Source organism: Aestuariibacter sp. GS-14 (genome assembly GCF_006494365.1).
GTDB classification, from domain to species: Bacteria; Pseudomonadota; Gammaproteobacteria; order Enterobacterales; family Alteromonadaceae; genus Alteromonas; species Alteromonas mangrovi.
Genome location: NZ_VHIP01000001.1, coordinates 519,042 through 634,384 on the forward strand (window position 1 = coordinate 519,042; position 115,343 = coordinate 634,384).

The 115,343-nt window shown below is 46.6% G+C and carries 95 protein-coding genes and 1 other RNA gene (2 of these 96 cut by a window edge); 40 read left to right on the forward strand and 56 right to left on the reverse strand.

Going from position 1 to position 115,343, the window contains the following annotated elements:
* The 3 genes from FJ444_RS02255 to FJ444_RS02265 all read right to left on the reverse strand — a co-directional run.
* Window positions 1-892: the 5' portion of an O-antigen ligase family protein gene (locus FJ444_RS02255; protein ID WP_140956278.1), read on the reverse strand. Its footprint begins 455 nt before the window's first position; 892 of the gene's 1,347 nt are visible here — the first part of the coding sequence; it begins with the start codon at window positions 890-892; its stop codon lies beyond the left edge, outside the window.
* Window positions 893-984: 92 nt separating this feature from the next.
* The gene (locus FJ444_RS02260) at window positions 985-1,911 is read right to left on the reverse strand and encodes a hypothetical protein (RefSeq protein WP_140956279.1); all 927 of its coding nucleotides are present in this window, start codon (window positions 1,909-1,911) and stop codon (window positions 985-987) included.
* Window positions 1,908-2,762 (reverse strand): glycosyltransferase family 2 protein, encoded by an 855-nt coding sequence (locus FJ444_RS02265; RefSeq protein ID WP_140956280.1) that lies wholly within the window; start codon window positions 2,760-2,762, stop codon window positions 1,908-1,910. Before FJ444_RS02265 ends, FJ444_RS02260 begins: the two co-directional genes overlap by 4 nt.
* A 207-nt stretch (window positions 2,763-2,969) precedes the next feature.
* On the opposite strand from FJ444_RS02265, the gene FJ444_RS02270 reads away from it, so the two are divergent.
* Window positions 2,970-3,323 carry a hypothetical protein gene (locus tag FJ444_RS02270; protein ID WP_140956281.1) on the forward strand — a complete coding sequence of 118 codons (354 nt, stop codon included), beginning with the start codon at window positions 2,970-2,972 and terminating at the stop codon, window positions 3,321-3,323.
* Window positions 3,324-3,356: 33 nt separating this feature from the next.
* Here the strand turns inward: FJ444_RS02270 and FJ444_RS02275 are convergent, their stop codons facing one another.
* Window positions 3,357-4,277, reverse strand: coding sequence for a glycosyltransferase family 2 protein (locus FJ444_RS02275; RefSeq protein WP_140956282.1), 921 nt, complete (start codon window positions 4,275-4,277; stop codon window positions 3,357-3,359).
* 217 nt (window positions 4,278-4,494) lie between these two features.
* Between FJ444_RS02275 and FJ444_RS02280 the strand changes: the two genes are divergently transcribed.
* The 6 genes from FJ444_RS02280 (at window position 4,495) to FJ444_RS02305 (ending at window position 11,864) form a co-directional block, all read left to right on the forward strand.
* Entirely contained in the window at window positions 4,495-6,393 is a 1,899-nt protein-coding gene (locus FJ444_RS02280) for an acyltransferase family protein (RefSeq protein WP_140956283.1), read from the forward strand.
* Window positions 6,394-6,519: 126 nt separating this feature from the next.
* Window positions 6,520-7,623, forward strand: a complete 1,104-nt coding sequence (locus FJ444_RS02285) for a glycosyltransferase (RefSeq protein ID WP_140956284.1) — start codon at window positions 6,520-6,522, stop codon at window positions 7,621-7,623.
* Window positions 7,624-7,625: 2 nt separating this feature from the next.
* Entirely contained in the window at window positions 7,626-8,702 is a 1,077-nt protein-coding gene (locus FJ444_RS02290) for a glycosyltransferase (protein ID WP_140956285.1), read from the forward strand.
* A 6-nt stretch (window positions 8,703-8,708) separates the two neighbouring features.
* The gene (locus FJ444_RS02295; RefSeq protein WP_140956286.1) at window positions 8,709-9,899 is read left to right on the forward strand and encodes a glycosyltransferase; all 1,191 of its coding nucleotides are present in this window, start codon (window positions 8,709-8,711) and stop codon (window positions 9,897-9,899) included.
* Window positions 9,900-9,964: 65 nt separating this feature from the next.
* The gene (locus FJ444_RS02300) at window positions 9,965-10,897 is read left to right on the forward strand and encodes a glycosyltransferase (RefSeq protein WP_181405031.1); all 933 of its coding nucleotides are present in this window, start codon (window positions 9,965-9,967) and stop codon (window positions 10,895-10,897) included.
* A gap of 10 nt (window positions 10,898-10,907) precedes the next feature.
* Window positions 10,908-11,864, forward strand: coding sequence for a hypothetical protein (locus FJ444_RS02305; protein ID WP_140956288.1), 957 nt, complete (start codon window positions 10,908-10,910; stop codon window positions 11,862-11,864).
* A gap of 26 nt (window positions 11,865-11,890) precedes the next feature.
* On the opposite strand, the gene FJ444_RS02310 is transcribed toward FJ444_RS02305, so the two are convergent.
* Both FJ444_RS02310 and FJ444_RS02315 read right to left on the reverse strand, forming a co-directional pair.
* Window positions 11,891-12,976: a glycosyltransferase gene (locus FJ444_RS02310; RefSeq protein WP_140956289.1), complete on the reverse strand. Its 1,086-nt coding sequence runs from the start codon at window positions 12,974-12,976 to the stop codon at window positions 11,891-11,893.
* 166 nt (window positions 12,977-13,142) lie between these two features.
* Complete coding sequence (locus FJ444_RS02315; RefSeq protein ID WP_140956290.1) at window positions 13,143-14,303, reverse strand: glycosyltransferase family 4 protein; 1,161 nt, start codon at window positions 14,301-14,303, stop codon at window positions 13,143-13,145.
* 271 nt (window positions 14,304-14,574) lie between these two features.
* Between FJ444_RS02315 and FJ444_RS02320 the strand changes: the two genes are divergently transcribed.
* The 3 genes from FJ444_RS02320 (at window position 14,575) to FJ444_RS02330 (ending at window position 17,533) form a co-directional block, all read left to right on the forward strand.
* Window positions 14,575-15,792, forward strand: coding sequence for a TIGR03087 family PEP-CTERM/XrtA system glycosyltransferase (locus tag FJ444_RS02320; RefSeq protein WP_140956291.1), 1,218 nt, complete (start codon window positions 14,575-14,577; stop codon window positions 15,790-15,792).
* A 2-nt stretch (window positions 15,793-15,794) separates the two neighbouring features.
* Window positions 15,795-16,388, forward strand: a complete 594-nt coding sequence (locus tag FJ444_RS02325) for an acyltransferase (RefSeq protein ID WP_140956292.1) — start codon at window positions 15,795-15,797, stop codon at window positions 16,386-16,388.
* A gap of 71 nt (window positions 16,389-16,459) precedes the next feature.
* On the forward strand, window positions 16,460-17,533 hold the full coding sequence (locus FJ444_RS02330; RefSeq protein WP_140956293.1) for a right-handed parallel beta-helix repeat-containing protein: 1,074 nt from the start codon (window positions 16,460-16,462) through the stop codon (window positions 17,531-17,533).
* Here the strand turns inward: FJ444_RS02330 and xrtA are convergent.
* The 3 genes from xrtA to FJ444_RS02345 are packed head-to-tail and all read right to left on the reverse strand — an operon-like array spanning window position 17,530 to window position 21,372.
* Window positions 17,530-19,098, reverse strand: a complete 1,569-nt coding sequence (gene xrtA / locus FJ444_RS02335) for an exosortase A (protein WP_140956294.1) — start codon at window positions 19,096-19,098, stop codon at window positions 17,530-17,532. The two genes, FJ444_RS02330 and xrtA, sit on opposite strands and share 4 nt — an antisense overlap.
* Before the next feature lie 10 nt (window positions 19,099-19,108).
* Window positions 19,109-19,957, reverse strand: a complete 849-nt coding sequence (locus FJ444_RS02340) for an XrtA system polysaccharide deacetylase (RefSeq protein WP_140956295.1) — start codon at window positions 19,955-19,957, stop codon at window positions 19,109-19,111.
* Between the two features lie 2 nt (window positions 19,958-19,959).
* A complete protein-coding gene (locus FJ444_RS02345) occupies window positions 19,960-21,372 on the reverse strand; it encodes a TIGR03013 family XrtA/PEP-CTERM system glycosyltransferase (protein ID WP_140956296.1) in 1,413 nt (470 codons plus the stop codon).
* Window positions 21,373-21,588: 216 nt separating this feature from the next.
* Here FJ444_RS02345 and FJ444_RS02350 point away from each other — a divergent pair, with 216 nt between their 5' ends.
* The 4 genes from FJ444_RS02350 to FJ444_RS02365 are packed head-to-tail and all read left to right on the forward strand — an operon-like array spanning window position 21,589 to window position 26,525.
* Window positions 21,589-22,221: an XrtA/PEP-CTERM system exopolysaccharide export protein gene (locus FJ444_RS02350; RefSeq protein ID WP_140956297.1), complete on the forward strand. Its 633-nt coding sequence runs from the start codon at window positions 21,589-21,591 to the stop codon at window positions 22,219-22,221.
* A 49-nt stretch (window positions 22,222-22,270) separates the two neighbouring features.
* A complete protein-coding gene (locus FJ444_RS02355) occupies window positions 22,271-23,848 on the forward strand; it encodes an XrtA system polysaccharide chain length determinant (protein ID WP_140956298.1) in 1,578 nt (525 codons plus the stop codon).
* A complete protein-coding gene (locus FJ444_RS02360; protein ID WP_140956299.1) occupies window positions 23,848-24,831 on the forward strand; it encodes an XrtA-associated tyrosine autokinase in 984 nt (327 codons plus the stop codon). The genes FJ444_RS02355 and FJ444_RS02360 overlap by 1 nt, the downstream gene beginning before the upstream one ends.
* Before the next feature lie 20 nt (window positions 24,832-24,851).
* Window positions 24,852-26,525: a hypothetical protein gene (locus FJ444_RS02365; protein WP_140956300.1), complete on the forward strand. Its 1,674-nt coding sequence runs from the start codon at window positions 24,852-24,854 to the stop codon at window positions 26,523-26,525.
* Window positions 26,526-26,572: 47 nt separating this feature from the next.
* Here FJ444_RS02365 and FJ444_RS02370 read toward each other — a convergent pair whose 3' ends face one another.
* Window positions 26,573-27,652 carry an XrtA/PEP-CTERM system-associated ATPase gene (locus FJ444_RS02370; RefSeq protein ID WP_140956301.1) on the reverse strand — a complete coding sequence of 360 codons (1,080 nt, stop codon included), beginning with the start codon at window positions 27,650-27,652 and terminating at the stop codon, window positions 26,573-26,575.
* Window positions 27,653-27,798: 146 nt separating this feature from the next.
* A complete protein-coding gene (gene hldE, locus FJ444_RS02375; protein WP_140956302.1) occupies window positions 27,799-29,235 on the reverse strand; it encodes a bifunctional D-glycero-beta-D-manno-heptose-7-phosphate kinase/D-glycero-beta-D-manno-heptose 1-phosphate adenylyltransferase HldE in 1,437 nt (478 codons plus the stop codon).
* 64 nt (window positions 29,236-29,299) lie between these two features.
* Here hldE and FJ444_RS02380 point away from each other — a divergent pair, with 64 nt between their 5' ends.
* The gene (locus FJ444_RS02380) at window positions 29,300-29,635 is read left to right on the forward strand and encodes a GIY-YIG nuclease family protein (RefSeq protein ID WP_140956303.1); all 336 of its coding nucleotides are present in this window, start codon (window positions 29,300-29,302) and stop codon (window positions 29,633-29,635) included.
* Here the strand turns inward: FJ444_RS02380 and FJ444_RS02385 are convergent.
* Complete coding sequence (locus FJ444_RS02385) at window positions 29,598-30,512, reverse strand: DUF350 domain-containing protein (RefSeq protein ID WP_140956304.1); 915 nt, start codon at window positions 30,510-30,512, stop codon at window positions 29,598-29,600. The genes FJ444_RS02380 and FJ444_RS02385 overlap by 38 nt on opposite strands.
* Before the next feature lie 103 nt (window positions 30,513-30,615).
* Here FJ444_RS02385 and glnE point away from each other — a divergent pair, with 103 nt between their 5' ends.
* A complete protein-coding gene (glnE, locus tag FJ444_RS02390) occupies window positions 30,616-33,495 on the forward strand; it encodes a bifunctional [glutamate--ammonia ligase]-adenylyl-L-tyrosine phosphorylase/[glutamate--ammonia-ligase] adenylyltransferase (protein ID WP_140956305.1) in 2,880 nt (959 codons plus the stop codon).
* A 63-nt stretch (window positions 33,496-33,558) separates the two neighbouring features.
* Here the strand turns inward: glnE and FJ444_RS02395 are convergent, their stop codons facing one another.
* The 6 genes from FJ444_RS02395 to FJ444_RS02420 all read right to left on the reverse strand — a co-directional run bounded on the left by FJ444_RS02395 (window position 33,559) and on the right by FJ444_RS02420 (window position 38,326).
* Window positions 33,559-34,173 (reverse strand): TcpQ domain-containing protein, encoded by a 615-nt coding sequence (locus tag FJ444_RS02395; protein WP_140956306.1) that lies wholly within the window; start codon window positions 34,171-34,173, stop codon window positions 33,559-33,561.
* Window positions 34,174-34,251: 78 nt separating this feature from the next.
* A complete protein-coding gene (lpxL, locus tag FJ444_RS02400) occupies window positions 34,252-35,184 on the reverse strand; it encodes an LpxL/LpxP family Kdo(2)-lipid IV(A) lauroyl/palmitoleoyl acyltransferase (protein WP_140956307.1) in 933 nt (310 codons plus the stop codon).
* 152 nt (window positions 35,185-35,336) lie between these two features.
* Window positions 35,337-35,594, reverse strand: coding sequence for a DUF3081 family protein (locus FJ444_RS02405; protein WP_140956308.1), 258 nt, complete (start codon window positions 35,592-35,594; stop codon window positions 35,337-35,339).
* Between the two features lie 83 nt (window positions 35,595-35,677).
* A complete protein-coding gene (locus tag FJ444_RS02410) occupies window positions 35,678-36,256 on the reverse strand; it encodes an outer membrane beta-barrel protein (protein ID WP_140956309.1) in 579 nt (192 codons plus the stop codon).
* A gap of 69 nt (window positions 36,257-36,325) precedes the next feature.
* The gene (locus FJ444_RS02415; protein WP_140956310.1) at window positions 36,326-37,525 is read right to left on the reverse strand and encodes a hypothetical protein; all 1,200 of its coding nucleotides are present in this window, start codon (window positions 37,523-37,525) and stop codon (window positions 36,326-36,328) included.
* 3 nt (window positions 37,526-37,528) lie between these two features.
* On the reverse strand, window positions 37,529-38,326 hold the full coding sequence (locus FJ444_RS02420; protein WP_140956311.1) for an outer membrane lipoprotein-sorting protein: 798 nt from the start codon (window positions 38,324-38,326) through the stop codon (window positions 37,529-37,531).
* Window positions 38,327-38,710: 384 nt separating this feature from the next.
* Between FJ444_RS02420 and FJ444_RS02425 the strand changes: the two genes are divergently transcribed.
* The 5 genes from FJ444_RS02425 (at window position 38,711) to FJ444_RS21310 (ending at window position 45,778) form a co-directional block, all read left to right on the forward strand.
* A complete protein-coding gene (locus tag FJ444_RS02425; protein WP_140956312.1) occupies window positions 38,711-40,951 on the forward strand; it encodes an acyl-CoA dehydrogenase in 2,241 nt (746 codons plus the stop codon).
* Between the two features lie 223 nt (window positions 40,952-41,174).
* Window positions 41,175-43,205, forward strand: coding sequence for a bifunctional diguanylate cyclase/phosphodiesterase (locus FJ444_RS02430; RefSeq protein ID WP_140956313.1), 2,031 nt, complete (start codon window positions 41,175-41,177; stop codon window positions 43,203-43,205).
* 1 nt (window position 43,206) lies between these two features.
* The gene (locus tag FJ444_RS02435) at window positions 43,207-43,794 is read left to right on the forward strand and encodes a thymidine kinase (RefSeq protein ID WP_140956314.1); all 588 of its coding nucleotides are present in this window, start codon (window positions 43,207-43,209) and stop codon (window positions 43,792-43,794) included.
* A gap of 175 nt (window positions 43,795-43,969) precedes the next feature.
* On the forward strand, window positions 43,970-45,562 hold the full coding sequence (locus FJ444_RS02440) for a serine hydrolase (protein ID WP_140956315.1): 1,593 nt from the start codon (window positions 43,970-43,972) through the stop codon (window positions 45,560-45,562).
* A gap of 72 nt (window positions 45,563-45,634) precedes the next feature.
* The gene (locus FJ444_RS21310; RefSeq protein WP_181405032.1) at window positions 45,635-45,778 is read left to right on the forward strand and encodes a hypothetical protein; all 144 of its coding nucleotides are present in this window, start codon (window positions 45,635-45,637) and stop codon (window positions 45,776-45,778) included.
* Window positions 45,779-45,815: 37 nt separating this feature from the next.
* Here FJ444_RS21310 and FJ444_RS02445 read toward each other — a convergent pair whose 3' ends face one another.
* Window positions 45,816-47,087 (reverse strand): hypothetical protein, encoded by a 1,272-nt coding sequence (locus tag FJ444_RS02445; RefSeq protein ID WP_140956316.1) that lies wholly within the window; start codon window positions 47,085-47,087, stop codon window positions 45,816-45,818.
* A 518-nt stretch (window positions 47,088-47,605) separates the two neighbouring features.
* On the opposite strand from FJ444_RS02445, the gene FJ444_RS02450 reads away from it, so the two are divergent.
* The 3 genes from FJ444_RS02450 (at window position 47,606) to FJ444_RS02460 (ending at window position 53,651) form a co-directional block, all read left to right on the forward strand.
* Entirely contained in the window at window positions 47,606-50,533 is a 2,928-nt protein-coding gene (locus FJ444_RS02450) for a TonB-dependent receptor (protein ID WP_140956317.1), read from the forward strand.
* 158 nt (window positions 50,534-50,691) lie between these two features.
* On the forward strand, window positions 50,692-52,179 hold the full coding sequence (locus tag FJ444_RS02455; protein ID WP_140956318.1) for a tryptophan halogenase family protein: 1,488 nt from the start codon (window positions 50,692-50,694) through the stop codon (window positions 52,177-52,179).
* Window positions 52,176-53,651, forward strand: a complete 1,476-nt coding sequence (locus tag FJ444_RS02460; RefSeq protein ID WP_140956319.1) for a tryptophan halogenase family protein — start codon at window positions 52,176-52,178, stop codon at window positions 53,649-53,651. Before FJ444_RS02455 ends, FJ444_RS02460 begins: the two co-directional genes overlap by 4 nt.
* Before the next feature lie 67 nt (window positions 53,652-53,718).
* Here the strand turns inward: FJ444_RS02460 and FJ444_RS02465 are convergent, their stop codons facing one another.
* The 3 genes from FJ444_RS02465 to FJ444_RS02475 all read right to left on the reverse strand — a co-directional run bounded on the left by FJ444_RS02465 (window position 53,719) and on the right by FJ444_RS02475 (window position 56,237).
* Window positions 53,719-54,741, reverse strand: coding sequence for a LacI family DNA-binding transcriptional regulator (locus tag FJ444_RS02465; protein ID WP_140956320.1), 1,023 nt, complete (start codon window positions 54,739-54,741; stop codon window positions 53,719-53,721).
* Between the two features lie 230 nt (window positions 54,742-54,971).
* Complete coding sequence (gene upp, locus FJ444_RS02470; protein WP_140956321.1) at window positions 54,972-55,601, reverse strand: uracil phosphoribosyltransferase; 630 nt, start codon at window positions 55,599-55,601, stop codon at window positions 54,972-54,974.
* A 90-nt stretch (window positions 55,602-55,691) separates the two neighbouring features.
* Window positions 55,692-56,237: a hypothetical protein gene (locus FJ444_RS02475; protein ID WP_140956322.1), complete on the reverse strand. Its 546-nt coding sequence runs from the start codon at window positions 56,235-56,237 to the stop codon at window positions 55,692-55,694.
* 334 nt (window positions 56,238-56,571) lie between these two features.
* Between FJ444_RS02475 and FJ444_RS02480 the strand changes: the two genes are divergently transcribed.
* The gene (locus FJ444_RS02480) at window positions 56,572-58,869 is read left to right on the forward strand and encodes an acyl-CoA dehydrogenase (RefSeq protein ID WP_140956323.1); all 2,298 of its coding nucleotides are present in this window, start codon (window positions 56,572-56,574) and stop codon (window positions 58,867-58,869) included.
* Here FJ444_RS02480 and FJ444_RS02485 read toward each other — a convergent pair.
* Complete coding sequence (locus tag FJ444_RS02485; RefSeq protein WP_140956324.1) at window positions 58,866-61,106, reverse strand: bifunctional diguanylate cyclase/phosphodiesterase; 2,241 nt, start codon at window positions 61,104-61,106, stop codon at window positions 58,866-58,868. The two genes, FJ444_RS02480 and FJ444_RS02485, sit on opposite strands and share 4 nt — an antisense overlap.
* Window positions 61,107-61,241: 135 nt before the next feature.
* On the opposite strand from FJ444_RS02485, the gene nhaA reads away from it, so the two are divergent.
* Window positions 61,242-62,432, forward strand: a complete 1,191-nt coding sequence (gene nhaA, locus FJ444_RS02490) for a Na+/H+ antiporter NhaA (protein WP_140956325.1) — start codon at window positions 61,242-61,244, stop codon at window positions 62,430-62,432.
* Between the two features lie 118 nt (window positions 62,433-62,550).
* On the opposite strand, the gene FJ444_RS02495 is transcribed toward nhaA, so the two are convergent.
* Window positions 62,551-63,432 carry a LysR family transcriptional regulator gene (locus FJ444_RS02495; RefSeq protein ID WP_140956326.1) on the reverse strand — a complete coding sequence of 294 codons (882 nt, stop codon included), beginning with the start codon at window positions 63,430-63,432 and terminating at the stop codon, window positions 62,551-62,553.
* Window positions 63,433-63,540: 108 nt separating this feature from the next.
* Between FJ444_RS02495 and FJ444_RS02500 the strand changes: the two genes are divergently transcribed.
* Window positions 63,541-63,792: a DUF2798 domain-containing protein gene (locus FJ444_RS02500; protein WP_140956327.1), complete on the forward strand. Its 252-nt coding sequence runs from the start codon at window positions 63,541-63,543 to the stop codon at window positions 63,790-63,792.
* A 147-nt stretch (window positions 63,793-63,939) separates the two neighbouring features.
* On the opposite strand, the gene FJ444_RS02505 is transcribed toward FJ444_RS02500, so the two are convergent.
* From FJ444_RS02505 to gcvT, 14 genes are all read right to left on the reverse strand, one after another.
* Window positions 63,940-66,507, reverse strand: coding sequence for a M1 family metallopeptidase (locus tag FJ444_RS02505; RefSeq protein WP_140956328.1), 2,568 nt, complete (start codon window positions 66,505-66,507; stop codon window positions 63,940-63,942).
* Between the two features lie 145 nt (window positions 66,508-66,652).
* Complete coding sequence (locus tag FJ444_RS02510; protein WP_219993859.1) at window positions 66,653-67,360, reverse strand: sulfotransferase family 2 domain-containing protein; 708 nt, start codon at window positions 67,358-67,360, stop codon at window positions 66,653-66,655.
* 85 nt (window positions 67,361-67,445) lie between these two features.
* Window positions 67,446-68,384, reverse strand: coding sequence for an alpha/beta hydrolase (locus FJ444_RS02515; protein ID WP_181405033.1), 939 nt, complete (start codon window positions 68,382-68,384; stop codon window positions 67,446-67,448).
* Between the two features lie 149 nt (window positions 68,385-68,533).
* Window positions 68,534-70,417 (reverse strand): M1 family metallopeptidase, encoded by a 1,884-nt coding sequence (locus tag FJ444_RS02520; protein WP_140956330.1) that lies wholly within the window; start codon window positions 70,415-70,417, stop codon window positions 68,534-68,536.
* A 140-nt stretch (window positions 70,418-70,557) separates the two neighbouring features.
* Complete coding sequence (locus tag FJ444_RS21765) at window positions 70,558-71,349, reverse strand: transposase (protein WP_181405034.1); 792 nt, start codon at window positions 71,347-71,349, stop codon at window positions 70,558-70,560.
* 348 nt (window positions 71,350-71,697) lie between these two features.
* The gene (locus FJ444_RS02530) at window positions 71,698-73,377 is read right to left on the reverse strand and encodes a methyl-accepting chemotaxis protein (RefSeq protein WP_140956331.1); all 1,680 of its coding nucleotides are present in this window, start codon (window positions 73,375-73,377) and stop codon (window positions 71,698-71,700) included.
* Window positions 73,378-73,581: 204 nt separating this feature from the next.
* A complete protein-coding gene (locus FJ444_RS02535) occupies window positions 73,582-73,833 on the reverse strand; it encodes a hypothetical protein (protein WP_140956332.1) in 252 nt (83 codons plus the stop codon).
* Window positions 73,834-74,026: 193 nt separating this feature from the next.
* Window positions 74,027-74,551, reverse strand: a complete 525-nt coding sequence (locus tag FJ444_RS02540; protein ID WP_181405035.1) for a protein tyrosine phosphatase family protein — start codon at window positions 74,549-74,551, stop codon at window positions 74,027-74,029.
* Window positions 74,552-74,957: 406 nt separating this feature from the next.
* Window positions 74,958-75,668, reverse strand: a complete 711-nt coding sequence (locus tag FJ444_RS02545; RefSeq protein ID WP_181405036.1) for a transglutaminase-like domain-containing protein — start codon at window positions 75,666-75,668, stop codon at window positions 74,958-74,960.
* A 65-nt stretch (window positions 75,669-75,733) separates the two neighbouring features.
* Entirely contained in the window at window positions 75,734-76,981 is a 1,248-nt protein-coding gene (locus FJ444_RS02550; protein WP_255438917.1) for a hypothetical protein, read from the reverse strand.
* A gap of 290 nt (window positions 76,982-77,271) precedes the next feature.
* The gene (locus FJ444_RS02555; protein ID WP_140956335.1) at window positions 77,272-78,150 is read right to left on the reverse strand and encodes a DUF5694 domain-containing protein; all 879 of its coding nucleotides are present in this window, start codon (window positions 78,148-78,150) and stop codon (window positions 77,272-77,274) included.
* A 273-nt stretch (window positions 78,151-78,423) separates the two neighbouring features.
* Window positions 78,424-81,321, reverse strand: a complete 2,898-nt coding sequence (gene gcvP / locus FJ444_RS02560; protein WP_140956336.1) for an aminomethyl-transferring glycine dehydrogenase — start codon at window positions 81,319-81,321, stop codon at window positions 78,424-78,426.
* Between the two features lie 123 nt (window positions 81,322-81,444).
* Window positions 81,445-81,840, reverse strand: a complete 396-nt coding sequence (gene gcvH / locus FJ444_RS02565; protein WP_140956337.1) for a glycine cleavage system protein GcvH — start codon at window positions 81,838-81,840, stop codon at window positions 81,445-81,447.
* Window positions 81,841-81,869: 29 nt separating this feature from the next.
* Window positions 81,870-82,964 (reverse strand): glycine cleavage system aminomethyltransferase GcvT, encoded by a 1,095-nt coding sequence (gene gcvT, locus FJ444_RS02570; RefSeq protein ID WP_140956338.1) that lies wholly within the window; start codon window positions 82,962-82,964, stop codon window positions 81,870-81,872.
* Between the two features lie 136 nt (window positions 82,965-83,100).
* Between gcvT and FJ444_RS02575 the strand changes: the two genes are divergently transcribed.
* Both FJ444_RS02575 and FJ444_RS21320 read left to right on the forward strand, forming a co-directional pair.
* Complete coding sequence (locus tag FJ444_RS02575; RefSeq protein WP_140956339.1) at window positions 83,101-83,955, forward strand: LysR family transcriptional regulator; 855 nt, start codon at window positions 83,101-83,103, stop codon at window positions 83,953-83,955.
* A gap of 625 nt (window positions 83,956-84,580) precedes the next feature.
* Window positions 84,581-84,748: a hypothetical protein gene (locus FJ444_RS21320; RefSeq protein WP_181405037.1), complete on the forward strand. Its 168-nt coding sequence runs from the start codon at window positions 84,581-84,583 to the stop codon at window positions 84,746-84,748.
* A gap of 46 nt (window positions 84,749-84,794) precedes the next feature.
* Here the strand turns inward: FJ444_RS21320 and FJ444_RS02580 are convergent, their stop codons facing one another.
* The 6 genes from FJ444_RS02580 to FJ444_RS02605 form a co-directional block, all read right to left on the reverse strand.
* Window positions 84,795-86,120, reverse strand: a complete 1,326-nt coding sequence (locus FJ444_RS02580) for a Xaa-Pro peptidase family protein (protein WP_140956340.1) — start codon at window positions 86,118-86,120, stop codon at window positions 84,795-84,797.
* 1 nt (window position 86,121) lies between these two features.
* Entirely contained in the window at window positions 86,122-87,507 is a 1,386-nt protein-coding gene (locus FJ444_RS02585) for a M24 family metallopeptidase (RefSeq protein ID WP_140956341.1), read from the reverse strand.
* 85 nt (window positions 87,508-87,592) lie between these two features.
* Window positions 87,593-88,768 carry an FAD-dependent monooxygenase gene (locus tag FJ444_RS02590; protein ID WP_140956342.1) on the reverse strand — a complete coding sequence of 392 codons (1,176 nt, stop codon included), beginning with the start codon at window positions 88,766-88,768 and terminating at the stop codon, window positions 87,593-87,595.
* Window positions 88,769-88,783: 15 nt separating this feature from the next.
* Window positions 88,784-89,998: a 2-octaprenyl-6-methoxyphenyl hydroxylase gene (gene ubiH, locus FJ444_RS02595; protein WP_140956343.1), complete on the reverse strand. Its 1,215-nt coding sequence runs from the start codon at window positions 89,996-89,998 to the stop codon at window positions 88,784-88,786.
* 6 nt (window positions 89,999-90,004) lie between these two features.
* Window positions 90,005-91,315, reverse strand: a complete 1,311-nt coding sequence (pepP, locus tag FJ444_RS02600; protein WP_140956344.1) for a Xaa-Pro aminopeptidase — start codon at window positions 91,313-91,315, stop codon at window positions 90,005-90,007.
* 13 nt (window positions 91,316-91,328) lie between these two features.
* On the reverse strand, window positions 91,329-91,895 hold the full coding sequence (locus tag FJ444_RS02605; RefSeq protein ID WP_140956345.1) for a UPF0149 family protein: 567 nt from the start codon (window positions 91,893-91,895) through the stop codon (window positions 91,329-91,331).
* Window positions 91,896-92,150: 255 nt separating this feature from the next.
* Here FJ444_RS02605 and ssrS point away from each other — a divergent pair.
* The 6 genes from ssrS to serA all read left to right on the forward strand — a co-directional run bounded on the left by ssrS (window position 92,151) and on the right by serA (window position 97,018).
* A non-coding RNA gene (gene ssrS, locus FJ444_RS02610) (6S RNA) lies at window positions 92,151-92,332 on the forward strand.
* A 21-nt stretch (window positions 92,333-92,353) separates the two neighbouring features.
* Complete coding sequence (locus FJ444_RS02615; RefSeq protein ID WP_140956346.1) at window positions 92,354-93,250, forward strand: ribokinase; 897 nt, start codon at window positions 92,354-92,356, stop codon at window positions 93,248-93,250.
* Between the two features lie 30 nt (window positions 93,251-93,280).
* Entirely contained in the window at window positions 93,281-94,225 is a 945-nt protein-coding gene (locus FJ444_RS02620; protein ID WP_140956347.1) for a nucleoside hydrolase, read from the forward strand.
* 71 nt (window positions 94,226-94,296) lie between these two features.
* Entirely contained in the window at window positions 94,297-94,899 is a 603-nt protein-coding gene (locus FJ444_RS02625; RefSeq protein ID WP_140956348.1) for a 5-formyltetrahydrofolate cyclo-ligase, read from the forward strand.
* Window positions 94,900-94,972: 73 nt separating this feature from the next.
* Complete coding sequence (rpiA, locus tag FJ444_RS02630; RefSeq protein WP_140956349.1) at window positions 94,973-95,626, forward strand: ribose-5-phosphate isomerase RpiA; 654 nt, start codon at window positions 94,973-94,975, stop codon at window positions 95,624-95,626.
* 162 nt (window positions 95,627-95,788) lie between these two features.
* On the forward strand, window positions 95,789-97,018 hold the full coding sequence (gene serA / locus FJ444_RS02635) for a phosphoglycerate dehydrogenase (protein ID WP_140956350.1): 1,230 nt from the start codon (window positions 95,789-95,791) through the stop codon (window positions 97,016-97,018).
* 137 nt (window positions 97,019-97,155) lie between these two features.
* Here serA and FJ444_RS02640 read toward each other — a convergent pair whose 3' ends face one another.
* The 12 genes from FJ444_RS02640 to ampD all read right to left on the reverse strand — a co-directional run bounded on the left by FJ444_RS02640 (window position 97,156) and on the right by ampD (window position 111,425).
* Window positions 97,156-97,893, reverse strand: a complete 738-nt coding sequence (locus FJ444_RS02640) for a YdiY family protein (protein WP_140956351.1) — start codon at window positions 97,891-97,893, stop codon at window positions 97,156-97,158.
* A gap of 128 nt (window positions 97,894-98,021) precedes the next feature.
* Window positions 98,022-98,831, reverse strand: coding sequence for a YdiY family protein (locus tag FJ444_RS02645; protein WP_140956352.1), 810 nt, complete (start codon window positions 98,829-98,831; stop codon window positions 98,022-98,024).
* 38 nt (window positions 98,832-98,869) lie between these two features.
* Window positions 98,870-99,688, reverse strand: a complete 819-nt coding sequence (locus FJ444_RS02650) for an HDOD domain-containing protein (RefSeq protein ID WP_140956353.1) — start codon at window positions 99,686-99,688, stop codon at window positions 98,870-98,872.
* Between the two features lie 106 nt (window positions 99,689-99,794).
* Complete coding sequence (locus tag FJ444_RS02655; RefSeq protein WP_140956354.1) at window positions 99,795-100,076, reverse strand: DUF1289 domain-containing protein; 282 nt, start codon at window positions 100,074-100,076, stop codon at window positions 99,795-99,797.
* A 79-nt stretch (window positions 100,077-100,155) separates the two neighbouring features.
* Window positions 100,156-100,866, reverse strand: a complete 711-nt coding sequence (locus tag FJ444_RS02660; protein ID WP_140956355.1) for an SIMPL domain-containing protein — start codon at window positions 100,864-100,866, stop codon at window positions 100,156-100,158.
* A gap of 68 nt (window positions 100,867-100,934) precedes the next feature.
* On the reverse strand, window positions 100,935-101,882 hold the full coding sequence (locus tag FJ444_RS02665) for a bifunctional helix-turn-helix transcriptional regulator/GNAT family N-acetyltransferase (RefSeq protein ID WP_140956356.1): 948 nt from the start codon (window positions 101,880-101,882) through the stop codon (window positions 100,935-100,937).
* Between the two features lie 129 nt (window positions 101,883-102,011).
* Window positions 102,012-103,430 (reverse strand): dihydrolipoyl dehydrogenase, encoded by a 1,419-nt coding sequence (lpdA, locus tag FJ444_RS02670; protein ID WP_140956357.1) that lies wholly within the window; start codon window positions 103,428-103,430, stop codon window positions 102,012-102,014.
* Window positions 103,431-103,574: 144 nt separating this feature from the next.
* Window positions 103,575-105,575, reverse strand: coding sequence for a dihydrolipoyllysine-residue acetyltransferase (aceF, locus tag FJ444_RS02675; RefSeq protein ID WP_140956358.1), 2,001 nt, complete (start codon window positions 105,573-105,575; stop codon window positions 103,575-103,577).
* 20 nt (window positions 105,576-105,595) lie between these two features.
* A complete protein-coding gene (gene aceE / locus FJ444_RS02680; RefSeq protein WP_140956359.1) occupies window positions 105,596-108,268 on the reverse strand; it encodes a pyruvate dehydrogenase (acetyl-transferring), homodimeric type in 2,673 nt (890 codons plus the stop codon).
* Between the two features lie 153 nt (window positions 108,269-108,421).
* On the reverse strand, window positions 108,422-109,174 hold the full coding sequence (locus FJ444_RS02685) for a GntR family transcriptional regulator (protein WP_140956360.1): 753 nt from the start codon (window positions 109,172-109,174) through the stop codon (window positions 108,422-108,424).
* Between the two features lie 795 nt (window positions 109,175-109,969).
* The gene (gene ampE / locus FJ444_RS02690; protein WP_140956361.1) at window positions 109,970-110,857 is read right to left on the reverse strand and encodes a beta-lactamase regulator AmpE; all 888 of its coding nucleotides are present in this window, start codon (window positions 110,855-110,857) and stop codon (window positions 109,970-109,972) included.
* 1 nt (window position 110,858) lies between these two features.
* The gene (gene ampD / locus FJ444_RS02695; RefSeq protein WP_140956362.1) at window positions 110,859-111,425 is read right to left on the reverse strand and encodes a 1,6-anhydro-N-acetylmuramyl-L-alanine amidase AmpD; all 567 of its coding nucleotides are present in this window, start codon (window positions 111,423-111,425) and stop codon (window positions 110,859-110,861) included.
* 90 nt (window positions 111,426-111,515) lie between these two features.
* Between ampD and FJ444_RS02700 the strand changes: the two genes are divergently transcribed.
* The 5 genes from FJ444_RS02700 to FJ444_RS02720 form a co-directional block, all read left to right on the forward strand.
* Window positions 111,516-112,037 (forward strand): TIGR02281 family clan AA aspartic protease, encoded by a 522-nt coding sequence (locus FJ444_RS02700; RefSeq protein ID WP_140956363.1) that lies wholly within the window; start codon window positions 111,516-111,518, stop codon window positions 112,035-112,037.
* A gap of 13 nt (window positions 112,038-112,050) precedes the next feature.
* Complete coding sequence (nadC, locus tag FJ444_RS02705; protein WP_219993860.1) at window positions 112,051-112,911, forward strand: carboxylating nicotinate-nucleotide diphosphorylase; 861 nt, start codon at window positions 112,051-112,053, stop codon at window positions 112,909-112,911.
* Between the two features lie 226 nt (window positions 112,912-113,137).
* A complete protein-coding gene (locus FJ444_RS02710) occupies window positions 113,138-113,569 on the forward strand; it encodes a prepilin-type N-terminal cleavage/methylation domain-containing protein (protein ID WP_140956364.1) in 432 nt (143 codons plus the stop codon).
* Between the two features lie 66 nt (window positions 113,570-113,635).
* The gene (locus FJ444_RS02715; protein WP_140956365.1) at window positions 113,636-114,853 is read left to right on the forward strand and encodes a type II secretion system F family protein; all 1,218 of its coding nucleotides are present in this window, start codon (window positions 113,636-113,638) and stop codon (window positions 114,851-114,853) included.
* A gap of 72 nt (window positions 114,854-114,925) precedes the next feature.
* Window positions 114,926-115,343, forward strand: the 5' portion of a protein-coding gene (locus FJ444_RS02720) for an A24 family peptidase (protein ID WP_140956366.1). It continues 458 nt past the right edge of the window; the window shows 418 of its 876 coding nt (coding positions 1-418); its start codon is at window positions 114,926-114,928; its stop codon lies off the right edge, out of view.

Consider the following 115,343-nt stretch of genomic DNA (forward strand, 5'->3'; position numbering starts at 1 on the left):
CCGACCAAGAAACTAACCTGGGGTTTAATGGCTCTTCTTCTCCACTCATTTGGGCCTGCGCTACTGTATTATTTGTTCGTTGGGTTAACATTCCCCCTTGCCATACGAGCATACCAACAAACCCAAAAGCAATAGCGATATTAAGAAGTCTTGATTTTACAACTAACGCAAAAAACAACGTCACAGCAGCAGCACTAAGCAAAGCTCCGCGCGAAGCAAATAATATCAAAGCGTGCCAAATAAACGGAATAGTAAACAACAAACCATATTTAAGCCATTTTTGAGAGAAGTATCGGGCCCCAAACATCACAAAACCAAGGCCACTAGTTAACACGATAGACGTAACATTGCCATCGGCATAAGGACTTCCTCTAGGCCCCATCAAACGCCCTTGGGAAAACTGCCCCCAATTATTGCTCAAATAATGATCATTCGCCCAATATGCATAATACACAACAACAAAAATATACATAAAGCCAAAGAATTTAATGGTGTTTTCATTGTTGATCAATGGCAAAACAATAAAATACATTATAAAAATGGTGGTGAAAATGCTTACAACCAAATCACCGCTAACTAGTGAAAAATAGCTCGCGAATGGCGTAAAAAAGTTTGATAGATAGAATATCAACAAGAGAAGAAACATGCCTTTAAACTGGCCAGTCTTATAAACTTCCCAGCGTATATTTCCCTGCATTACATGCCACAGCCACGCAAGTATTGAAACACCTGCGGCAAATTTAAAAACAGAAAAACCTTCAAAGGCCCAAAACCAAATATACTGGGGCTGCATTACCGACACAATTGAATAAACCAACGCAGCTATCCAGGGGGCATTGGATAACATAAGTACGCTGGCCAGTAATGCCAAATACAAAGCGAGTTTAACCATGCAGTCCCACCACGTATTTTGTAGAGATCTTCATTATTTTTTCATTCCCATTAATTAACGGTAATCGGCAGACCGCTTTATACTCAACAAAATTATCTCGTTTTACTATCACCAAATAAGCGTGCCATTTCTTCATTGGTAAAAGCAAAGCGGTTGGCTATGATCTCGTCTATATCTGAAGGAAACTCGCCTTTTAAAGGTAAAGATCTAATAATTTTCTTCATCGATCGCAACACTATATTGTTGAAACTGAGATTAATATACTTATTTGCACATAGTTGATTGAGGTATCTCATCATTTGTAAGGCATGATAATTAGGTGACTTATTAGCGAATTTTTTTTGCAAGACTACAGGCTGATTACTTAACTTTATGCTTGACACAAAATGAAGAAGCAATTCGTCACCTTTCAAGCAACCTGATTTGCTGCCCACCTGTGCAACTTTAATTTGCTTATGGCCAAACAGCTTCGCCCATTTTTTTAGCTGACCAACATAGTTAAACACTGAGTCTTCAGTTATTGTTTTTACAAATACTTCATACGACATTCTGGCTTTTGCAGGGCCACTAACTAATTGAGCATAGACGCTTTTAGCCATTGATACCTGATCTCTGAAATAAAAAAGAATGGTCACAGAAGAAAAGACGGAATGAAATAAAGTCGCTAACTTTTCAATCGCTGATAAGTTGGAGCATTGAGAATACAAAAACTCTGATGAGATTATACAACTATGGAACCCTAATTCTTGCTTTGCTAATAGTATTTTTTGACGAAACGCCTCTGGATAACCTAATACTAAATCCCTAAGTTCATCCTCGCAAAATACCATTGTGTTTATAAAATAATCTGTATTTTGCGGATATCCTGCCCAAGCGGCAATTTTCCACTGATCCTTGTATGTAAGAGTTTCATCAATGTAAAATCCAGCTCTCATCAAAAGCGATTTATTGTCTTCAATAAATGATTGAATTGACGATGAGCCTGACTTGTGACTTCCGATATGTAAATATAGCTTCACTTCTGGGCTTGTCCTACAAGATTTTTCATGACTAGGTCATCGCCAAAATATTCGGTTACATTACGAATACATAAGTCATTATGCCCTTCTGAAACATTTATTTTTGCTAATCCTGACTCATTTGTAGATCGCCAATTAATGATATTGAACGAGCTTTCAGTTAACGTTGCATTTTTGCCGTTGAGCCTTGAACAAAAAAAGAACCAAACATCATCCGCCGTTGGAGCTAAATTCATAAACAAACTACTGTCTGTGACTTCAGGTAAAAAGCAATTTGGTGGATATAATACGCCACCTATTCCAGTTGGAAATACAATGCCTTCACTAACATTTTTATTTGATAGCCATGTTGCATAAAGGCCTAATTTACCCTCTACTATAGTAGGGCAATGCGCCCTGTACGCAGTAATGCTTTTTGTCTTAGTAAAACCGGATATAAGCCCTGCTAACCAATCTGAAGGATAACTAACATCATCATCCGCAGTAACTATGATATCGTCAGGCCAATTTAAAAGTGATGGCACAAGTTTTTTATAGGATCGAGTATCAGTACACGTTCTGATTTCGAAAAACTCCACTTTATCTTGGAGCTTTACTATTTCAGTTGGTAAATAAATTTCATCTTGTGCAGCAACCCATAGAACTAATCTATCAGGCCGTATTGATTGGTTCACCAATGTTTTCAGAGTCAAATACAAGGTATTAAATCTGGGCGGGTAAGATGTAAGGCTTACTGTTAAACTGTTTTCTAGCGAATGCCTTTGTTTGGCGGGATTAAGCGACTGATATTTAATTTTTTTTTCGGTAAGAAAAGATTCTAACTGCCAGTATTTTTGCTTAAGTGCCTGCATACAAAGGATTCTGAATTGTGAAAAAATGATTGAAAAAACCAGCTAAAACATAGGTTACAGTAAAAAGATGACTCTGCAACAGTAAATTTCTTCACTGTTATATGTGAGCAATCATCGGATGATATTACATCTCGTCGTATCAATTTTGGCTACTGCTACTACATTACTTGTTGTATACCTAAGCTAAAATGCTTCGTGACTTTTTAGTTGCTCCACAAAATTTATTTCAATCGCATTAACTTAGACGTCATTGGTCCTACGCCACAGTTTTACCCTACTGTACCGCTCAACTACGTCAAACAAGGAGAAGGTGATTTTCTGTCTTCCTACAAACTGGACAAAGCCATAGCAGATACCGATTCAGCTATGACTTCAATACTGAGGGAGTATGACGTTCAGTATCTTTCGTTGTTCTCCCACTTGTGTCAGCGTGAAGACGATAAATATCGTTGCAAGGTAGTCCTTGGCGATGAGCTATACAGCTTCGACTATGGCCACCTGACACCTAAATCTGCAGGAGTGCTTGCACAGTCACTGCTATTTGAACCGGGAATAATGTAACGAACAGGAGAGTATCGGGATATCCTGATACTTTCAAGGACGCTTTTTCACAACGTAGTGATCTACAGCCCAGTATACTTGTTTTGCATCGGCAGGTTGCCCCCATTTTAGCCCTTGAATGAGCACCTTAATGGCAAATCGCCATTGCCTGTGCGCAAGGCATTGTCCAAATGCGGTTGGCCACAACAAACGTACTCTTGACGAAAGCGCGTCCTTTACCGGCTTATCCTGACGCTTACTCAGCTTAACGGCTTCACTTGCCACAAGCACCGCAAAAGACACCTGACGGTAACCAAAACGCTTACCTATACCATCATCTCGTCTGTCGATACGAATAGTGATAGCATTTACAAAAACGTACGGCCCTTGTAACGCCACTCGCAGGCAAAAATCAAAATCATTCGAAGCCATTACATGCTGACGCCCCTGCATAGCATCAACCGCCGCCGACTTTCTTACCATCAGGTTCATCGAAATGGTAAAGCAGCCTTTCTGTAGCAATGCCACCAGAGGATCGGCAAGCACACCATCAGAATCCGTTTCAGGTAAAGCCTGTTCGGTATGCCAACTGCCATCCATCTCACCCACTTTTGCATAGGCCATTACACATTGAGGACGACATTCAAGCGCATCGTACAACAGCTGTAAATATTGTGGTTCTGCCACATCATCAGAATCAAGAAATGCAATGTAATTGCCCTGAGCTACGCCAACACCGTGTATTCGCGCGGCACTTGCCCCCTGGTTTTTCTGTTCTACCAGGCGCAACTGCTGATGCTTTATATTCCTTACCACACTGGCAGTGCGATCCGTTGAGCCATCGTCCACAACGATCACTTCAAATGGCACAGAACATTGTTGTTCAAGTAAGCTGTGAATCGCCCTCTCAATAACATCTTCACGATTATAAGCAGGAATAACAACACTAATCACAGCCTGGGATGTGGCGCTCACGGATGTTCCTTGGGTTTTGCTACAATTGACTTGCGCCCTACCATACGTGAAGGCATTTTCTTAAACAAGCACTGGTGTGAAGAGATTTTTTTGCACATTGCGTAGTTTTAGCAAAGGCAAACACTTGTTAATAATGGAATGATTCATGTAATGTTGCCCATGTTGATGAAGAAACCGAACTGCCACCAGACCGGCGAAATAAAGGCAATAGAAAGCGATGAAGTACAGAAAGGACATAGACGGTTTACGAGCACTCGCAGTGCTGCCGGTACTGATTTTCCACGCCCAACTTGGATTTTTTGAAGGGGGATTTCTGGGAGTGGATGTTTTTTTTGTGATCAGTGGGTTTCTGATCACGTCCATTCTGGTTGAAGAAATCTCTCAAAAAACATTTACCTTTGCCAACTTCTACGAAAGACGTGTGCGCCGCCTGTTACCCGCTCTGATTTTTATGACCGCTGTAACGTCGGTGCTCGCGTACCAATTTATGATAACGGTGGACTTACAGGGATACGGCAATAGTTTGGTTGCGATGTCATTGTTCTCCAGCAACATTTTCTTCTGGATGGACAGCGGGTACTTTGACCGTGTTGCTGACTTAAAACCCATGTTGCATACCTGGAGCCTGGCCGTTGAAGAACAGTATTACTTTTTCTTCCCTCTGGTACTGCTGGTAGTACTGCGCAGGTTCCCTAAACTACTCACGCTAACGGTGCTGATTATTCTGGTCTTTAGCCTCTCGCTCGCAACCTGGGGGGCCACAAATGCACCTGATGCCAATTTTTATCTGTTACCCACACGCGCCTGGGAGCTAATGTTCGGGAGTCTGGCCAGCATCCTGATTTTCAATAATGCGCAATTACTTGAAAAATTGCGGGCTGGTAACGTATTAAAAAATACCGCATTGGTGGTTTTGATTATCTGTCTGTTTGCATTTGATGAGTCGCTTCCCCACCCTTCGCTGCTTACGCTCATTCCTGTACTCGCCACGCTGATACTTATCGTCATTCCGGCACAGCAAAGTTTTGCGCATCAAATTCTTACGTTACGTCCAATGGTCTTTATTGGGTTAATTAGTTACAGTTTGTATTTATGGCACCAGCCGCTGCTGGTTTTTCAGCGCTATATCTCTGCAAAACCGAACCCCGTAATCAGCGTGACACTGCTGGTAATCGCATGCTTGCTAGCCTACCTTTCATGGCGATACGTTGAGAAGCCATTCAGACACAGGAACGTTACCAGCCGCAATCAGGTATACACCTTTTGTGGCGTAAGTTTTGCTGCCATTATCGGTTTTGGTTTATATGCCGGACAAGAGGGTATTCCGTCGCGTTACAACGCAGAGCAGCAGGTGTTGATGTCGTATCTTCAATACTCCGCACCTGTTGGCCAGCCAGACAATCAGGCGCACTGTTTTCTTGGCGAAGACGAGGATTACCAGTCTCTGTCAGCCTCCTGCTATCAGGATAAGTCCGTTTTGCTTTGGGGCGACTCTCACGCCAATGCCCTTGCAACTGGCCTGCGTGTTTTACAGGGCAATGCGTTAGGTGAAATAACTAGCAGTGCATGTTTGCCTTTAACAGACACACACTTCCCCCACAGAAAACATTGCCAGTCCACTAACGCTTTTGTATTAGAACAACTTCGTCAAGGGCAATACAATACCGTGATCCTGCACGGCAATTGGTATAGCCATGAAGACAAGATCTCGTCGTTGAAAAATACCTTATCCGCATTGGCTTCGCTCAATATAGAGGTCATTGTAATTGGCGGAGTGCCTCATTACTTACCTGATTTACCAAGCTTTTTATTAACCAAACGCTTACCACTGAATGCACAGTCTGCGCAATCCAGAGTAGAACCTACGTTATTCCACGAAATAGCCGCGATTGATCAGCATTTAGCAGCCGTGTCCGGACAGTTTGATAATGTGACGTTTATGTCTGCGTTAGCCGCATTTTGTGAGTCGCCACAACAGTGTACGGTGGTTCTCCCCTCATACACGTCGCCACAGCAATGGGTACCTACGGCATGGGATTATGGTCATCTAACTCTGGAAGGCGCGATGTATTTATCAAAATCGTTGCCCGCCAATGCCCTTGATATCGAAAGGTAATAAATAATACAAAACAGTAACTTATGGCATTTTTAATCCTGTTTATGGCGGCGTGATTTTGACTGGCATAAACATTCGTTAACACGTATGATTCAGGCATTGACGTCGTAACAAACTGATACTAACGTGAAAAAAACAATTGCCTTTGTGCACAGTGTCGCCGAAATTGGCGGCGCAGAAAGGATGTCGGAAGCACTGATTGACGGGCTGGCGCAGCATCAGGAATTTGCCCCGTTGCTTATTGTGCCTGAAGAAGGGCCATTTTCGCGCCATATCGCGCAGAAAGGCAACGCCATCATGATTACGGCATTACCCCAACCCGAATTCAGCTCTCCCTTTGTCACAATCAGGCAAGCATTTGCACTGGCCAAGCAATTCAAACAAGCGAATATTGCGCTTTTGCAATGTGCTGATTTGGTATGTACCCGGGCAGTGCTACCGGCAGCTAAAATTGCCGGTATTCCGGTGATATGCCACATGCATTTCCCGGTAGAAGCCGGCTACGTAAACTGGGTATTTAAACGCATGCCTAAACCCGCAGGGTATGTGTATTGTAGCGAAGAATTAATGCATGCAACCAGGGAGCCGCTTGCAGTGGCTTGCCCACTGGCCTGCCATGATGTCATTCACAATGGGGTAGACATCGATCGTTTCTCGCCCAACGCCGTTGTAAATACGCCTCCACGAATCGGGATTGTTGCCAACTTGCAGGAACGTAAGGGTCATATCGATTTTCTGGAAATGGCAAAGACGCTGTGTGATCAACACTACAACCTCCATTTCGATATTATAGGCGGCGATATTTTGCAGGCGCCCCGTCAGGCACTGCTTGAAGACTATGCTGTAAAATTAGGTATTCGCGAGCAGGTAACGTTTCACGGGCAGGTAGATAACGTCCTCGCCTTGCTCGGTCAGTTGGATATTCTGGTATGTGCATCTCATCAGGAAGCCTTTCCGGTATCCATTTTAGAAGCTATGGCTATGCAAAAAGCCATTGTTTCGACTAATGTTAACGGTATCCCAGAAGCGATTATCGATAATCACTGTGGAATACTGGTGCCTCCACACGATCCCAAGGCTTTGAGTGAAGGTGTAAAACGTTTACTGGATAATGCCTCTCTAAAACAACAGATTGCGGAGGCGGCCAGACAACGTGTTGTGCGTGAATTTAGCTTACAGGCTTACTTAGATAAATTTATCAGCGTTTATCGCAGAACACTTACAGGATAATAGTGAGAACACAAAAAGTCGTTATGGTTCCCGATTTCCGGGAAGGGAACCCCTATCAAAGTTTGTTAGCCAATCACTTGTTACAACAGGACGTTGAAGTTACGTTCGATAAACTGCCACTTGGGTATTTCCCGTTTTCTGAATTGTGCAAGCAACATCCACAGGCTGATATCATTCATTTGCACTGGATGTCGCCATTGTTATTTGTATTAAGCTGGACATCCTCGCCTTTTAAAGCAAAATTGCGGGGGCTTTTACTGGCACTGGACTGTTTATGGGTAAGGCTACGCGGAAAAAAGGTAATCTGGACCATTCACAACAAATTTTCCCATGAAAATTTTGACCGCGGCGTTGAATTATTTGTGCGCCGGCTTCTGGCACGCTGTGTTTCAGCAATCATTGTTCACAGTCAGTCCGCTGCCAACCGTTTGGCACACGCTTACAGCATTCCAAAGATACGTAAAAAAGCCAACGTAATTTTTCACGGAAATTATGAAGGGATATACCCTCGTCCTGTTCAATCGCGGGCGTCTTTACTTGCTACCCTTAACATTCCCCCGGAACATACTGTTATTCTGAGTTTTGGCATGCTACGTCCTTATAAGGGCATCGACAAGCTGGCTGAACTGTTTGCTTCTGGTAAGCTGCCTGAACATATTCATTTGCTGATCATGGGCAAAGCAGATAAAAAAGACTATGCAGCATCGCTGCAAGCTATCTGTGATCGTGCCAATAATGTACATCTTCGTCTGGGTTTTCTGTCCGATGAAGATCTGGCGGAATGGCTGGGAGCGGTTGATATGGTGGCCGTGCCATTCTCCGATACGCTTACATCTGGCTCGGTATTGCTAGCGATGACAGAAGGCAAAGCACTATTGCTGCCGGAACTGTCCAAAGTATTTGATTGCGTACCAGATGAGGGCGCGGTGTATTACCAGTCAGAAGAAGACATTGCCATAAAATTACAAGGTTTATCATCCTGCGATGTCAATGCTATGGGCGAAGCCAACAAGGTGGCAGCCAGTCGAATGAACTGGCCTGACGTTGCCCGAATGACAGCCAATCTGTATCGGCGGTAACGCAAAATGAAATGTATTATTGCCAGTCCGGTAGGCTGTTATCCTTCTCCTGCAGGCAATGCAGAACGAGTAAGGCAAGTTCACGCGTGCCTTGAAAGTCTTGGTTATGAAGTACATTTTGTATTGTGTCCGATACAAGCTATGTCGCCTCAATTCAACGAAGAAGCCATGACACAAGTTTTCGGCTCTCGCTTTCATCAATTAGATAATCAACCAAGACCTTTACAGGAAAAATTGATCCGATTTAAACGCAGGTACTATCACCGCATTCATAAAACTGGTTGGTTATTTGATTTTATGTTTGCTGATGGCTACGTGTCTAAGCAGAGTTGTGATGCGTTTAGTCATCTTGTTAATCGCATCGAGCCCGATCTTATTGTATTAATTTATGGATTTATGTCGCCATTGGTAAAACATATTTCGGCTAACTGTAAAGTGGTGATCGATGCTCAGGACAAATTCAGCTATCGAAATCGTGGAATACGTGCAGCAGGCAGTGAAGGATACTGGCTGAGTCTACTGCCCTATCAGGAACGCTATTTATTGTCACAATCAGACGTAGTATTGGGTATTCAGGAACAGGAAAGCGGGTATTTCAAGAGGTTGCTGAAAGGGAAAAATACCGAAGTTGTGACGCTGGATTTGATTGTTGCGCCGGATCAGCCGGAAACCAGGCCCAATATTAGCCCAGTGATAGGCTTTCTGGCATCAGGTAATCAACACAACGTAAACGGTATCAATCGCTTTCTTGACAAAGTATGGCCCATCATTACAGAAGCCTGTCCAGATGCGACGCTACTCATTGCAGGCTCAGTAACAAAGCACCTAACCACACACACACCTAATGTAGAATTACTGGGATGGGTAGAAAATCTGGCCGATTTTTACAGTCGCTGCCGACTGATAGTCAATCCCTGTGAAACAGGCAGCGGTTTAAAAATCAAAACCATTGAAGCGGTAGGATTTGGTATTCCGGTTGTGTCAACGCCCTGCGGCGCGGCTGGAGTGGAGTTTTTGCTCCCCGTTGAAAACAGATGTCAATTAACCAGTAAGGCATTTGCCGAGCGGTGTATTAGCATGTTACTAAATCAACAGGATGCTCAGCTAATTGCCGTACAAAGCTTTGCGCTTTTGCAAAAGCGGGTAGCGGAAAATCACCGTCAGTTGCAGATACTATTACAGTATCCCCTCGTCTAATCCTCCCGCTTGCCACGGTTTATTCTTCAATCAAATTGTGTATGATGGCATTTGCAGCTAGCGCAATGGATTTAAACTTAATGCCGTTTGTCTCAGTTATTGTACCCAATTACAACCACGCCCGCTTTTTACCTGAACGACTCAACAGTGTTTTCCAACAGGATTTCGACAATTATGAAGTCATTTTGCTGGATGATAAAAGCACGGACAATAGTGCCGACGTACTCGCTTCCTATGCATCACATCCCCGTGTAAGCCACCTTATACTAAACGAAAGCAATTCTGGCAGCCCCTTTGTTCAATGGCAAAAGGGTCTTGAACTTGCCAAGGGAGAGTACATTTGGCTGGCAGAAAGTGATGATGTGGCCGCTCCCGATTTTTTATCGACGTTAAGCGCTTGTGTGCAATCGGAACACGACATAGCCATTGCCTTTGCCCGGTCCTATCGAATTGATGAACACGGCAATAATCAGGGATTTAATGCCTGGGGTGAGGTCATTGAACCTTTGCGCTGGAATAAGCCATTCGTTAACAAGGGTGATAACGAAATTGCCCATTTTTTAATTCACCGAAATACCATTCCAAATGCCTCCGCCGTACTATTTAGAAAGGACTTGGGCCTACAGCACATAACCGATATCATGAATTATCGCTTCTGCGGTGACTGGCTGTTTTGGATCTTATTGGCCTCTCACGGTAAGGTGGCATATCGCCCGGATACGTTTAATTACTTCCGACGCTATGCAACCGCGACCAGCTTAAAGCGCGATAAAGAGCGCCTGGATGCCCGGTTTGCCGAGTACAACGCGGTAGTAAAAGCAGCAATGGACAGGAAAATGCCAGGAACCAGCTCACCTCTTCAGCACGATTGGATGATAGACGAGTGGATAGCAAATAAACAACATATGAGTGTATGGGATTTCCTCATGCCTCCTTTTAGCTCGCCTCTGCGAAAACGCTTTTACAAAGCTCTGTTCAAACGATTAATAAAGCGTTAAAGGAACCGCAATGAATCAAACGTTTTGCACTATCTGCACCTATAACTTCTTACCATATGTGCTATCGCTTCACGAATCTCTGAAGCAATTTGATGCTGACATTCATTTACATGTCATGATTTCTGACTCAGCAAATAAGGAAGAATTAGCACTTCATCAGAAAGACAATTTATTTGTAACAAGTTACGTAGACCTGTGCCAGGATGGCTTGGGTAAAGCGATATTCGATAAATACGAAAATCAGAATCCCGACTATTTGCGCTGGTCAATGAAACCCGTGCTTACACGCCACTTGTTGAATACCTACGACAAAGTCATTTGCGCTGATTGCGATCTGAACTTCTTCAGTAACTTTCAGTTTTTATTTGATTTACTGGATACATCCAGTGTCTTACTCACCCCCCATATGCGTTGTTCAGACCCCACTATCGATCCCCACGGCTTTCAGCTGAACTTTTTGGATGGCATGTACAACGCAGGATTCGTCGCAGCGTCAAAGGCGGGTATACCTGCCATGGAATACTGGGCAAAATGCTGTTTATTTCATTGCGAAAATAATAGCTCAGAAGGTTATTTTGCCGACCAGCGTTATCTGGATATTCTGCCAACCCGGTTCGAGGGTGTCGAATCTGTTCGTCACCGCGGTTGCAACGTGGGGAACTGGAATCTGATCGACTGTAAACGCGAACTGGTGGATGGCAAAGTAAAAATTAACGGTGAGTTTGACATCGTGTTTATTCACTTTACTAAGAGTCTGTTCCGCGGTATTTACTCTGGTGCAGATGCGTTGCTGAAACCCTTTGCCGATATTTATGCCGAGCGGGTAAAGCGATATGGCGGGCCTGACATTTGGTCAAACCTCACCAAGCAATTTGAGGAAGAGCATAGACTGGCGCAGAAAAAGGCCGATGCGGAATATCGCAAAACCAAACTAAAGCGTTTGCTCGGTTTGGGAAAAAGCGAGTAGATTCAGTCTATTGTGCGCACAAAAACCTAAGCATACTGGTGGCGAAGCATGGCAAAAAATGCTTCTTCACCAATCTCTCGTTTAAGGGATTCTATGGCCATTTTACCTGACACTGACAGCTGTGCCCGCAGAACAGAATCATTGAGTAACGCGACTATCTTATTCGCCATCTCAGTTATATCATGCTCTTGAACTAAAAAGCCCGTTTTGCCGTTTTCAATCAGATCGGCAATTCCCTGGTGCCGCGTACTCACAACGGGCAAGCCACCCAACATGGCCTCAGAAACTGATACAGGTGTGCCCTCGCGGTCACCATCACTACTCACCACAGAATGCTGAACATACACGGTAGCTTCCTGCATTAGCTCAGCAACTTCATCGTGAGTTTTGGCACCAGTGAATTGCACATTGGGAATTTTCAGGGTGTCGCAAATGCTCTTGCAAACCGGCAACAAGGGGCCATCCCCTACCATGGTAAGTGTGGCGTCGGGACAAACTTGTAACACTTGCTGAAATGCTAACAATGTTAGCCATGGCGCTTTTTTCTCTACAAACCGACCCACAGTTAGCAGGTGCTGCCCCGAATTCTGATACTGATGCTCGCCAAAATCATTGTATGGAAGACATGGAAGGTATTTAATTTTACCGGGTTCACAGCCCAATGAGACTAATTGTTCTGTCATCGATGAGCTAACTGATATTACCGTTTTAGCCACTTTAAAAAGTCTGGCGTAATGTGACTTGTAGTGTGCGATAACATCGTACTTGAACGCATCATAACCATGGAAATGCACAATCAGGTCGATGCCCAACTGTTCACATGCGTTTAATGCACCCACGCCAATTGGTCCGAATTCAGCAAAACAGCAACGCACATTATTCGACTTTAACAAATGCGCCAAAGTGTAATCGTAATAATCACTGGCGATACCCATTACCTTTTTAACACGATAAGTGAGTTTGTGCACCATAGAAGGCACATAACTCTCCATTTTGAATGGGGTACTGCCACCATAAATCACAATACCGTCACTACCCAACATATCGATATGCCGGCGTACAAAGGTTTCACTTACCTGATTATTGGATGCTACCAATACGGCAACAGTCATGACTTACTCCGTTATATTGCCAGCCCCTGACATTGCCAGAATGACCTCAGTTACTGTAAGAAAGGAAATACCAGTACAAATTTCAGTAAGTTATAAAAGCACATTCACGCTAAAATCAAAAATCTTTTCTTGAGTTTTGTTAATTATTTACAGTTTACGGCGCGCCTTACCGACTTGCTATATCGCTGAACACCGAAGTTGCCCGCTTGGCCGCATTTTCCCAGTCAAACTGACTTACCGCATGCTTGCGCCCCGCTAGGCCATATGCTTTAGCCAGCGTCGGTGACTGTAAAAATTTAACCACGGTATTACTCAGGTTATTCAAATCCGTGGCATCCACAATCTCACCGGTTTGCCCCGGAATAAGGGTTTCTTTGGTACCACCTGAGTTTCCGGCTATTACGGGCTTCGCACATGCCTGAGCCTCTACAAGTACCATACCAAACCCTTCAATATCCTGCCCTTCTGTACGGTTTGGCAGTATAAATACTTCGCAGTGCTGATAACATTTTATCATGGTGGTATCGTCACATTGCGTCAGAATGTCCACGTGCTCTTGCAGTCCTAACCGCTCCACGGTAGCCCGTAACAGGGATTCGCATTCTCCATGGCCAATGATCACGTAATGCGCTTGTGGACACACTTTCAGAATATCAGGCATGGCCTCAATCATTTTATCCTGACCTTTACGCGCCTGCAGACGCCCCACAGTAAGAATAAGTTGTTTGTCCTGCCAGCCCATGGCAGATAAAAACTCGCTATCAGTCTGTGCTGCCGGCACAAACTTATTGGTATCTGCGCCAGGATGCATTACAACTACCCTGGACATAACACTACTGTCTACGCGTTCAACAATAGCGGCGCTGTTGTGGCTGTTGCAGATAATTTTACTGGCGCTACGCATCACCATTTTCGTCAGGCTATTCAACTCGCGGGAGAGAGCGCTGGCTTCAAGGTCTTCCCCGTGAACATAACAAGCGTAGGGAATACCCATGGTTTTATTGAGAAAAAATGCCATCAGACCTTCAGGAAGGACACGCCCACAATGAATCATGTCGATGTGATGTGTTTTTATTAACCGGCGTAACTGTCGGTAACTCCGGTAATAAAATTTAAGTCCATCCAGACTGGCCAGCCCCCATTGCGGACTGTAAAGCGGCATACGTTCTATAGGTAACGAAGACTGCGCATCAAAGTCTGATGCATTGGGCTGCAGATCGGCAACTACCAGGTAATTATTGTTTAAGCGGGAATAGAGTTCCCAAAACCATCGGCCACTTCCACCCGACGCTGGGGGAAAATTCTGACTGAGCACCAGGGTTTTCAATGTGAACTCCAGCTATAACTTCTGTTAATACAAAATTATAGATGCAGAATACCCTTGGCCCCATCAGGTGTAAACAGTAATTGCCGAAGAAAACTGTTGTCATACCAATGGCACATAACTACAGAATTGATGTTCGGCAGCGAACCTGCGAGTCAATCTAATTTGATATCTTAATATTAAGAAAAACCAACAGATATTGTGCCTTTTTATTCATAATAAAGCGTAATACACTAGCACGACTGAATGAAAGCGTTTCGAACAAGGACCTCTTTTGCACTGCCTTTACTTAGCTCAGCGCGTCCCATTCCCGCCCAATAAAGGCGAGAAGTTACGCTCATTCCATCAGATTAATTTTTTGCGTCAACAAGGTATTGCCATTACCGTGGCTGCGCCAATGGAAAACGATACAGATGAATCGTATTTTCAACAGCTCGAATCACAGTACGGCTGTGCGACATTGTATTCGCCTTTGGGGAATAAGTTGTTGCGCTACGCCAATGGCATGTTCCGCAACGCTTCATTAAGCGAAGCACACTTCTACTGCCCTGCTTTGCAACATCAGGTTGACCAGCTTCTGGCAACGGGCCAGATAGACGCGGTGATTTGCACAGCGTCAAGCATGGCCGGATACGTATTTCGGTCTTCGGTATTACCAACACTCGCAGAGAAACCCACGCTTATCATGGATTTTATGGATATGGATTCCAATAAATGGGATCAATATACCAACGCGGCACGCTTCCCCATGAATTGGGTATATAAAAGGGAAGCACATTGTATCCGGCGTCTGGAAAAACGCATTGGCGACAACTTTGACGCCTGCTTCTTTGTGGCAGAACCAGAAACGGTAATGTTTAAAACAGAAAATCCGTCGATTAAGGCTAACGTGGTTACCATTGGAAATGGCATTGATCCTGCGGAGTTTCATCCTGCAGCCAGCATACCAGCGGTAGATGTGCCCAAATTATTATTTGCAGGCGTGATGGATTATGCGCCCAATGTAGACGCAATGATGTGGTTTAATGAACATGTCTGGCCGTCGGTGTTAGCCAAATGGCCAACGGCAACGCTCACCATTGCAGGCATGAACCCTACTGCTGACATTCAGCAGCTCGGCAACACAAAAGGCATAACGGTGACTGGGTTTGTTGATGACATCCTGCCCTACTTTCACCAAAGTAACGTGTTTGTTGCGCCGTTCCGTATTGCCAGAGGGATTCAAAACAAAATACTACAAGCTTTTGCCTGTGGGCTGCCGGTGGTTGCCACGTCAATGGGTGCAGAAGGCATAGTGTATTCAGAGGGCGAAAATATTTTACTGGGCGATAACCCTGCCAGTATGTTTAATGCCATTGAATTACTCATGGACAACCAGGACACCTATCTGCGCCTGAGACAAGCAGCCATAAACACCATTGCAGAACATTATTCCTGGCAAGGAAAGCTCCAGACGCTTTTAACGTTGCTGCCGGAAACGAAGGAACTATAACTTTGAAATCACTCATAAAATCCACGCTTCGCATGCTATTTATGCTGTTGGCGTTGCCATGCTGGCTGGGATTTACTTTACAATCTGCGCTGATGGGAAAAGATCAGGCCACCACCAGTTGGTCACAACTACTGAGTTTATTGCCGGGCCTGTTAGGGGTTTATTACAGAGCTGCGTTTTACCGGTTGATTTTTCGAGAAACCAGCCAGAACACGGTGATCGGTTTCGGAACATTGTTTTCCCAACACCGCACCCACATCAGTAGCGGTGTGTATATCGGGCCGCAATGCAATATTGGTATGTGTCGAATTCAGCCCAATTGCCTGTTAGGCAGTGGTGTTCACATTATGAGTGGAAAAGGACAGCACAATTTTTCAGATCCGGACACGCCGCTTAAAGATCAAGGCGGTCAATTTACGCAGGTTGTTGTAGGTGAGGACACCTGGATAGGCAACGGCGCGTTGGTGATGGCAAACATCGGTAAAAAATGTGTCGTTGCAGCGGGAAGCGTGGTGATATCTGAGGTGCCCGACTATGCCATAGTAGGAGGTAACCCCGCGAAGGTATTGGGAAGTCGAAAAGCGTCAGACTCATGAATGCATGCTGGCGCTATTTAATTCCTGGTTTGCTAGGCACTTTGGTTCTGTGGACATGTCAAGCTCAGGCCTTGGCAGCCGAAAGACAACTCACTATTGAAAACGCTGAGCAACTCTACGCCGCGATAAACGAAGCGAATCGACAAGGGGGGAATACTACCATTCAGCTTCGTTCTGGACTGTACTCCATTACCAAACCCATACTGATCAATGCGTCACATATAACCTTGCAATCTGAATCGCTAAACCCTGCTGATGTAGTGTTACGAGGGCCAGGCATGAAACAGACCAGTGCCGTATTCAGCTTATTCAGAATCAACGCTTCGCATTTTAGTTTTATTGGTATTACGGCCGAGCAAGCGCCTAATCACATCATTCAGGTGGCCGGCGAAAACAACGCAGATTATGTGTACTTATCGCGCTGCATATTAAAAGACAGCTTCGAGCAACTGTTAAAAGTCAGCCATAAACCGGGTTATCCGGAAGCAGCCGATTTCGGTGTTGTTGAACACTGTACCTTTGCCTATTCAGCCGGTATAGGACCCCAATACTATATTGGGGGAATAGATCTGCACCTCGGCCAGCACTGGCAAATACACAATAACCAGTTTTACGGCATTGCCAGCCCAGCGCGAAGAGTTGCCGAACATGCGATTCACTTATGGTACAACAGTGCCCATATCACTGTTGAAAACAATGTGATCATTAATAGTGACCGGGGAATTGGATATGGTATGGCCGATAAAGGTAACCAGGGTGGCACCATTAAACATAACTGGATTGTGCATGCAAATAACGCACATCCCTATGCGGATGCCGGTATCACGCTGGAAAGCTCACCGGGCACGCAAGTGATTGGTAATTGGATATTGCAGTACCACAACTATCCCAACAGCATTGAATACCGCTTTCCGGCTACGCAAAATGTGGTAATAACAAACAACTATACCAACAAGCGCATCCGGCGTCGAAACGGCGGCGGTGCAAGTGTTGTCAGTAATCACAGCACCGAGTCGCTGTCACCAGAGCAAACCTTAATGCTAATCGAGCGTTTTCCGCCAGATTTCAGACCGGCAGTTCGAGCTGCTTTGAACAAGGCCGGTGGCAATCCGTTCGGCAATCCGGTCGGCCAGGCAACTAACTAATCTCCCAGCCTGACGTCTTTACTGAATTGTTGATAATGATCTGTAATGAATTGACTCAGACGTTGTTGCTGGGCGGCAAGCTGGCGGCGCTCAACTTCAACAGAGACAGCGACTACACCACCGTGAGAGGCTTCACCAGCCAGCGTACTGGCGATTTGCGCAATTTTGGTATCCCGCTGACTGGCAAAAGTGGTTTTCTCCAGTACATACCAGTATGCCAGCAAACGCAATTGCCCCGTTGGTGAAGAGATGATTTCCATTGCATAGGGACTATCCGGAGTAGAAACCGGTATATCCTCAACTTTTGTCCAGTTATCCTGATCGTAGAAACGGTTTATTGAACTGATCAATTCGCCCTGGCCTGCGGCATAGAAAGCCTGGTATACCGTAATATCAGCGCCCGTAACTGGATTTATTACCAGATAACGCTCGGTGGCGGGACGGCGGTATTTAGCCTGCCATGGCAAGCGTTCAACCGCATTGCTCTCGACAACATACTGATTGCCGCGATCAAAATGGTACTCAGTGCCGCTGGATGACGGCAGCGCCTGGGCAATAAACTGGAACCACACTGCAGCAAACACGAATACAAGCGTTAATCCTGCCATTCCTGAGCGAGCATAGTGGCGTAATGTGCCGGTAGACACTTTATCGGAAGCACTGTTAGTAACACACTCCGATGCTGATACATCAGCCTTATCATCCGATGCAGAGGAGCGCTCTCGAATGAATTCACCTAGTGCGAGCAGGCAAATGATCACAAATGCGAAGAAAAACCAACCGTAAATAAGGTGATCAGCACCTACTGCGTATTTCATATCAGACATGTGTGCAATCATAATAATGCCGTATACACGCACTATATTTGCCGCCACGGGAAACAGAATAGACAGCAGCACGAACGTAGCCCGACGCCATACCGCTTGCATGTTTAGATAGGCATAAAGGCTACCTATAACTAAAGATGCAATAAAAAAGCTAATGCCGGAACAAGCCTCTGCAACCAGGAATCTGCCTTTTGGAATTTCGATATATAAACCACTGCGGTAAACCGGTACGCCACTTAATTCGAGCAGTTGTACCGAAAAAGTAGCAGCAATCTGCTGCAAATACGGCACTAACTCTTCGCCCAGCGGAATACAAAACAAGATAAACACAAGTGGAAACAGAATAGTGCGGGCAGCTCGAGTGCCTAATACAAACCAGTACAACACCGGCAGTAACGCGAACATAGCCGCGTGCATAAACAATTGTACGTCACCGGCTAAGCCAACAGCGTATAACGCGACCAATGGCACTACCAGAATAAGCGCCCACAAATTCGGTTTAATAGGCCTGTTTAATAATGAGTCGCGCTTAAGGTACATAAGATAGAACGCACCAGGCAACACAAACATACAATGATTGAAAATATCGGAGTTATACCAGATGGTAACCGCAGAGCTTAAACCACGATAAAACACCAGCGCCCAGCCAACCAACACGGCGGCCATAAGCACAGTAACAGCGGAAAAAGATAAATAAGGGGGACGGTGTCCACTGCCTGTGACTGACTGCTCCTGCATACTGCGTCCTTTACTTCAATTCGTAGGCATCGGCCATGGTGCCCCAACGATAGTCTAGAAGCAGGCGTTTCAGCTTGCCTTCCATTCTCCCAAGATTAATATAATGCCGAACCTTGGATTTGATCGGTGCGTTGGCTATTTTGGGTTGGTCAGGATCAATTTCCCACGGATGGAAATAAAAGCTGTACGGTGCGGTTTCCGTTTCCATGAAAGCCTGTATACGCTTGCGGGAAAGCCAATATGGGTATAACCGGAAGTACCCACCGCCACCAATGCCTACATTCTTATCGTTCTTTTTAATGGTAGGAATTGGGATCTCAGTGATGCCTTCAGGCCGCTGATATTTAAACCGAGGCCACTCTGGCACACCATATAAATCGTGCGAAATCGGGTAGGTACTGGATGAATATTCAAAACCTAACTCTACCAATACTTCGTAAATCCACTGATTGTTGTCATTTACAGAAAAACTCGGTGCACGATAGCCCTTCACCGCAACACCACCCGCGTCTTCCAGAATATCCTTACTGGTTTTCACGTCGTTTATAAACTCTTCACGGGTCATGGTAGTTGCCCGGCGGTGGTTTAATCCATGACTGGCAAGCTCGTGCCCTTCAGCAACTATGCGTTTAATTAGATTGGGGCATCGTTGCGCAACCCAACCCAACGTAAAAAACGTAGATTTGGCATCGTGTTCAGCAAACACATCCAATAGGCGGTGAGTATTTTCTTCCACACGTAATGGAATAGATGACCAGTCTGACGGTTTTAATACCGACTCAAATGCCGATACCTGAAAATAGTCTTCAACGTCTACCGTCATCGCATTCAGGCGTTTATCTAATAAAGGCGCACTCATCTTTATCTGCCTTTGCCAAATAACACAATTTCAACGGTGCGGATAAGAATCAGAATATCGAGCAACAAACTCTGGTGTTTTACGTAATACAGATCAAACTTGAGCTTTTCCATGGAGTCTTCAACGCTGGCGCCATACGGATAGTTGAGTTGTGCCCACCCCGCCAGTCCAGGCTTCACATTGTGACGCTGATTGTAATACGGCACTTCTTTCACTAACTGCTCAACAAACTCCGGGCGCTCGGGACGCGGACCAATGAAAGACATTTCACCGCGGAACACGTTAATTAGCTGTGGTAGTTCGTCGATACGGTATTTACGGATAAAGTGACCAATTCGTGTCACCCTGTCATCGTTTTTAGACGCCCATTTTGCACCATCTTTCTCTGCATCCGGACGCATACTTCTGAACTTAATGATTTTAAACAGTTTACCGTTTTGCCCTACCCGTTCCTGCTTATAAAACACTGATGTTCCAGTGCGGTGTCCGTCATCCAGGTAAATAATCAACGCAGTAATTAGCATGAATGGCCAGGCGAAAAACAACACAAAAAATGCTAAAACAGCATTCATACTGTAATCAAGTGCGTCGCGCAGGTAGTTTTGAGAATGGAAACCGTTAGAGTAAATAACCCAACTTGGGTACATCAGATTCACAGCAATCTGGCCGGTTTCCCGCTCCATAAAATCGAGCAGATCTGTAACCTCAACGCCACGCAAACGACAATCGAACAGCGTTTCAATTGGCAATGTGCCACGGCGTTGATCACACGCAATGACAATTTCTTCAATGTCGTTCTCAATCACAAAGTTACGCAGATTTTCGTCTACCTTGACATGAATGATCTTTTCGTTCTTTATACCGTCTTCGCGGTTGTCACCGGGTACAGGTATAAAGCCGAGCAGTTCGAAACCCAAACGGTCAACGTCCCGACGCATGCGCTTTTCGATAATAGACGCCCGTTCGCCTGCACCCAGCACCACCAAACGAACGCGACCGAGTCCGAGCAATCCCAGGCGATTGGTAAAGTAGCGGAAAAACACTAACGCGATGATATTCAGGCAGATTGCGGTGGGCAGGTAATACGAATGCATGTCCAGACTGGAAAACACGGTACCGGTAAGCACTTCAACAATAAAATAACTGATACCAAGACTTACAAAAATACGTCTGATAATGCCCCGGAATGTCTCGCGTAATTTTGCTTCGTACAAACCCACTGACAGCGAGCACAACAACACTGCCAAGGTTACAAGAAAGATGTTAATAGTGAGATTTTCGATACTTGGTTCAGTAATCAGGTCCAACTGGACAAGAATGAAACTGGTGATGTAACCCACATATGAAACAAGCAACGCTTCAGTGATTACTAACGCGTTGGAGCGCTTATTTTGTCTGTTCTTTGCAACTGCCATATTGTCTTTTACTAAGTCTGTTGAGTGCCGCAATTCCTGCGTTTGGGATTTATCATATGACAATTTTTGCGATTGAGATAGACTAATCGCACACTATCGCTTTATATTAGTAATTAAAATTAAATTAACAGGCGCATTTCCTGCCTGAAATATAAAAAAATCAGACAGGTAATAGTCGTCACTGGACTTGATTTAGTACGCACAGGATAGAGAAGCATGGATAAGGTAAATACCAGGTTATTACTCGTTGCAGCCGCACTGGGAACTTTACTGACGGGATGTAGTGGTACAAGTAACTTGCCCCAGGCAACCACCCGCCCTTCATTAACAACGGACGTAAACGATTATAAATACCTGATCGGCCCAGGCGACAGTCTGACTATTTTCGTTTGGCGAAACCCTGAAATTTCCGGCAGCTTTATTGTTCGTCCGGACGGTAAAGTTACTACTGCTCTGGTAGAAGACTTAGATGTATCCGGCCGCACACCCACTATGCTGGCCCGGGAAATCGAAGAAAAGCTATCCACCTACATCAACAATCCTCGCGTTACCGTTAGTGTTAACGGGTTCTCTGGTCCACTCAGTGAACAAGTTCGCGTAATTGGTGAAGCCACTAATCCGCGCGCTATAAACTATACCGAACACATGACTTTACTCGATCTTATGATCGCGGTAGGTGGACTCACTGAGTTTGCAGATGGTAACGACGCCAAACTGATACGCGTTGTTGACGGCCGTCAAACGACTTACAAGATTGCGATTGAAGACCTGATCAGCGATGGTGACATCAGTAAGAATGTCGACATGCTGCCAGGTGACATTGTGATTATTCCTGAAGCCTGGTTCTAGAAACAAGATGTTTCTATTTAAGTCTCTCGAGCGGTAAACGGACAAAAACATGCAGGAATTGCAACAAACAATTGAAATGGTCCTCGATTATATTCGGGGAATCTGGCTTAAAAAACGCTACATCATGCTTTGCTCATGGTTAATCTGCCCGATTGGCTTTGGTTATATAGCCATGATGCCCGATGTATATAAGTCGGAAGCGGTGGTATTTGTAGACACACGCTCAATGCTTCAACCTTTGTTGAGCGGCCTCGCAATACAAACTAACCCGCAGCAGGAAATTGCTATGATGGCTCAAACCCTGTTGAGCCGCTCGAACGTTGAGATTATTGCGCGTGAATCCGACCTGGATATTACGGTTAATAACGCAGATGCCTATAGCCGGTTAATTACTAACCTGAGTAACAGTATTAAGCTCAATCGTACGGGTCGAAATAATATCTATACGATCTCCTATTCCAACAAAGACCCTGAGCTGGCGAAACGTGTAGTGCAGGAAACGCTGGATTTATTTGTGGAAGGCAGTTTGGGTAATAACCGACGCGATACCGATACGGCCAGTCGCTTCCTTGAAGAGCAAATTGCTGAGTACGAAACTCGCCTGGTAGAGGCTGAACAACGCCTGGCAGACTTCCAGCGTCGTTACAATGATATTCTGCCGGTACAGGGGTCGTTTTACTCGAATCTTCAAGGTGTTTCGCGTGAACTGGATGCGACTAAGCTGCAAATCAGAGAGCTCGAGCAACAGGTTACCTCGTTAAAAGGGCAATTGAGCAGTGGCAAGCTAACAGACGGCTTTGATGTTCGTCAGGGCTCTTCTGATGCACCGGTCATTACCACCCGCTATGATGAACGTATCAAAACGCTGGAAGAACAAATCGATCAGTTAAGACTGCGTTTCACCGATAAGCACCCCGATGTTATTGAAGCACAAAGCCTGCTTGCGTCGTTGGAAAAATCCAGACAAGACGAAATCCAGGCATTCTTCAGTGAATCCGGTGGCGAGGATGACACTGCAAACCTGAGTCCACTTGCAACCGAAATCAAGCTGGAAATCAGCCGGGTTGAAGGTCAGATTGCCTCGTTAAAGGTACGCGAAACGGATTACAACGCAAGAATCCAGGAACTCAAAAACAAGATTGACCTTGTGCCACAAATCGAAGCAGAGTCTACTGCACTAAACCGGGACTATGGTATTACCAAACAAAAATACGAAGAATTGTTACAGCGTAAAGAAGCGGCTGAGTTGTCTCGTCGTGCTGACGTATCGTCTGAAGAACTGCAATTCCGCACTATTGAACCGCCACTTGTACCTGACCAGCCAACGGGTCCAAAACGCCTGATGTTCTACACGGGTATTCTGGTATTAGGTTTTGGTGTAGGTATTGGATTGGCCTTTATTATTAGTCAGCTCCGCCCTGTATTGGTGCGTGGCAGCCAGTTGACCAAACTCACATCGTTCCCGGTTCTGGGTGCAGTTACTCACCTGAACCTCAAGCAAATACAACGCAAAAATCGATTCAGAGTATTTGTATTTATTCTTTCGTCAGGTGCGATTATATCTATGTATGCTGTTTTGGTTGCCGCTGAAATTGCCCACGTTAATTTAGTAGAGAGGTTCTTATAATGGGTAACAGCATTGAAAAAGCCTTACAGAAGCAAAAAGAAGCGGCAGAAAAGCGCAAAGCAGAACAAGCAGCTCAGGCGGCAGAGCAACCTGAGCCAGCCAAAGCGTCGACCATAGAACGCACGCTGGAAAAACAAGCACAGCAGGCTGCGGCGCCGGCTGTTAAAGAGCAACCCGTTCAGCAGAACGCTACTGTTGCTGTCACGGCTGATGACAATGACGACACTGATGGTCACGGCGGCGTAAAAACACTGACACTGGACCTTAAGAGTCTTGATGAACGTGGATTTGTATCCGTTAACAATGCCCGTAAGTTAATCAACGAAGAATACCGTGAAATTAAACGTAAACTGCTTAAAAATGCCTTTGGCGCATTGTCTAAAACCCTGAATAACAGCAACATTATCATGGTGAGTAGTGCCAGACCTTCAGAGGGTAAAACGTTCACTGCAATTAACCTGGCTTTGAGTATTGCTTCCGAGCAAGACAAAACCGTATTGTTGGTAGACGCAGACGTATTAAAACCCAATGTAACCCGCACACTCCGTGTAGATCATCAGGACGGGTTAATGGAATACCTGCTTGATGAAGACAAAGACATTGCCGATGTGTTGTATCGCACTAACGTTGATAAGTTGAGAATCATCCCTGCGGGGCAAACCCACCATTTGTCTACTGAATTGCTGGCCAGTGAACGAATGGCCTATACGATTGATGAATTTTCTAACCGCTACCCTGATCGTATTGTAATAATCGATACACCGCCCCTGATTGGTATCAACGAATCTGCTGTATTGGCGAGTTTTGCCGGACAAGCAGTAATCGTAACCGAAGAAGGCCGTACAAAGCTGAACGACATCAACTCTATTGTTGACCGTTTGAACCCCGACATGGCGGTGGGCTTTGTAGTAAATAAAGCGGTTAACGAAAGTGCCGAGAACGGTAACTACGGTTACTATTACGGCAGTGAACCTCGTGATTAATCAGCGATAAGGGATAGCTTGTGGAAAGGATTGAACAATTTCGCCCGGCACTTATCGCCACGCTATGCGCGGCAGTATTCAGTACCGCATCGGTAGCCGATGTGCAAATTACCGGTTCAGTAAACTCGTCATTGGTACATCAGTCACTTGATTCGTCTGATGATACACCGGGCCGCTATGAAGACAGAGATACGCTGCAAATTTCTCCAACAGTGGTGGCCAGTTATATCAGCAACAAGTTAAATGCAAACGTTGCCGCTACGCATCTGTATCAGCGCTTTGAATTAGATGCCGGTAGCCGCTCTGATAGCTTTACTGAATTTACATATAACGGCACGCTAAACGTTATTGATAACGTTTTTCAGATTTTTGCCCAAGGTTCACAAGGTTATCAGTCTGTAAGACCAGGCTCTTACACGTCGTCAGATTTTCTGCTGAATAACCAGGACCTGACCAAAACAACCACTCACAGTATTGGTGCTGCACTGGCTGTAGCCCGTAACGATTTTGCAGATGTCAGTATCAGTGGCCGTTATTATCAGGCCAAGAGTGATGCATCACTAACCGATGATGAATTAGCTAACCAAAATACCGGCATTGATTCAAAAGGTGCCTCAGCCACATTGGTTCTGGCTAACGGCGACTGGTTCCGCGATGCATACTGGAACGCCAGCGCAAATTACCGCAAAATTGACCGTCAGGACTTTGGTTTTTTTGAATCTCAGTCTGCCAACGGTCAAATTGGCTACAACCTGTATGGTGACTTTGGCCTGGTCGTTACTGCTACTCACGAAGAATTTGAAACAGAGGGTCAGCTATCGGGCGGTTTTGGCTTGTTCGATGGTCAGTTTCAACGTTTCAACACTTACGGCGTCGGCTTAAATTACCGTCCTGCAGCGGGTCGTTTTTTTACCGTGACCGCAAACAAAATTTCTACTGACGGCAATGACGACGGCGAGACGTTTATTGGCGTATCAACGCAATGGCAATTCTCTCCCCGAACCAGCATTTCGGGCGACTATGGCCGCCGTTATTACGGTGAGTCAGGTAGCCTGACATTCAATTATGGTACTCGTGCTGCCAGAGCATCCGTGTCATATCAGGAGAGTACAACAACTTATTCAAGCTTATTGTTTGATTTTGCTGACGCTGGCACGTTTGTATGTCCTGCAGGTGCGGTTGATATTATCGATTGTTTCCAGCCCGATAGTCTGGACTACGAGTTACAGCCCGGAGAACAGGCTGTGCAGTTTACTGAGGTCATTTCTGAAGTAACAGAGCAAGTTGTACTGCGTCGCCAGTTGAGCTCTACGCTGGGTTTCCAGAAGCGCAAACTGCGAGTGTCGTTTGACGCCAGGTATATCGACACTACCTACAGTGAAAACAACCGTCAGCAAATCCAAAAAGTAATCGGCATGAATACCAGTCTGCAAGCTGGTGCAAGAAGCAGCCTGTACGCCCGAGCACAATACTCCATATTTGATACTGAATTGAATGGTACGGAAGGTGAATCTAATAACAAGGTTTACACTTTAGGTGTGCGTAACCAGTTATCACGAGGATTATCGGTAAATGCGGAGCTCCGGTATATGGATAACGAAGACAATCGGGATTTAACTACCCCTGCATTCACCCTAAACGAGACCCGCATCACGTTGGGCCTGACCTACAGAATGCAAACTAACGGTCGTTAGTGGTTTACAACTCAAAAAAGGGCACTTAATTAAGTGCCCTTTTTATTTTATTCATCATCCGATTTCAGTCTGACGTAAGTACGATACTTTTTCTTAAGCAACTTATCGATGTACTGAGTCAGTTTAATTTTATGGCTAATAGCATCGTCCAGTGCATCTACCAGCTCACCCAGCATGGCTTTGTAATATTCCGCATCTTTTACTTCATTGCCATTAGGCGTGATTAAACGCTGCGGTTTGCCTGGCTGACTACTTTCCTCGTTAACCGGCTGGCTTTCAGCAGCGGGTTCTTCCGCAGCTACAGGCTCATCAGGCACAAACATTTCTTCGCGAACTTCGTCGATTACCGCGTCTACGGCTTTTTCGTCCAACACCTCAAGCTCTTCCAAAAATCCGTACAGCAGGATGCGATCCATCAGCGTGTTGATTTTTCTGGGGACACCACGAGTAAATTTGTAGATGTGCTCGTAGGCTTCAGCAGAGAACAATTGAGTCCCCTTCCAGCCCGCGTGCTGTAAGCGATATTCGATGTAAGACTGCACTTCTTCCAGGGTTAGCGGTGCTAAATGACAGGACGCGACAATTCGCTGGCGAAATTGCTCCATATTCGGCGCACGTAAGATAGGCTGGAGTTCTTCCTGACCCAACAAGAAGCTTTGCAACAATGGCTTACCGGCTTGCTGAAAGTTAGACAACATGCGCAGCTCTTCAATCGTTTCCAGCGGCAGGTTTTGCGCTTCGTCCACCAGCAACAGTGCTCTTTTGCCTTGTTTGCTCAATGAAAACAAAAAGTTTTCCAGATCTTTTAATATATCCGCTTTGGTTTTGCCGGCGACATCAATATCAAACTTAGCCGCCACCATTTTAACCAGCTCATCCGGAGACAGCTTAGGCGTGACTATCTGTGCCGCTACAATATCGCTCTCGATGTCGTCCAGCAAACTGTTCGCGATGGTGGTTTTACCAGTACCAATATCCCCGGTGATAACAATAAAGCCCTCTGCCTGCGATAATCCATATTGCAGATAAGACATGGCCCGCTTGTGCCATTTACTGGCGAAAAAGAAAGCCGGGTCCGGAGTTAGCTGAAACGGCTTTGAGTTAAGTCCATAATAACTTTCGTACATTGATTGCTACTACCGCTAATGTTTCATGAGGCGCCTGCGCGCAATTTGGTTAAGCTTATCCTAAAGAGACCGCTTGTGCATTATCTCAGCGACGAAATTCACACTGACACAACGAATCAGGGGCGATTATTTCGCCCCTGATGCCATTACTTCTGTTCGAAACTCTGCCGTTTTACTATGGTTTCAATAATGCCTGTCGTCGACACGCCTTCCTCAAAGTGAAGCACTTCTACTACGCCACCATTTTGGATCACGGCTTTACCACCCGCGATGTCTTCCACCTTATAATCGCCGCCTTTTACCAGTACATCGGGTAGTAATCGGCTGATTAAGCGTTCCGGTGTATCCTCGCTAAAGGGGACTACCCAGTCAACCGCACTTAAACCGGCTAATACAGCCATTCTGCGTTGCACGTTGTTCACTGGACGACCAGGGCCCTTTAACGCCTGTACTGACGCATCGGTATTCACGGCTACGATCAGTCGGTCACCGCGTTTTGCCGCCGCATCTAAGTAGGAAACATGGCCCGCGTGCAGTATATCGAAGCAGCCGTTTGTCATTACAATACGCTCTCCGCGCCGTTTTGCTGCGTCAATGGCAATTGCCAGTTGCTCTTCGGTCATCACCCCGCCATCCGGTTGAGATTGCTGACCTGCAGCTACTGCCAGTTCGGTTGTGGATACCGTGGAGGTGCCCAGTTTACCCACTACAATACTGGCAGCTAAGTTAGCCAGTACACAAGCTTGTTGCAGCGATTCACCGGCAGCCATACAAGCAGAAAGCGTTGAAATTACTGTATCACCCGCTCCCGTTACGTCGTATACCTCTTTGGCTTTAGCAGGCAAATGGAATTCCGGTTGATTGGGCTGGAATAACGTCATGCCCTGTTCGGAGCGGGTAACTAACAGAGCCCGTAAAGACAGGCTTTCGCACAGCGAGTTGGATTTCTCTACCAGTTGCTGTTCGTTGTCTACCTCACCCACAACAGCGCTGAGTTCCGATAAATTAGGTGTAATGAGTGTGGCGTGCTTGTACTTGTTGAAATCACTGCCTTTGGGATCCACCACTACTGGCTTGCCCTGTTCAATGGCTAACTGTATCAGGGCCTGAGGATTGCTGAGTGTCCCCTTGGCATAATCCGACAAAATAACCAGGTCACAGTGTGCCAATTGGTGAGCAAATTCCGCTTCCAACGGCGATTTATCGACACTGGCAAACGACTTTTCGAAATCCATACGCAATAGTTGTTGATTGCGGCTCATTACCCGTAATTTAGTAATGGTGTCGAATTGCTCGCAGGACGTAAAGTGGCACTGGATGCCATAGCCGGTTAACCGCGTTTGCAGAATACTGGCGTTGTCGTCCTGCCCCACCAGTCCCATTAGCGTGACTGATGCGCCCAGGGTTGCCAGGTTGATTGCAACGTTAGCAGCGCCGCCTGGTCTGTCTTCAATGTTATTAATATTGACCACCGGCACGGGTGCTTCGGGTGATACGCGCGCCGTGGCGCCGGTCCAATATCGGTCCAGCATAACATCGCCGGCCACAAGAATACGAATTTTGCTAAAATCAGGAAGTGTCATTTTTTTCTATTTGGTTACACTAGTGGCGCAAGTATAACAGTGAAAGGTAGTTCAGAGCCAATTCATGACAGTTTGGTATGTTTACATTCTCAGCACCGCGCAGCAGGTTTACTATACCGGCATCACTAACCAACCCGAACGCCGGTTGCGACAACACAGTGGGCACATTAAAGGTGGCGCAAAAGCCCTCAGAGGTAAGGGCCCGCTTCAATTTGAGTGCGTCTTTGAAGTAGCCGATAAATCTACTGCTTTAAAACTGGAAGCCTGGATAAAACGTCATTCCCGCCGAGATAAAGAAGACATCATCCGACAAACGCGTCAGCCACCTGCTGATATGGCGGCCGCACAATTGGCAACCGGATTTATCCGGCAGATGAATTCAACACTCCACTCACAATAAGCGCCATGCCAATACTCAACGTTAACTCAACAGCAGCCACGCCAACATTGTGCTGTTGATCCACTTCCTGCTGATAATTCATACCGCTAAGCAGCATTTTTTTACTGAACGCCACCAAAATCCATAGCAATAATGCCAACGCTACACTGGTAACCAGCCAGCCGGTAATGTTACTCACATAGCCTTCGGGATTGTATTCAAGCAAGCCACCAGCAGAAGACACAACTAATGCTACACCTAAGAGATTTCCAGCGTGCTGCACTGCTAATGCCAGTTGGCCAGTCTCAAGGGCGCTCTGGAATGAATGATTCTGGTTTTGTAATGCGTACCGAATTTCATAAATACGCGTCATAATGAGTAAAATAGTTAGCACCACCAGGAAGCCGGTGACGATGGCGATAATGGCATTCACGTCACTGCCATTTACCCATTCCATCATACTGCGCAGAATAATTGCACTGGCGACAACACTTGACGCATCTACGAGCGCGACACTCACGCTGCGGTCGCTGATTTTATGTTGCGTATCAACCGCATCCAGCACAATCTTGTCGTGTGCGAAGCGACCAAATTTCACCAGCAGAATACCCACAAACCCAAACATCAGCATACCCAGCGCGGCTTCTTCGTACCCCTGCCCCACATGCCGCCCTACCACTGAGCTAAGCACGATGCAAAGCGACAACATGCCTCCGGCAATGCTTATTCCAAACGCAAAATTGTCTTTCACGCCCAGTTCGTCACTCACTGACACACTGGTGCGCGAGCGATTCGTCCATTTCATCACCAGTAATAACAACAATGCCAATGCCACATCAATCGCAACATACACCCACAGATCGTGGGATAACGGCACTAACTTAACCAGTGTTTCCATGTTTTACCTCAATATCATGCTTGGTAATTTGTACTTCGATGCTGGAGCCTGCCACAGGTTTGTGCCAGACTTCATCCATCCAGGTTAATTATCCTAAGTGATTATGAGTACTGAGAAAACCCAATTCCCGATTATTCAGGAAAATGCTGAGTTACAGTGGCAAAAAATTGCATCGAATATTCAGGCTTACCCGATAATTGAACAATACCAGGACGACATCAGGCACGTGCTGGGATTAAGCCCGTTTGTGGGAGAGATAATTACCGCTCAGCCAAAATGGTTAGCGGACATTCTTACCCATCAGTGGCACCTGCATGCTGACATTCCCCAATTATGTGAGTTACTCAAATCACAACTTACTGGCGTAGAAAATGAAATTAAACTATGCGAGGTATTGCGCCAATTTCGCCAGATACATATGGCTGCTCTGGCATGGCGGGATTTAACCAACCAACAATCTATCGATGTGTCGCTCTCCCAGGTGAGTGTATTGGCCGACGCTTTAATTATGGCTGCCTACCATTGGTTATATGATCATCTGTGTGAACGTCATGGCACACCGCAAGGGCCAAACGGCCCTCAACCTATGCTGATTCTGGGTATGGGAAAACTGGGTGGGCATGAACTGAATTTCTCCAGTGACATCGATTTGATTTTTGCCTACCCCTTCAAAGGTGAAACCGACCATCCACGCAAGCCACTGGAAAACCAACAATTTTTTACCAAACTTGCACAAAAATTGATTTCAGCCCTGAATAAGGTCACCGTGGATGGACAGGTATTCAGGGTTGATATGCGACTGCGTCCATTTGGTGAAAGCGGGCCACTGGTTGCGCACTTCGGCGCGCTGGAAGATTACTATCAGGATCAGGGCCGACAATGGGAAAGATACGCGATGATCAAAGCGCGTGTACTGAATCCACCCTGTCCTTACCGGACGCAACTTGAAGGCATTTTACAACCGTTTATTTATCGCCGGTATCTCGACTTTACCACGTTGGATGCCATTCGCGACATGAAGCGATTAATCAATAAAGAACTGCGTCGACGCCAGCTAACCAACAACATCAAATTGGGGCCGGGCGGTATTCGCGAAGTGGAATTTTTCGCGCAGAGTTTTCAACTTATTCATGGTGGGCGTGAGCCTCGCCTGCAATCCAGGCAGTTACTCATCGTGTTACATCAGCTAGTTGCACTGAAGCTGATTGACAAAGAATCCATCGATTCGCTTATTGAAGATTACTATTTTCTGCGCAAAGCAGAACACACATTGCAGCAATTTAACGATCAACAAACCCAATTATTACCAGACGAACCCTGGCCGCAACAGGTGCTCACTCGGGTGATGGGTTACCTTAGTTACACAGATTTTTTAGATGCTTTGCAACAGGTAACAACACGCATTCACGACCAGTTTAATCAACTGGTTGCTGAGCCTGGTGATGAACAGCAGCAACAGGACGCATTGTTTGTGCGCTGCAAGGACGCCTGGGTAGTGCCCATGACGAGCCCTGAATTTTCAGCGCTGTTTGCGCCTGAGTTATCACCGGAAAATGCCGAAGCCCTGTTTAATCAACTCAATGATTTCAGACAAAATCTGTCCCGCCACAGAATTGGGCAGAAAGGCGAGGATACGCTGGCTAAACTCATTCCGGAACTGCTGTATTTTATGCTCAAGCAATGCCCAGGGGAAACACTGGTTCTGTTTCCCCGACTATGCAGTGTGATAAGTGCTATTACCGGCCGAACAACGTATTTAGACCTACTGCATGAAAATCCCAGCGTACTCAAACAGCTCATAAAATTGTGTGCCCGCAGTGAATGGATCACCGAACAAATACGTAGCTTCCCCTTGTTGTTGGACGAACTATTAACCCCGCTATACTTGCAGCAACAGCAAACCAATATTTCATTGTGTTTTGCCGAGTATACCGACGAACTTCGTCAGGCTTTATTGCGTGTAGATCCTGAGGATACAGAACAACTGATGGAACAGTGGCGGCAATTTAAGCTGAGCCAGCAATTGCGCATCGCTGCCAGTGATATTTCGGGATCGTTGCCTATTGCCCGGGTCAGCGACAAACTCACCGCATTGGCCGAAGTAATGCTGCATGCTGTACTCAAGTCAGCCTGGGGACAGGTAACCGACAAATTTGGCGCACCAGTGCACCTGAAAGAAGGTGAATATGGCTTTCTTATTGTGGGCTATGGCAAACTTGGCGGGTATGAGCTGGGTTATGGTTCAGATTTAGATCTGGTGTTTTTACACAATGCACCCAGTGACAGTGTTACCACCGGAAGCAAGTCCATATCTGCACAGCAGTTTTACATTAAGTTGTCGCAGCGCATTATGCATTTGCTCAACACAAAAACCATGGCGGGTCAGCTATACGAAACCGATTTGCGTCTTCGCCCATCGGGCAATGCCGGCCTGCTGTGTTGTCATGAATCGGGATTTTCCCACTATCAGGAAAAGGAAGCATGGACATGGGAACACCAGGCGCTGGTGCGAGCGCGAAGCATTGTAGGCGATAGTGCCCTGCACGACAGCTTTATGCGCATTCGCCAATCAATATTGCAGCGCAAACGAGAACTACCCGCATTGGTTAATGATGTAGTGTCGATGCGTGAGAAAATGCGTGAACACCTGTTAGACGCTAACGCTGAAGGCCTGGACTTGAAGCAATGTGAAGGCGGCATTACCGATATTGAATTTATGACTCAATTTTGGGTATTGGGTTATGCCCATCAGTTTCCGTCACTCATAAAATGGACCGATAACCTGCGAATCATCGATACCGTTGCAGAGGTAGGGTTAATTTCGGTGGAGCAAGCACAAGCGCTACAGGACGCCTATTTAACTCTGCGCGATCACTATCATCAGCTCACGTTGTCGGGTGTTAAGCTTGCCAGTCAGACTGACGCACTCAACACCATTCGCCAGCGCGTGTCTGCTTTGTGGCAAGCTTGCTTAGCTAAATAACAATATCTCATTGCCTGAATAAACAGCCTGCTCTGGCTGGCTGTTTGGGCAATGAGGAAGCGTTTATCCCCGCACCCGATTGCACTGTTGGGTCAGGTATTCCGTTACGTTTTCAGTTACTACCAGTGAGCGCTGCTTAGGACAAACAAACGTAGCAACTTTTCCTTCGAAATTACTGTCTATTGCGCTGGCAATTTTTGCCAGCGACCCTGCAATGGTATTGTCCATCTGGAACTGGTGTTTGATCACAAAATCCTGATTCAAATCCCAGATAACCTGCATCCCTTCCTGTTCAGCATACGACGAAATGGCCTCTCTAAGCGTATTGCCAGCTTTAAACGTACGGTACTTGTACTCACCAACCCAGCGGCCATCGGCAGGTTTCAAACTGCTCGACATCGACTGCAACTGCGCGTCCAGACTTTGCTCGGACGGCGTAATATCCAGCACCATATCGCCCCCCTCCGCCTTTACCGGATCGTTAGACGACATTCTGAATTCGCGATAAAAATCAGACAGACCTTTTGCCACCGATCGCTCAGCCGGTGCATCTACCGGTGTTGGCGCACCTGTGTTGCTCAGTTGCAAATAAATTACCACAGACGCAACAATGATCACCGCCAGCGCCAGGCTAAGGTGTTTGGCCCAAAAGACCGCAGAAGAAGGTTGTCTTTTCATGCGTTGCTACCTATTTGCATGCTATGGTTTTGTTCAGATTCATAAATTTACTATATGACAATGTTACACTTTTCGCATTTAGTCTTTGTATAAAGACGGTGCGTCCGGATCCGGACGCGTTTTAAAGCGTTTATGCATCCATAAGTAGCTGTCGGGCTGCTCGTCTATAATGCGTTCAATATGCGAATTCAGTAGCGTAAGACCCGCTTTGTCATCCAGTTCTTTCAATTCCATTAACGGTGGGTACAACTTCACCTTATACCCTGTATCGGTATATTGCGAGGTAACCATTAGCGGAACACTCTCAGTACGGCGAATAAACATCAGTGTTGCCGTGGTGGTGGCCGTTTCTTCTACTGCATAAAACGGCACGAAAATACTTTGACTGCGACCGTAATCCTGATCGGGCAAATACAAACACAGTTCCCCAGCATCCAATGCTGAAAGCAGAGCGCGTGCATTGCGCTTGTGGATCATGTATTTATTCGATCTGGCTCGACCCCGATACTGTAGATAGTCCATCAGGGGATTATTGTGCTTGCGGTAGAAAGCCACACTGGGGTAAGTGAGTCCTAACACTCTACAGGCAAACTCCAGATTCATATTGTGAAGCGCCATGCCAAACACGCCTTTATGCTGCTCCAACACGGCTCTGGCATGTTCAAATCCTTCTACCACCCCATGTTTTTTTACCCGCCAATCCGGCCACCACCAGCCCATGGCGGTTTCAAAAACGGCCATGCCAGCACGGTACAGGTTTTGTTTAACCAACTTGTCTTGTTCCGACATGGAGAGGTGGGGATAACACAACGCTATATTTTTACGCGCGACCTTAACCCGACTTTTCGCCAACGCCGCCAGCAATGCGCCTGTGCCGCGACCAAGTAGTTTAATAACCGGATAGGGTAACCAGGTAACAATGTACAGTAACACCATACTGATCCACACCAGCCAGAATTTTGGACCTAAAAAAGATATTTGAAACTTGGGAGGGGTAATTGCTACAGACAAAAGGGCAGTGTCCTATTTATTCGATTCCGTCACTCCTGCCCGTTTCACATGTCTAGCAACAGCAGGAGGTGTTTTTCCGAATGAATTGTAGCGGATAAATAGCGGGTTTCATACACTGTAGCGTCATGAAGTCGTTTCAGTTTGGCTGTGGGTTAATAATGCGAATCGATATACCGGAGTTTTTTCTCGAACGCTTCTAAGTCTTGTGTATGCTGATAATCAAATCGGTACTGATTGTGAAATCCAAACTGCATCGACACCAGTGCATCTTGCATATACAAGGTGTATCCATCGAAGTCAGTAAACGCTAACACACCTTCCAGCCGATACTTTTCATCACACTGCTCACCGTGAGTACGAATTTTATCGAACACTTTAAGCACTAATTTACTGTCGAGTTCGTTCTTCATAGCGGTTTCCTGTTGCCTGCTGCACTTAATACACGCTAATTCGGATTTGAGATCGCCTATTGACTAACAATGACCCGTGAATCCTAATTAAAATTATAGCGGATCCCTAATGATATCAGACTGGTATCGAAGCCATCTTTACCGCGCATGTATTCCGCTTCCAGGCGCACAAAGGTTTTCGTGGCAACGTAATAATCAAAACCCAGTCCAATGATGCCTGCCGCAACCCCTTCGTCAAACTGACATACAGCCTGTCCATTCAACATACCGGCCGATTCACCAAGCAGACACTCACTGTCAGTAGATAACTCAACAGCCTGCACGTCAAAATTAGCCACACCTAATCGATAAAAGAGCTCGCCAACAGCATGCGATGCTTTACCCGTTACGCCCATATATAAGCCATTTGCCTGTATACCAAGTGTTGAAAAGTCACTTTCTGATTCAATATCTGCCAGTTGAATAAAGCCTGCTTCTACATACCATTGCCGGTGGAACTGATGACCTAAGATCAATTTATAACTGAAGGCTTCTTCTGCAGTATTACTGTACTCAAGATCACTGTATCCTGCGCTAATAACACCGTACATTTTTTCGATAGCAGCAGCTGACTGCGACGCCAGTAGAGTGGCTAACATCAACACGATTTTTGTAGTTTTCATTCATTATTGTCCATCTGGCAGTATGGCTTTTCCAAGCCAACTGGCAGTATTTATGAGGAAACCGTCTGTTTAAAAAAAGTATTCCACGTTGATTTCAATATGATCATCACGGCGCACAAAGAAATACGGATCGGTTTGCGACTGTGTGGAAAAGAAATAACCGTTCAGCGTCCATTTCCAGTTATCTGTCATGCGGCTCGATGCTTCGATAAACGCACTGTATGTTTCCATGTCGTCGAGGTCCTGAACATAGCCCGCCAGAACAGTTGTACTGTCGGGGTCGTTCCAACTCCAGCGCAAGCCTACCATCACATCATTTTGAGCGGGGACAAAGAAGCTGCTATCGCGCTCATCATACTGATATTCCGCCAGCCAGCCGATGTCGTAAACCGAATCAAATATACCCACGGTGGTATATTCAAATCCGGCTACTGCTGCCATAAAGCTCTGCGTGTTGCTCTTGCGATGGATGGCTTCGAACTTGTAAAGCACCGCACCATTCACCCACAACATATCCGCGCCAATCTGCTGCATTTGTTCATAGTACGGTCGTAACACTAAATCACTGGTTTCCAGGCTGCCTTCCACCACCAGTTGAGGTTCCCGATTAGTGCCGTCAAAGTACGACAACCCTACCTCCCAGTTACCCAGGGATTGTTGCCATCGCAGTGCATAATCAACGTTGCTTTGCTTATCTTCAGATTCGTACAAGGCATTGTCATTACTAATGGGTACAATTGGCCGTAAACGTCCTTCGGTACCGGCAAACGTCCGCTCTCTGAAGTACGGCAGAATGTAGGCACTTATGGCACCACTTTCCATCAGATACGAAGCACTCACCATGGGCTGGCCCAGTTTCTCTTCACCATCTACCCGTTCAACCGAATCCGTTTGATTAATCACATCAACAAGGTGCAAGGATTCCGTTTGGCCCCAAAACACCTTGCCAATCCCTGCCCGAAGTTCGTAACTTTCTGAGGCATGCAGCCACATAAGCTCCCGAATGTCTGCGTGGGTTCGTTCAGTGTCGTACTGATCAGCTCTTACAAACGGCTTAAATGTCAGCCTGTCGCTGCCGTCGTTCCAGTCCATAAACACTTCTGGCATTACCGTTACAGAAGTTTGAGACCGACGCTGCTCCGGAAACAAGGGATCCTGCAAAAAGTAGCGTTGTTCAATGGTTGCTGTGCCACTGAATTCCACCTCAGCATAAGCCAGGGGCGCAGTAGCACAACAAGTGAAAACGAAGAATGGGATGAACTGGCGCATGGCTTAGCGGGCCCTCTTCAGACTGTCCTGGTCCAAATCACTGTCTTTCAGGCCAGTCTTGAACTCAATTTCGTTGATGAACATCGCCGTACTTTTGCCGGTTTGTTCATTAAACATTTCAGAGGTATGCGGACGCCAGTATTTATCCAAATACAGTTCGTAGTCATCAAGGATCAGGGTTTTCAATAAATCCCCTTTTTTGTCGAAGAAATCCATTTTCAGTAAGCGGTAATGTTCTTTGTCGATGAATGCAATTTGTTTTGAGTACCCGGAAAACTCATCAACCGGCACTTGTTCCAGTACAAACACCTTCTGATCATCAAACGTATCGTCACGCAGGTAATTAAACTGATACTTCTCCAGTTCAAAAGAGGTCATGTCCTCGTAGGCAAACTCACTACTCATAAACGGGCCAGACTTATTCTGAGAGGCAATGCGCTTCACTCTTTTTACTGTGGGAAGGTACATCCACTGATCATCCGGGGTAAGCGTATTAGAAAAACTCAGAAATGCTGACCCTTTAACATCAGCAGGAGAATCAAAAATGGTAAGGGATTTATCGCCTTCTTCAGCTCGCTCCAAAGTGAATACCCGTAGCGCGCGTTCGGATTCTTTTCCGCGGGTATCCCGCAGCACCATAGTGGTTGATGCAACAGTGTCTTCCCAACCCGAATTTCTTAGCTTGCGTTCTTTAGCTATTCTCAATCCTTCTGCCGGATCGGCCAGCACAGAAGTGGCTGCCACCGCAGATAAACAAAGTCCAAGTAGCGTGTGTGCAAACACCCGTCCTATTTTAGCCATGTGTGATTCCTTCTTTTTATGCTGTAGTCACTATACCCATTGCCATAGCAAAGCACCATTGCATCATATCAATCAGTTACATAAAACGCCTAATGACGTGTTTTTTTAGTGTGATTGCGGCATTCATATTCAGCCAAACCAACCATGTGCACATTTTTTGTACTAAAAAATTGCCAGTCCCCACTTTAAAAAAGTTTACTTTTTAACCGCCTTTTTTCAATTCAGCCTAAAGGTAAGTCATTGTTTTTACCGTCCAAATCTAGTAGCACTTGGGTAAAACAATAACATAAACCAATAATATCAATGGCTTAACAATATATTTGCAAAATAAAAAAAAGGCTGTAGTATTAGCACAATCCAACTGGTCAGATGAGCGGATGAGTTATGAGTATCAGAACAAGTTTGAAGAAAGTTTTACCTCCAATTTCTATTACAGAGCAGGAAGCGTTAGACGCCGGCGATATTTGGCTGGAGTCTTCTATTTATCGCGGAGCGCCCGACATGGAGGCATTGCGTGCAGTTCCTCAAGCCAAGCTAAGTGCTGACGAGCAGGCGTTCCTCGACGGTCCTGTGCAAAAATTACTGGAAATGGTTGACGATTTTGAATTAGGTAATTCAAAGCATATTCCACAACACATCCTGGATTACCTGGGTGAGAACCGTTTCTTTTCAATGATCATTCCGAAGAAATTCGGTGGTCTGGAGTTCAGCCCCTATGCGAACTCAACAATCGTATCTACCCTGGCAGCGAAAAGCGGCGCGTTAGCAGTAACCGTAATGGTGCCTAACTCATTAGGCCCGGGCGAACTGTTAATGCACTACGGCACTAAAGCGCAGCAGGATTATTGGTTACCTCGCCTGGCTGTAGGTCAGGACATCCCATGCTTTGCATTAACCAGTCCTGAAGCAGGTTCAGATGCAGGTGGTATTCCTGATGCGGCTATCGTGACTAAAGGTCAGTGGGAAGGCAAAGAAGTTATCGGCTTAAAAGTAAGCTGGGACAAACGCTACATTACACTTGCCCCCATCGCTACCGTACTGGGTTTGGCGTTTAAAGTATTTGATCCAAACAAACTGCTTGGCGACAAGCTTGAGCTGGGTATTACCTGTGCGCTGTTACCTAAGTCACACCCAGGTGTTGAACTGGGCAATCGTCACGATCCAATGGGTGTGCGTTTCTATAACGGTACCACCCGTGGTACTGACGTGTTCATTCCAATGGACTTCATCATCGGTGGCCAGAAAAACATTGGTCGCGGCTGGCAAATGCTGGTGAGCTGTCTGGGCGCAGGCCGCGGTATTTCGTTACCGGCCATGGGCACTGCAACTGCTCAAAGCGCGTTAAAGTCAACCGCTGAATACGCCTTTGTACGCGAACAGTTTGGTTTGCCAATTGGCCGCTTCGAAGGGATCCAGGAAAAACTGGCAGAAATCGCGGGCAAAACATTCCTGTGTGAAGCAATGCGTGTACTCACTACGGAAGGTTTAGGTCTGGGCCTGAAGCCATCAGTAGTAACTGCTATTGCGAAATACCACATGACAGAAATTGGTCGCGATGTAATGAACGCAGCCATGGACGTTCAGGCTGGTAAAGGCATTCAGCGTGGTCCACAAAATACCCTGGCTACCGGCTATTCAGCATTGCCAATCGCTATCACAGTTGAAGGTGCAAATATTCTTACCCGCAACCTGATGATATTTGGCCAGGGCGCTATGCGTTGCCACCCATACCTGAAGGAAATGGTGGATCTGATTCACAGCGACGATAAGAAAGCCGATGGCGAGTTCAATAAGGTACTGCGTAAAACAATCGGGTTCAGTGTTAACAACTCGTTCCGCAGTATTTTCAAGAGCTACTTGCCGTTTACTCGTGGTGCGCAGTCAAGCCTGCCAGAAGTACGTAAGTACGAAAAACGCCTGAACGCGCTGTCTGCCAAACTAGCGCCACTGGCTGATTTATCTCTGGCGGTATTAGGCGGCGACCTGAAAAAGGCCGAGCTGCTGTCTGCTCGTCTGGGTGACATCATGAGCTACCTGTATGGTGCAATGGCGTCAATTCGCTACTACGAGCAACGCATTGAAGATCGCCAGCAGGCCAAGCCGTACTTCGACTACGCAATGCAATGGTCTTTACAGCAGGCTGAACAGGCACTGGTTAACTTTGTTCGCAACTTCCCGAACACAGCAACCCGCGGATTGATGCGCTTCCTGACTGCTACATACAGTGGCAGTGTTAGTACCATCAGTGATGATCTGGTTCGCGAACTGTCATTGGCAGCACTGCAGGACAACAGTGTGAAAGCACAGCTGACGCACCTTGTTAAAGCTACCCCAGGTGATGGTAATGACATCAATGAGCAGGCGTTTAAAGCCAAGCACAAAGTATTACCACTGCTGGGCAAAGTACAGAAAGCATTGCGCGAAGAGCCTGTTATTCCGTTCTTGTCGTTTGAAAATGCACTGAACAAGTTGCAGGCGCGCGGTGTAATTAATGCTGCCGATGCAGCCGCACTGCACGATTACAATGAAAAACGCAAACTGGCCATTCGCGTTGATGAATTTACGTTTGATATGGAATTGATTTCCGCAGAAAACGTCGCGTCAGAAGCCAAAGACGCAGCCTAATCCGTACTCAATAAGTACCTGTTTGCCGGACGCCTTGTCGTCCGGCTTTTTTTTCTCCCTGCGAATACCCTTCTATTAAATTCACAACTCCTCAGACTGGCTTACTGGCGAAATTTCACTATCATTAATATTGTTGCCGTACGAAACTGGCAAATTTCCGTAAACGTGGTACACACCACAATAATAAAAGCAATATTCACAGTGGAATGGTTACAGAGCAGGCATGCAGCAGTCCCCCTTTAAAACCAGGCTCAACATGATTAACCAGGATGTGGTAGAGCTTCTTTACTCCAACGCGTTTAATGGCTTGTTAATTACTATCCTCAGCGTAAGTGCAATTACATTTGGATTCGACTCCGGAGCCGGGCAAGAAACCAAACAACGCGTCTGGGGCATCATTTTGGTTTTTACCCTGATTCGGGGACTCGACGCAGCTTACTGGTTTATTAAACTTCGACACGCGAACTACGCGCCAGAGCTTCCTTTCTATCGCTTTTTTGTGGGCTCTGTTTTTACTGCTGTTTTGTGGGCTGTATTTGGCATTTCGTTTTTTGACAGTATGTCCACGCTGGAATTTGCCTCAACCATGACCATTATGTCAGCCATGGCGGGCGGTGCGGCAACCGTACTTGCTCCCAGTATGTTACTGGTGATCACCTATACCACCATCATGCTAATACCCATGTCATTAAGAGCGATTTATGACCATCGGGATGAATACAACATGCTGGGATTCCTTGGTGTTTTGTTTTGGATATCCATGTGTGGCGCTTCCAGCCGCGCTAACCTTTTTATTCGCAGAGCCATTGAAATAAAGCACAAGAACGACGAATTGGTCGACCTGATGCGCAACGAACAAAATGAAGTTAAACGAGTTAACCTGCAATTACTCGAATCCAACCAAAAGCTCGACCAGGCCAACAACAATCTTGAAAATGAGGTGTTACGCCGTACCCAGGAAATTCACCGGTTATCTAACCGGGATCCGCTTACAGGTTTGATGAATCGCACGGCATTCATGCAACATTTTGAATGGATGATTGAACAATCCGTACCCAGCAAAAATAAGCTCGCTATTTTGTTTATCGACCTGGATGGTTTTAAACAAATTAATGACACCTTTGGACATCAGTGTGGTGATGCCGTGTTAACCGCCGTTGCAACGCAATTGTCGCAGTTTTGCGAAACAGACTGCGCAGGCCGTTGGGGCGGAGACGAATTTATTATGGTGCTCCCCTACGCAGACGAAGTAGCAGCCACAGCCATTGGGCAGGCTGCCCGCAGCAGTTTAGCCAATATTAAACAGGTTGGTGGCAATGATGTAAGTATTGGCGCCACTATTGGTATCGCGATTTACCCAAATCACAGCGAGGACGCTGCGACATTGGTTCAGTTAGCCGACCTCACCATGTATTTTCACAAACGCTCTACCCCGGGTGTAGTGGGCGTGTTTTCTGACTCTTTGTACGATACGCTAAACGAAGAGGTGCGTCTGCGTGATGGTCTGCGCCAAGCGATACAACGTCAGGAAATTCATGTTGTTTACCAACCTATTATTGAGGCCGGAACGAAGAAACTCTGGGCTGTCGAGGCGCTGGCGAGATGGTGTTTTCACGACCAGTGGATAAGCCCGGCGGTATTTATTCCATTAGCCGAAAAAACCGGCCTTATACAGGACATTGGAAACTGGATCCTTCACCGCGCATGCATAGACACAGCCCAATGGCCTGATGACTCACTATCGGTTTCCGTGAATGTCTCTGTACTTCAAATGCTCAATGATAATTTTATTCGCCAGGTGGATCAGGCCATCAATAGTTCTGGTCTTGCCCCGCACAGATTACATCTGGAAGTTACCGAATCGATCTTCGCCGATGACATGGCCATTCTTACCGACCGGATTGCCGCTCTGAAGGCGCGCCATATCCACATAGCGATAGACGACTTTGGTACCGGATTTTCATCCCTTAGCCTGCTTCAGGCGCTGGATTTTGATCTGCTTAAAATAGACCGCGCGTTTGTACAGCAAATCACCGAAGGCAACGATACCATTGTTCGCGCCACCCTACTGATGGCAAAAGAGTTTGGTTGCAAAACCGTGGCAGAAGGTATTGAAACCCCCGAACAAGCGGCGATACTCGAAGCAATGGGGGTAGATTGTTTACAAGGTTATCTGTTTGCCAAACCTTTAGAGAAAAATGCACTGATAAAATGGTACACTAATCAACACCATTCTAAACATAATTCACAATAACATGGCTCAATTGTATTTCTACTATTCGGCAATGAATGCCGGTAAATCCACGTCACTGCTACAGTCGGCCTATAACTACAAAGAACGCGGGATGAACGCGGTAATTTACACTGCGGCACTCGATGACCGGTATGAAGTAGGCAAGGTCACCTCCAGAATAGGTTTGCAAGCGGATGCCCAGTTATATCGTAGCGAAGACAACCTTTACCAGGCAATTGGGGTTTTGCACAACAGCAAACCACTGGATTGCGTGTTTATTGATGAAGCGCAATTTTTAACCAAAGCACAGGTGTATCAATTAATCGAAGTCGTAGACGAGCTCGATATTCCGGTATTAGCGTATGGCCTGCGAACCGACTTCTTGGGTGAAACCTTTGAGGGCAGCCATTATTTACTGGCCTGGGCGGATAAGCTATTTGAACTTAAAACCGTTTGCTATTGTGGCCGCAAAGCCAACTTTGTTGTGCGATTAGACGAGCAAGGCTATGCAGTTACCAGCGGTAATCAGGTTGAAATTGGCGGCAACGATCGTTACGAATCCATGTGTCGCAAACACTTCAAAGCACTGGTGTGGGATCACCAGGAATAATCTATTCAATATACAGATTAACTTACCTATTTTTTATGCTAACCTGATGTGATTGACACCACCGGGGATTATTTATCCACTGCAAAATAGTAAAAAAAGCCAACTAAGTGGTTTTATTTACGCGCAGTAATTCAGTCCTCCCTCAGACTAAACACAGGTAAAAGGAAGCATAAATATGGTATTACGCCGGGTAGCCCAGTGTGCTCTGGGTTTGTCATTTATTACCGTTACGGCATGCGCTGCAACTAACGCGTCTCAACCTCCATCGCTAAAACAGCTGGATACGGTAATCGACAACGCGCTTGAAACTTTTCACACGCCGGGCATGTCTGTTGGGGTGATTCAGCATGGCGAAGTGTTATATGCCAAAGGGCGCGGCTTTCGCAATCTGGAGAATCGCCAACCGGTTACTGCTGATACCCTGTTTCGCCTGGCATCCACGTCCAAGGCATTTACCGCAGCAGCGCTGGCTATTGCCATAGAAGAAAATGGCCTGACCTGGCAAACCCGTGTAACCGATATTCTACCTGAATTTCAAATGCAGGATCCCTGGGTAACACGGGAATTTACCCTCCTGGATTTACTTACACACCGTTCAGGTTTAGCCAGTGGCGCTGGCGACAGTATGCTCTGGCCCGAGCCCAGTGGTTTTACCCGCACGGACATTATTCACAATTTGCGTTTCCTCACGCCGGCATCCAGCTTTCGAAGTGAATACGCCTACAGCAATGTAATGTATATTACCGCGGGCGAGGTAATTGCCCGGCTGTATAAAAAACCTTATGCAGATGTGATCAGCGAAAAGCTCTTTACGCCATTAAATATGCAATGTTTTGCTGGCGACTTGTCAGATGCAGCTCTGAACAATGTTGCAATGAGTTACGGCCATAATGACCAACGCGGGATCTATGCCATCCCGCGCAATAGCATCGAAGGACGTGAACTGGTATCTGCTGCAGCAGGTGGCATAGTTTGCAGTGCAACTGATATGCTCAAGTGGCTACAAATGTGGTTGAATAAGGGAATTGCTGCAAATGGCGCTCAGGTGCTGTCTGAGGCTCAAATCACTACCCTGCAACGCGCTTACACTGTGTTGTCGGTGACTGATACCGACGAAGAATGGGACGGCACACTGTTTAAATCCTACGCATTAGGCTGGCGCTTGTCTGACGTACACGGAAACATGGTTATTTCTCACACCGGTACCTTGTCGGGCTATCAGGCGTACGTCGCCATGGTACCTAACAAAGATCTGGCCATTGTTATTCTCAACAATGGTTCAGATTACGGTGCCAGAGGCTCTGTTATGCAACACATCCTGAAAGCGTTCATTAGTCCGGCTGACCAGCAGGACTGGGTTCAAAATTACGTGGATTATCAGGCCAAGCGGGAACAACGCTACCTGGCAAGTAATATAATACCCGTTGGCACCGGTGAGGTGATTCTGGATCCGATTGCATATACAGGACGCTTTATCGACCAATGGTTTGGTGCGCTGACCATAACGCAATCCAACAATTCCCTGCGAATTGTTTCTGAAAAGATGCCCATGCTCACCGGAACACTTGAGCCATTCAGTGACCATACGTTTGTGATCCGATGGGACAATCAAAATGCAGCCAGTGACGCGTTTATCCATTTTGATGTTAACACCCAACGCAAAGTAACCGGGCTATCCTTATACCCCTTTACCAATAAAGTAACGGATGATCACGAATACAGGGATATGTACTTTTATGCAGTTAATTCAGAAAACAAATCAGAATAATTAATTTTAATTAATATAAACGAGCCGTGATGCGCGCTATTCTGCATCCATCAACTACAAGGAGAGCGCATCATGGCTACGTTAATTAAACACATCATCGGTAAATCAACAGAACAAACAACCGCCCCCCGTCCGGTAGAATGTAACTACAGCAATAACTACTATGGAGATCAGGTTTGCCGCCCGATTGTTAACAACAAGACTGGCGACCAGTAAGACTCATTCTGTCGTAGACAAGTAGCGGTAAAAACCGCTATTCTGGGAATGAGAGTCGAACGACTTTAGGTGAGCGGGTGTTATTGTGCTGCCCAACCAGGTACATGGCACCCGATTCATCTTTCACCTGGGTTCCAAAAAACAGGAAATCAGCCAGTTCTGGCATGGGGTATGACACCGTTGTACCGCTCGTTGTTTCATAAATCAGCCATTCTGGCTCACTGCCCGACCGTCTGCTGGCACCCATCACAAACTGTTCGCCATCGATCGAAAACAAACTGGGAATATTGGCTTCACCGGCGGGATTAAAGAACCCTATTTTTTCGAGTTTCGTGTCTTTACTGCCTTCGGCGTGTAAACGGAATAACTGGCCTTTATGCAGGGTAAAAAACACATCGCCATTTTTCATGGTGGTAAAACCCACAATACCGCGATACGACGACATTCTGTTATCGGAGTACTCAGGCAACGGGAATTCATGCACCACGTTCAGACGATTGTCGAGTTCAGCTAAAACCGCGACAAACCCTTGCTCATTTGCAGCAGGAATGAGTTTAGGTACATAAACATGCCCTTCGCCGTCAACCAACAGCTGGCGGGATACGTGGCCAGGAACAGAACCTACTTCCGTTTTATGTACCCGCCCTGTTGCGGTGTCGTACTGATACAACACGTGCCCCCAATAACCCAACGCGTAAACATAGTGCCCGTCAGTATTAATAGCAATCAGGGCTTCCGGCGTATGAACTAAATGCTCCCACACTGCTTTTACTGGATCAATACGCCAAAGATGCCCGCCCCAGGTGGGCAATTGTGTATCACTTTCTCCAGCCTCATCAAAGCTGGTAAAGTACAGAAATCCGTCTGACGCCGACACAAACTGACTATGGATCTTGCCCTGACTGGCGCCAGCTTCTGCCATATCGGCTTGCTGAAGTGCCTGAAGTACATTGCCCATAACTTCAACGCGCTGATTTTCGGGCCGCCAACGAACCATGCTGGCAGAACGAGGCTCTGAATAAGACTCCGACAGCCCCATATAAATATTACCCAGGCGATCTGAGCCAATCGCCCCCCAGGACACATCACTTGCCCCTACTTTGGGAAGCACAATATTCTGAACTTCTGGCGCTTTAAAATGACGCGGACGAGCAGCGACAAAGGGGCCGCTGTCGAGCCTTATTGGCATAAAACCAGTTGAAGCGGCAACAGTACTTTGATCTGATCCTGAATCACCATCACTCACTAACCAGCCATAGGCCACCAGCCCAAACACTGCCAGCAACAACAGCAACGCGATGTACCTCATTTACAACACTCCTTTTTAGTACAGAAGCACCCTGCTTTCGTTATTGAAGAAGCAGGTTATCCGGGTTCGGATAAACAGATCACGATAAGTAAGTACGCTAGCAAAATTGTTTATCACTTAACAACAAATAATCGACGAAATTTTCTACACTTTCTCGATTTATTGGCGTCTTGGTCTAAGCTGTCTAATTAGAACAAAAGCTCTCAGCTAATAACGTATTCATTCAGACGCGAATTCAAACACCTTATCAGCACAACATGTGATTTTTCTGTTAACTGCAAAACTGAATTTGTAAAAAAATATAACTACAAATCTTCTTACATTTTGTATGACTTAATCGAAAAAATCTAAATCCATTAAGTATCTAGCAAAAATCCGCACAACCCTTAACAATCATTGTTAATTTTATTTTCTTAATTGATTAAGAAAATTACTTGACCTATTGCTAAGCTTTAACTATTGTTAACATCGATGTAACAAGCTTACGTAGATTTTTATCTGACTTAGGGCACTAAAACATGAAAACCAAACACATATTCAAACCCGCCATTTTGTCATTGGCTGTCGCGTCTGCCATGTATGCAGGCCAGACATTTGCTCAAGAAGCTGATGGTGCAACTGATCAAAACGTAGAAGTCATCGCGGTTAAAGGTATCCGCGGCTCACTGATGCGCGCTCAGGCGATCAAGATGGACAACACATCAATCGTCGAAGCGATTTCTGCCGAAGATATCGGTAAATTGCCAGACTCATCAATCGCGGAATCACTGGCGCGTCTGCCTGGTTTAGCGGGTGAGCGTGTTGGTGGTCGTACGTCAGGTATCTCTGTACGTGGTTTCAAAGAAGACTTTACAGGTACGTCATTAAACGGTCGTGAACTGATTGGTATCGGCGACAACCGCGGCGTAGAATACGATTTATATCCGTCAGAAATCATGACGGGCGCAACCATTTTCAAAACCACTGAAGCTACTCTGATGGTTCAGGGTATCGGCGGTACAGTAGACTTACAAACCGTTCGCCCATTGTCAGCAGAAGAATCGCTGACCTTTACTGGCGTATATGAAATGGGTGGCAACGACTCTGACAACCCAGAGTTTGACAACACAGGTAAGCGTTATGCGCTGTCTTTTGTTGAGAAGTTTGCAGACGACACCATTGGTATCGCCGTAGCACTGGCAACCACCGAGTCTCCACGTAACGAACGTAAATACGGTGTATGGGGCTACAACGCCAACGATGCAGGCCAAATCCTGCCTTCAGGTCTGGACACGCAGGCAATCAGCCGCTCACTGGACCGCGATACGATTTCTGCCATCCTGCAATTCCGTCCTACCGATAGTCTGGACATCGTTGTTGATGCACTGAGCATCGACTATTCTGACTCAGGTGTGATCCGTGGCTTCATCGAACCCTTTAACGCAGATCCGGCGTCACTGTCTGGAAGCGGTTTTAACACTTCTGGTACTCAAGTAGGTGCAAACCCGGTTTTACGTACCGATCCGGCGCAAAAAGACGGCGAACTGCAAAGCTTTGGTTTGAACGTTAAATACAACATCGACGACAATTGGTCTGTGATGTTGGATGCAGCGAACAGCCAGTCTAAAAAACGTGACCTGCGCGGTGAATCTTATGCTGGTTTAGCACGTAACGGCGCAATCAATACTTTTGGTACTCGTGACTTCCAGATGAGTGCTGACGGTGTAACCTTTACTGATAGCACAGGTTTGGGCGCATTTGCTGACGCTTCGTTACTGCAACTTACTGGTCCACAACAATGGGGTGGTGGTATGGCGAATATCGCCGACCAGTTTACTTCTACAGTGAACACCGTGTTTACGGATGCCGACGGCAATCCAATCCCGTTCAGCTACCTGAACGCGCAAGACGGCTTCCTGAACTATGCTGACTTCGAAGAAGAACTGACTACAGTTCGTTTAGAAACAGAAGGCCTGGTTGAATGGGGCATCATCAATAAAGCAACCTTTGGTGTGTACTATAGCGACCGCTATAAAATGAAAGACAACAAAGGCTTCTTCGCGACTGCGTCGTCTTACCCCTACTCTGAAGCTATCCCTAGCCAGTATCTGTACAACGGCCTGGCTGATCTGACCTGGGCTGGATTAGGCATGGTTGTAGCGTATGATGGCTTTGCCCCTTACCGCGATGGCGAATACACACTGAACGATGCGGGCTTACTTGAGCCAGATCGTCTGGGTGATAGCTACGAAGTAAACGAAGAAGTTACCACGCTGTACGCTAAATTCGACTTTGAAACCGAATTAAGCGGCTTCCCAGTTGTAGGTAACATTGGTGCGCAGTACGTAGACACCGACCAGTCTTCAACCGGTTACCTGGGCATAGTAGGTTCTAACTATGCCGTATGTGACGACGACAACAATGGCGTTGTTGACGCAGATTGCGTATTGTCAGGCGGCGATTCTTACAGCCACTTCCTGCCAAGCCTGAACATCAGTGTGGAAGTAGACGACAACCGCTTCGTGCGTTTTGCAGCGAATAAGACCATTAGCCGTGCACGTGTAGACCAAATGAAAGCGTCTGGTTTCGTTAAGTTCGACCAAAACATCGACCTGATTGCGATCCCTAATTCGGAAGCAGCCGTAGAACAGTACGGTACACCATGGTCTAAATTCCAGGGTAACCCTACTCTGCGTCCGCTTGAAGCGAATAACTTTGACCTGTCATTTGAAAATTACTTCGAAGACGAAGGTTATGTGTCGCTGGCGTTGTTCTACAAAGACCTGGTTAACTGGACTGACGATGCGCGTGATCTGATTAACTTCCTGAATGATGAAACGAATGATGGTGCAAACTACTTCATTCCTGGTTTCCACGACCGTATCATTCAAACAACCGGTTTGTATGGTCCGGCTAACGTTGCGTACGAAGCGGGTGACCTGGCTACACCACCAGATTATGGTTACTTCTCGTACTTCCAGGACGGTCTGAAAGGTTCGGTGAAAGGCGCAGAATTAACAGCAAACATTCCATTGGGTTCATTCGTTGACGCCCTGGAAGGCTTTGGTATTGCTGGCTCTGCAACCTTCATTGATGCAGAACTGGATAACGGTAACCCAATCCCAGGTCAGTCTGACGAAGTATTCTCGATTACTGCCTACTATGAAATGGACGGTTTTGAGATTCGTGTAGCAGCAACAGACCGTTCTGAGTTCACCACTTACCAGCGTGGTGGTTCGAACAAGATTGATACGGCAACTCGTGCGCCTATTACTCAGATCGACGCGCAAATCAGCTACGACTTTGAAGGCAGTGGCATTGAGTACCTGGAAGGTCTGCGTATTTCATTGCAAGGTGTTAACCTGACCGATGAGAAAGAAGAAACCATCGACAGCAACGGTATCGTTACCTTGCGCCGTGAGTTTGGTCCTTCTTACATGCTGAACTTCAACTACTCGTTCTACTAAGTTATACCTCAGGCCCTGCGGCGCTCGCCGCAGGGCTTTATTTTTCTGCACGATTCATTTTGCTTTTCACCCTTATTTCGCTAGAGTCAAAAGCACAGTGAATTTATCTGTGCACCAACACAGATACCGTTATCGATTTACGTAATACAGGAATACCCATGCCGCAACCTATTCAAAACGTGGTTATTGCAGGTGGTGGAACGGCCGGTTGGATGACCGCCGCATTGCTTCGCAAAGTTCTCTCTCCTGCCGTTCGTATTGAACTGGTGGAATCAGAGCAGATTGGCATTGTAGGAGTGGGCGAAGCAACTATCCCACCTATTCAGGTGTTCAATAATTTTCTGGGTATCGACGAACGCGAATTTTTACGCGACACCCACGCCACCATTAAGCTCGCCATTAAGTTCGAAAACTGGAAAACCCACGGCGACAGCTACTACCACACCTTTGGCGCACCAGGCACTACCATGGGGTTTTGTAGCTTCCATCACTACTGGCTAAAAGCGCAACAGACCGGGCTAAGCCAGTCACTGTGGGATTTCGACCTGAATTACCTGAGCTGTGAGCAAGGCAGGTTCAACAAGATCAATACGCCCAACCCACTCTATGAAATGCAGTATGCCTATCACTTTGATTCTGCGTTATACGGTCAGTTTTTGCGGAAAAAGGCCGAGCAGGCCGGTGTAGTGCGCACCGAGGGTATCATCGAACACGTGCAGCAGGACCCGGCTACCGGATATATTACGGCATTGCAACTTACCAGCGGTAAACAGGTTCAGGGCGATTTATTTATCGACTGCACCGGTTTGCGGGGATTACTCATTCAACAAGCACTGGGAGTGGGTTATGACGATTACAGTCACTGGCTACCCGCTGACAGCGCACAGGCAGTACCGAGTGAACGCTTTACCAGCACGCTGCCCTATACGCGCAGTATTGCACATAAGGTAGGCTGGCAGTGGCGCATACCGCTTACGCACCGCAATGGTAATGGCATTGTCTACTCCTCGCAGTACCTCAGTGATGATCAGGCCACAGAGACCTTGCTGAATAATTTAGACACCAAGGCACTGGATACGCCGCGTACCATCCGCTTTAAGACGGGTCGCACTGCACAGCAATGGTGTAAAAACGTTGTGGCCATTGGTTTGTCGAGTGGATTTTTAGAACCCTTGGAGTCTACCAGTATTCACCTGATCCAGTCTGGCATTATCCGCCTGATGAAGATGTTCCCGAATAACGGTATATCTCAGGCAATGACCGATCTTTATAACACCGAGTCCAAAGACGAATTTGAAACGATTCGCGATTTTATTATTTTGCACTATCACGTCAATCAGCGCGACGATTCAGACTTCTGGCGGGATATGCGCACCATGTCCATTCCTGACAGACTCGCGCAAAAAATTGCTGCGTTCGAAGAAACAGCTGCCATATTTAATGAAAAGAATGACATTTTCCGCGATGCGTCCTGGGTGCAAGTGATGATGGGACAAGGGCTCTCGCCACGTGACTATCATCCTGCCGCAGATGCAATGGACAACGCGCAGCTCATGGCTGCTATGAGTCAGATTTACCAGGCAAAACAACAGCCGCTCGACAAACTGTTGAGTCACGACGAATTTTTGCAGCGGTATACCGCATGAGTGAGCAACCATTAAACATTGTTATTGTAGGTGGTGGTACCGCCGGGTGGATGACGGCCAACCTGCTGGCTAAGCGCTGGCAACACAAAGCCGTGAAGATCACATTAGTAGAGTCACCCGATATCGGGATTATTGGTGTGGGCGAAGGCTCAACGCCCACCTTAAAGCGCTTTTTTGACGACATGCAAATTGCCGAATCAGACTGGATGCCGGCCTGTAATGCAACGTATAAAGTAAGCATTCGGTTTGATGGCTGGAGTCCTGAGTCGGGCGTGAACAGCTATGCCCATCCATTTATCGGGCAACTGGATACCTTTAGTGAGCGCGCATTTTACGTAAACTGTATGACCCGTCGTCTGGGGTTGGATGTGAATGTAAAGCCCGAGGATTTTTTGTTTAATGGTTGGCTGGCCAATTATTACCGTTCCCCCAAAACGCCGGCTAACTTCCCCTTTCGCATTGAATACGGTTACCATTTTGATTCCGGGCTATTGGGTGGATTTCTGCAGCGGTATGCACAAACCCAGGGCGTTACCCATAAAGCGTTGAAAATCACCGGCGTAAAATACCACCCTAGCGGCGACATTAAGGAACTTCACACCGCAGAAGGGCAAACCATTCAGGGCGATGTATTTATTGACTGCTCTGGATTCAGGAGTTTATTGCTACAACAAACCCTGAAAGTACCGTTTCAGTCGTTTGGTAATAACCTGTTTAACGATTCGGCCGTAGTCTGCGCAACAGCGCCATTAACCCCGCTACCCGTAGAGACGCGTTCAACGGCGTTGTCTGCTGGCTGGGCATGGCAAATTCCCCTGACTAATCGCACTGGGAATGGCTATGTATACAGTTCAGCGTATCTGGACCCGGAACAGGCAGAAGCGGAATTATGCAAACACCTGGGCCTGAACCGCGAAAACACGCAAATACGCCATTTAAAAATGAATGTGGGTCAGGTGAGCGAACACTGGTTTAAAAACTGTGTGGCAGTTGGACTTGCTCAGGGCTTTATTGAGCCGCTGGAGGCGACGGCATTGCATTTGGTTCAAACCAGTGTAGAAATTTTTATGGATCACTACGAAAAAGGCGGATTCAGCGACCAGTACCGCCATGCTTACAACGCAGTGATAAGGGAACGATTTGAGCGGGTTCGCGACTACATAGTGGCCCACTACAAACTCAATACCCGCAATGATTCAGAGTACTGGCGGGCCAATCGAAACAACGAAGCATTGTCGGAATCACTATTACAATTGTTGGATGTCTGGTTCAGACGCGGGGATCTACAACAGGAAATTCAACGTCAGAAACTTGATTCACACTTTGGTGCAACATCGTGGCACTGTTTGCTGGCGGGCTACGGGGCATTCCCACGACTTGCTGCAAATCAGCCGAATACGGGTGACTTATATAAAGAACATAACCTGGAAACGTTTTTTTCAGGGTGTTTGCTGAACTTCGCGGCGCAATAAATACAAGCAGATAGCTGATGCAGATGGCAGATGCGGGGTAAACGGGCATTGAAATACCCGTTTCACTCTAGCCCAGCGTTTCGCCTAATTTGATTTCATACGGCAGTGACATCGACTGGTTTTCACCGCTTAATAGCAATCTGGCCGCTTGCATGCCTTTCTCAACACTGGACTGACATACGGTAGCCAGGTACGGACGTGTACGTGATGCTTCTTCTATGCCGTCGAAGCCTGTGATTTTCAATTCACCCGGTACATCAATCCCCATCGACATGGCGCATTGCAGTAATTCCAATGCAATAATGTCACTCATACACAATATAACGTTTGGACGCGGTTGACTGTATAACACTTCTTTAGCGGCCTGAATGGCATAGACACCCGCGTTTTCCGGCAGATTCCATATCCAGTCTGAATCCACTTTTATATCCAGTTCTTTTAACGCCTGTGAATACCCATCCAACCGGCGGTGGGTAATCGACGATTCAGCATCCAGTAGCGGACTGTTATAAATTCGGCAGGTGCTGGGAGAATCAATAAGTCGCAAGCCCAGTATAGCAACATGGTCGCCCTTGCTTAACGCAGCCTTCGCTATTTCGTAGCTGGCCTGTTCATTGTCGATGTTGATTGCCGGACGCCCCTCAAGGTTAAAGTCTACGGTAACCACAGGTTTACTTTGTTGATTGAGTTGTTGCGACAAACCAGGATTTCGCGGTGCACCGTAACAGATAAACCCATCTACAAAATCCACAACATCGGCAATAGATTCCGAGTCTCCGGCATACAATAAAAGGTGCTTTTGATTTTCGCGCAATACCCGTGACACACCCTGTATAAAGGTACTGGCAACCGGATCGGTCACCATGTAATCCAGACTATCCGCCAAAACAAGTGCCACGATATTGGATTGTCCTTTTCGCAATATTTGCGCTGCACGATTCGGGCCGGTGTAACCAATCTTCTTGCAGGCATCCAGGATCTCAGCGCGTTTAACGGCCGAAAGCTGATCAGGCCGGTTAAAGGCATTGGAAATCGTAGCGGTAGAAACGCCCAATTCTTTGGCGACATCTTTTAGCGTAAGCTTTTTCATAGCAACTGCACTGTTCTTGAATTTTTATAGTTGTGCCTACTTCGAGCGATAGGCTGCCAAAGAGTAGACCTTCTTAATCAATTTAAGTTTAACTTATTTTTAAAAAAATATTAGCATAAAACAACATCTTAAAAAGCTAAATCGTTTAACTTTTTCGATATTGAAAGCGTTTGCAATTGGTTAAATTTAAAACAAGATTAAGAACAGTAAGTTAGCTGAATAACACACAATTAGCGGGTGCCAAATATCTTGTCTCCGGCATCTCCCAGTCCGGGCAGAATATACCCTTTCTCATTCAGTCGCTCGTCAATGGCTGCGGTAAAAATATCAACATCCGGATGCGCGTCGGCAACCGCTTTAATCCCTTCCGGAGCAGACACTAAAAACAATCCCATTATGTTTTTACAGCCTTTGGCTTTTAACAAATCAATGGTGGCGATTAAGGTGCCACCAGTTGCCAGCATGGGATCAACAATTAACGCGGTGCGTTTATCGATATGTTTAACGACTTTGTCAAAGTAAGCTACCGGCTGCAGGGTTTCTTCATCGCGGTATAAACCCACCACGCTAATTTTTGCATTGGGAATGAGGTTTAGTACCCCATCAAGCATACCCAGTCCGGCGCGAAGAATAGGGACTATGGTAATTTTTTTACCTTTAATACTCTGTACTTTAAGGGGTTTTCCTGTCCAACCAGTAATCTCTACGGTTTCGGTGGGAAGGTGGCGCGTGGCTTCGTAGGTTAACAAGTTACCAATTTCACCCGCCAATTCGCGAAAATCCTTGCTGCTAATCCGTGCTTCACGCATCAGGCCAATTTTATGTTGGATCAACGGGTGACGAATTTCGTGAATAGCCATATCAAGATCATCCTTTGGTAACAGAGTATCACAGCCAAACTATACCTTAGTGACGCATCCAGGAAAAGCAACGCTGAGGTGATCTCCTGACTACGATCTTGAAAGCACAACGCGCTCACTGTGTTGCGCAAAGACTTTACGCATTATTTCAAGCGACTGCCCGTCGCGAAGATTGATGATAACAGCATACTGCTTGTTTCGAATTGCCTCGCGAACCACGTCAATTATCTCTGTCTCGTCGGGACGTAAACGAAGTAAGCCGGCAACAAATAAGCCAATGAAAACACAGGGGCTTATCGCTGCAATACTGATACCCAGAGAGTGAGCCTGGGCAAAATGCGGCCCAAACGCTACCAGCATGTAAGCGATGGCCACGCCAATAAGCAAGCCAGCCCCACCCAATATGAGGCGCGAATAAAGCATCATCTTACCCAGTGCTTTGCTTTCGCTTTCCAACAGGCGATTGAACTGCCCATCATGAGGTGTAACAACAGTGATTTGTTGCGTTGTTAAGTCTGTCTTTTGGAGCACGTCGCCAATTGCACTTTGGGCACTGTTGTATTCAGAAAAAATAGAAGCCAATTGTGCATGTGACTGGCCAGTTACATCCGACCTTATACAGGGTTGATTTGGCATAAACGTTCACTCCTCAAACTATCAACAAGTGTGGCAGATTATGTGACACACGAAGCACGAAAGTGACTGTCACTTTCGTGTGTTGTGTACTTACAATCAAAGTTTGCGCCAAACATTTATAGCATTGATTTTATATACATTTTCCCCATCTCAAGCGTAACTAAACCACTAGTCTTCATGCTCGATAGCGCTATTTTTCGGGTTAGTCTGAAAAAATTACGCATGCTTTCGGTGTTGACCCAAATTAAAACAAGTGTTTAAATTCAGCAAAATTTAAACACTTGTTTTAATTTCTGCGAATTAATTTATTGCCCCTACACATTAAGGAACCTCAATGCTTTTTTGGATCATCGTTGTTGTTGCTATTGTTTTCATTTTTCGGTCTTCCTCATTGCGACAGCAATGGATAACCGGTCCTGCATTCAAGCTGTTTAAGCGTGTTTTACCGCCGCTCAGTCAAACAGAAAGAGAAGCAATGGAAGCCGGTTCGGTTTGGTTAGAAGCCGATTTATTCAAAGGCCAGCCAGACTGGCATAAACTGTACTCGCTGGCGTTACCCGAGTTAACTCAGGAAGAACAGGACTTTATCGATAACGAAGTAACTGAACTAATGTCACTGATTGATGACTTTGATGCGGTGCACAACCGTAAGGACTTCAGTGACGAAGCGTGGCAGTACATGCGGGAAAAGGGCTTTTTCTCGTTAATCATACCCAAAGAGTATGGCGGCAAAGCCTTCTCAGCCTTAGCCAACTCAACCATTGTGTCTAAAATTGCCAGTCGCTCATTGAGCGCTGGGGTAACGGTAATGGTACCTAATTCTTTGGGTCCGGGCGAACTACTGAGCCACTATGGCACGCAGGAACAAAAAGATTACTGGTTGCCACGTCTGGCAAAGGGTCAGGATATTCCCTGCTTTGCGTTAACCGGGCCGGAAGCCGGTTCTGATGCTGGCGGCATTCCGGATACGGGTGTTGTCACCATGGGTGAATTTGAAGGCAAAGACACCTTGGGCATTCGGTTGAATTGGGAAAAACGGTATATCACGCTTGCCCCAGTTGCCACTGTGCTAGGACTAGCGTTTAAGCTTAATGATCCCGACGGATTACTGGGTGACACTAAAAACATAGGCATTACCTGTGCGTTAATACCTACCAATCACCCAGGTGTAGAAGTAGGCAATCGTCATTTGCCACTTGAGCAGGCTTTTATGAACGGCACAACCCGCGGGAAAGACGTTTTCATTCCGCTGGACTGGATCATTGGGGGTAAAGACTACGCTGGTAAAGGTTGGCGTATGCTGATCGAGTGCTTGTCTGCCGGACGCGGTATTTCCCTGCCAGCCCTGTCTGCGGGTAATGCGCACTTGAGTGCACAAACCACCGCTATATACAGTGCGATCCGTCAGCAGTTTGGCTGTTCATTGTATGAATTTGAAGGTGTACAGGAAGGCCTGGCACAGCTTGCTGCAAATGCCTATAAAGCAGAAGCAATCCGACGGTTAACCGCTGGCGCTATCGATCTGGGGCAAAAGCCGGGAGTGGTTACCGCAATTGCTAAATATCACATGACAGAGCTTGCACGCCAGAGCATTAACATTGCAATGGACATCCACGGCGGTAAAGGTATTCAGATGGGGCCCAATAACTATCTTGCGTCTCTGTATACCGCGCTGCCTGTGTCGATTACGGTAGAAGGCGCCAACATACTAACCCGCAACCTGATGATTTTCGGACAGGGCGCAACTCGTTGTCACCCTTATGTATTTGAAGAGATGATGGCCGCAGCCGAACCCGATTTTCAGACCGGATTAGCGCAGTTTGAACCATTGTTATTCAAGCATGTGAAGTTTGCGGTGGGTAACGCGTTTTCCGCCTTCTTCAACGGTCTCACCGGCGCGCACTTTGTGAGTGTCCCTAAACAGGATGCCAACAAGCGCCACATGCAACAAATCCATCGAATCAGTAAAGGTCTGGCGTTCTGCTCAGACATTGCCATGTTGATGCTGGGCGGCGAACTGAAACGCCGTGAGATGTTGTCTGCTCGTTTGGGAGATGTGCTAAGCGAATTGTATATGGCCAGTGCAGTACTGAAGCACTTCTATGCAACAGGTGCAAATCCGCAACAGCAACCCTTAGTTGATTTTCTGATCCGCGAGAGTCTGGTGAACTGCGAAGAGGCGCTAAAAGGCTTTTGCCGCCATATCTCAAATCCACTTGTTGGCGTATTGCTTAAGCGTTTGTTATTCCCATGGGGTACCAGTTTTACCGCTGTTCACGACAAGGTAAAAACCCGTTTAGCTACCGAGCTGTGCACAAACGAAGCGTACCGCAACAGCCTGACTCCACTGTGTTACGTAGGGACACAAAAAGACGATGCAGTACGTGTGCTAAACGACGCTATGACCGCCATTAACAATCTTGCGCCGCTGGTGAAAAAGGTAGTTGCCGCACAAAAGGCGAAAACCCTGCCCCGCAAAGGCAGCATATTTCAACTTCGCGATATTGCCCTTGCTGAAGGAGTACTTTCGGAAGCTGAAGCAGCACAAGTTGCCGAAGCCGACGCGCTGCGTATGCGGGTAATTAACGTGGACGAATTTGACTTCTCATTGGCAACAGTAGTGAATAACTAATCCACAAACAGCTGTTCCACCTCATTGGCTGGCATCGGTTTTGCCAGCCAATATCCCTGAATATAATCGCACCCAAACGACACCAGTAACTCCCGTTGCGACTCGGTTTCCACTCCTTCAGCGATTACCGAAAGCCCTAGGTTTTTAGCCAGTTGGCAAATGGTCAGTACAATAGCCTGCTGTTCGGGCTGTTCATCCATATACTGCACAAACGAACGATCAATCTTAATTTTATCTACCGGAAAGCCGCTTAAATAGGCCAACGATGAATAGCCGGTACCAAAATCATCAATGGATAAGCTCACGCCCAAATCTCGCAACGCTGATAACACGGTGCGTGCTGCTGTACCGGTTTCCATTACCGATGTTTCGGTAAGTTCCAGCTCTATTAACGAGGGTGGCACGCCGTAACTGTCGAGCCTTCGCGCAATACCCTGTACAAAGTCAGGCTGCATAAACTGACGCGGTGAAATGTTAATAGCTACCTGAATATCTTTCCCCTGCTGATGCCAGTGACGTACCTGTGTAAATGCCTGGTCTAATACCCATTCTCCCAGTGGCAGTATTAACCCACTGCGCTCGGCAATGGGAATAAACTCAGCGGGAGAAATGAACTCTCCTTCGTCAAACCAGCGCAACAGGCTTTCGCAGCTTTTCACCTGCCCCTGAGCCAGGTGTTGTTTGGGCTGGAAATATAACGTTAACGCCCCCGCGCCAATTGCCTGTTCCAACCGCTGAGTAATCATTAAACGACGCTGATGACGATCACCATCGTCATTGCTAAAGTAATGCACCTGTTTGGCAGAGGATATTGCCGATTCCACCGCAATATTTGAGTGCAGCATAAGGCTGGCATAATCTGAGCTCTGCTCGGGGTACACGGTAGCCCCAAACGTTAAATGGAAGCGCATGTCACCCAAGGGAGTCTGCAGTGCTTTAGCAAACTGTTTAGCCAGATGATCAATGCATTTTGTGGCCAGGGACTCCGGAGCAACCGTTAACATGAAACAGGCATCGGCAATATGGAATAGCTGAATATCCTTCGACAAATTATTCGCCAACGCGTTAGTTTTAGCCTGTAACACCTCTGCTACCTGATAAACACATAACAGGGCATCTGCCAGACCGTAATTTTCACTCAGCACTTTAAAGTCTGTTACATCGATCATCACCGCGGCAAAACGCTTATTTTGTTGCAGGTGATCATTAATTATTTTTTCTAAAAATGTTCGGTTAGCGATTTGCGTTACCGGATGATGATACGCCTGAAACGCCAGCGCTTCTTCAGCTTCCTGACGTTCGGTAATGTCGCGCAGGTGCAAATCAAATGTCTGGTGATCGGAAATCCAGTGGCTCTGCATTAAATAATAACGCTGAGCAATTTTGCAGGTGTGTTGAGAACAAGCATCCCCCGCAAACTTAGCGGATTTTAAATAGCTGTTTAACCAATTGGCTGGAGACGAGGATTGGGGTTCTCCCTCCTCAAACAGTTCACTAAGCAAAGGCGCTGCGGCTGGATTGGCGTATAACAGTTGGCCTTTGGCATCGAGTCGTATAACCGGATTGGGGTTGCGTTTGGGAAATAACGCCAACTTTTCATTTTCAGAACTCAGCAAAATAAACCTTGCCGCATGGCGTCCTAAATAAATGCTCATACCGCCAACCCCAACAGAAAAGACGATGACGAGCCACACAGTAACCGACAGCAGTCGTTGAATATCATCATACCCTTTGGCAACAGATGCATTAATCTCGGTCTCGATTTTTGCCAACAACGGCAATGAGGCACGGCGCAGTTCGCTGATTTCGGCAAGTTGCTCGCGAGCCAAATCCCAGTCAGTTTGATCCGCGGCCAGATTTTCATCCAGCGCCTTGGCCGTATCATAGGCAGAGTGCAGGTATGCGTTAACCATACCAATTGAGTGACTGTCACCGCCATCGTTACTTACCTGTGAAAGCACATCCGTAAGCTGATGGAAATTATGCATGTAATTGTTGGCATACAATTCAGCTTCCGTAGTGGCGTAATACTCATACAAAATGCGCTCCTGCTCACTGAGCAACTGGCCAACCTGCTGTGTTTCACTGTAAAGCACCAGGTCCTCGGCCATAAAACGCATAGCAGTTTCCTGCACGGCTTGCGCCAGTGCATACACACTTAACGCCAACATGCTGCCAAGCAACGTGATGACAATATAGGTCCGTCTGGTTTTAGTAGCTAAATGCGATTCATTCATGATGTGCTTGCCCTATTATCCTCTAAGTGAAGACCCAGGAATTCCCTGAATACTTTCAATTTTTGATGAACTACCTGAACAAATTGGCAGAAGCTATTACACTTAGTATATATACGTAAAAAAAGGCTTTGCCATATGGATAAATTATCCGAGCTTTCCGACGTCGTAGAAAACTTTTTAAAGAGAGAATCGTCAGCGGGTATCATCTTAATGGCCGCTACCGCGCTGGCGCTGGTCATTGCCAATTCACCGCTTGATGTGTATTACGATAAGTTGATTTCATTGCCGGTAATCGTGGCTGCCGGCGATTTTCGCATCGACAAACCGTTGTTGCTTTGGATAAACGACGGCTTAATGGCAATTTTTTTCTTTCATGTTGGACTCGAATTAAAACGCGAGTTGTGTGAGGGGGAGTTATCGAGTCCAAGGAATTTAATTCTGCCAACCAGCGGTGCCATTGGTGGTATGGCGGCGCCCGCACTCATTTACGTCGCGATCAACTGGGGAAATCCTTCAGCAATGTCTGGCTGGGCAATTCCTGCGGCAACGGATATTGCGTTTGCGCTGGGGATCATGGCTCTGTTAGGTAGCAGGGTACCAGCCAGCTTAAAAGTGTTTTTAGTTACCCTGGCCATTATCGACGATATTGGTGCGATTGTGATTATTGCCTTGTTCTACACCGACAATATTACCGAAGTTGCGCTGATGGTTGCTGCATTGTGTTTTGCCGTGCTGTGGCTGATGAACCGCCGTAATGTGGTTGATTTACCGGGTTATATTATTGTTGGCATGGTATTGTGGGTCGCGTTACTTAAATCCGGTGTACATGCAACGCTTGCTGGTGTGTTATTAGCTGCATTTATACCCATGCGTAGCCCTACCGATCCGCAGGATTCACCTGTTCTTCGCCTTGAACATGAACTTAACTCTGTGGTGAGTTTTGCCATCCTCCCCATTTTCGCATTAGCGAATGCGGGGATCAGTTTCTCCAATATCAGCCCAGAAGGTATTTTTCATCCCGTAACCTGGGGTATCTTTTTAGGGCTGGTGGTAGGTAAACAGCTTGGTGTATTCCTGTGTTGCTGGCTGGTAGTAAAAAGCGGATTTGCATCACTCCCGGCCGGCCTGACCTTCAGGCACCTCTATGGATGTGCCGTATTATGTGGCGTTGGATTTACCATGAGCCTGTTTATTGGAGGCTTGGCATTCGAGCAAACCGGCGTTAACTCCATTTTTGACGAAAGGGTAGGAATACTCGCAGGCTCAGGCCTGTCAGCCTTGCTGGGATATGTTGTGTTGTATTGGGTTGGCCGCCCTAAAATTTAGACACTCACTTTTATTTCGATGTGACTATTTCGATGTGACAGTCACTTTTTCACAAATAAAGGATAAAATAGACACTTACTTCGTTGAAAGTGAGTGTCTAGATTTCATTATTTCAATATCACAAAGACTTGTGCATGTATTCGAAAATATAATCGCGCAAACACTGAGCGCGTTTTGACATTAACTTACCGCTCGGCCAAATCAAAAAAATATCCCGAACTTCGCCCTTCCAGTCTGGCAATATTCTTACCGCTTCTCCACTATCAAGCTCTGCTTTTACTTCGGTAAGAGGCACCAACGCTATTCCCTGAGAATCCAGAACAAAGTATTTCACAAACACCGGGTCATTGATTTGAGCGCGCCACTGAGGGTATAGCGTATAGCTCTGGCTGGTAGTCTGCTGGTGCAAAACCCATTTTTTTCGCATGGTGAGCCCGATAAGGTTGTGCTCAATAAGTTGCGACGGATGCTCAGGTGCACCATGCGCTTCGATATACGTTTGCGTTGCCACCAGCACGGTTTCCAGTTCAGCGAGTCTGCGCTGATAAAATGAGGAATCCGGCTGTTTACCAATTCTTATCGCTAGATCCGCCTGGGCTTCAATTAAATCCATTTGAAGATTGCTCAACTCCAAATCCAACTGAATATCAGGATAATCCCTGGTAAAAGACACCCACATTGATCTCAAAATACCATGAGATATATTTACCGGTGCCAGCACCTTCACTTTGCCTGAAAGCTGTTTACTCTCCTGCCCCAAAATCTGCTGCGCCTGATTAAATTGCTGGACTAATTCTGCGTAAGTTTGGAAATACACATCTCCATCATGAGTAAGCACTAACTTTCTTGCGGAGCGATGCATCAACTTCACTCCCAGGCGCTCCTCTAATCGTTGAATCCTGCGTGTTACCGTTGCAGCTGGCAATTTCAATTGCTTCGCTGCAGTTGCCAGACTTCCACGATTAACCACTTCTACGAATAACGCAATATCATCAAGCATGATTTCATTTTTGCAATTTTAAATTGGCATATAAGACATATTTAACATAAACGCAATCCATTACAATAGACTCGTTGGTAAATTAATCTGCTTATAGGAGAACAAACGATGATCAATAGCCGATATGCCCAATTAACATTCTCCTTTTTCATGGCATTATTCATGTCAGGGATTATGTCTTTAGCAGTATTGCTTGTTAACGTAGGCGCAAACACAGAGACACTCACTCGTTGGCTGACAACCTGGCCGATGACCTTTACGATTGCATTTCCTACGATTTTGCTGGTGTCGCCAGTGGTAAAACGCTTAGTTGATATTTTGATTTTCACTCAGCCTAAAGCTGAAATTGAATCTGAATAATTTGCGGTATCCCAGGAATAGATAGACCACAATGGAGACCTCAATGTGACTGTCACTTTGTCGAAAATAAAAGAAAGTGACTGTCACCTGAAGAACCAATAAAAAAGGCACCATTATCGGTGCCTTTAACGTTTATAGTATCATTTATTATTGTGCGGCGAGGAAGGCGTCGAAATCAGCCTGATAAGTATTTTTCAAACGCAGACACTGATTTGATTCATCCATCATAATGTCGTAACTGCGTGCCATACCTTCAAACTTGTCTTTCAATGGGCCATAAAACTCAATCGCCATTGCCAGATTATTAGTATCACAAGTCGTAGATACAAATTCTGGCATGCGTGAAACATGATAGGCGGGCATTTTGGCAACCAGCGCATCTGTATTGGCTTTCAACCACTTATATACAAGTGTTTGATCATCCAGATTACGAGCTACCGTTACCACCATATAAACAGTATTGGCTGGTGTTACATCGCTACTCAGTGCCAAATCAAGCAGTTTATTCACTGATTTCTCGTCGTCAAAACTCATCGAATACAACAATGTATTTTTCACGTTAGGTAAATGACTTGCCCGGAAAGTGGCCAGGATAGTGTCAAACCACTCTGTTTTCCCTTTTTGTTCTGTCGTTACGCTAAGTGCAGTGCCAGCAATACCGCTTGGGATCCTGGTAGTATCAGCAAGATATTGCTTAGCTAACGCTTCACTCTTTTCGATAAGCGCTGCGTTTTTGCTGTGATGCCCTAACAGTGAATAAAGCTGATTTCTTAAACGAATAACACTTTCTTCGTCGTTATCACCCTGAGTGAGAGTCAGTTTATCCAACAAAGGCATGTATTTGTTGTTCAGCAGAGCAGCAAAAGCATCCTCATTGTCGTCATTTACCAGATACAAGAATTCACTTAGCGTGCCAACTGACGCTCTGATCACCACCGGATCGTCGTCCTGAGCCAATGCGTTCAGTACTTTCATCACGCTGTCGATACCCACTTTGCCAGCATTCAACAGAGCTTGCATGTTATACAGTACGTTTTTCTTTTCGCGATTGTTCAACACGTTTAGGTCAGCCAGTAAGTTATCCAGCTGACTTTCCGGAATTGACCAACGGAAATAGCCCGTTGCGTTGTCGTTCGGAAATACCCAATCAGCTTCCGCTAACTGAGGCAAACGAGTAGAAGACTTATCGACAAACACGATTTCACGAGCAATCTTGCCATCTTTTTTGTAGCTGATATTCAAAGGTACCGCCCAGTTTTGAGCATCTACCGTGGCGCCTGCAAAATGATAACGTTGCTGCGTAACTGAGCCATCAGTTGCCACCTCAATCAAAGGATATCCAGGTTGTTCCAGATACGCTTTCATCATTGCGCTTAAGTTGAAGTCAGATACTTTGTCCAGCGCCGCCCACAAATCATCGGCTTGTGTGTTACCCCAGGCATGCTTTTTCATGTAAGCGCGAATACCTGTTCGGAAATTATCGGTGCCAATCAGCGACTCAATCATTTGCAGAATTGATTCACCTTTTGAATAGTTCAGGCCCAGTCCGTCCATTACGTCGGGCTGGCTGCGTACTACTTTTTTCACTGGTTTCACTGTTGGGCTGGCATCTGCCCCAAAAGCACCTTCCTGAATGATTCGGTCACGGAAATTAAGTTCCGGATACAGTTCCATCATCACATAACTTGCCATCCACGACGCAAATGCCTCGTTTAACCACAAATCATCCCACCAGGCCATAGTAACCAGGTTGCCGTACCACTGGTGTGCAAGCTCGTGTGCTATTACATTAAGCGGACCGGAGCGCTCAGCTAGTCCGGGTTCGTCTTCTAGCAGCAACAAGCTATCGCGATAAGTAATAAGACCGGCATTTTCCATTGCACCGTGTGTAAAGTTAGGTACGGCAACAAAATCCAGTTTTCGGTAGGGGTATTCAATACCGAAGAAATCTTCCAGCGCGGTTAAAATCTCAGGAGTATGCTTAACAACAAACTTGGTTTTGTCCGCGTAGCCTTTCGGCACATAAATCTTGCCCGGCACTTTCAAGCCACTCAATTCAACGCTATCGAACGGCCCCACCGTGTAAGCTATAAGGTAAGTTGGCATAGGCTTGGTTTTCATGAAGGTAACAGTTTGCATACCGTCTTTGACCTCATGTTTTTCAACCGGAGTATTCGATACAACTACCTGATGTTCAGGTGAAGTTATTGTCATTTGATAGGCGATTTTGAAGCTCGGCTCATCGAAGCTCGGAAAGGCACGACGTGCATGCATATCTTCAAACTGGGTGAATATGTAGTTTCTATTTTCAAAAGCCGACAAATACATGCCATCAGAAGAGGTATTCACCTTGCCGTTAAACTGAATCTTTAGCGCATAGCTGCCAGCAGGAATAGCCTCAGATGCCACTGCCCAGTTTATGTCGTAATCCCCTTTTTCTACAGCAAGAGGGATCATACTTTGGTTATTGATCAGTTCCGCACTATCAACTGTTAGATCCAACTGATAAAAGCCAATTCGATTGGTAGATTGAGTTACATCAATATTAATTACCGTTTCACCGCTGTAGGTAGGTGTGTCAGGATCGATATTCAGATGAATCTGTTGAAAAGTTGGCTGAATGCCGGATGGCAAACGATACTCAACGTCCTTGGCCAATGCGTTTGTTGCAAGCAACAGTAACGCACTACTGGCCCACGCCAATAGTCGCTTCATGTTTTGTCTCCACTGTCGAAAGGTGAAATATGTTTTGGTTTTTATAAAGCTCGCGATAATACCATTTCCACGCTTTTTTGGTGACTCAATAAAGTGTAACGAACTGTTGTAATGTGTAAACTGAACCGAAATACCGTCCGTTCGTCTAAAACTGATAACCCAATAGTGCAATTTCCGGGGCAAACTCCTGCTCAACAATTGCCCTTTGTTTGTCGCTGTATACTTCGCGGTAGTGGCGCCTGTCCTTGCGATAATTTCCTTTAGCGTTTACCTGCAGCGCTCCCAAGTGCGGTACACCTAATTCGTCTAATAGCGCAAATAGCTCTGACTCTAAATTTTCATATCTCAGTACCCGGTCCACCAGCACTTTCCCATGCCTGTCGCTGTAAAGCGGATAGTTCAGACACAGTTCCTTAGCTGATAAATACTCCGTAAAACTCTTTGGTGGGTTTGAGCGTTGCTTACACATGTGAAAGTGTGACAGGGTTTTGTCCCACGGATTGCGGTCGACACAGAATTTGGTGTAAGAGTTCCAAATTGAGACACTCACTCTGCTCTTCACATCTTCGGCACTTGAGTGGTTACGGAAAGGGCGGGACTTCAGCCAATCAGTTGCAGATTTTAGATTCAAGCCATTTCGTTGCCGGGAAATTTCATTTCCAAGACTCCATCGCCCTTTATAGTTTCGAGAAACATGACCAATTTCAGGAGGATATATGGGTGTGCAAACATCGCTTTCATCGCATAGTGACGAAAGCATCACCTCAATACTGGTCCCGGCAGTTTTGCGGGTTTTAATAAAAATAAAACGGTATTTGTGAGAAATAATCATTATTGAAACACTCAAATTCAAAGTAAGCACCTCTGATAGAGCGCTTATTTGTTGAGTGTTTCATTAATTTAACTAATCTTTACCCGCCCTTACATTAAGATAACGGTTACTGGTGTTTTACCCAATCGAGCACATCTGAGAACCAGTCAACGCGATGTCGCATACCAAATCCATGGCCCCCATCAGGCACAATCAACATTTGGACACTCACTTTATTTGCCCTTAACGCATCAAAGTATTGCAACGTATTTTCTACTACAACCACTTCATCATCTGTTGCATGAACCAAGTAAGCTGGCGGTGTTGTGAGTGTCACATTTTTCTCATTGGAGAAATGCGTTATTAATTCAGTGCGTGTCTCTGAATCAGAAATATTCCCCAACAGCAGATTACGCGAACCTTCGTGCGTTAGCGCGTCATTCATACTGATAACCGGATAGATCAGTATTTGGAATGCAGGTCTGACTGTTTGTTTGTGAGTGTCTAAAACAGGTGATGAAAACAACGTAGCCGAGGTTGCAGCTAAGTGCCCCCCTGCAGAAAAGCCCATTACTCCGATTTTATTCGGATCAACCGACATACTTTTTGCCAAAGCGTGGACGGTACTAATCGCTTGTTGCAAATCCTGAAGAGGTCCTTCGTTAGGAATATCCATTGTTTCGGCACTGGGCATTCGATAGAACAGCACAAATGCGGCTATACCATTAGACGCAAACCGCCGGGCGACCTCTTCACCTTCCTTTATCGAAGACAGTCCGAAATACCCGCCTCCCGGACAAATTATCACCGCAGGAGCCAGGGATTCCATAGATTCAGGTAAGTACGCAGTTAATGACGGAGACGATACGGCTGTAATAAATTTATCACCAGGACTTTCTCTGAATATCGTACCCGGATTATCCGATTTAATAGAACCAGGGATTTTACCTTCGTAAAGCCCCATTGGTTTTACAATAACATCTGCAAATGTATTGCTGGTAAACAGAAAAAATGACAGAAACACCCATTTAGATGTGGTTGGTGTGCAAATAAAGAACCGTCGCATACAATTCCTTTGTTGGATTTTTGTTAATGCAAACATTAACACTGCGGCCAGCGCACTGATATATCAAAATGCAATTTCTACGTAGTTGTGATTCAAATATAAAACGACCGGCGTTGGCCGGTCGAGTGAGTGTCTAATTTAACAAATGGCTACTGAACAAAACCTTCGTTGGCTCGAACTGTAAGTGGGTGATAACCTGGCTTCGCTTCCTCAAATGCCTTTTTCGCGAACGCTTTCCCTTCCGCTGTTTTAGATAACTCCTGATACAATGGCTTAACCAATTTGTTTCGGCCAATGCTAACCAGATAGTTATAAAGACGGGCGTACGCTGGCTGATACTGGTTTTTAACCGCAATCATTAACCAGCTGTGGGCTATTTCGTTATTTGATGACTTGGTTAAATTGAAAGCCTCATCTAATGCGTTCAATTGCTCAACGGTTAACGTTTCAGGCATATTATTCAAAAAATATAACCACTCGTGCACCGTCCAACTTTGAGTTTGAATGCTGCTGGCGAGCACTTCACCAGATAGAAAATTGGCTCTCGCCTGATCAATCTTTGTAAAGGCATCAGAGGTTGGCACCGGGGCGCCATCTGGAATACCGGGGTTAAAGATCCATTCGTGTATGCGCGCTTTATCAAGCTTATCAGCATATTCAACAAGTAACGAGCCTTCCAGATAGGTAACAAACTCATCTGTTGTGATGCTCTTAAATGCAAACTTCTGGAAATATTCTACCAGGAATTTATCGAACTCCGCTCTCCCTACAGTTTGCTCTAATTCTCTCAGGAACAGCGCGCCTTTTTCATAAGGAATATCCGAAAATACATCGTCAGGATTCCGCCCACGTAAGTCAATTGCAAGAACTTCATCATTTGCTGGTAACGCATCAATATCGGCCGTCAGGTCCTGATATCCCAGCACAGCTTCTTTGCGGTATCTGTCATGCCCATATACCATTTCCATGATTCTGTATGTTAAATAGGTTGTGAACCCCTCATTCAGCCATAGGTCTCTCCATGTCGCATTGGTCACTGTGTTCCCAGACCAACTGTGTGCAAGCTCGTGAGCGATTAATGAGACAAGGCTCTTATCTCCAGCAATAACAGTAGGAGTAATAAAGGAAAGCCTTGGGTTTTCCATTCCACCAAATGGAAATGATGGCGGTAAAATTAATAAATCATAACGATCCCAACTGTAAGCACCAAATGTACTCTCAGTGACTTCCAGCATGCTTTCCGTGTCGGCAAATTCTTCCGCAGCAGCTTCGAGTAGCGCAGGTTCTGCATACACTCCCGTTCTGGAACCCATAGCCTTAAACTTTAAATCTCCTATGGCCAGTGCAATCAAATACGACGGGATTGGCTGAGGCATATTAAAGTCGTACTCTCCATCTCTGGGTGTATCGGGATCATTTGATGCACTCATCACAGCTAACAGCTCATCTGGCGTTTTGATTTTTGCTGTGTAAGTGACACGCACTTTAGGAGAATCCTGAAGCGGAATAAAACTTCTCGCATGCACCGCCTGTGCCTGGGTAAATAAAAACGGATGTTGTTTGCCTGCAGTTTGAGCAGGTGTTAACCACTGTACACCCGATGCTTGTGGTGAAGTCTCGTAAGTGACAGTCACTTTATCAGATTGTTCAGGTAGTTGAATTCTCAGTGCAGCACCCAGCTCAGGATCTGCAGCATCCAAGGTATACTGTAAAGGCTGGCCTTCAGATGTAACAGATTGAATAGCGAGCTCTCTTGTATCAAGTACTAACTCATTAGCGTTTACAGCAATTTTTTGGAAAGTGAGTGTCACAAAACCCTTTAATCGCTTCGCTTCGAAATCCGCGGTTAAATTTAAGTCCAGGTGAGTCACTTTAACTTCGTGAGGATTTGCAAAAGAATGGTAATCCACTCCCGATTTAATTTCTGCTGATTCTGTGGTTTTGATACTATCCGTAGGCGTTTGTGAAGCTTTCTGGGGTGAACATGCAGTTACCGCCAAAGCCATTATTATAGAACTTAAAAGGTTTTTCATGTGATGTCGTCATTTGTGATTATAGTTTGGGCTATCATGCCATAATCGACGACCTGACGGCATCTATCCGTCGCAGTTTTTATATAAACCGTTTTATATAATTGGGAATTCTCAAATAACAAAAGCTTCCCACAGGAAAACTAAGCGGGCTCATTGCCACCATAACTATTAATGAATTGATGCAAGCTTAACTTTGCACTCGCTCTTGCCTCAATATTTGAGATTGCATCAGACCACTGATTTATTCTCAATTTATTAAGTACTTTGCATTTTACCTGCGCTTGACGAATGGGTTTAATGTTGCTGGATTTAGATGACAAGTCAGTTAAAAATTCCAAATATTCTTGAAAAGAAATTGGCAGTTCATCAACTTTGGCAGCCTTTGATTTGAATGCGACTAAATTGGCAGATATTTTCCTCCTGTCAGAATTATTTATACGTAAGTAAATGCTTGTATACATTGAAGTATTTAAACTACTAGTGATTCCGGCGCGAATTGGATTTAAATCAACATAAGCCATACAGGCGATGAGCGCTGCTTCGTCCAATATTGCCTGGGATTTGAATCGCCCTTCCCAAAACCGCCCCGTACAATTGTCTTCACGATTCGCTTTTTTAGCGATAAATTCATTTAACAACCGCATAAACCAGCTTACATCGAACAATCTCTTTCTGTAGATTTTTATCATTGACTCAACTGTGATTAGCTCTGCATCTGACAACAGCTGCCGTTGCTCCGAATCCACATAAGCCCTGCAAAGCACTGTGCCTTTGTGCATAGACAACCATCTTTGCATTACTTCCAGGTTACTCCACTGTAAAGCCTCATCCTTATTCACTCTGAGGACAACATGTGTATGATTGCTCATTACAGCATAGGAACACACATCGATGGCAAAAGCTTTTGCCAATAAGAGTAGACGCTTTTCCACCCATCCTCTTCGATGTTCGTAAGACTATCCGGAGTGCCTATCTTTTCCGCACAAATAGGCACGACGCACGCATCGGGATATACAATGATAATAAGATGTTTCTGACAGGCTAATCAGTTCCTTTCTCGGCTTAGGCATAGCATCTCTCCTTTTGCTAAAGCATGCCTATTTTCAGAAAGAATTACTGCTGAACCAAAGGATGTTTAATAGCTCAACGGCGCTAATTAATGTTACTGTCTCCTTCGGCACCACTAATTAATGTGGCTGTCTCGTTTGCTACCATCAAAAGTGAGTGTCTAAAGCACCCGCCATCTCTAAAGCACCATCTAAACCTCCAGCCCTCAGCTTTTACAATCGAAATTGCCCAACCAAGGATTCGAGATGTCGGGTTTTGTCATTCATCACATAGCAAGCCTGTTTATTCTCAGCAGACGAGTTGGCCAGTTGGCCAGTTTGCTCGTTAACTTCATTTACTTTAACGCTAATATCACCTGATACCTGACTTTGCTCCTGAGCTGCTGTGGCAATTTCTGCATTCATTTGGTTAATAGTTTGAGTGGCATTCGCTATAGCTATTAACGCCTCTCTCGTTGCCTCAACTTTGCGCTGGGTTTCCTGACTTTTATCAATACTCGCTTCCATTGTGGTGAGTGCAGACTGAGAGCCACTTTGCAGTCGTTGAATCATATCCTGAATTTGCTCGGTACTGGATTGTGTTTTGCTCGCAAGACTTCGCACTTCATCGGCAACCACCGCAAATCCACGCCCTTGCTCCCCAGCCCGAGCCGCCTCAATTGCAGCATTTAATGCGAGTAAATTTGTTTGAGCTGCAATATTTTCAATTACTTGAAGCAGGCTTACAATCGCATCCACATCCCCCCCTACCCGCTTCACAACCCCGCTTGCCCGGCTAATTTCATCTACTAATTCATTCATGCTGTTCACGCTTTCGAGAACAGTTTTGTCGGCAATATCACCCTGCTTCTCTGCTTCCTGGGCAGCCTCGGCTGCAGCATCAGCACTCTGCGTTACATTTAATGATGAGGCTGATAATTGTGTTATTGCTGCAGCAATTTGATCCGTGTTACCTTGCTGCTGCGCCGCGATGTTATCAAGACGGGACGCCCGATGTTCAAGTTTACCGGTTTCGTCTTTTATATCGTTTGTTACATCTCTAATCATACACATCATGCTGTGTAGATTTGCCAATAGCTGATTTACGTATCTTGCCAATAAACCTATTTCAAATTGATCATCAACGTTTACCTTTCTGGTTAAATCACCATTGCCTTCAGACAACAACCGAACGGAGTGGGTAATTTGATCCAAGGGCTTACTGATGCTACGTCGAACAAATAGCCCCGCAAAAAAGACTATCGCAACCAGCACAACACAGGTAGCCACTAGCAAAGTAACCAAACTATTTCTCGAATCCCGAACATCTTCTTCTATTCCAATAAGATGCCGCTCTACTTCGTCGATATAGAAACCGGTTCCAATCATCAAATCCCAATCAGGAAAATAGGCTGAATAAGACAGTTTAGGATATGGCGTACTGTCACCAGGTTTTGGAAAGTAGTAGGTAACATAATTACCACCTTCAGCAAATTTATTCAGTTTACCCGCTTTTACCAACTCGCGAATAAGGTAAATGCCGTTACTATCCTTAAGATCCCAATAACTATTGCCGACTCCAGCAGGGTTACTGCCATTAAAAACCCTTATACCGTTATTATCGTAGCCGAAAAAATAGCCCGACTGGCCGTAAGAAAATCGACTCAAAAGCTCAACAGCTTCATCTCGGCTCCCTCCGGCGTCGTATATCGGCTTTACCAGACTTACCGCAATCTCCACTAGCGATTTCGCTTCATGTTCGCGATCATCTGTTAATAATGACTTGCTACTTTCAACCCGGGTTTGAGCCAGAGTATTTACCTGAAAGACAGTAAAGGCAGTTAACACCACGCCCAATACAACTACAGGCACCAGCGACAATAGCAATAACTTTTGTTTTATCGAAAGTGACATAGCCACCCCTCACAATTAACAAATCAGTTACAATGCTATAAGTATGGACATTCTTAGAATTTTGCCAAACGGCATAACGCTTTATTTGGGATTAGACAAGCAGGCTTAAACGGTCAATGTAAATGATGTAACCAATTTTATTTGTAAAACAAAAAAGCCTCATTTACGGTCACAAATGAGGCTTGATGTTACGTATTGAGCAGATTACAACGAACGGCGCCGTTGCACTTCACGAATCACACTATTGCGGTCTACAACAATCGGAAAATCATGGCTGGAATCCAATACCAAAGAACTGCCATCCCGGAACACATACTGTGTTAAATCGGCCGATATTTCATTGCATTCACTACAGGTTCTAAAACAGTGAAGCCACAAATGCCCTTTATCAATTTTGAGTGCATTTTCAGCCTGTGTTGGAACTGGCTTTGTTGTTGGAAAAGCTCTTAAGGACATACTTTGTCTCCGGGGAGTTACGTGTTTCTCGTACAACTTTCGGAAGCACATTTGTGTAGGGTCACTTTAAAGCTTAGCAGTAATTCCTGATTATTTTTTGATCTGAATCTAAATTTTTAAGTTTCTTAAGTTTTTAAATCGATTAAGTAAGTTAAGTGATTATTCATGCAGAGATTTTAATGTGGCATTTAACTTAATAACTCGCCTTAACGTTAGCTATAAACTCACGCCAGGTTTCGTTTGGCTTCCAAATTGCATCTAAATCAGCCCGAGCGACTGCCTCATTCTCCTTCATTTGCGTCACTCTGTATAAATACGTAAAAGCCGAGCCCCGCCAATTCAATTTGCAATGGGTAAACACCATTTCGTTGTTTTTCATGGCCTCATCTAACACCGATTTATAGCGCTCAAAATCTTCAAGGGTTGGATTATTCCAATCAACTGGAATATTGATGTAATGCATATTCAGGGATTCTACCGTTTGCTTTTCATCCGTGCGGTTCCCCGGAATCAAGTCAACGACATGCCTGACACCCGCCTCCGCTAGTACCGCCAACTGGGCGTCATTTGGCAAACTTGCACTTAATAAAAATTCACCGTTTACCTGAAAGTTGTTGAGATCAGATAAATGAAAATCTTTTTGTTTAGGCTCAGCAACAGTATTTAAGGCCAATCCGCATAAGCAAAAGACAAAAGCTTTCAGAATTGGAAACTTCAAAATATCGGCTCCTTTTTGGCAAAGAGAGGGAATAGATAGACTGTTAAAGTAGACACTCACTGTCTATTTTAATTCATGCCTAAGTTTACGCGACATTTCTTCATTTAGATTGACAGAATCTGTAATCAGGAATACTCACGTGAGTGAATCAGAATAATATGGGCGTAAAAATGTGAGTGTGAAAGTAGACACTCACTATCTATTTTAATTCATGCCTAAGTGAAAGTAGACACTCACTGTCTATTTTAATTCATGCCTAAGTTTACGCGACATTTCTTCATTTAGATTGACAGAATCTGTAATCAGGAATACTCACGTGAGTGAATCAGAATAATATGGGCGTAAAAATGTGAGTGTCACTTTGCGTACTGTCACTTTGCGTACTTTGCATAGCGGTGATGCATTATCATCCGGCATTTTTCACGTCTATAATTTTTTCAGGCATTATCGAAACAATGTTCATGAGCCCCATACCAAATCCCGGGCCCTCATTGCGAAGCGCAGAAACCGGTAGGTAAAAAAGTCTTGCTGAAGTGGCATCCGTCATCGCCGCATCGATAATCTGCCATTCGCCATTAAAAAATACCTCAGTCCATGCATGGCCGAAAGCGGAAACATCAGTAGTCTCTTCCATTATCACTGCACCAATCACCAGCCTGGCTGGTAAACCTAACGATCTCGCCAAGGCCGTCGTCAGCGTAGCATATTCAGTACAATCACCACTCTTTTCAGTAGCAACGACAGACGCAAAATTAAAGCCGTGTATGTAACTGGGCTTGTCGATGTATTGGCTTACATAGCCAGCAATGTTTGTGAGTTGCCAGGGTTGTGACACCCACTGCATAAATCCAGCAACAAATTGTTTGGTACTGGGTTCATTAATATCAATTACAAAACTATCTTTCAGCAGTGAAATATCTGCATTCCCTTTGTAGGAAACCTGTTCAGACAATGTCATTTTTAATTGATTATCTGCGATCTGCAGTATTTCAATTCCAGCCCACTTAGCCAGATTTTGCGCGAGTTCATCAGCGCCATTGCTAAGCAATGTCAACTGTATTGCATCATCAAGAGGCAATGTTTGCTCTGTTGCTAATGTTACAGGCAGCACTGCCATTGAGGGCACCGAGTTCGCGCCCGCCAAGGCGCTATATAACACGATAGATATTGCTATTAGCGTTTTCATGGCAGAACAGGCTGTCCATGTAAATGGATTAACTCCAGTTCCATTTTTAACGGGCCACGAGACAGGGTGCCCCGTTCAAAAATCCCCAGTTCCTTCGCCTGAAACTCCATAACCAACGCCCCCATATCCAGCTTAAAATTAGCATCAGCGCTCTTAATCTTACTCAACGTAACTTCTAAAGCACTCAAGGGATCTGCTTCAGGTGTCCACATGTGAAAGCGCTCGGATGCTTTGTCGGCCTGGGCAAGCAGTTCCGTTTCCAGGTAGCTACCTAAACCTGATAACAACCACCCTGTATACTCAAGTTTGCCACTCACCGGCTTACCTTGAAGCTGCCCTTCTACCTGCCAGGATTCCTCACTAAAACTAATGGAAAACTCTGACGCTAACTTTCCATTCTCAATTGAGTATTCCTGCCCATTTATCAACGAGCCGTCTGCTCGACTCCAGGACGTTGACAATGAGTCAGATGTGGCAACAGAACTGGCGTCAACCGGAATGATGTAAGCGCTATATTCGTTAATTTCAACATCACCGTCGCTGTCGATATCATATACTTCACGACCAAACCCTACGGGCATACCATTGATTGTAATGCGATAAACCGGGCTGAAAAACGTGGTATCTTTATGTGGAGCCGCAAATGCTTGTACAAATGACTCAAAAACTGATTTAAACGTGGCTCGATAACCAATTTCGTTGTGGGTACAAATTTGCAGACTTTGCGCAGTTTGAGCCGACATGGCCTTAATCACACCGGACACTTTTTCAGCGCCTTCACCCAACATATATAACGTATCTAACTGTAAATAAGGAGTTGCGCCCGAAACGCCGCTATCAATTGCATAGTTGAACTGACCGGACAGCTTTTTATTATTTAATGCTTCAGCGCCTTGCAAATTATGCTTAATAATTGCATTCATCGAATTGGCAGGCCCATCGAAACTGGTAAAAACGTAACACTCTACCGGTGAAGCAGTTCCAACATTAATATTGTAATACCAGTAACCTTCTTCCTGTTCCACCAACGATACAACGCCTACTACCTTACCTTTTGCGCTCAACGCAGTTAGTTCAAACTCCGAAGTTTCACTTACGTTAGTTTCTCTTACCATTGACGTTTTAAACCAATCCGGAAAATCCCCAAGATTAATAAGGTCAACGGCACTGGCAACGGGAGATAAAGCGACACTGAACAGTGCAATGCTAATTGGTTTTAAAGCAGTTTTAACAGCAGAATTCATAAGACATCCTTTTATCGTTATTTTTTCCTGCCACAAGCATACCCATATGTTTGTTGTTTGCCTATTTAAAATCCTTTGAAATTAGACACTCACTTTTGAAGCACACAAGGAAGAACAGCAGCAAATTGAGAATAACGCAAATGAGGTGATTTGCTTCTGACAGTCACAATGTCATTAAAGTGACTGTCACAAAAAGAAAATATGTAAGCTCAACGTTGAAGCATCACTCCTAATAAAGAAGTGAGTGTCCAAACACAGTCCAAACACAGGACAATAACAGAACAGTGCGATTACTGTACTGAAGAAATGACAGTTTGAAGTTCTACCAATTGCATTTGGGGCGAGGCTTTTACTAACTCCCTTAACCAATATCCATGTCCATGCCCGAAGATCAGTACAACCCTATCACCTGGTACAGTTACCTTTTGCAGTTTACTGAATATCTTAGCATTTCGTAAAAACCACATAGCGTTTAAGTCTGCGCCAGCCTGATTATGTAAATCACCTGCTTGCATCAAATACATGTAGGCCTGATGCTGTTCCTTAAATAGTGCATCATCATTGAGCCATAACATTAACGACGTCACATCCGTTTCAACCTGTTTGCTTTCCAGTGACTCGTTAAACCTGGAGATAATGGCAGACACTTGCTCCATTAAAGACAGCTGACCAAACTCAGTCATGGCGTCCTGTACTTTATCAAACGGAAAATAATCGGGCTCACCGTCTGCTGGTTGTTCATCTATTCCTAGCACTTTAGGAATACCCGCCTTCATCGCCAGACGATAACCAAGCTGAATATGCTCGCTGACATGTTCAGGTTTCGTGAAATCGTCTTCGGTGAACGTCGAAAAACCGGAAATGGCAAGATCATCAGAATCAACCTGAACTTCCACGGCGACAGCGGTGGGTTTAAATGCCATTACTTGCTTAACAAACAAATCCAGTTCTTTCTGCTTTTCTTCAGACTGCATATTAACCGCTTTAACATTATGCAGATCCAAGCCTGGATTGGAAAAATGGTGAACACCAAGCACCATAACCTGAACAACAGGAGGAGGTGATACTTCAGCTTCCTGAGCCACTGCATTTTGCTCAAAAGCGAAAAGCGTCAATCCAATACTCACACAAAAAAACGGCAAACGTGTTTTTAACCAACTCATTTTCATGACATTTCCCTTATCAGAACATCGCTATCAATGTATTCCCTGTTAACAAATTGTACAATTGGCGAACGAAAATAAATTCTCATTCCGTATTTTTGTGACAGTCACATTACTCCCTTTTTTCACCAATATGTTCAACAGAATCCATGTCCATTAGCTTCCGCAATATTCTGAAAGGCAATAAAAAAACCTTCCTGCATTCAACAGGAAGGTTTTTTATTTTTAAAGAATTTTAGGTAGCTATTCACCACCAGCGTCAAAAGACGTTATAAAAATCTACTCTTCAATATAACTGTCCAACGTTGGGCAGCTACAAATCAGATTGCGATCGCCGTATACGTCGTCGATACGGTTAACGCTTGGCCAGAACTTGTTACGAGCAACACTTGGTACCGGGTACGCTGCCAACATACGGTCGTAACTTCGGTTCCAGTTGCTGTCGCAAATGTCTGCCAGCGTGTGAGGCGCATTGTGCAGTGGGTTGTCAGTTGCATCCCACTCACCGCTTTCCACTTTGGCGATTTCTTCGCGAATGTGAACCATGGCTTCAATGAAACGGTCCAGTTCGAATTTAGACTCAGACTCTGTTGGCTCAATCATCAGCGTTCCGGCTACCGGGAAGCTCATGGTTGGTGCGTGGAAACCGTAGTCATTTAAACGCTTGGCAATGTCCAGCTCAGATACACCTGACGCTTCCTTAAGTGGACGCAGGTCGATAATACATTCGTGAGCAACGCGATCGTTGCGGCCTTTGTACAGTACCGGATAATGTCCTTCCAGGCATTTAGCAACGTAGTTAGCGTTCAGAATGGCCACTTCCGTTGCTTTACGCAATCCGGCGCTGCCCATCATTTTGATGTACATATAGCTGATTGGCAGAATTGACGCACTGCCCCACGGCGCAGCAGATACCGCACCACAGTCTTTGCCCGCTCCGTCAATATTCACAACCGAGTGGTTAGACAAGAAAGGCGCCAGGTGTGCTTTAACACCAATTGGACCCATCCCCGGGCCGCCACCGCCGTGTGGAATACAGAAGGTTTTGTGCAGGTTAAGGTGCGACACGTCTGAACCGATAAAGCCTGGTGCAGTAATACCCACCTGCGCGTTCATGTTTGCGCCATCCATATAAACCTGACCGCCGTACTGATGCACGATATCACACATTTCGCGCACGGTTTCTTCGTATACACCGTGGGTAGACGGATACGTGATCATGGCACAAGACAGGTTGTTGCCCACTTCTTCAGCTTTCTTGCGAAGGTCTACCAGGTCAACGTTGCCGTTTCTATCACATGCCACTACCACCACTTTCAGGCTAACCATTTGCGCCGATGCCGGGTTAGTACCGTGTGCCGAGCTCGGGATCAGGCACACATTACGGTGACCTTCACCACGGCTTTCGTGGTAACGCTGAATTGCCAGCAAGCCCGCGTATTCACCCTGTGCACCTGAGTTAGGTTGCATAGACAACGCATCGTAGCCAGTGATGTTAATTAACCAGTCACTCAGCTCTTTAATCATTTCCTGATAGCCCTGCGCCTGATCAAGCGGTGCAAACGGGTGCAACTGACCAAATTCAGGCCAGGTAACCGGGATCATTTCAGCTGTGGCGTTCAGCTTCATGGTACAAGAACCCAGTGAAATCATAGAATGATTCAGCGCTAAATCTTTGTCTTCCAGGCTCTTAATGTAACGCAGCATTTCAGTTTCAGACTGGTAGCTGTTGAATACTTCATGCGTTAAAAACGCACTGGTGCGAACCAGATCAGCTGGAATAGACTGACTACCCTGAGTAGTCACCTCTGCATCCAGGTTATCAATGGTTAAACCGTGATTATCGCCCAGCAATACACTGAACAGATTCAGAATATCGGCACGGGTTGTAGTTTCATCCAGCGCAATACCCACTGCACCTTCCAGATCGCCACGCAGGTTCATTCCCTTTGCAGCAGCGGCTGCCACTACTGCGTCTTTGTCACTAACCTGAACGGTCACAGTATCGAAATAAGTAGCGTGCTTCAGCGCCAGTCCTTTTTGCGTTAAACCGGTTGCCAGAATGTCAGCAAAACGGTGAATGCGGTTTGCAATGGTCTTTAAGCCTTCCGGGCCGTGATATACCGCGTAAAAAGACGCCATATTGGCCAGTAACACCTGTGCAGTACAAATGTTAGAGTTGGCTTTCTCACGACGGATATGCTGTTCACGGGTTTGCAGCGCCATACGCAATGCCTGACGGCCGCGAGTGTCTTTGCTCACACCAATGATACGGCCGGGTAATGAACGCTTATATTCATCGCGGGTAGCGAAAAAAGCGGCGTGTGGGCCACCGTAGCCCATTGGCACACCAAAGCGTTGTGCACTGCCCAGTGCAACGTCAGCGCCTAATTCACCCGGCGATTTCAGCATCACCAGGCTCATTAAATCAGCCGCAACGGCAACAATCCCTTTTTTGGCTTGTACCGCAGCAATAATGTCTGACAGATCTTTTACTTCACCCGTAGTGCCAGGATATTGCAGTAATGCACCAAACACGTCGTGTTCCGCTGCTTGCTCTGCTGGTCCGGTTACAATGCCAAAACCAAACATTTCTGCACGGGTTTCAACCACGTCTAGTGTTTGAGGATGAACGTCGTCAGCGACGAAGAACAAATTGGCTTTTTTGTTTTTAGACACGCGCTTGGCCAACGCCATCGCTTCGGCTGCGGCGGTCCCTTCGTCCAGCAATGATGCCGACGCCAGTTCCATACCAGTTAAATCAATTGTAAGCTGCTGGAAGTTTAAAATGGCTTCCAGACGGCCCTGAGCAATCTCTGGCTGATACGGCGTATACGCTGTATACCAGCCTGGATTTTCCAGCACGTTGCGCAGGATCACATTCGGTACGTGAGTATCGTAGTAACCCATACCAATGAATGAGCGGTAAATCTTGTTTTTACCTGCGGTGGCTTTTAACGCGGCTAACGCTTCAACTTCCGTAGCGCCTTCGCCCACTTCAATAGGTTTATCCAGGCGAATTCCCTTTGGAACCGTTTGCGACATCAAATCTTCCAGAGAAGACGCGCCTACTTTTTCCAGCATGGATTGAATTTCGTCTTCGCCCGGGCCTATATGGCGGCGGACAAACGCATTTTTTTGCTCTAACTGAGCCAGTGAAATAGAAGCATTAGACATAATAGTGTTAAGCATTTGCAATGGGTTGGGGGGATTCAACTCAGGGCTTGGCGCCCCTTCAGGTTATGCAGTTAACCAACTCACTGCACAACCTGCAGGTTGACACGCAATTGAAGGCGTAGATTACTCTTCGTCTTCCTCAATGCTGTTGCCATAAGCCGCAGCATCCAGTAACTCCGCTAATTCGCTTTCGTCACTGGCTTTTACTTTAAACATCCAGCCGTCGCCGTACGGATCTGAGTTAACCAGTTCTGGTGAATCTTCCAGATCTTCATTTACTTCAAGTACTTCACCAGAAATTGGCGCGTACACATCTGATGCAGCTTTAACAGATTCTGCAACCGCTACGTCGTCGCCCGCATTTACCTGGTCGCCTACGTCTGGCAGTTCTACAAATACCATGTCACCCAAAAGTTCCTGAGCGTGTTCGGTAATGCCAATGGTATAAACGCCATCGCCTTCCGGACGAACCCATTCGTGAGATGATGCATAACGTAATTCTGAAGGGATATTACTCATGAGATGTTCCTGCTCTTTTCTAAATTCGTTTATAAAACACTTTTACCATTGCGGACAAAGCTGGGCTTAACCACTTCTACTTTAACCCACTTTTTGCGCATTTCCACCTCAACGGTGCTGCTGTTAGTCGCAGGTATACGCGCCATTGCAACGGAATGGCCTAATGTTGGTGAAAAAGTACCAGAAGTGATTACGCCTTCTTCGCCTTCATCTGTTTTTACTTTAAGGCCAGCGCGGAGCACGCCTTTTTCTTTCATTACCAGACCCACCAGCTTTTTGGTGCCCGCTGCGCGCTGCGCTTCCAGCACGTCACGGCCAACAAATTTGCGATCACTGGGTTCCCAGGTAATTGTCCAGCCCATATTGGCTTCCAGCGGAGAAATCGTTTCATCCATATCCTGGCCATACAGGTTCATACCCGCTTCTAAACGCAGTGTGTCACGCGCCCCCAGACCGCTTGGCTGAACGTTCAGGTCCAACAGTTGCTGCCACAATTCAGGGGCTTTTTCTGCAGGTACCATAATTTCGTAGCCGGCTTCACCGGTATACCCCGTGGTAGCAATAAATAAGTCTTCCGCCTGAACACCGAAGAACGGCTTCATACCTGCTACCGCTTCATTTTGTGCAGTGGAAAACACTTTAGCGGCTTTTTCTTTTGCATTCGGGCCCTGCACGGCAATCATGGCAAACTCAGGACGCTCAGTAATGGTTACATCAAAGCCTTCGGCCTGACCCATTAACCAGTTCATGTCTTTTTCGCGAGTGGCAGAGTTCACTACCATGCGGTAGTTCGTTGCATCAAAGTGATACACTATCAGATCGTCAACCACGCCGCCCTGTTCGTTAAGCATACCGCTGTACAGTGCTTTACCCTTGTCTTGCAGTTTTTCTACGTCGTTGGCTAATAAATGACGCAGGTAGGCTTTAGCCTGAGCGCCAGTGACATCCACAATGGTCATGTGCGATACATCGAACATCCCGGCATCGCGGCGCACGGCATGGTGCTCCTCGATTTGTGAGCCGTAGTGCAATGGCATGTCCCAGCCATGAAAGTCGACCATTTTGGCACCTGCTTCCAGATGCTTGTTATATAACGCTGTGCGTTGTGCGGTTGTGCTTGTCATAGTTGTCACTCAGGTTATGAAACGTAATGATTAAAAAGTATAGGGAGGCATTTTCGACACAACAAATTGGAAATTCTTATACATACATTTAAAATACTTATATAAACAAACCTTAGCATCAGCATTTCTAATCTTTATGAAACAGTTATCTTTAGACAATTTGCGCACGTTTGTAGGTGTCATCGAGCTGGGAGGCTACGCCAAAGCGGGCGAATGGCTGGGTAGGTCACAACCGGCAATCAGCCTGCAAATAAAAAAACTGGAAGAGCAATTGGGCAAAAAGTTGTTCACCAAAGTGGGCCAGCGACACCTGCCAAGTGCAGACGGCAACTGGTTGTACCCTAAAGCCAAAGAATTGCTGTTGCTTAATGATGCTATTTTCAGAAGTGTCGACCCCACCCCATTGCGCGGCCGGTTACGTTTAGGTATTCCCAATGAGTTTGCATCTACCCTGTTGCCTGGTTTAATTGGTGAATTTTCTAAACGCTACCCGGACGTATCTCTGGAAGTCACCTCGGCGCTAAGCCGGGAGCTGTTGCATCCTTCAAGACGCAAAGAATTTGATTTGATACTGGCATTGGTAAATCCGGATCAGCAAACCGAAGGTGAACTGGTGCTCGAAGATGAAATGGTATGGGTGGGCGACCCGCTGCATCCTGCCAACATGGATGCTATTTCTTTGGTGCTGGCACCCGATGGCTGTATTTACCGCAGCCGTGTAATAACCCATTTAAAACAGCAAACTACCGCCTGGAAAATTACTTATACCAATGCCGACCTTACAGGCCTGGTTGCTGCTATTCAGCAAGGGCTGGGGATCACGGCGCTGGCTAAGTCCAGTATGCCAGCCAACTTACAAGTTCTGAACCACCGTAACTTGCCCAAACTCGGAACAATCAATATCTGTTTGTTTCAGTTGTCGAACCAACATCCCATAGTAAGCGAAACCATGGCAAACTTTATTGTGCACCGATTGCGAGCCCAGCAGTAAAGGGATGGATTGCCGAATTGGATTGCCGAACGGATTGCCGAACGGATTGCCGAACGGACACTCACTTATTCATGAGACGTTTCACATCAACAAAATACCCACATATAAAGTGACCATATAAAGTGACTGTCACTTTTGTGATCCTTTTGAGGTCGCTTCTATGAATTAATATCTAAGGTGAAAAGTGAGTGTCTCTTTTTCTGTTGTAACTTGCCCAAACTCGGAACAATCAATATCTGTTTGTTTCAGTTGTCGAACCAACATCCCATAGTAAGCGAAACCATGGCAAACTTTATTGTGCACCGATTGCGAGCCCAGCAGTAAAGGGATGGATTGCCGAATGGATTGCCGAACGGATTGCCGAACGGACGCTTACTTATTCATGAGACGTTTCACATCAACAAAATACCCACATATAAAGTGACCATATAAAGTGACTGTCACTTTTGCGATTGCGGATTAATATCTGATGTGAAAAGTGAGTGTCTCTTTTTCTGTTAACAGAACTGGCTGTTTTCACGCCCTGCGGCCAGCTAACATCGTTTTATTCTTTCGTTAAAGTACAAACACTGCTCACAACCCACCATTTAAGAGCAGTCATGGACTAACTAAATTGGAGAGAAAGATGACTGAATCAAAACTAGCTGAATTAAATGAACAATCAATGAACCAGGTGCACGGCGGCTTTGCCCCTCTTTCGGATGGCTACCCCGTAATCCCGATGCCTGCCCCAATTGCTCCTTTAGGCTCAATTTATGATCAAATCGTTATCGATGAAGATTACCTGCGATAATCAAGCGCCGGGTATTCAATACCAATACCCGGCCATTCACACTGCGCTACAAAGATTGAAGCGGAACTATCTTACCCAAAGGCTCACTCAGTGACGTTGGGGGCTCCGTAAACCACACCGGACCTTTTGAAGTGATGTACAAACAGTCTTCCAAGCGCACACCAAATTCCCCAGGAATATAAATACCCGGCTCATTGGAGAAACACATGCCAGGATTGAGTGGTGTGCTCTCGCCGCGCACAAAATTCACGCTCTCGTGCCCTTCCATCCCGATACCATGGCCAGTGCGATGCGATAGCCCAGGCAAGGTGTAATCAGGCCCGTAACCTTCTTTAAGATAATAAGCCCGCACAGCGTCATCCACCGCTCCGGCTGATTTACCTACTTTTGCAGCAGCCATGGCCACACGCTGACCTTCTCGCACAATATTCCAGATTTTCTGCTGTTTAACCGACGGCTCACCAAACACAAAGGTGCGGCTAATATCTGCCTGATACCCTTGCACTGCGCAACCGCAATCCATTAATACCACAGATCCTTTGCCGATCACTTGTGACTGTCTCGTGCCGTGAGGATAGGCGCTGGCTTCATTAAACAACGCCAGACTCCAGGGTTGTTCACCGCCCAGCGCAGACATAGCGCTGTTCATCAGGCTTTTAACTTCCCCTTGCGACATACCTTCCCGTAACTGCCCATAAACAAACTGATAGGCAGTTAACGTGATCGCATTAGCGCGATGCATCAGCGCAAGTTCATGGGCTGTTTTATACATCCGGCAGCCGCGAGTTACTGGCTCAGCACTAACGGCTACAAACTTTGGATTCGCCTCTACAATTCCCTGGCTCACAAAAAAACGTACGCTGTGTTCAAAACCCACGCGACCAGAGGGAATACCGCGATCGTTGAGAATGGCCACTACCTGCGCAAACGGGCTTTCGTGTTCCTGCCACACCCGAACATCTTCACCCACTTGCAAGGATTCACGAATACTGGGCTCTTCAAAGAACGGGCAAACTACCGCAACGTCGCCTGTTTTAGGGATCACCATAGCCGTTAACCGCTCACTGCGCCACCACTGAATACCAGAGAAATACACCATCGCAGCGCCAGGTTCCAGCACGATGGCATCTATATTCTGTTTAGTCATAATTGCCTGAGCGTTAGCAATTCTTGTCAGGCGTTCTTCCCTGCTAATCGGTATCACGTCACCGGTCATGGAAGTTAACGCATCAAGACCGGAAGTGAGTGTCCCTTCGGGAGAACCAGTTGGGGAACCTTTTGGTGCACTAGCGTTCGCATCTGCCCAAGCGTTACCGGTAAGTAATCCTGCTGTCGCCAGGCCGCTGAACTTTATAAAGTCTCTTTTATTCATGTTAGAACCGATGTGAAAAGGTAGATTGTGACGGGATCACGTGCAATGCGCGTTGCCGTCCGTTGAAATACCACACGCCACTGTTGTCAAAAAAGGCATCTTCTTCCAGCATAATGCGGATACTTTTATCCCATGCCTCTATATCGATAGCGTTATTTAACTCTATGCTGTACGCCGTATTCAGGTGCAACGGATAGTCGCCATCACCAGGAACGCCGCCCTGCTTATCCCACATGCCTAAAGTGGTGCCAGCGGCATGCCCATGCAAGCCCAACGGATGAGTATAAATAGTAGGTTGCAAACCTTGTGCTTTGGCTTGTGTCAGACTCATTGCAAGCACTTCATTGCCCGTTCTGCCGGCAACAAAATTGCTGGTAAAGATATCCTGCAACTGATTGGCTTTGCTTAACGCATTTATTAAGTACTCCGGTGGCTGACGTTCGCCTGGTTTGAGAACGTAGGCATGTTGCTGAGTATCGGTGTTAAGCCCCATATATGTAATGCCAAAATCCACGTGAAGCAAATCACCGGGGATCACCGTTTGCTCACCATACCCTGCGGTAAAACTACTTTCATGATCAAACGCTTTGGCATCGCTGCGCTGAATAGATACCGATGGATGAAACCAGGTATCCAGTTTGAGCGAAGCCACTTTTTCCCGGAACCACCACACAATATCATCGGTGGTAGTTACACCGGGCGTAACCACTTTCTCTGAAAATCCTTCGGCAATGATGGCATGCGCTACCGCCACCATAGATTTCAGTAGTGACACCTCTTCGGGAATACGCGTTTCCAGCCAGCCAACGGCCAGCGGCTCCGCAGACACTACCCGTTTTTGATATTTCTTAGGCAGCGCATCCATTAATTTGCGGTGCTCCGTGAGGGTAATCCCATCGGCATGGGCCCAAATTTCCGATTGGTTTACCGCAATCTGTTTGGGATCGTGGCGCGCAATAAAATCGCTGAGTGCCTGCCATTGGTCGGGCTGAATCGCTTTATCCCAGGCGCGCTCAAACAGGTCACCCACTTTATACGGCGCAATAGCGTAAGTCCCTATCTTATTGTCGCCTTCCCGGGTGATCACTAAAATGGTGGTTCGTCTGGCTCTTTGCAGCCAATTAGCGGGTAGCAGTGTCTTAATCACCGGATCTTCATTGTACTCACGGCTAATTAGGATCCACATGTCAATTTGGGTGCGCTGCATTAATTCAGGTAACAATTGCGTTACCCGTTTTGACAGGATCTCATCGTAGAGACGAGCCCGCTCTCTCAACGAAAGCAAAGTGGAATAAGGATCGTCCGACGGGGCAGCGTTGGCTGGCGTCGCAAGCGCACTGTAGGTTGCAATTAACAGCACGCTCAACAAACAGGCTAACTTTTTCATTCTTGTCAGTACCTTGGTCAAACAGACCAGCCTACTGTAAGACGATACTGGCCGCGGTGCAATGGTACTGGTCTTATGAAATACGTTACCAGCCCATGGCCTGGGTAATGAATTTTTGCTTGAGGCCAGGTAACGCATTCGCTGTGCTCATCCCTACCCCACGGATCAGCTTTTTCACCGGGTTATCGCCGCCGAATAACTGTTTAAACCCTTCCATGGCTGCAATCATTTTTACCGCTTCCGCTTTACGAGCGCGCTCGAATGGGCGCAGGAAACGCGCCTGATAGAACGGCTGTTCGTTATTCACTAACTGCCCGATACGCTCAGCCAATGCAAATGCATCCTGCAATCCCAGATTGGCCCCTTGCCCTGCAAGTGGATGAATGGTGTGTGCCGCATCCCCAATGATCACTAGTCCATCGCTCAACCATTGCCGGGCATACCGCATGGTAAGTGGAAAATGCATTCGGGCGCTGTGCACTTCGATTTTCCCTACTTCACCATTCATGGCTACCTGCAAACCTTTGGCAAATTCACTATTTTGCTGCGCAAGCAGTGCCTGTGCGGTATCACTGGTTTGCGACCACACTATTGAGCACAAATGCGGATCGCGCAAGGGTAACAGTGCTAGTGGGCCGCTGGGTGTGAATACCTGCCGGGCAACCTGAGCGTGCGGCAATGCTGTGCGTATAGTGGCCACAATAGCCGTATGCCCGTAGTCCCTGAACGTGAGCGGAAAATTCGCGTGCTGACGAATCGCTGAATTGGCACCATCAGCCCCAACCACTAACCGGCACGAAACAACCTCGTCGTTATTCAGCATCAGCATAGTTTCAGATTTACCGGCCAGTACTTTAGTGATCTGTACCGATGGCAAGGTGGTTACATTCGACTGCCCAATCACTTTGCCGTACAACGCATTCACCAGCGCCTGATTCTCTACAATATGACCAAGACTTTGCGCTCCCAGTTCTTCACAACTAAATGCAATGTGCCCAAAACTGTCCTGATCCCATACTTGCATACTGGTGTATGGGCTTAATCGCGCTTCAGGCAGTGCTTGCCATGCGCCCAAATCACTCAGTGCCTGCTGATTAGCTGCATTGATTGCCGAAACCCGTAATTCAGGATCGTCAGACAGCGGCTTTTGAATAGGTGACGTATCAATCAACACAATGGAAACGGGAACGTCTTTCAGCGCCCTGGCTAATGCCAGCCCCACCATTCCGGCTCCCACAATAGCAATATCCGCCTGATACATATGCTTTTTCCTGTCCTAATGCCTAAATGGGCGCGTTGCTGGTCCAAACCCGGTGGTTTGACGCACGAAGTGTGTGGCCAGTGACTGACAATAATCCATTGCCAGTAAGCCTATATTCCTGCCCACAACCAAGGGCCAGTAATGATTAGAAAATACCGTTACCAAGCCGTCAGTTAATCCTATCGTGGCTAGTTTGTCTGCCTCGCGCTCTTTTCGATACTGGTTAAGTACCGCAAAGGCCCCGGGATCAACCTGCGCTTTCAATACAGCCACTAAATCTATAACGTCGCGTAAGCCGAGATTAAAACCCTGACCGGCTATGGGGTGTAATGCCTGAGCGCCATTACCTACAACAACAGTGCGATGACGTACGCAATCATCCGTTTGTTGCAACGACAACGGATAAGCAGAACGCTCGCCGGTTTTTACAATATAACCATGCCGATACCCTATCGCCTGCTGCAAACGGTCTGTAAATGTGTTCTCATCCCAAAGCAATGCGTGGTCTGCCTCAGCATGGGACAGTGTCCAAACCACCGAATAGCCTGCACCTGAGTCATTGCTACCCGGTGCCGTAGCAAAGGGCAACAGGGCTAAAGGGCCATGCTCGGTAAACCGTTCGTGAGCCCAGTTTAAATGCGGCTGGCTCATTTCAATATTGGTAATAATGGCAGTTTGTCCGTAATCGCGCTGAGATCGGCTAAACCCCAAAGAACCGGCAACCGGGCTACGACCACCATCGGCCAGCACTAACAATCGGGTTTTAATTTGTTTGCCGTTACTGAGCGCCACAATCACTGCATCGGTTGTTTGTGTTGCGTTTGTGACAGTCACTTCGTCAATTAATCGAAAACGCGTTTGTGGTTTGGGCAACACCTGTGCACCCAGTGTTTGAATACTCACTACCTGGCCGAAGCTATCAAGTTGATGTTCGCTGGCATGCAAATGCGTTTTGCCCAGAAACCCCCTGTCTGACACAACAATATGCTCAATGGGTGTAGACGGGCAGGCAGTGCTGTTAAGTTCAATCCCCATATCTAACAACGCATCAACTGTGCGTTGTGCAAGCGCAATCACCCGCGCGTCGAATCCCGGCGTTGATAAGTTATCTTGCGCTAATGCATTGGCATCCACCAGACAAACTGTATAGTCAGTCGACTGAAGCAGACCGGTAGCAAGGGTACATCCTACCGCCCCACCACCTACTATTAGAATATCTGTTGTATCCACCTGTCGTTATTGCTCCATCAGGGCTTCAATGTCTTCAATGGTTTTCGGCACACCGGCAGTAATCACGTCATTACCGGTTGAGGTGATCACCAGATTATCTTCAATACGAATACCCGTGCCACGGAATTCAGCAGCAACATCCGGCTCATTGGGTATGTACAAACCAGGTTCAACCGTAATGACCATACCGGCTTCCAATGGTTTGGGGTGGCCATGCTGGCTATATTCACCCACATCATGCACATCTAACCCCAAATAATGCCCAAGGCCATGCATAAAAAATCGCCTCCAGCTTTTATTTTCCAGCGCGGAGTCAACGGATTCGTTCAATAATCCCAGTTCGCACAAACCCGTGGTCAGCATTTTGACTACTTTGTTCGTTACGTCGGGCATTGTCGCACCAGGCACTAAATGTTCAATGGCCAGCAACTGAGCATCCAGTACCAGTTGATATAGCTTTGCCTGCGCGGGGCTAAATTTACCGTTTACCGGGAAGGTTCGGGTTATGTCGGCAGCATAACCATTATATTCGGCGCCCGCATCGATCAGGATCAAACTTCCGTCGGCAACGGTATCCTGATTCTCGGTATAATGCAGAATGCAGGCATTTTCCCCACCGCCTACAATAGTGCCGTACGCTGGATAGCGCGCGCCGGCCATTGCAAACTCATGATGTATTTCAGCTTCGAGTTGATACTCATAACAACCGGGACGGGCGAATTTCATCACACGGCAATGTGCGCGAGCGGATATATCAGCCGCCGTTCGCATAACGGCAATCTCATCTGCGGATTTAAGCAAGCGCATGTTGTGAATTAGCGGGCGGCAATCCACTATAGCCGAAGGAGCTCTGCATTGCTTTGGCCGGCTGCGCAGATTGGAGAGTGCCTCAAAAACAGCATCATCAGCCTGGGCGTACTCGCCTTGCGGAAAATACACGTTATCGTGATCATCGAGCCAGTCTGTCAGCACTTCTATCAGCGATTCGCTGGAATAGGCTTCGTCATAGCCCCATTCACTTACGGCGAGTTCCGGGCCTACCCGTCGGCCATGCCAAATCTCCATATCAGGATCCCTGGGTAAACACACCAATGCTCTGTAATCACCGTCAAATCTGGGATGATTCGACAACAGCAACCAGGCTTGCGGTTCATTGAAGCCGGTTAAATACCAAAAGTCACTGTGCTGGCGAAAGCCAAATTCAGTGTCGCGACTGCGGGTAAGCAAGTCGGCACCCGGGATCACGCATACACTATTTTGAGGCAGTTGCGCTAACAATCTCGACTGGCGTTGCCGGTGTTGCTTAAGAGTGATCATATTGCGCAAAATCCTAATGAACTGACGGCGTATCTTGTTGGTCGTCGAGCAGCGACTGCCCTAATTCATTGAAACACAATAACGCTGAAATTTTTACGTATTCAATCACTTCAAATAGCGCTTGCTCCGATTCTTCATCGTCATTCATGGGCTCTTCCATGCGTGCGATATCAGAAAAATCTTCCAGCACTTCGCGTACATCTTCCGAACAGTTGCTTAACTTTTGCTGGTATAAACCAAATCCGGCCATAAATCCCTGTACCCAGTTAATCAGCGCCAACCCCCGATCGTTAATAGGGCTGGTATCATCAGGCAGTAACAGCGTTAAACCATATTGCCCGTCAACCAACGACTGACAGGTTTGATTAAAAAGTGCCTGCAGGCATTCCACCACTGGCTTTTCAAGGGTTTGCCCCTGGTTCATCGTATCCTGCAACACCGCAAGCCATTGCTGTTCACTAAGTGACATACCCCCACTGAGCATACCGCACATCATGCCGTGTATCTCGGCACCGTCCACTACCATGTCGTGATTGGCTAAACATTGGGTTACCGAATCGAAATCTGCTGTTTTATTCACGCTTGCACTGTCCTGAGAATTTTCAGCAGATACTACCAAAACCGCCGGATTATTGCCAAAATTGCATAGTGTGTTTGCCAGCCAGCCAATTACCTAACCATTTGGTCAGGTTTTTTCAACGCAGGGGCTGGCAGTTGAGCGTTGTTTACACTATGATCATGCGCTGGGTGTCTATTTGAACGCCTATGCAAGGAATCGCTTGCAACCCAACGAAGAGGGGGTAAACTAATCGCCCTTTCGCGACGCATACAACAATGTTTCCTGGGGTGTTTGCCAGTCTATTCATGTCCCTGGCCGATGCTTTAATCTTAGGAAGTTGACTTATGGCTATTGTGCAGGCTCGGCTCGTACCGAGAAGCCTACGGTTGTAAAGATGCTTCCGCCCTGAACATTTCGGTTCACGGGCGAACAATAGACAGCGGCACTCTGGGAAGCGCCATTTATCGACGGATACAAGAATGGCAATAATAAATTTTGGCTCGATAAATATTGATCATGTTTATCAGGTAGACCATTTCGTAGCGCCCGGTGAAACACTTGCCTCAAAAGGTTATCAGCAGTTGCTCGGTGGCAAAGGCGCTAACCAATCCATTGCCCTGGCTGCGGCCGGTGCCGACGTTCGCCATGTAGGTAAAATCAATCAGTCAGATGTGAGCTTTAAGCAAACGCTAATTAAGCACGAAATCGATTGTCAGCATCTGCAATGCACCGAAACGCCATCGGGTCATGCCATTATTCAGGTTACCCCATCGGGTGAAAACGCCATTGTGCTGTTTGGTGGCGCAAATCAGGAAATCACTGAAAAAGACGTAATGCGCGCTTTGGACAAAACCAAAAGTGCTGACTGGGTACTTACTCAGAACGAAACCAGTTGCCTTGAAGAAATCTTGCGTCTGGCCCACGAAAAACATCTGAAAGTGGCGTTTAACCCAGCTCCCATGAGCGAGTCGGTAAAGTCGTTGCCATTTGACTGCATCGATTTACTGATTGTAAACGAAGTGGAAGCCGCCGCCCTGTCAGGTGAAACGGCACTCGACGACATAGTAAGCCACTTTAAAACCCATTGGGCACATGCCGAGGTGATTATTACATTGGGTAAAGCCGGTGTGATGATGTTAAGAAAACACGACACCCTGCAGGTAGATGCATTTGTGGTTGACGCAGTGGATACCACTGCCGCTGGCGACACCTTTATTGGTTACTTCCTGGCAGCCTACAGTCAGCATGCAGATGCTAAACAAGCATTAAGACGCGCCTGCGCAGCATCTGCCATCTCAGTAACCCGCGAGGGCGCAGCGCAATCTATTCCCAAACGTGCAGAAGTCGATCGCTTTTTGGCAAAACACGGCAGCTAACGGACAAACAGAATTTAGGAACTTATAACAATGACCCACAAAATTATTATCGACACGGATCCGGGCATCGATGATGCAATGGCAATCTTTTTTGCCTTACAGTCACCCGCTATTGAAGTAGTTGGACTTACCACTGTATACGGCAATATTCCGGTAAGCATGGCAGCACGCAACGCATTAACGCTGTGTGACGTTGCAGGTCGTCAGGATATCCCGGTTACCGAAGGTGTTGGTATGCCGTGGGTTGGCCCTGAGTCAGGATACGCACATTTTGTGCATGGTGATGATGGTTTTGGCAATATAGGCTTCCCGCCGTCTACACGTGAAGTTGATCCGCGTAGTTCAGCAGAGTTCATTGTTGAAATGGCACGTAAACATCCAGGGGAAATTACGCTGGTGGCCATTGGTCCATTAGGCAACATCGCCCTTGCGCTCCGCCTGGAGCCGAATCTGCCGAAGCTGGTAAAAGGCATCAGTATTATGGGTGGCGCGGCGTTTGTGCCGGGCAACGTAACCCCGGTAGCCGAAGCGAATATTTGGAATGACGCCCATGCTGCAGACATCGTGTTTTCAGCCGATTGGGAAGTGAAAATGTTTGGTCTGGACGTTACCTTGTTTGCGCCTACCGACCCAACATTTGTAGACGTACTGGCCCAGAAAAACCCAACAATGGGTGGCTTCGTACAAAAAGCCGCTCAGTTTTACATTGAGTTTTATTCCAAAGGCCGTGAGGAAAAAGTGTGTTACTTCCACGACGCGTTCCCGCTGGCTCACTTGGTTCAGCCGGATCTGTTTGAATTCACACAAGGCAATATCCGCGTGTCCACCGATGAGCTAAACCGCGGTCAAACCATTGTTGCACCGTTTGGCAGTACAGCCAGCCCGCTGTGGACTGAAGCGAAAACCGTGCAAGCTGCCACGGGAGTCGATCACGAACGCCTGTTCCAGCTATTCGTAGATACTTACGCTCTGTAACAGCGCTGCGCTGTGAATATCTGTTCACAGCGCACAATATCGCTGCACCGAGTGTTAACTGTACCGTTCACATGCACATCAATCGCCAAACTCTCCGTAAAACGTTGCGCCAGGCTCGCCGGGCGTTATGTTCCAGCGAACAGCAACACGCTGCGGCAGCCTTGCAGCAACAATTGAGTCACTTTCTGCCTGCCAGTACCAAACAATTGGCCGGTTATATGGCCAGCGATGGCGAAATAGATTTATCTCCCACACTTTCATGGTGTCATTCAAAGGGCATAGCCACATCGCTGCCCGTTATCCACCCGTTCTCGGGTAAGCACTTGTTGTTTCAACAATTCGATTGCAACACGGTGATGACCAAAAATAAATTTGGCATTGAAGAACCCGCATTAAACAGCACCAAAATCGTTGAACTGCTCAGTCACGATTGCCTGCTAATGCCACTGGTGGGATTCGACGCCCAGGGTAACAGGCTGGGCATGGGGGGCGGATTTTACGATCGTACCCTGGCACCACTGACAAACGAGTCCATGAATACCACTAACAGTGCCAGAAGACCGCTTTTAATTGGGGTAGCGCACGACTGCCAGCAGGTTGAGCAACTACCCATTGAAGCCTGGGATATTCCGCTGGATGTCATCATCACGCCTACCCAATGCATTGAACGTTAAAAAAAATACAATAGTTGTGTAATGATCCTGCAGTTTCGCTAAAATAACGCCTCATTTTCAGGCGGGAACCACTATGGATCAAAATGCGAAAAAGCAGGCCGTAGGCCGTGCAGCCCTTAAATACGTTGAACCAGACACCATAATTGGCGTAGGAACAGGCTCAACAGTAAATCATTTCATCGACGCACTGGCCGACATTAAACACACTATAACCGGTGCAGTGTCGAGTTCCGTTGCTTCCACAGAGCGCCTAAAAGCACTGGGTATTGAAGTGTTCGACTTAAACAGCGTCGATCAGCTTTCTATTTATGTGGATGGTGCCGACGAAGTTACCGAGCATAAACACATGATTAAAGGTGGCGGCGCCGCCCTGACTCAGGAAAAAATTGTTTCTGCAGTAGCAAAAACCTTCGTGTGTATTGTAGACGACAGCAAAGAAGTGGGCGTGTTAGGCAAGTTCCCATTGCCCGTTGAGGTGATCCCTATGGCACGCTCCTATGTTGCCCGTGAACTGGTAAAACTGGGCGGCGATCCTGTTTACCGCGAAGGCGTGGTTACCGATAACGGAAACGTGATCCTGGATGTACACAATTTGTCGATTGTGAACCCTCGGGAAATGGAAAAAGCCATCAATAACATAGCAGGCGTCGTAACTAACGGCATATTTGCATTGCGTGGTGCCGATGTTGTGCTGGTTGCAACCAACAATGGCGTGGTAACCCGATAAGATTGCCTGTGGGTCGGTAGGTAATACCGGCCTATAAGTTAAATAAATGCATATTATTCCAAACTGAACTATACAAACCGCTTTCACCGCTGGAACAGTTTGTGTTATTTTAACCATATAGACGTCCAGATGTCTCCCAACCCCTGACTGAGAAGCGATGTAATGAGCAAATATTCACTTTCTAAAGACAAAATTCGTATCCTTTTGCTGGAAGGCGTGCACAAAAGTGCTGTTGAAACGCTTGAATCAAATGGTTACACCAACATTGAATACCTGAAAACGTCTCTGCCGGAAGACGAATTGATTGAAAAAATCAAAGATGTTCACTTTATTGGTATTCGCTCGCGCACGCACATCAGTGAGAAAGTAGTAGAGGCGGCCAGCAAACTGGTAGCCATCGGCTGTTTCTGTATCGGCACCAATCAGGTTGATCTGGCCGCTACTAAGGCACGCGGTATTCCGGTATTTAACGCGCCCTTCTCCAATACCCGTTCGGTTGCTGAATTAGTACTGGGACAACTCATCCTGTTGCTGCGTCGTATCCCTGAGAAAAACGCCCTGGCCCATCGCGGTGGTTGGGATAAATCAGCGGTAGGTTCATACGAAGCCCGCGGTAAAACTCTGGGGATCATTGGTTACGGCCACATTGGTACACAGCTTTCGATTCTGGCAGAGCACCTGGGCATGAAAGTGCGCTTCTTCGATATCGAAGATAAGCTGGTACTGGGCAACTCAGAACAAATCAAAACTATTGACGAGCTGCTGGCGATGTCTGATGTAGTGTCATTGCATGTGCCTGAAACACCACAAACCAAGAATATGATTGGTAAAGCGCAGCTTGCTAAAATGAAACCGGGCGCAATTTTCATCAACGCCTCTCGTGGCACTGTAGTTGATATTGACGCACTGGCTGAGGCGATGGCGTCTGGCCACATTGGTGGTGCCGCTATTGACGTATTCCCGGTTGAGCCAAAATCAAACGATGAAGAGTTTATGTCGCCCCTACGCGCGTTCGACAATGTGATCTTAACGCCGCACGTGGGTGGTAGCACTCAGGAAGCACAGCAAAACATTGGTATTGAAGTAGCGGGTAAACTGGCTAAATACAGCGATAACGGTTCTACGCTGTCTGCGGTTAACTTCCCTGAAGTATCATTGCCTGAACATGGTGGACGCTCACGTCTGTTGCACGTTCACGAAAACCGTCCGGGTGTGCTAACACAAATTAACCAGGCGTTTGCGGAAAAAGGCATCAATATTGAAGCGCAATACCTGCAAACCAGTGCGGAAATTGGTTACGTCGTTATTGATGTAGAAGCCGACAAAGCTGACGAAGCGCTTAACGAACTTTCAGCAATTAAAGGCACCATTAAGACTCGCGTACTGCACTAAGTTACGAAACCTGCCTATCCGGGTGTCATGGCATCCGGATACAAAAAATCCCCGCTGTGTTGCCATAGCGGGGATTTTTTATATTAACTTTTGGAGCTGCTACGCATTTTTACCTGCGTAGCTTAGCACTACACTACTTAAAAGAAGTTATAAACCAAGGTTACCGCCGTTTCGGTATCCAGGTTTTCAATATCCGACGCTACCTTGCTGTTGTGGTCCAGTCGCAATGACACCTTCATCGACAGCGAGCCGCTAATAGTGGCACTTAACGCTGATTCCGCACGAGACTTGGTGTTTTCAGAACCCACTTCTGTACTCAGTGTTTGCGTGAACTTGGCGGTATCCGAAATAAACCATTTATAGGCCAGTGAGCCACGAACAATGAAGCTACTGGTATCATCACCGTCTTGTGTTTCAGAAAACGCATAACCCGGACCGATGCTGTATTCAAATGCCGACTTGTTGGTTTTCCAGACTTTCTGAGACCAACCACCCGCTAACGTAGCCTGGTAGGCGAAGTTACTCAAACGGTCATCTTCATACGAAGAGAACACGAATAAACGGTGATCAGGATTATCTAATTTGTAATTACCCTGTGCAGAAGCAAAGAATTTCTGGGCAGATGTACGCTCAACTTCTTCCCCGTCAACTTCAACGGTTTCTTTTTTGTACAATCCTTCAATGGCGTAATCGTTCGACCAGCTTTCAAATTCCTGCTGAGCAGTAATACCGGCTGTCATAGAAGATGTCTCGGTATTACCTGTGGTAACAATGAGACCAAACTCACCGTCCATCGTAAAAGGCTTAGTTTCATCCTGAGCAACTGCAGACGAAGCAACAGTGGCAATAGCCGCGGCAAGGAGTAGTTTTTTCATGGGATATCCTAAATTGACTCAAATCCTGACAGGCCTGACAGAAAACAGGCCCTGATGACGCTATGTTAAAGCAAACCGATGTAAAATCAACGAATCTATTCAGACCTTCTTACTGCTAATGAAAGTGATCAGAAAAAGCGATACACCACGGCAACTGACGTTTCAGTATTTAAAGACATATTGTCGCTGGTTGGATTGGTGTTGTGCTGCATTATAAAAGAGAGTTTTAAAGCCAGTGATTCAAACAAGTTTGCCGACAATGAGGTTTCTGTTCTGGATTTAATGTTGTCTTCACCAGCCTCGGTACTCACAAACTGACGCAATTTTGCCCCGGTCGGCCAAATGTAATGATACTCGGCTGACGCTCGAACGATGAAACCATGAATGTTTTTTGCTTTTTCACCTGAGTCCAGCTTGGCGAAACTGTAACCCGGCCCAACTGAAAACCGAAAATCACTAATTTCGTTACGCCAAACCTGCTGAGACCAACCTCCCGCTATTGACGAGCGGTGATCATAACCGTTGAACCTATCATCTTCGTAATCGCCGTACACAAACAACCGCTGGTTTTCTACCCGGAGCTTGTAATCAGATTGCACATACGTATACAAACGTTGGGCTGTGGTTTGCTTTAAAGTGCCTTCGTCACTATCGACTTCCGACTGCTTATACAAAAACTCCACCCAATACTGATTGGCGAACATGTCGTTTTCATGCTCGGATTTGAGGCTGCTTTTTATTGACGTAGCGTTGGTATTACCCGACGAAAAGATAATACCCAGCTGCCCGTCCAGCGTGAAACGGTCTTTGGGCTCTTCATCGTATTCAACAAAATCGGCATGATAGAGCGTTCTGATCAAATCTTTGTCGGCAGCATTAGCGCAAAAACTGCTACAAATCAGTGAGATCAGCGCACTGAGAATAATTCGGTGTACCATCTGAAAGTGTTTTATTTGTTGTTATGTGCCTGTTGGTGCTACATCACAGACATTGCCACTTTATTGGTTTCCTTTTGTGCATAAAGTTTGGCGTTTTGCAGCACTTCGTCATCAATTGGCAACAAACGAGTCATATCAGGTGTAATGATGTCCAAATCTGCGTATTTATCACGCTGATAATGCGTTGTTGTAAGCCTTATGGCACAGGTTAACAAAGACACGTCTAAGTCGCTAGCCAATTTAACCCGATTATGTGCAAACTTAACCGGATAATACAGCGGCATCGGCAACCGCCAGCGTTCCATTATCTCACCACTACATTCACTGAAACAAAAGCCAAAATGTTGTTGCTGTCGCTCCCAGGGAGTGCCCGGATGGTCATCTTTCATGTAGGCCTGGTATTTCTTTGCGTCTTTCTTGGCAACCACCAATTCGCTGAGGTTTTGCAGGATCCCCATGACAAAAAAGCGATCGCTGCCGCGTACATTAAGTTCTTTGCCCAGATACTTGGCCACCATGCCAGTAAACACCGATTGTCGCCAGTGCTCGTCTAACATCAGGCATTCGTTATCAAAATGCTTAAACGCAATATTCGCAGTTTCTGCCAACACCAGATTATATAACGCTTCACCGCCGATTACGCTTACCGCTTTGGTAATGGAATCTACCTGCGAAGGAAAGCGAAACAAAGCGCTGTTTGCTAAACGCAGGATTTTAGCTGTCAGGGAAGGATCAACACTGATTAACGCGGCGATGTCGTCCATATCTGAACGGGGATCGTCCAGTACATTGCGCAAACGCAGGCAAATGTCTGGTAAGGTGAACGAATGAGTCGCGTATTCGATATATTGGTTCATTAATGCTAAAACCTCTCAATTTTCAAATAAGTATATCAGCGAATTTGAAAGTTTCCGGGATTTTTAACCGGTAATCTCAGGCTGCGTTGGTTACCGTCAGAAAGCGTTACCCGACGTCATCGGAAAACAAACTGCCCTGCTCAGTCAGGTTATCCTGCATACTGTTCTGATCGCCCGATTGCCGACGCTGCGCGTAACGCTTGCGCCGCTGACAGGCTTCCAGGATAACCCGGCGGGTAGCATCATCAACCTTCAACCAATACAGGCGCTCTTCCCGTGAGCGGAAACACCCTTTACAAAACCCTTTTGGCCCACTTTGGCACACGCCAATACATGGGCTTTGCAAAGCAAAAAACTCTAACTGGGCTGGTTGATGTTGATCTGCCATAGTCACTTACATAGGCCATTCACTATAAATAGCTTAGCATGGGTTGGGGTTTCATACCTATAATTGCCTCGCCCAATCATTAATCAACCAGCGTATATTCTATGGTTGATACCACTCTCACTATTTTGATATGTGGATGCTGGCTGTCGCGTTCAGATATTGAAAACTGCCCTTGGTTGGCGCGTTTAATTTTGCCCAATGTACTGTTTGAATCATTGGCAAACTTCTCTGCCACTTCCCTGGCGTTTACCGTTGCCTCTTCAATCATGGCTGGTTTTACCTCATTGAGGCGGGTGAACATGAACTCGGTACGGGCCTGATAACTCTCGGTGCTTAACGCAACCCCTTTTGCCAACAGCTCGGACATATGTTGCATTGCAAGGCGCACAGTTGGAACATTCTGCGTATAAACCGTTACCGTTTGCGTTGCACTGTAACGAAAGGTAACGTCCTCATTCCCCCCGTAGCGCTGGGCAAGTTTGTCTGTCACTTCTGGCAAGCCAATGGTGATTGACGCTTCATCAATGCCCTGCTGCAATAAGAATTGTTTAACCAATTCACTGTTACGCGCGGTAGACGCGTACAGCGCCGTTAAGTCGTTACCCGCTTCGATAAACTGCACAGGCCAGATAACCTGATCTGCCAGATATTCCTGTTCGGATAACCCTTTCACTACCACTGAGCGCTCCCACTGTTTAGCTTCAAGCAACGCCGAGCCAGTTAAACTGCCTAGCGCAGATAATCCTGCAACCAAACCAATAGCAAGAATTGCCGCTGCACCTTTGTTCATTGTTGTACGTTCCTTTGTTCGGGTATTAAGGTAATCCTAATATCAGATTCTGACCACAAAAAGGCAGCTTAGTGCAAATCTAATTGCATTTGGATGTCGCAGCGACAATAAGGTGATGGTGTGCTCTGTGTTAGTTCATAAAAGCCCAGCTTTTTGTATAAACTGATTGCAGGCGTGAGCTTGCGATTGCTTTCTAAAAACAAGCGTTTTGCTTTTAGGCGTTTGGCAAGATTTACGGCAGCCAGGCCAAGCTCATACCCTAAGCCCATCCCCTGATGAAGATCGCTAACCGACATTTTTGCCAACTCGAAGGCACTTTTTGGCATAGCAATCAGTGCCACTGTGCCGCATACACTGTTATCTGGTGCCAGCATCAACAGTATTTTTCCGCCTTTATCCAGGATATAGCTTTGCGGTGCAAGCAATGCGGCCTTGTCGGACTCTTCCATTACAAAATAGCGCTCAATCCAGGCCTTATTCAGTTCATAAAAGGCGGTTTCATCTCCGTCTCTGAAAGACACTATTCGGTATCCTTCTGGCAATCGCGCGCGCTGCGTTACCAAGTCCAGCAAACAGGTGTGCTCCAGTCCATCTTCCAGCTTCGTTAACGCACAAAGCAAATCAGGCGATACATCGTTTAACCAGGCATTAAGTGCGTCTCCAATATCATTCACCTGCCTGTCTAGTACAGGCATGATGGCCTGCCCTTTTTCACTCAGCACCAGCGTATTTACCCGCTTATCTGTTGCCGATGGCACACTGCAAAGCAAACCAGCAGCCTGCATTTGTTTTACTATTTTGCTGATAAATGGATGCGATTGGCCGGTCATACCTGCCAATTCCGTTATACTTGCTGACGTCTGCTTACTCAATGCATACAACACCGGAAACCAGGTAGGCTCCAGCGCCAATTCATAATACCGGTATACGTCGGCCGCCTGCAGCGATAAGCGTTCTGCCAGCCTGCGAAGGCGGCTGCCCAATGCAGATGCGCCGGCTTGTTGCAATATATCCATACTCCACCCTCAAATATATGTAACTAGTTACATATATTTAGCGCTTGCTGAATTTTTTTACAAGTAAAATTTTCATTGGCAATAAAAAACCCCGGCAAACCGGGGTTTCTTTAACACGTAATTATCGAATTACTTTTTCTTCGCTTTTGGGTTAGGCAAATCTGTAATGCTGCCTTCGAAGATTTCAGCGGCTAAACCAATCGATTCATTCAGCGTTGGGTGAGCGTGAATGGTTAATGCAACATCTTCTGCATCTGCACCCATTTCAATTGCCAGGCCAATTTCACCTAACATCTCACCAGCGTTAGTACCTACCATGGCACCACCAATTACACGACCAGAGTCTTTATCGAAGATCATTTTGGTCATACCGTCAGTGGCGTCAGACGCAATCGCACGGCCAGAAGCTGCCCATGGGAATACCGCGGTTTCGTAGTTTACGCCTTGCTCTTTGGCTTCTTTCTCAGTTAAACCAACCCAAGCTACTTCTGGCTCAGTATAAGCAACAGAAGGAATGCAACGTGGGTCGAAGAAGTGTTTCTTGCCCGCGATGTTTTCAGCAGCAACATGACCTTCGTGAACGGCCTTGTGCGCCAGCATAGGCTGACCAACGATGTCACCAATTGCATAAATGTTGGCAACGTTGGTTTTCATTTGCTTGTCAACGTTAATGAAACCACGCTCGTCTACTGCAACACCGGCTTTCTCAGCGTCAATCAGTTTACCATTCGGGCGACGACCCACTGCTACCAGCACTTTGTCGTAACGCACTGGCTCTGCCGGTGCGTTTTTACCTTCAAAGGTTACGTACAGGCCATCGTCTTTTGCTTCTACGCCAGTCACCTTGGTTTCCAGCATGATGTTGAATTTCTCTTTGTACGACTTCATGAACACTTTGATAATGTCTTTGTCTGCCGCAGGGATCAATTGATCCAGGAATTCAACCACGTCAATTTTTGAGCCCAGTGCTTCGTACACAGTTCCCATTTCCAGGCCGATGATACCACCGCCCAGTACCAGCATTTTTTCCGGAATGTCTTTCATTTCCAGTGCGCCGGTAGAATCGATTACACGGTCATCCTTTGGAATGAATGGCAGTGATACTGGCTCAGAGCCAGCAGCAATAATGGCCTGGTCAAACTTAATGGTCGTTTTACCGTCTTTGCCTTCCACTTCCAGCGTGTTGGCACCGGTAAATTTACCCAGGCCCTGTACATGCTGTACTTTACGCATTTTAGACATGCCAGCCAAACCTTTGGTTAGCTGACCAACAACGCCGTCTTTGTACGCACGGATTTTATCCAGGTCGATTTGAGGCTCGCCAAATGTAACACCGTGGCTGGCCAGGTGCTTGGCTTCTTTCATTACCTTAGCTACGTGCAGTAATGCTTTAGAAGGAATACATCCAACGTTTAAACACACACCACCAAGGGTTTCTCTTGCATCAACCAAAATCGTTTCGATGCCCAAATCAGCAGCACGGAAAGCTGCTGAGTAGCCGCCTGGTCCGGCGCCTAGTACCACTAACTGCGTTTTAATTTCGCTCATCGTGACCTCAAATCTGTCCTGTTCGTCTTGCGTCGTATTGCATATGTAGGGTGAATTCTAACTAGCTGTTGCCAGTTGGTAAAGCCAAAGCCGCGAATTCGTTAAAAGCGCATCCCGCTGTTAAAAGCGGGATGCGACAATGATTTACAGAATTAACTGGCGTAAATCTTCCAGTACGTCTTTCAGGTGTACAGCAAACCTTGCTGCGACCGCGCCGTCAATAACACGATGGTCGTACGACAGCGATAAAGGCACCATCAGACGTGGTTCAAACTCTTTGCCGTTCCACTTAGGTTTAATGTCAGACTTAGACACACCTAAAATAGCCACATCCGGCGCATTAACGATTGGCGTAAAGCCAGTACCACCAATGCCACCCAGGCTGGAGATTGTGAAACAGCTGCCCTGCATGTCGGCCGCTTTCAACTTGCCGTCACGCGCTTTTACACTGATTTCCATTAGCTCATTCGACAGCTCGTAAATGCCTTTTTTATCAACATCACGCACTACCGGCACAACCAGGCCTCCAGGGGTGTCTACTGCAATACCAATATGGTAATACTTTTTCTGAATTAAAGACTCGCCCGACTCAGAAAGTGAAGTATTAAATACCGGATAGGCTTTAAGTGCACTTGCAGCAGCTTTCATCATAAATACCAATGGCGTGATCTTCACACCCAGCTTGCGTTTTTCAGCAACGGCATTCTGATCTTTGCGGAACGCTTCCAGATCAGTGATATCAGCTTCTTCAAACTGTGTAACATGTGGAATCGTTACCCAGTTGCGATGCAGGTTTGGCCCTGAGATCTTTTGAATACGGGTAAGTGGTACTTCTTCCACTTCACCAAACTTCGCGAAATCAACCTTAGGCGGCGGCAATACCTGTAAACCACCACTTCCGGCAGCCACATTGCTCGCTGGTGTCATCTTCGGACGCGACAGTTCGTATTTTACGTAAGACTGAATGTCTTCTTTCAGAATACGGCCTTTCGGACCTGAACCAGATACCTCAGCAAGATCAACACCAAACTCACGCGCTACGCGACGTACTGAAGGTGAAGCATGCACTTTACCCGTTTTGCGCTTTTCGCCCGCAGACGGGTGATGCGGAACCGGTGGCGGTTTCGGCTTGCCAGGCTCTGGCGAAGCGGTAACTGTAGCAGATACACTGGCAGCGGCTTGTGGTGCAGGCGCCGCAGGTTTAGCAGCCCCTTGAACCTTAAGGATACAGACCTTGGCACCTTTAGACACTTTATCGCCCGTGCTAACCAGCAATTTGGTAACTACACCGGCTTTTGGCGAAGGCACATCCATGGTGGCTTTGTCGGTTTCCAGGGTAATTAAACCATCTTCAACCGCAACGGTATCGCCTTCCTTCACCAACACTTCGATTACGTCCACGTCGCTGGCGTCGCCAATGTCCGGTACGGTAACTTCAATTTCTTCTTCTGCCGCAGCCACGGGAGCTTCGGCTACTGGTGCAGGTGCAGCAACAGGTGCAGGCGCAGCGGCCGGAGCACTTGCAGCAACGGGAGCAGCAGCTTCAGCAGCTCCGCCAACTTGCAGTAACAATACCAGCGAGCCTTCGCTAACTTTGTCACCTTCTTTCACTTTCAATTCAACAACTTTACCAGCCTGCGGACAAGGCACGTCCATCGTGGCTTTGTCGGTTTCAAGCGTGATCAAACCGTCTTCGGCCTGAACGTCATCCCCTACTTTCACCAGGATTTCAATAACGTCTACATCAGAAGCATCACCGATATCCGGTACAGTTACTTCAATGGTTTTAACGCTACCACTTGTTGCCGGGGCAACGACTGGAGCAGGCGCTGCTGCAGAGGCTGAGGCAACCGGCGCTGCCGGCGCACTGGCAGCGGGGGCTGCTGGCGTAGCACTCACACCTGCGCCCGCTACTTCCAGCTTGGCCAGTAAGTCGCTCTGTTTAATTTTATCGCCAACCTTTACGCACAGCTCTTTTACCGTGCCTGCAAAGGGGGCCGGTACGTCCATGCTGGCTTTGTCGCTTTCCACGGTTACCAGTGCATCTTCAGCTTGCACACTGTCGCCAGGCGACACGCAAAGCTCGATGACTTCAACTTCATCTTCACCTAAATCCGGTACGAGTACGTCTTTAATGTCTGACATCGCTTCTAGTCTCCCTGAACTTATGCGTACAGTGGGTTGATCTTATCCGGGTCAATGCCCAGGTCCTGAACCGCTTTACTCAGCGTTTTCGCGTCTACATCACCTTGCTTATACAGTTCGTACAATGAAGCATAAGTTACGTAGTTTGCGTTCACCTCAAAGTGGCGACGCAGGTTTGCGCGGCTGTCTGAACGACCAAAACCATCGGTACCCAGTACGCGGTATGAACCTGGTACAAAAGCACGAACCTGATCAGAGTAGTTCTTAATGTAATCCGTTGCAGAGATCGTTGGCGCGTCAAAGCCTGCAGACAATACCTGTGTAATGTAAGGTACTTTTTGCGTCGCTTCCGGATGCAACATGTTGTAACGGTCACAATCCATACCTTCACGAGCCAGCTCGTTGTATGAAGGTACACTGTATACTTCAACCGCCACACCGTATTCGTTGTGCAGTATCTGCGCCGCTTCGCGAACCTGAACCAGAATGGTGCCTGAGCCCATCAGCTTCACTTTCTTCTTGCTGCTTGCATCGCCTAAGGTTTCCAGCTTGTAGATACCCTTAATGATGCCCTCTTCCACGCCTTTGGGCATTTCAGGCTGAACGTAGTTTTCGTTCATAACCGTGAGGTAGTAGAACACGTTTTCCTGATCTTCCAGCATACGGCGCAAGCCGTCCTGAACAATCACGGCTACTTCGTAGCCGTAAGTCGGATCGTAACTGATACAGTTTGGAATAAGCGCTGCTTGTGTATGGCTGTGACCATCCTGGTGCTGCAAACCTTCACCATTCAGTGTGGTTCTACCGGCAGTACCACCTACCAGGAATCCACGACACTGACTGTCGCCCGCTGCCCAGGCCAAATCGCCTACACGCTGGAAGCCAAACATAGAGTAGTAAATGTAGAACGGCACCATTGGCAGGTCGTTGGTAGAGTACGATGTACCCGCCGCTAACCAGGACGCCATTGCACCTAATTCGTTAATACCTTCTTGCAGAACCTGACCTTTCTGATCTTCGCGGTAGTACGCAACCTGATCAGAATCCTGTGGTTCGTATTTCTGACCCTGGCTTGAGTAAATACCTACCTGACGGAACAAACCTTCCATACCAAACGTACGGGCTTCATCAGGAATAATAGGCACTATGCGCTTGCCAATCTGCTTGTCTTTTAACAGTGCAGTCAGTACGCGTACAAACGCCATTGTGGTAGAAATTTCGCGGTCGCCAGAACCTTTTGTTACCGCTTCAAACGCTTTCAGCGAAGGCGCAGGCAATTCATCTGTCGTGCGAGCCAGACGGCGCGGCATAAAGCCATTCAGCGCTTCGCGACGCTCACGCAGATACTTCATTTCTACGCTGTTTTCTTCGAAACGGTAGTAGGGCAAATCAGCCAGTTTCTCATCAGATACAGGAATATTGAAACGGTCGCGATAGTGTTTAATCGCATCCATGTCCATTTTCTTAACCTGGTGAGCAATGTTTTTACCTTCACCAGCCGCACCCATACCATAACCTTTAACGGTTTTGGCCAGGATAACCTGTGGACGGCCTTTGGTATTCACTGCGCGGTCATAGGCAGCATATACCTTAACCGGATCGTGACCACCGCGGTTCAGACGCCAGATGTCCTCGTCAGACATGTTGGCAACCATTTCTTTCAGTTCCGGGTACTTACCGAAGAAGTTAGCACGAGTGAACGCACCGCCTTTAGCTTTAAAGTTCTGGTATTCACCATCAACGGTTTCGTTCATTACCTGCAGTAACTTGCCTGACGTGTCACGCGCTAACAACGCATCCCAATAGCGACCCCATATTACTTTGATCACTTCCCAGCCTGCGCCGCGGAATGTGCCTTCGAGTTCCTGAATGATCTTGCCATTACCACGTACCGGACCGTCCAGACGTTGCAAATTACAGTTTACAACAAACGTCAGGTTATCCAGGCCTTCGCGTGAAGCCAGACCAATTGCACCCAAGCTTTCCGGCTCGTCAATTTCACCGTCACCCAGGAAACACCATACGCGCTGATTTGAACAATCTTTCAAACCGCGGTTAGTTAAGTATTTAAGGAAACGTGCAAGATAAATTGCCTGCATTGGCCCCAAGCCCATTGATACGGTTGGGAACTGCCAGAAATCAGGCATCAATTTAGGGTGTGGGTAAGACGATAAGCCTTGTCCGTCGACTTCCTGACGGAACATATCTAACTGTTCTTCAGACAAGCGACCTTCAATATAGGCACGTGAGTAAATACCCGGTGCCACGTGGCCCTGATAAAACAGGAAATCGCCGCCGTCGTGGTCGTTGGGCGCACGGAAGAAGTGGTTAAAGCCCACATCGTACAGCATAGCAGACGATGCGAAACTGGAGATGTGACCACCCAGTTCTAAATCTTTTTTCGATGCACGCAGCACCATCATCAGCGCATTCCAACGCAGTGCGTTACGAATGTTGCCTTCCACCGTTTGATCACCTGGCATGGTAGGCTCTTGCCCTGGTGGGATGGTGTTGATGTACGCGGTCGTCGCGTCATAAGGTAAGTGAGCGCCGTTGCGGCGCGCCTTTTCAATTAACGATTCTAATAAAAAGTGAGCGCGCTCAACCCCTTCTTCTGCCAGTACTGACTCTAACGAGTCCAGCCATTCCTGGGTTTCCTGAGGGTCAACATCTTGGTGCATCATTTCAGTCATGGTGCCGTCCTATAGTTACTGATACGGAAAAACATCCACGCGTAACCGGCAAATACCGACGAATGGATGAATACCTAACATTTTTATTGATATGCAACACAGACTACCCGCTGCATACCCGCTTTTACTGCTAAACCCAACCCGAAGGCCGGATTAAATTTCCAGTCTGCGCAACGCCCGCTGTACACGGCTGTCGCGCTGATTTATTGCCAGTAATGTTCTTTCGATATAAGCCAGATGAGCATTACAGGCTTGTCGGGCCGCTTCTGGATCGCGACTGACAATTGCTTCAACTATTTCTTTACGCTGCCGGGCGATGTCCTGACCGGCCTCTTCAGTGGCATGCAATGCCAGCATCTCGAGGTTGCGTTCAATGTTTTCTACCAACATAGATTGCATCGTACTCATCACGTGCAACAACACCATGTTGTGCGACGCTCTTGCCATGATCACATAAAAGCGACCAAGGCATTCAGCCTGATCGCGCTTGCATTCACTGCGACCAGGCATAGGCATTTGATCCAGTGCATCACGCAATGCCGTGTAATCTTCAGGTTGGCCTCGCAATGCCGCGTAATACGCCGCCATCCCTTCCAGGGCATGACGAAACTCCAGTAAGTCGAACTGTGTTTCAGGACGACCACTGATCAACGCCATCAGAGGGTCGGTCATGGCAGAATTTAACTGGCGACTAACAAAGGTACCGCCGCCTTGCTTGCGCTCTACCAGACCTCGCGCCTGCAAATTGCCAATGGCTTCGCGCAAGGACGGCCTGGACACCTGAAACTGGTCGGCTAATTCCCGTTCTGGCGGCAATTTTTGCCCTGCGAGCAACGTCCCATCCAGAATCATGGATTCCAGTTGTTCAGTGATCACATCGGCCAGTTTTCTACGTCCGGGTTGCATCCAGTCAGCACTCCGCCAGTTATCCTTAATACGCACTCAGACGACGAATTTGTAAACAAACTCCAGCCTCGCCCAAAATTGGTATTACCATTTTACCTATCTAATTAGTGTAGAGCAGAATATCACTCAGGTAAATAGTAACCATAGATGGAGTTTTATAAAGACTCTTTTACATTTTGCTTAACTTTTGAAATATTTAATAAATATTTGGACTTTCAACTGGTCGTACAAGCTGTCTAGCCCGCCTTAAATTGGTAATTTTTCTACAAATAACAGCATCCATTCAAAGCACGAACAAAAATTAACCACAGCACATTTCATTACCAATTGATGGAAATACACTTAAAAACGCCATGAGTGGGTTAAATAAACAGAGTAAACGATGTGATTTGTTAACTGGTTGAGTAACCAGCGCTCAATGGATTAACGCAAAGCTTGTTATACCAATTCGCATAGAAGTTTGCCCTCTCAGAGTGATCCCTGAGGGCGAGTCTAAAACGACTTAGATCACGACGCGTTCTCTGAGGCATAGTTATTCTATGTCCAGAGGACGCAACACAGATGTAAGTCGTTTTGGCCACTCCCTTTGGGCATTACTGGCAGGCTTTTTAGCGTCGTTACGCTTGCTTGATTTGGAACCACCAAACCTGTGCAACCAAGCCTAGCTAAAAAGCCTGCCAGTATTGCTGAGTGGGTAAACTTCTATGCGAATTGGTATTATGAGGGCGTGGAGAGCGCGTGGCAGCTTATAGCAACTCGAAAAGAACACTATAAACAGCCACCTAAGAATCAGATTTAATGAATTACGCCCGACATGGTAAGCACAGCGATTACCGCTAAAATGAGCATAACATTGCGTTTAGCCAGCGTTACCAGGGCTTTGGGTTCGCAAGCCAGGTCGCGGTCGGGATCATCAGTAACCTCAACTTCTTCTGCCTTCGAGGCAACGTCTGTAAGCAATACTTCAGCGGGAACAGCAGGCTGCGTGAGATACGACAACCACACCGGCATAGCTCGCGAAAAATGCCCAACCAATAGTAAGCCACACGCTGTGATCCTTACCGGTACTATATCCAGGATGTGCATCCAGGCCACTAGTAAATCGGCTTGCTCATCACTGCTTTGGCACGACAAGCGATACAACTCACGACTGGTTACATACAGTATTGCGCCAGCGGCACCGAATATAGCAAACCACAAAATAACCGCCGCATAATGCTGATAATTCAACCACAGCAGATGTTGGCCAAAGCTCTTTCCGTGCACGGTTGCATCACTGTCGCTGTCATTGTCGCTATCATCAATATCACTTCTTTGCGTTGTGCAGTGGCCCAATTGCTCGGTATATAAATAACAGGCTTGCTTATCTCCGCATTCAGCAGCGTTTAAGAATGCCCGGTAGGTTTCACGCAGGCGTTCGCTGCCCAGGCATAAATACAACAATACGCTTTGCAAAATAAAACTAATAAAACCGCCAACCAACCATTGCGTGATCACAAACGTTACCACTACCGGCAACGCCAGTTGAATAACCAATCTCACTTGTTCAGATTGATGGCTGATCCAAGACTGGGATTGTGCCCAGTCGAAATATTTAGCCAAATGCGTTTCTATATGCCAGCCGGGTGTTTTACGCATTGAGCGTTCTACCGCCAGTACGAGCAATAAACTGATTAAAATCATCTTATCGGTCCTGCAGAATTGCCGCCAGCGCTTGTCGGTAAGCTGGCCAGTTGAATGCCACACCGGGGTCGGTTTTTCGACTCGGTGCTATATCGTTATGCCCCACTACCCTGCCAAGGGTAATCCGTGGAAAATAACGCAGTATTTCTTTACTCACATTAATAAGGCTTTGATATTGCGCTTCGGTGTAAGGCAAATTATCTGTGCCTTCCATTTCTATACCTATAGCAAAATCATTGCACTTTGGCCTGCCCTGAAACGACGAAACGCCGGCATGCCAGGCGCGCAGGTTAAAAGGCACGTATTGTTCAACCGCGCCATCCCGCCGGATCACACAATGCGCTGACACCCGCAGATGCGCGATCTCCGGATATACGGGATGATCGTTAGGATTAATCGTACCGGTAAACAATTGCTCAATGCCGGGCGTACCAAATTCGCCGGGGGGCAACGAAATGTTGTGGATCACCAGCAAACTGACATCGGCGGCATCGGGACGCTCGTCATAAAACGGCGAGGCCTTGGCAATTGCACCCGAGTAAGTGATCGCTTCTGATTGATTTTCCATATCTTTATTGGTTAGCGTGTAGCCATTCTCAGCAATGTGAGATAGTGTGACAGTGAAGTATTATAATCACAACAAAAATCCGGAGCCGGTATGACCTCTACCGACAGCCAGCACAATGGTGCAGCCAAATGGATGCTGATCCTTGCCTGGACCAGCGCATTTGCCCTGCTTATTTACGTGTTCAGCGATTTACTTGAACAACAAATCAATCCCAATAGCCAGCCAGTCAGTGAAACCGCAGGCGGGCAGGTAACCGTGCAACTGGCGCAAAACAAACAGGGGCATTACGTGGTTACCGGTGCAATAAATGATATTCCGGTGGTGTTTTTGGTAGATACAGGCGCAACGGATGTTGCCATTCCCGCCAACCTCGCCGCCGAACTCGGGCTGGTAAAAGGCAGGCCGGGGCTGGCTAATACCGCCAACGGCACGGTAACGGTTTACGATACCCTTGTTAACAAACTCAGCATTGGTCAAATAACCCTGTATAATGTGGATGCCAATATTAACCCAGGCATGCAGTCCGGCCATATATTGCTTGGCATGAGCGCCTTAAAGCAGCTCGAGTTTACCCAACGGGATAACACCCTGATACTGCGTACCCTAAACTAAGAAGATATTTATTGTGAGCCAACAATCTCTACCCGCCCAGCACCTGATTGACAGTCAGGTGATTGCTGCACTGGCTGAAGATCTCGGTGGTCAAGCCGATGCCAGCGCCGATATTACCGCCAATCTTATTCCGGCAACCCAGCAGGCAACCGCCACAATTATTACCCGTGAAGACTGTGTGGTGTGCGGTGTTGCCTGGGCCAGGGCCGCATTCTCACTGGTAGACAGTGAAATCGAACAACACTGGCATGTGCAAGACGGCGACAGCATAACCGCTAATTCAACAATGGTTACACTCAAAGGCAATGCCCGCGCATTGCTTACTGCCGAACGCACCGCGCTCAATTTTTTGCAGTTGTTATCGGCAACGGCTACCGTTACAGCTTACTATGCCAGTATTCTGGAAAATACCGGGACACGCATTTTAGATACCCGTAAAACCATACCGGGTCTGCGGCTGGCACAAAAATATGCCGTCGCCTGCGGCGGCGGAAAAAATCACCGGATTGGTTTATTTGACGCCTTTCTGATTAAAGAAAATCATATTGCTGGCTGCGGAAACATTGCCACGGCGGTGGCTAATGCGCGGTCCCTGGCACCTGGTAAACCGGTTGAGGTAGAAGTAGAGTCATTGGAAGAGTTACAACAAGCCATTGATGCCGGTGCCGATATCGTGATGCTGGATAACTTTAGTAACGAACAGATCCAACGCGCAGTTAGCATTAACCAAAAACGCTGTAAACTGGAAGTCTCAGGTAACGTAACGTCTGAGCGTCTGTCAACCCTGGCGCAATTAGGGGTAGACTTTATTTCGTCAGGGGCATTGACCAAAAACGTGAATGCTGTTGATCTATCGTTAAGGCTTGTATTGTAAAGCCTTGATCGCTACTCGTGCTGTTTGGCGACTTGTTAGGTATAAAAGCAAACACCCTGCATGCCGCCGAATCTAGACATGAGTATAGTTTCTAATACTTGTCAGATGCTTAGATGGTTCTATACTGAGAATCAAGTACCGGGGATGTTGTGACGACTAACCAGGTATAAACTTAACACCATATGCAAATTGACTGTTATCGCTTAAGCGACCCGGAGATGTGACCATGCAAAATATCAAACTGAACAACAAAGGTTTTACCTTAATCGAATTGATGATCGTTGTAGCTATCATCGGTATTCTGGCTGCGGTGGCGCTGCCTGCTTATCAGAACTACACCACCAAAGCGCGTTTCTCTGAAGTAACACTGGCTACTCAGGCTCACAAAACTGGCATTGAAGTATGTGCGCAAACCGAGCTTGACCTGACTAGTTGTGCTGCTGGCTCTAACGGCGTTCCTGCGGACATTTCAGTTGCAAGTGGTCTGGTAAGCTCTGTAACCTGGACAGCGTCTTCTTCAACTGCGGGTACCCTGGTTGCAACAGCAATTTCTGGTAGCGGCTTGTCTGGCCAAACTTACACACTGACTGCTACTCTGAACTCTTCTACTGGTAAAGTGACTTGGGCAGAATCTTGTTCTGACGCAGCACTGTGCTAATCAGATGACATAACACGAAGCCCAGTTTACGCTGGGCTTTTTGCTTTCTGAACAGGTGGAAAATGTATGGCCAAAACAGAATCACTGACAACCTATACCTGGCAAGGTAAAAATCAGAAAGGTCAAACCATCAAAGGCGAGACCAGTGCCAAGTCAATTCAGGAAGCAAAAAACCTGCTTCGTCGCCAGGGGATCTCCGCCACTAAAGTTAGAAAACTGTCTAAACCGCTGTTTGGTAAAGGCAGAGAAAAGATCACAGCAGCTGATGTGTGCGTTATCTCCCGCCAAATTGCGACTATGCTGGCAGCAGGCGTGACGCTGATTCAAACCATTGACATGCTGGCAAAAGGACACTCCAAAGCGGAGATGCGTAAAGTCCTCACGCAGATTGGCGACGAGGTTAAAGCCGGTAACCCACTGTCTAAAGCCCTACGCAAGCACCCTAAACATTTCGACGACCTGTATTGCGATCTGGTAGAAACCGGTGAACACTCTGGTGCCCTCGAGACAATTTACGATCGTATCGCTACCTATAAAGAAAAAGCCGAAGCGCTAAAGTCAAAAATCAAAAAAGCGATGTTTTATCCCATCGCAGTATTGGTAGTGGCCTTTATTGTTACCGCCGTTCTGCTTATTTTCGTAGTGCCGCAGTTTGAAGAAATATTTTCCAGTTTTGGCGCTGAACTACCTGCGTTCACCTTGTTAGTATTGGCAATATCCCGGTTTGTACAGGATTTTGGGGTATTTATTGTCGCCGGTATGGCCGTGGCAGGCTATTTGTTTAAACAATATTATGCCCGTTCAAAAGATCTGCGCGACAGCATAGACGCGCGCATGTTAAAGATCCCGGTCATCGGCGAAATCCTGAAAAAGGCTGCCATTGCACGTTTCACCCGTACACTTGCTACAACCTTTGCAGCAGGTGTACCGCTAATCGGCGCGCTCGAATCTGCCGCAGGTGCGTCGGGTAATGCGGTATATCGCGATGCGATTTTGTTTATTCGCAAAGAAGTCGCCGGTGGTATACAAATGAACACCGCAATGCGCGGTACCAACGTATTCCCGGATATGGTTACCCAGATGATCGCCATTGGTGAAGAGTCTGGCGCGGTTGATGAGATGCTCAGCAAAATCGCCACCATTTACGAAGCCGAAGTCGACGACATGGTAGACGGTTTAACCAGCTTACTTGAACCCATGATCATGGCAGTACTTGGCGTAGTGATTGGTGGCCTGATTGTGGCAATGTATTTGCCAATCTTCCAGATGGGTATGGTTGTGTAGCTTACTTATCGTGGGGTAAGGTGTTATTCTTGCCCCACTTTTTAACCAATTAAACCTACTTTAAACATCATCATGCAACCGATAATTGATCTGAGTATTTCAACGCCCTGGTTTTTCTATGCAATGGTGGGCATCGTTAGCCTGATGGTTGGTAGCTTCCTGAATGTGGTGATACACAGATTACCTATTATGATGGAACGCGCCTGGAAGCAGGAATACCAAGGGTATTTTCATCCGGAAACGGCGCCAGAAACCGCCCCTCAATATAACCTGATTAAACCCGACAGCACCTGTCCTAAATGCGGCCACACGATTCGTGCCTGGGAAAATATCCCATTAATCAGCTATGCCATCCTCGGCGGACGCTGTGCCGGCTGTAAAACCCCTATCTCTATACGCTATCCTCTGGTGGAGCTGCTTACCGCCGTGCTTTCAGTATGGATTGCCATGCACTTTGGACCCGGCAAAGCGGCTTTGGCTGGCGTGGTGT

What these genes read in the sequence shown, in the direction of transcription:
- FJ444_RS02650 (WP_140956353.1), bottom strand. Translation starts at nt 99,688, where the DNA reads ATGAACCAATATATCGAATACGCGACTCATTCGTTCACCTTACCAGAC.
- FJ444_RS02585 (WP_140956341.1), bottom strand. Translation starts at nt 87,507, where the DNA reads ATGAAAAAGTTAGCCTGTTTGTTGAGCGTGCTGTTAATTGCAACCTAC.
- FJ444_RS02295 (WP_140956286.1), top strand. Translation starts at nt 8,709, where the DNA reads ATGAAATGTATTATTGCCAGTCCGGTAGGCTGTTATCCTTCTCCTGCA.
- FJ444_RS02395 (WP_140956306.1), bottom strand. Translation starts at nt 34,173, where the DNA reads ATGAAAAGACAACCTTCTTCTGCGGTCTTTTGGGCCAAACACCTTAGC.
- FJ444_RS02575 (WP_140956339.1), top strand. Translation starts at nt 83,101, where the DNA reads ATGAAACAGTTATCTTTAGACAATTTGCGCACGTTTGTAGGTGTCATC.
- FJ444_RS02530 (WP_140956331.1), bottom strand. Translation starts at nt 73,377, where the DNA reads ATGTCACTTTCGATAAAACAAAAGTTATTGCTATTGTCGCTGGTGCCT.
- FJ444_RS02620 (WP_140956347.1), top strand. Translation starts at nt 93,281, where the DNA reads ATGACCCACAAAATTATTATCGACACGGATCCGGGCATCGATGATGCA.
- gcvP (WP_140956336.1), bottom strand. Translation starts at nt 81,321, where the DNA reads ATGTCTAATGCTTCTATTTCACTGGCTCAGTTAGAGCAAAAAAATGCG.
- ampD (WP_140956362.1), bottom strand. Translation starts at nt 111,425, where the DNA reads ATGGAAAATCAATCAGAAGCGATCACTTACTCGGGTGCAATTGCCAAG.
- FJ444_RS02515 (WP_181405033.1), bottom strand. Translation starts at nt 68,384, where the DNA reads ATGCGACGGTTCTTTATTTGCACACCAACCACATCTAAATGGGTGTTT.
- FJ444_RS02360 (WP_140956299.1), top strand. Translation starts at nt 23,848, where the DNA reads ATGGGTAACAGCATTGAAAAAGCCTTACAGAAGCAAAAAGAAGCGGCA.
- gcvT (WP_140956338.1), bottom strand. Translation starts at nt 82,964, where the DNA reads ATGACAAGCACAACCGCACAACGCACAGCGTTATATAACAAGCATCTG.
- FJ444_RS02385 (WP_140956304.1), bottom strand. Translation starts at nt 30,512, where the DNA reads ATGGAAACACTGGTTAAGTTAGTGCCGTTATCCCACGATCTGTGGGTG.
- FJ444_RS02425 (WP_140956312.1), top strand. Translation starts at nt 38,711, where the DNA reads ATGAGTATCAGAACAAGTTTGAAGAAAGTTTTACCTCCAATTTCTATT.
- FJ444_RS02265 (WP_140956280.1), bottom strand. Translation starts at nt 2,762, where the DNA reads ATGCAGGCACTTAAGCAAAAATACTGGCAGTTAGAATCTTTTCTTACC.
- FJ444_RS02350 (WP_140956297.1), top strand. Translation starts at nt 21,589, where the DNA reads ATGGATAAGGTAAATACCAGGTTATTACTCGTTGCAGCCGCACTGGGA.
- FJ444_RS02405 (WP_140956308.1), bottom strand. Translation starts at nt 35,594, where the DNA reads ATGAAGAACGAACTCGACAGTAAATTAGTGCTTAAAGTGTTCGATAAA.
- FJ444_RS02715 (WP_140956365.1), top strand. Translation starts at nt 113,636, where the DNA reads ATGGCCAAAACAGAATCACTGACAACCTATACCTGGCAAGGTAAAAAT.
- FJ444_RS02645 (WP_140956352.1), bottom strand. Translation starts at nt 98,831, where the DNA reads ATGGTACACCGAATTATTCTCAGTGCGCTGATCTCACTGATTTGTAGC.
- FJ444_RS02590 (WP_140956342.1), bottom strand. Translation starts at nt 88,768, where the DNA reads ATGTATCAGGCGGATATTGCTATTGTGGGAGCCGGAATGGTGGGGCTG.
- FJ444_RS02485 (WP_140956324.1), bottom strand. Translation starts at nt 61,106, where the DNA reads ATGAATGAATCGCATTTAGCTACTAAAACCAGACGGACCTATATTGTC.
- pepP (WP_140956344.1), bottom strand. Translation starts at nt 91,315, where the DNA reads ATGATCACTCTTAAGCAACACCGGCAACGCCAGTCGAGATTGTTAGCG.
- FJ444_RS02640 (WP_140956351.1), bottom strand. Translation starts at nt 97,893, where the DNA reads ATGAAAAAACTACTCCTTGCCGCGGCTATTGCCACTGTTGCTTCGTCT.
- FJ444_RS02460 (WP_140956319.1), top strand. Translation starts at nt 52,176, where the DNA reads ATGAGTGAGCAACCATTAAACATTGTTATTGTAGGTGGTGGTACCGCC.
- FJ444_RS02480 (WP_140956323.1), top strand. Translation starts at nt 56,572, where the DNA reads ATGCTTTTTTGGATCATCGTTGTTGTTGCTATTGTTTTCATTTTTCGG.
- FJ444_RS02660 (WP_140956355.1), bottom strand. Translation starts at nt 100,866, where the DNA reads ATGAACAAAGGTGCAGCGGCAATTCTTGCTATTGGTTTGGTTGCAGGA.
- FJ444_RS02495 (WP_140956326.1), bottom strand. Translation starts at nt 63,432, where the DNA reads ATGCTTGATGATATTGCGTTATTCGTAGAAGTGGTTAATCGTGGAAGT.
- FJ444_RS02280 (WP_140956283.1), top strand. Translation starts at nt 4,495, where the DNA reads ATGAAGTACAGAAAGGACATAGACGGTTTACGAGCACTCGCAGTGCTG.
- FJ444_RS02300 (WP_181405031.1), top strand. Translation starts at nt 9,965, where the DNA reads ATGGATTTAAACTTAATGCCGTTTGTCTCAGTTATTGTACCCAATTAC.
- FJ444_RS02665 (WP_140956356.1), bottom strand. Translation starts at nt 101,882, where the DNA reads ATGGATATATTGCAACAAGCCGGCGCATCTGCATTGGGCAGCCGCCTT.
- FJ444_RS02700 (WP_140956363.1), top strand. Translation starts at nt 111,516, where the DNA reads ATGACCTCTACCGACAGCCAGCACAATGGTGCAGCCAAATGGATGCTG.
- FJ444_RS02340 (WP_140956295.1), bottom strand. Translation starts at nt 19,957, where the DNA reads ATGAGTGCGCCTTTATTAGATAAACGCCTGAATGCGATGACGGTAGAC.
- rpiA (WP_140956349.1), top strand. Translation starts at nt 94,973, where the DNA reads ATGGATCAAAATGCGAAAAAGCAGGCCGTAGGCCGTGCAGCCCTTAAA.
- FJ444_RS02545 (WP_181405036.1), bottom strand. Translation starts at nt 75,668, where the DNA reads ATGGCAGTGCTGCCTGTAACATTAGCAACAGAGCAAACATTGCCTCTT.
- FJ444_RS02435 (WP_140956314.1), top strand. Translation starts at nt 43,207, where the DNA reads ATGGCTCAATTGTATTTCTACTATTCGGCAATGAATGCCGGTAAATCC.
- FJ444_RS02370 (WP_140956301.1), bottom strand. Translation starts at nt 27,652, where the DNA reads ATGTACGAAAGTTATTATGGACTTAACTCAAAGCCGTTTCAGCTAACT.
- ampE (WP_140956361.1), bottom strand. Translation starts at nt 110,857, where the DNA reads ATGATTTTAATCAGTTTATTGCTCGTACTGGCGGTAGAACGCTCAATG.
- FJ444_RS02445 (WP_140956316.1), bottom strand. Translation starts at nt 47,087, where the DNA reads ATGAGGTACATCGCGTTGCTGTTGTTGCTGGCAGTGTTTGGGCTGGTG.
- hldE (WP_140956302.1), bottom strand. Translation starts at nt 29,235, where the DNA reads ATGACACTTCCTGATTTTAGCAAAATTCGTATTCTTGTGGCCGGCGAT.
- FJ444_RS02380 (WP_140956303.1), top strand. Translation starts at nt 29,300, where the DNA reads ATGACAGTTTGGTATGTTTACATTCTCAGCACCGCGCAGCAGGTTTAC.
- serA (WP_140956350.1), top strand. Translation starts at nt 95,789, where the DNA reads ATGAGCAAATATTCACTTTCTAAAGACAAAATTCGTATCCTTTTGCTG.
- upp (WP_140956321.1), bottom strand. Translation starts at nt 55,601, where the DNA reads ATGGCTATTCACGAAATTCGTCACCCGTTGATCCAACATAAAATTGGC.
- FJ444_RS02465 (WP_140956320.1), bottom strand. Translation starts at nt 54,741, where the DNA reads ATGAAAAAGCTTACGCTAAAAGATGTCGCCAAAGAATTGGGCGTTTCT.
- FJ444_RS02615 (WP_140956346.1), top strand. Translation starts at nt 92,354, where the DNA reads ATGGCAATAATAAATTTTGGCTCGATAAATATTGATCATGTTTATCAG.
- FJ444_RS02355 (WP_140956298.1), top strand. Translation starts at nt 22,271, where the DNA reads ATGCAGGAATTGCAACAAACAATTGAAATGGTCCTCGATTATATTCGG.
- FJ444_RS02345 (WP_140956296.1), bottom strand. Translation starts at nt 21,372, where the DNA reads ATGGCAGTTGCAAAGAACAGACAAAATAAGCGCTCCAACGCGTTAGTA.
- FJ444_RS02410 (WP_140956309.1), bottom strand. Translation starts at nt 36,256, where the DNA reads ATGAAAACTACAAAAATCGTGTTGATGTTAGCCACTCTACTGGCGTCG.
- FJ444_RS02505 (WP_140956328.1), bottom strand. Translation starts at nt 66,507, where the DNA reads ATGAAGCGACTATTGGCGTGGGCCAGTAGTGCGTTACTGTTGCTTGCA.
- glnE (WP_140956305.1), top strand. Translation starts at nt 30,616, where the DNA reads ATGAGTACTGAGAAAACCCAATTCCCGATTATTCAGGAAAATGCTGAG.
- FJ444_RS02685 (WP_140956360.1), bottom strand. Translation starts at nt 109,174, where the DNA reads ATGCAACCCGGACGTAGAAAACTGGCCGATGTGATCACTGAACAACTG.
- lpdA (WP_140956357.1), bottom strand. Translation starts at nt 103,430, where the DNA reads ATGAGCGAAATTAAAACGCAGTTAGTGGTACTAGGCGCCGGACCAGGC.
- FJ444_RS02550 (WP_255438917.1), bottom strand. Translation starts at nt 76,981, where the DNA reads ATGAATTCTGCTGTTAAAACTGCTTTAAAACCAATTAGCATTGCACTG.
- FJ444_RS02415 (WP_140956310.1), bottom strand. Translation starts at nt 37,525, where the DNA reads ATGCGCCAGTTCATCCCATTCTTCGTTTTCACTTGTTGTGCTACTGCG.
- FJ444_RS02310 (WP_140956289.1), bottom strand. Translation starts at nt 12,976, where the DNA reads ATGACTGTTGCCGTATTGGTAGCATCCAATAATCAGGTAAGTGAAACC.
- FJ444_RS02475 (WP_140956322.1), bottom strand. Translation starts at nt 56,237, where the DNA reads ATGCCAAATCAACCCTGTATAAGGTCGGATGTAACTGGCCAGTCACAT.
- nhaA (WP_140956325.1), top strand. Translation starts at nt 61,242, where the DNA reads ATGGATAAATTATCCGAGCTTTCCGACGTCGTAGAAAACTTTTTAAAG.
- FJ444_RS02710 (WP_140956364.1), top strand. Translation starts at nt 113,138, where the DNA reads ATGCAAAATATCAAACTGAACAACAAAGGTTTTACCTTAATCGAATTG.
- FJ444_RS02430 (WP_140956313.1), top strand. Translation starts at nt 41,175, where the DNA reads ATGCAGCAGTCCCCCTTTAAAACCAGGCTCAACATGATTAACCAGGAT.
- xrtA (WP_140956294.1), bottom strand. Translation starts at nt 19,098, where the DNA reads ATGCAGGAGCAGTCAGTCACAGGCAGTGGACACCGTCCCCCTTATTTA.
- gcvH (WP_140956337.1), bottom strand. Translation starts at nt 81,840, where the DNA reads ATGAGTAATATCCCTTCAGAATTACGTTATGCATCATCTCACGAATGG.
- FJ444_RS02500 (WP_140956327.1), top strand. Translation starts at nt 63,541, where the DNA reads ATGATCAATAGCCGATATGCCCAATTAACATTCTCCTTTTTCATGGCA.
- FJ444_RS02555 (WP_140956335.1), bottom strand. Translation starts at nt 78,150, where the DNA reads ATGAAAATGAGTTGGTTAAAAACACGTTTGCCGTTTTTTTGTGTGAGT.
- FJ444_RS02625 (WP_140956348.1), top strand. Translation starts at nt 94,297, where the DNA reads ATGCACATCAATCGCCAAACTCTCCGTAAAACGTTGCGCCAGGCTCGC.
- aceF (WP_140956358.1), bottom strand. Translation starts at nt 105,575, where the DNA reads ATGTCAGACATTAAAGACGTACTCGTACCGGATTTAGGTGAAGATGAA.
- FJ444_RS02520 (WP_140956330.1), bottom strand. Translation starts at nt 70,417, where the DNA reads ATGAAAAACCTTTTAAGTTCTATAATAATGGCTTTGGCGGTAACTGCA.
- aceE (WP_140956359.1), bottom strand. Translation starts at nt 108,268, where the DNA reads ATGACTGAAATGATGCACCAAGATGTTGACCCTCAGGAAACCCAGGAA.
- FJ444_RS02455 (WP_140956318.1), top strand. Translation starts at nt 50,692, where the DNA reads ATGCCGCAACCTATTCAAAACGTGGTTATTGCAGGTGGTGGAACGGCC.
- FJ444_RS02305 (WP_140956288.1), top strand. Translation starts at nt 10,908, where the DNA reads ATGAATCAAACGTTTTGCACTATCTGCACCTATAACTTCTTACCATAT.
- FJ444_RS02655 (WP_140956354.1), bottom strand. Translation starts at nt 100,076, where the DNA reads ATGGCAGATCAACATCAACCAGCCCAGTTAGAGTTTTTTGCTTTGCAA.
- FJ444_RS02580 (WP_140956340.1), bottom strand. Translation starts at nt 86,120, where the DNA reads ATGAATAAAAGAGACTTTATAAAGTTCAGCGGCCTGGCGACAGCAGGA.
- FJ444_RS21310 (WP_181405032.1), top strand. Translation starts at nt 45,635, where the DNA reads ATGGCTACGTTAATTAAACACATCATCGGTAAATCAACAGAACAAACA.
- FJ444_RS02535 (WP_140956332.1), bottom strand. Translation starts at nt 73,833, where the DNA reads ATGTCCTTAAGAGCTTTTCCAACAACAAAGCCAGTTCCAACACAGGCT.
- FJ444_RS21320 (WP_181405037.1), top strand. Translation starts at nt 84,581, where the DNA reads ATGACTGAATCAAAACTAGCTGAATTAAATGAACAATCAATGAACCAG.
- FJ444_RS02440 (WP_140956315.1), top strand. Translation starts at nt 43,970, where the DNA reads ATGGTATTACGCCGGGTAGCCCAGTGTGCTCTGGGTTTGTCATTTATT.
- FJ444_RS02420 (WP_140956311.1), bottom strand. Translation starts at nt 38,326, where the DNA reads ATGGCTAAAATAGGACGGGTGTTTGCACACACGCTACTTGGACTTTGT.
- FJ444_RS02450 (WP_140956317.1), top strand. Translation starts at nt 47,606, where the DNA reads ATGAAAACCAAACACATATTCAAACCCGCCATTTTGTCATTGGCTGTC.